Below are 107,129 nucleotides of genomic sequence, written 5' to 3'. Positions count from 1 at the left end.
ATATTAACAACAACTAGGGAAAAGCAAGTCAGTAAGAGTGCTGAGTTATAAATTGTACTGTAACGTAATTAAATAGCATTATAAAAAAAGATGCTCTAATTTATTTTTGAATTTCATTGAGTTATTCATACCTTCATTAAAAAGATTAATATTTATTCTGCAAAAAGCTTTTAGAAAAGCTATCAAATACAAAGCTACGATACCAAAAAATCAATCTGTTAATACTTCTCTGTAGTAATGATTGGTAAAATGCAACCAATTTTATAAATAAACAGCAGACCTATCTTAAATAATCTTTATTATCTAAGCATAATAAATGAACAGGATTGCAGTGATGCTTAATCATGGTATTTCTGAAGATAAAAATTTTGCTAAACACCAGACAGCTTCCTTTATAAAACAACCACAGGCAACGCATTTTTTTAATGAGTCAGTGATAAAAAATTCTGAGAGTGGTGTTGCCGCAGTGGTTGATCCTGTAATTGCACCTGAGCTATCCATGCAAGCTCATTTAATCCTTCCAGGTCAGATAGTTGTTACAGGCTGGCAGAAATTTAAAAACAGCATTATGTATTTGCCCAGCCTGTATTTAATACTTGTGGCCATGCTAATCAGTATGGGGTTGGTAACGTATAGCCAGTTGACTAACCTGACAGCCGTTAATATTCAATCCGCAGGGCAAATGATTTTTATTTTTCTGTGGGCGGCCATTGTTGCAGGCGCAGTCATGTTATTAAGCCGTTTAAAAATCTGGCAGGCCCAGCGTCGCTATGCACCTTTAAAGTCGGTTGCGCTGTATATGTGGGATCAGCTTGATGCACTAAATGAATGTGTGGATCGTATTCAAAACACATGCCAAACTTCAGAAAAGCCGGCGCGCGCTACCTTAATGAAATGCCTGGACAATTATTATGAAAAATCAGTGAGCTTTCACAAGGATTTGCAGAAAATAAAACTTGTCCTGAATGACAGCCAGTTTAACCAGTTGCTGATTAACTATAATACAGACAGCAAGATATTTCGTGACAGGCTGGCCGAGCTGATCGTATCACTGGCTGACCAGCCGCATGACCAAAATCCCTGTAAGCTGCTACTTGATGCACTGACACCGCTGTGCCTGCGCATAGACCAGTATCATCAGGCTATTGCTAAGCAGCTTGGCAAAATTATCAGGGCTTGAGCCAGTTCAGTTTAATTTTGCTGTCAAAATAATTTTTTAACGGCTATAAATAACATTCTAGTTTTGGGGTTTGTTTTGCTGGTGAAATTGCATCAAGGTGGCTGCCTGCGCCTGAACCAGTTTTAGGGTAGTGGCAGGATGGCGTAATGCACAGCCAATAGACACGGCAACATTAACCCGTTGTAATGCGTCGATCAGGTACTGGCAAAACAGGTCAGCCTGTTTCTTGTCAATATTAACTTTTAAGATGGCAAATTCATCAGCACCAACCCGGGCAATAATGTCATTTTTACCAGTGTTGTTTTTAAGGGTCTGAGCAGCACGCTGTAGTAAGGCATCCCCAGTAGCGCGGCCATAGATATTATTAATTTCCTTAAATCCATCCAGATCAAGCATATAAATGGCACAAAAGTGCCCATAGCGACGACTGCGTTCTTCCTCTGCCTCTAACAGCTTTTCCCAGCCCCGTTCGTTATAAACCTGAGTAAGCTCATCGGTGCAGGACTCAGCCTTTAAGCGTTCCAGATAGCGGCTGTGTTCGGCCAGCTTGAGTTCTTTTTGCAAGGTTAGGCTAAGCAAGCCGCCCAATAATTCAATCAGGTTTTCTTCCAGCTTTAGCGATTCCGGCTTGGGCTGCGGATCAATGGCACACAGAGTACCAAACAGCTCGCCATGCTCATTTAACAGAGGATAGCCAATATAGGATTTAATAGTGATTTGCTGGGCAATGGGTGCTGAGGCGTACAAAGTAACCAGATCAGAGCAGGGCGCCATACGCGGGGTGAGGCCTTCAACCATATGACAGCAAAATGAATCAGCCCAGCGAAAGACCTGTCCGGGTTTTACGCCATAACCATGGTCTTCAGACTGCAAGACAATCCAGTCATCGCCTTCGGTACGGGTAATCATCCACAAGTCAAAGCCTAATCGCTTATGTAAGAAACTAAGCACTGCCTGACCTGCATTTTCAAAATTATCAAACACCTGCAAATCCATTCATTATCTCAACTTATTTTTTTACGAAGATTAGCTACACAATGATTATATGTTTTTATCATCATAAATATTCGCTTTTTGTTTTACAGCCCAACAAAAATAATGCAACCACCTGTTTTAGGCAGTGCAATGCATTTTATTGTTCAGGCCAGCACTTTGGTAAAAAACCAGCAATGTGACCTGAACTTATAAAGCCTGTTTAGGTTGCAGGTTGTTCATCCTGGGAGGGATTGGGCGATACATCGCCTAGCTTTTCCAGATGCAGGCGCAAAATACGGCGCAACTCCAAAATCGCCTCAGGCGTTTCCTGAATGGAATGGCCGCCTTCAATAATTTTTTCAGAAACGGCCCCATCCAGATGTGCGCTGGGATAAGACACAATGCCATCGGTCATTTCAGCCTTGGGTACATTACCTTTATTGTTGCCCATAACGGAATGAAACGGTAAGCCGTCGATGATCTGGGCATTTTGCGTCAGTTGGGTAAAGTCGGATTTCTTGCTGAGGTCACCTGGGCCATTTTGCAGCTTGGTTGCAGACAGGTTATGCACAATCTCAAGCGTTTGCTGGTCAAGCCTCTGGTTCTTGGTGCTATTAATTACGGTTTCTGCAAAGGATTTTGGCAAGCGAATGACCTTGCGCAGCGCACGGGTAAACCAGCGGTCTGCATAATCTGTACCACGTAGCGGGGCAGACAGCAGGACCATGCGGCCCACTTCGGGTAGTGCCTGCATGCTAAAACGCGCTTGCACGGCTGGAATGGACATTAGTTTCTGGCGCACCTGTGGGTTAATGTCATTTAAGGCCTTAGCCTGAAAATCATTATTACTCATCAGCAACCGTGCAATCACGGCTCCCATACTGTGTCCAATCAGTACCGCATCCTCACTAGCCATAGCATTGCCTTGCGGATCAACCTGTTTAAAGGCATTTTCAATCAGGCCATGGATTTGGTAGCGGTTTTCCAGAATGGGCATGTTGGTGGAATAAAAAACCTGCCACACCTGATAATGTTCACGCAAAATGGTATCGCCCAGTACATCATGGGTGAGCCTGATCCATGCTTCAGGACTGCTGGCCAGCCCATGCACCATAATAATGACGCGCTTGTTGGGGTTGTAGGGTTCCAGCATATACAGATGCGGGGCTATCAGGCGTTCTTCCCGGCCCAGCAGGCTACGATAGGCAGTTGCTGCCAGATCGGTGCGGGCCAGCCATAAGCCATACGGTGCTGAGAAATTGGCAGCCAGCGGGTATGATTTTGCATCAACTTCGATCTTTTCATATTCATACGGATTATAAATCTGTACATCAAAGGCATGGCCTTGCAGGATTTCCCTGATGTTGTTACCACGCGGCTGCGCCACCATGGTCACGGGTAGATAGCGCGCCTGATGAATATTATTTTTGGCCTGAGCATTGCTTGACCCATTGCTGGACTTTTTATTTACTGTATAGCTATTAACCGGATTGGCAGGTTCTTCTGCACTTTCCGGCAAAATGCTGACAAATTCGGTACCAAAGCCGTCACGTCGGTTGATGGACTGCAAACCCCTAAAGTTCAGGTCATAGGCTGACACCAGTTCAGTAGAGGCAGGCAGGCTTTTATCCTCACTTAAATAGGGATAAAAATGAAAAGTATTGTCGCCCAGCTTGAATGGCTTATTGGTGGTAAAGCGATAATTTTTGTTGGTTTGATTGATTAGCGTAATCAGGTTAACCAGTGCCTGATTATAAAAATCCCGTACCTGAACCTGCCGGTTATCAAACAGGCGCTGACTGGGCTCACGTTCGGTATAAAAAAGGTAGGCATAAGCATGGCGCAGGCTGTTGGCCAGCAAATCCTGCTGGATAGACAAGCAATTATAGTAGGGCTTTAGGTCAATTTCTGCTGGTGTATTAACCGGGCGGACAATTTTATTGCCAAGTCCACTTAACTGGGTGTTAAAGGGTTCCGGTTCAAAAGGGGAATGGCATTCTGGCGTATCCTTAAGCTGGTTGACCTTGGCCAGATACAGCTCACTACCCACTGAGAGATACTGCTCATCAACCACTTGGGGTACTTTACGCAGCTTGGTCAGGCAGACAGCGGGGTCATTGCTGCATTCTTCAGCCTCCTGTCCGGTACTGGCCAGTACGCTTAATGTGGCTTCACTCAAGCGGGAGCGTACCAGAATACTTTCACGCTCATTGCTTAAAGATACCGAGAGTGGCTGCTGTTTAACTTTCACCACCTGACAGCCTGATAGGGCAACACCAGACAATACGAAAGCAAGGCCTGCCAGACCTGAAAGACTTGAAGTTTTTGCCATAATGAATCATATCTTTTTTAGCATGGACTCATCATACCCAAAAAAAGTTTTAATACCCAATGACTAAACCGTAACAGTCATGCTGTAACCACCAAACAGGACGTTTTGGTATAAAAAAATAGCAGCCCTTTATGTGACTGCTAAACTAATTACTCAATAAGTTTTTATCTCTGATTATTTTAAGGCCATGCTCAACATATATTGCTGAAAACAATTACTGAAAAAGAATTATTAATCAATAAAGTGTTGAAAAAACTATTTGGTTAAAATCAGGCGGTTATTACGAGTAAGGCGTAAGCGGTATTCTTCACCTTCATGCAGGATTCTGATTTCTCGCCCCATGGAAAACAGGTTATGCGAGTGCAGCATGGGCAGGGTTTGAGCGGTATTATTGTTAAACATCTGGAATGGTGCATTCATGACGATCTTATCTCCGAGCGCTGGTTTAAATTAATGATAATCATTATCAAATAAAACTGTCAATCATTTGTTTTGCCATGGCTGGAACTTTTTGTAACTGGGCAGCAATTCAAGGCATAATTCATGTTTTGCCAAGAGATGCACTGTTGAGTACTTCGTTAAATCCTATCAGTCCAAATATAGTGCATGTTGCCGTTGGGGTTATTATGCAGTCCGATCAGGTGCTCATTTGCTGGCGCGATGCCAGCCTGCATCAGGGCAACCGCTATGAGTTTCCGGGCGGCAAGGTAGAAGCAGGAGAAACACCGGAACAGGCCTTACAGCGAGAGCTGTTTGAGGAAATTAATATTCGGGTAGAGCGTGCAGTACGAGCGCAGCAGTTGTATTTTAATTATCCTGAAAAAACGGTGTGCCTGCATATTTTCAAGGTTATAGCGTTTAGCGGCAAGCCGTGCGGTCAGCAAAATCAGGCTATACGCTGGGTAAACAGGCATGAGCTTCACCAGTACCAGTTTCCGGATGCCAATGCTCCAATTTTACGTATGGTGCTGTTGCCAGATCAATACGTGATTACGCAGCCTCAAGACAACCCGCAAACTCTAGATCAATGGCTGGACTGGCATATTCAGCATACACCGCAACAGGCATGGCTATATGTGCGCCATAAACAGCTTGATGTAAACCAGTACCAGCAAGCGATAGCAACACTGGCGCGCCAGCGGCCAGATCTCAAGCTATTTGCCATGTATTCACATATCCAACAGTTAAAGCCGCTGTGGTCGGTATTGGTGCCGCAATTAAGTGGGGTGCATTTGAGTCAGACTGATCTGATGCAGCTTTCTGCAAAGCCTGATTTGCCAACTGCATGGCATTGTTTTGCGGCCTGCCATGATGCAGCTTCTATCATTAGGGCCAATGAATTAAAAATGGACGCGATACTCTTAAGTCCTCTACACGCTACCAGCACCCATGCCGGACAGGAAGGACTGGGCTGGCCACAATGGCAGCAGCTTTGTGAAAAAAGCACTGTACCGGTTTATGCACTGGGGGGCATAGTACCTGATGACTTGGTTCAGGTTCAGCAGGCGGGGGGATTTGGTGTGGCGGGTATTCGGGCTTTTTATCCGCATTAACCCGCCACGGTTTTAAAGGTTATTAATCGTTAAGGTGTAAAATCTTAAAACTGGCTGGCCAGCTTTTGTATCTGGCTACGTGCCTGACCAGCAAGGGCTGCATTGTTTTGCAATTCTGCCGAAGCCAGAATGAGTTGCCAGAATGCATGCTGCTGGCGCGGATTGCTGGTCAGCATCAGGCCTTTGCGGGCCATGGCCTCGGCGTTGCCACCCTGACGTTTTTTAAGCGCAACTTCACTTAAACGAGCATAAACAGCGGCTGACTGTGGAGCCATGCGCTGGGCCTGTATCAGGGTTTGCTCGGCGGCATTGAGCTGGTTGGCCTGAATTTGCTGTTGCGCCTGTGCCATTAATTTACTAAACGCAGGAATATTGCTGCCGTCACGCAATACTACCTTGGGCTGTACCGGACGTGGTGCAGGAATAGCAGAGGGTAGGCGCTGGCTTTGAATATTTGGCTCTGCGTATTCAGGCAATGGCGTACGTTTGGCGCCATTTTCCTGAATCTTGGTGGGTGTGGCGGGTGCCGTAACAACAGGCCGGGTTTTTTCCTCAATGGTTAAATAGGGACTGGATGATTTTTTGACCCCGGTTATGCTTTGACAGCCAGCCAGCACACTTATTCCCATTACGGACATCAGTGCTAGCATGGCAGGCTTAAAAGTGGTTTTTTGCAGTACTGGCGCTGCTGGCATTTGAATCATCATGGTCATTGTCTCAATAAATTATTCACTGGACCAGAAACGGCGTACCACGGGAGGCTTGCCAGTTTCAGGGTCTGGTGGTAATTCCAGGTTAATGCTGGCTTCACCAGTGTTGGCGGGTTCAGGTACACGGCGGGCATATTGCTGATAGACCGGTTGTCCATTTTCATCCAGTTCGGTTTCCCCATACGGTGCTTCCTGCGAACCATACAGGTGTAGCATGCCACAGGGAGTTGCCTGACCAGGAACGGTAGAAGCCAGCATGGGAATATAGGTTGCACCGGGACAGCCCTGTGCAGACAGGTTGCCGCTAGCCTGATCAATCCATTGCCATTGCACATCGGTTGGTTGTACAGGTTCAACAGGTGCCAGATTAAGCTGCTTCATGACATTAATCCACACTGGCAAGGCACCGCTGGAACCGGTCAGACCAATCGGGCTGTTGTCATCATGGCCCAGCCAGACTACTGCAACATAATTGCCACTATAGCCTGCAAACCATGAATCACGGGCATCATTGGTTGTGCCACTTTTACCTGCAAGGTTCAGGTTGGATGGCAGGGTGGCATAGGCACTGGCCCCCGTACCACTACGCATCACCTGTTGCAGGGCATAATTGAGCAGGTATACGCCGCCCGGATCAAGGCTCTGGCGTACATTTAGGCCGTAGCGCTGTAAGGGATTGCCCTTGGCATCAACCACACTGCGGATAGAGCGCGGTGCATAACGAAAGCCATTGGCTGCATAAACCTGATACATACCCAGCACCTGCATGGGCGACAGGTTGACTGCACCCAGCAAAATGGATGGATAAGGCTTGATGTCTTCATCAATGCCCAGCGTGTGCAGGGTGTTAATAAAGGAAGGAATGCCCAATTCCCAGCCTAGGCGTACAGTAGCCAGATTATAGGAATGTGCCAGTGCATAGTTTAACGGTACTGTGCCATGACTTTGTCCATCATAGTTTTTGGGCTTCCAGTCCTTCATACCCATGCCGGTAATGCTAACCGGTGCATCACTAATTGGACTAATCAGGGTGTAGCGCTGTGATTCCAGTGCATTAAAATACACAATAGGTTTTAACAGGGAACCCACCTGACGCTTGGCATCCAGTGCCCGGTTAAACCCGGTAAACATGCCTGAACCACCCACCACCGCCAGAATTTCGCCATTTTCAGGGTTGGCAATGGTTACTGCCCCCTGCAAGCCTTCCAGCTTTTTCGGATTACGCTTGATGAGTTGCTTAATTGTTGTGTCAAATGCCTTGTTGGCCGAGGTTTGCACAATAGGGTCAAGGGTTGTAAAAATCCGCAGGCCTTCACTGGTCAGGTCAACTTCCTGATACTCTTCTTTTAACTGGCGCCGTACCACGTCCAGAAAGTCAGGGAACAGGCTTTGGCCAATGGTCGGTTTTTTAATGACATTCAGTTTGGTTTTGATGGCATCATCATATTGCTGCTGGTCAATCCGGCCAGTAACCAGCATGTTGTGCAGTACCACATTGCGACGTTCCAGTGCAAGTTTAGGGTTGCGCCACGGGTTATACAAACTTGGTCCTTTAACCAGTCCCACCAGAAATGCCATTTGCGGCAGTTTTAATTCATTTAACGGCTGGCCAAAATAAAACTGGGATGCCAGTCCAAAACCATTAATGGAATAGTTGCCATTTTGGCCCAGATTGACTTCATTTAGATAGGCTTCCAGAATGTCATTCTTGCTGTAATGCATTTCTACCAGCAGCGCCATCAGGGCTTCATTGGCTTTGCGCTTTAAGGTACGTTCAGGGCTTAAATAAAAATTCTTGACCAACTGCTGGGTCAGGGTAGAGCCACCCTGCCGTGGGCCGCCTGTCATGTTGCTGACCATTGCCCGGGCGATCCCGCGCAGGGACACGCCATGGTGATTATAGAATTTGCGGTCTTCTGTGGCTATTAAGGCATCAATTAATGGCTGCGGTACTTTAGGCAGTTGAATCAGTACGCGGTCTTCATTATGGCGTGGATAAATACCACCCACCAGAATCGGCTCAAGCCGTGCAATGCCGGTTCCATTTTGCTGGGTACTGCGAACATCAATGACCTGCTGGCCATCAGTGGTGATTTCCAGTACCTGTTCTGGTTCAGTAGAGTCGCCAAAATCAAAGCCACGGGTATGCACATACACCATGCTACCTTTATCAACATACGTGCCCGGAGACTCATAGTTATCGGTTTTTTTATAATTTAAAAGTTTAAGTTCCTGTTTTAAGTTGTCTGGTGTAACCAGCGCACCATTAAACAACTCAAGGGGTCTTGCAAAAACCTTGGCAGGAATCTCCCAGCGCTTGCCTTCAAATTTGTCGCGTACAATATAGTCAAGTCTTACAGTATAAATGCCAAGGCCAACGAATCCAGCCAGAATAATAATAACCAGCACCATGCTGATGAATGCAAAACCACGTGATAAATTCATGCGTCAGGAAAATAAAAAATGATAAATAAAATTAAAGGCGATAATGCGTGAGCAGCGTTACAGATGCAATCAAAACACTGTTAAAACATGCAAATGGCCCGACCGGATTCTGGCCTGATTGACTACTTAAAAGACAATTTCCGGCAATAGATAGTTTTCCATAAGCCAACCATTTGAGTTAAAAGCCAGCCTGTTTCTAAAAATTAAGTTTATGCAATCCACAGAATGACTGCACAGCAAGCCTTATCCTTGAGCAGGAATAATGCTGGAATACACAGCGTTTAATAGCGTGGTGTATTTGGGTTGGTATCCGTCTGGTTCACATAGTTTTTAACTTCAAGGTAAGCCAGACAGCCACTTAAATATTCGGTACTCAGCATTTTGCATTGTTCAGGATTACTGATTTTCTGGTCGTTGGCCCAGGCATAGCCCATATTATAATTCTGGTCGGCACTGTGTTCAGAAGACAGCGGGCGGGCTGCATTGGTTTGCTGCATGTGCGCATACATTTGCTTGGCTGATTGCGGTGCACGCGAAGGCGCATAAGTGGTTACAGGCGGTGGCGCAGTGTTGAAAACATGGTTGATGGGGGAGTGCGACACATAGGACGCCGTAGAGGTTACGGTGTTTTCACGGATAATAATCCAGCCAACAACAGCAGTAAAAAGAACAATAAGCGTAATCAATGCCGCTAAAAAACGATTATTCCATTTCAGTTTTATCATGGTTTTTGAGCCCCTTCAGCAAGCTCTGGTATTTTTTAAAATAGCCAAATCTCTGATGTAGCTCATTATATGAGGACATCCAGCCTAAAGCCAAACATATCTCATTTGTTTTGGACAATTGGTGCTTGGGCAACACGCGGGATGACGGCTACTAGAGCTCGTCATCATCGGTGCTGCTGATCCCCAGCTCTTTGAGCTTGCGGGTCAGTGTATTACGGCCCCAGCCCAGTAATTCGGCGGCATGCCGCTTGCGGCCATGACTATAATCCAGTGCTGCATCAATCATGGTGCGCTCAAATAGCGGCAGGGCAGTTTCCAGCAATTGCTGCTCACCAGCCTGCAATTTTTGCTTGGCCCACTGGCGTAACAGGCCATCCCACTGATCGGGACTAATGCTGATGCTATTGCTTGGCACTGGCTTATCCGTGCTGGGGCTAATCAATAGCTGTTCCGGCTCATGGTGATACTGCCGCAGTTCTGCCGGTAAATCTTCTGGAAAAATCTCGCGGCCCGTGACCATGACTGTCAGCCAGCGACAGGTGTTTTCCAGTTGGCGAACATTGCCAGGCCAAGGCAGTTGCTGCATGTAGGCAATGGTTTCCTTGCGCAGGATTTTTGGGTCAACTGACAGCTCGCGGCCAGCACGGGCCAGAAAATGCCCAGCCAGCATGGGAATATCTTCACTCCGATCACGCAGTTTGGGAATATGAATCCGAATGACATTTAAGCGATGGTACAAGTCTTCCCGGAACTTGCCGGAGGTGACCAGTTTTTCCAGATCCTGATGGGTTGCCGCAATAATGCGCACATCGACCTTAACCGGCGTATGACCACCTACGCGGTAAAACTCGCCATCTGCCAGCACTCGCAGTAGGCGGGTCTGGGTTTCAAACGGCATGTCGCCAATTTCATCTAAAAACAGCGTGCCGCCATTGGATTGTTCAAAGCGGCCCTGACGCTGGGTATTGGCTCCGGTAAACGCGCCTTTTTCATGACCAAATAGCTCGGTTTCAATCAGGTCTTTGGGAATGGCGGCCATGTTTAGGGCAATAAAAGGTTTGGCACTGCGCGGCGAGTGACGGTGCAGCGCATGGGCAACCAGTTCTTTGCCTGTACCCGATTCACCATTAATCAGTACGGTAATATGAGACTGTGACAAACGACCAATCGCCCGGAATACTTCCTGCATGGCAGGCGATTCACCAATAATATCAACGGTTTTAATTGGGGCAATGCGGCCAGTATCCTGTTGCTGCAATTTAGCAGCATGCTGGATGGCACGGCTGACCAGTGTCAGGGCTTCATCAATGTCAAAAGGCTTGGGCAGGTATTCAAAAGCACCGGTCTGATAACTGGATACCGCAGATTCAAGGTCTGAATGGGCAGTCATGATAATAACCGGCAAATCAGGATGAGTGGCTTTGACCTTTGATAAAAATGTCAGGCCATCTATTCCGGGCATGCGAATATCAGTCAGGATTACATCGGGTTGTTCTTTTTCAAGGCGATCCAGCGCAGTTTGGCCCTCTTCAAAGCTGGTGACATTAAAGCCTTCTTCTTTAAAGGTCTTTTCAAGTACCCATCGCATGGCACGATCATCATCAATCACCCAAATGGCTTCATGCGACATGTTTACGATCTCCAATTATTCCCAAGGCAAAAACAAACTAAAAACGGTACAGCCGGGTTCAGATTGACACTCAATCATTCCGCCATGCTGATGTACAATATTCTGTGCAATACTCAAGCCAAGCCCGGTACCACTGGCGCGACCCGTGACCATTGGATAAAAAACCGACTCGACAATATCTGCTGGAATGCCGGGGCCATTGTCTTCAAGGTCGACCCGGATCACACTGCGGTGCAGCACACCATTGATGTTAAACATGCGCTGGATGCGGGTGCGCAGGATAATTTTAGGGTCGCGCTCGCTAAAAATTTCCGGATTTTCACTAATTGCCTGTACGGCATTTACACAAATATTCAGCATGACCTGAATCATCTGGTCACGGTCAGCATTGACTTCCGGCAAGGACAGGTCGTAGTCGCGAATCACCTGAACGGTGTTTTTGGTCTGGCTTAAAATCAGGCTACGTACCCGTTCCAGTGGCTCATGGATATTGACCTTTTGCAGGGAAGGCAAATGCCGTGAACCCAGCATGGTATCGGCCAGCGTACGCAGGCGATCCACTTCACTAATAATAATCTCGGTAAATTCGCTGACACTACCGTCGGGCAGGCTGCGTGCCAGTAACTGGGTTGCCCCGCGAATCCCCCCTAAAGGATTCTTGATTTCATGGGCAACACCGCGAACCAGCTGGCGGGCAATCTGGTGCTGCTGGGCCAGATGTTCATCACGGTTAATGCGTAGCAGGCGGTCAATGGGCTGAATTTCAATCAGCAAATGCTGGTGGGCAATCGCACCAATGCGGTCATCAATAATTAGTGACACGGAATAATCTACCGCCTTGTCCTTAAGCCCAATAGTGAGCATGGCTTCACGGCGGGTATAAGGCTGGCCGGTGTGCAGGGTCCGTAAAACGGCTGCTTTGGTGTCAAAGCTTTCATCCTGCTCATTTAGAATGGACAACAGCGGCATGCCAATCGCGCGGGTACGGCTAATATCCAGCAGGGCTTCACAGGCAGAATTTAAATACTCAATTTCAAGGTTGGGTGAAACCTGCATAATCGCCGTCAGCATGTGATCAACCAGACTGCGATAATCAACAGGTGGGCTAAGATGCATTACTGAGTGGCTCATGAATAAATTAAACCGTAAATAGTTTGTAGATAATTAAGCTTGTGTAGATAACTAGGCTGTAGAACGTTAAATCATCATTAAACTGAAGTTTATTGTCTGGAAAAGCTGGAATGCGCGGTAATAAACGCTACTGTTATTTATTTAGCAATTAGCACGCCAACCTGACGGTTAAGCCATTAAAAAATTATCTGAATGCCTTAAAACAACTCAGCGCAGTTTTAAATCCCCATAAATGGTTGTAGCAGAGCATAGGGCTTTAGTGATAGTGCCCTGTTGTAACTCATTATTGCACCAAATTAATGCAACTCTGAAATGGTGTCTTATAATTTAAAAATAATGCCCTAAATTGGAGCGGTTGTGCAGCGATTTAGCCAAAGCCTCAATAGTCTGCTATGAATCAGTTAACAATCCACAAGATTCATGCAATAAAACCCGCTCAGCAAGGGCTGGTTATACTATTAAAGCAACGCCAAAGTGCTTACAATATGCACTAATCTGTTGGAGCTGTATGCATGAAATCCCCTAAAGTCGGTTTTGTATCCCTAGGCTGTCCTAAAGCACTGGTTGATTCGGAGCGAATCCTTACCCAGTTACGTACCGAGGGGTATGAAGTTGCAGCTTCTTTTGAGGGTGCAGACCTGGTAGTAGTGAATACCTGTGGCTTTATTGAATCAGCCGTGCAGGAATCACTGGATGCCATTGGTGAAGCCATCAATGAAAATGGCAAAGTGATCGTGACGGGCTGTCTGGGCAAGGATGAGGCAAAAATCCGTTCCATGCATCCCAGCGTGCTGAAAGTGACAGGCGCTGCGGCTTATCAAGACGTTATGAGTGCCGTGCATGAATATGTACCGCCACCGCCAGCCCATAATCCTTTTGTAGATCTTGTGCCACCGCAGGGCATTCGCCTGACACCCAAGCATTATGCTTACCTGAAAATTTCTGAAGGCTGTAACCACCGCTGTACCTTTTGTATTATTCCCCAGTTGCGCGGCGATCTGGTGTCACGTCCGATTGGCAGCGTGATGGATGAAGCACAGGCACTAGTGAATGCAGGGGTAAAAGAAATTCTGGTTATTTCGCAGGACACCTCAGCATACGGCATAGATACCAAATACAAGCTGGATTTCTGGAACGGCCAGCCGCTCAAAACCAAGTTTTATGACCTGTGTGCGGCGCTGGGGCAGCTGGGTGTGTGGGTGCGCCTACATTACGTTTATCCCTATCCACATGTGGATGCCGTGCTGGAACTCATGCGTGATGGCAAAATCCTGCCTTATCTGGATATTCCATTCCAGCATGCCAGCCCGCGTATTTTAAAACTGATGAAGCGTCCGGCACACAGCGAAAACACGCTGGAAAAAATCAAGCTGTGGCGTTCAATTTGTCCTGATCTCGCCATTCGTTCTACCTTTGTAGTGGGTTTTCCCGGTGAAACCGAAGAAGATTTCCAATACCTGCTGGACTGGTTGCGTGAGGCCAAACTGGACCGTGTGGGCTGTTTTACCTATTCCCCGATTGAAGGCGCACCGGCCAATGATTTGCCGGATCTGGTGCCAGATGAGATCAAGCAGGATCGCTACGAACGCTTTATGCTGGTAGCGCAGGAAATCTCAACGCAAATTTTGAAAGATAAAATTGGCAAGCGCATGACGGTACTGGTCGATGAACTGGATCCGGAATATCCGGTGGCGGTGGCACGTTCCTATGCTGATGCGCCTGAAATTGATGGTAACGTGTTTGTTGAAGATATCGACAAAAGCCAGATTCAACCCGGCCAGATGCTCTATGTTGAAATTACCGATGCTGATGAATATGACCTGTTTGCCAAACTGATTTCGGTCTGATTGCCGATTCTTGGTTATGGAAGCTGATGCTCAATTTTTGGAAAATCAGCTTTTATCTTTTGAAAAGCCCGCATTCACCAGCCTGTAGTTGTTAAATTTTACAGTGATTCTGGCTTAAGGTGAATCCGATGGATTGGCGTGGGGCACGGCTTTTGTTACCATTCGCCCCCGTTATAGATAAGTTAAAGTCATCAAATCAGGTCGTGGTGCTAAAGTTAACCAGTAAGATCAACCTGCTGTTTTTGATATGAAGTTGTCTGATTTAAAGTTTTATAATTGAATTGCTTGGGAGCAACACAATGGCTGAAAATAGCCCGCGTTTTTCACGCATACTGCTTAAACTGTCAGGAGAAGCGCTTTCAGGCAATAAAGATATGGGAATTGATGCATCCATTCTGGATCAGATGTCCCTGTCAATTGCACATCTGGTCGGCCTTGGGGTACAGGTAGGTATTGTGGTCGGTGGTGGTAACCTGTACCGTGGTAGCCAGCTTCAGCAGGATGGTCTGGTTGGCCGTGTGACTGGCGACCAGATGGGTATGCTGGCCACCGTGATGAATGGACTGGCCCTGCGTGATGCACTGGAACGCCGCAATATCAAAACCCGCCTGATGTCTGCCATTTCCATTAATGGTGTGGTAGAAACCTATAGCAGCCGAGATGCAATTCGTCATTTAAAAAATGGCGAAGTGTGCGTATTTGTGGCGGGTACAGGTAATCCGTTCTTTACCACGGATACCGCAGCGTGCCTGCGTGGTATTGAAATTGAAGCTACCCTGATTTTAAAAGCCACCAAAGTGGATGGCGTGTATGACAAAGACCCAAGCAAGCATGACGATGCGATCAAGTATGACTTCTTAAGCTTTGACGAAGTGCTGGATCGCAAGCTGGGTGTAATGGACTTAACGGCGATTTGCCTCTGTCGCGACCATAGTGTGCCGCTACAGGTATTTGACATGAACAAACCGGGCGCATTGCTGTCGGTGATCATGGGTGAACCCGAAGGCACTCGCGTTACCCGCTAATCTCCACCCAGTGATTTGCCGGAAGTGTGCAGTAAATGCACTTTGAGCAAATGACAGGGCTGAGATACAACTAGTGGTGAAATGCACAAGATACTGAAAAATATTGATTCTGGAATAAAATGAGGACTACCAGTCATGATTAACGATTTGAAAAAAGACGGCGAGAGCCGCATGAAAAAAAGTATTGAGGCGCTGGAAGCCGGTTTTGCCAAAGTGCGTACAGGCCGTGCCCATCCTTCTATGCTAAATGGCATTATGGTGTCTTATTATGGTAGCGATGTGCCGCTGAATCAGGTGGCCAACGTTGGCCTCGATGATGCCCGTACTCTGGTGGTTCAGCCATTTGAGCGCAGCATGACCAGCACCATTGACAAGGCAATCCGTGAAAGTGATATGGGGCTTAACCCAATCAGTGCCGATGTTATCCGCGTGCCGTTGCCAGCCCTGACCGAAGAAACCCGCCGTAACATGCAAAAGCTGGCGCGCGGTGAAGCTGAAAATGCCAAGGTTGCTATCCGTAATATCCGCCGTGATATTCTGGGTGATGTAAAAGACTTACTTAAAGAAAAAGAAATTTCTGAAGATGAAGAGCGTCGTGCCAATGACGAAATTCAGAAGTTAACCGACAAGTATGTGGCTGATGTTGACAAGATGCTGGCTGCCAAAGAAGCCGAACTGATTCAGGTTTAATAAGAAGTAGGCACCTTATGTCCAATACCCCCGTTTCCAGCGATACTGGTTTTAGTAATTCGGATTCCAGTAATTTGGATTCTGCTGAATCAGTATCCAGTGAACAGCAGGTCGCCGATATTTCATCCATGAACCTGCCGCGCCATGTGGCAATTATCATGGATGGTAATAATCGTTATGGAAAGCGCGAAGCCTTGCCGGAAGGCGGAGGGCATCGGGCGGGCAAAGTACAGCTTGATCCTGTGGTCGAGCAGGCCCGTCGTTTGGGCGTTCAGGTGTTAACGGTATTTGCCTTTTCCAGTGAAAACTGGCAACGCCCGCCAAAGGAAGTTGCCTTGCTGATGGAACTGTTTGCACAAACCATCCGTGAACAAATCCCCCGCATGAAAAAGCATGATATTGCGTTGCGCTTTATTGGCAATCGGGCGCAGTTATCTGATGAGTTGCAGCAACTGATGCTGGATGCTGAAAGTGCCACTGCGCATCATGCTGCCATGACCCTGGTGATTGCGGTGAGTTATGGCGGTATGTGGGATATTGCACAGGCAGCCCGGCAACTGGCGTTACAGGTAGAACGTGGGCTGCTTAATGTGGATCAGGTGAATGAACAGGCATTGCAGCAGCATATATCGCTGTCGGACTTGCCGGCAGTAGACTTGCTGATTCGCACGGGTGGTGATTACCGCCTGTCCAATTTTCTGCTTTGGCAAGCTGCCTACGCAGAACTCTATTTTACTGAAACACTGTGGCCTGATTTTTCCATAGAAGAATTTAACAAGGCGCTTAAGGTTTTTGCTCAGCGTGAACGCCGTTTTGGCCGTACCAGCGAGCAGGTTAAGCAGCAACTTGGCAATAACAATATCGCAAAAGCAACAGGCATTGATAATGATTGAGCGCATCCGCACGGCACTGGTTTTGGTTGTCATTGTCCTGTTGTGTATGTTTGCCAGCAATAGTGCATTGCCCATGATGGGTTTGATGCTATTGATGGTTGCCATTGCAGGTTATGAATGGGTGCGTTTGATTCCGGCTCAGCAACATACCATTTATGCTACTGTTGTGACTGTAGTTTCTGCTGGCATGTTATTTTTACCACAGGCATGGCCTTATCTCTGGGCAGTTGCCTTGCTGATCTGGCTGGTGAGTCTGTCCTGGGTTAAATATTATCCGCAAAAAACTGGCTGGTATAACAAAAACCTGAGTATTTTAGGGCTGATATTGCTGGTAGCGACAGTTATTGCCATTTTTGCATTATGGCAACAATCGCCATGGTGGCTCATGTATGTATTTGCATTGGTCTGGTGTGCAGATAGCGGTGCTTATTTTGCAGGCCGTGCCTTTGGCAAGCGAAAACTGGCACCCAATGTGAGTCCCAACAAGTCAGTAGAAGGGCTGCTTGGTGGCTTGGCTCTGACTTTACTGGTTATTTTGGCTGTTGGCTTTATTCAGCTTAAGCTAAGTGCCACAGCACTGATGGTTTTTATTATCCTGTCAATAATTACTGTGCTGGCTTCTGTACAGGGTGACCTGTTTGAGTCTATGGTAAAGCGCAAGGCCGGGATCAAGGATTCCGGAAAAATCCTGCCCGGACACGGGGGAGTACTGGATCGTATTGACTCCCTGATGGCCGCTGCACCAGTATTTGCACTTGGTCTTTGGCTACAGCAACAATTTTTAGGTGGTTTTTAAGATGCCGCTGCAACAGGTTACAATTCTTGGGGCAACAGGTTCAATCGGCCAAAGTACCTTAAAAGTGCTGGCTCAGCATTCTGATCAGTATCAGGTATATGCACTAACTGGTTTCCAGCGGTTAGAAGAGCTGGCAAAATTGGTAGAGCAGTATTCGCCGCAAGTTGTAGTAGTCGAGCAAGGCAAAAAAGACTATTTTAAAACCCTGCTTGCATTGCATTGTAATGACAAAAAAACACAGGCCCTTGAGATTCTTGAAGGGGAAGCAGGCTTATGTCAGGTAGCCAGTGCAGCGGCAGTCGATGTCGTGATGGCTGCTATTGTAGGTAGTGCTGGACTTAAACCCACACTGGCCGCAATTGATGCCGGCAAGCGTGTTTTGCTGGCCAATAAAGAAGCGCTGGTTATGGCGGGTGAGCTGTTTATGCAGCGGGTCAAGCAGGCACAAGCAACCTTGCTGCCAGTAGATTCTGAGCACAATGCTATTTTTCAATGCCTGCCTGCGGATTATTTCAGCAGCCCGACTCAATTTAACGAACATGGAAACCGTGCTGGTGTTTCACAAATACTTTTAACTGCATCCGGTGGTCCTTTTAGAACATGGTCGCTGGCCCAAATGCAGCAGGCTACGCCAGCTCAGGCTTGTAAGCATCCCAACTGGTCTATGGGCCAAAAAATTTCGGTTGATTCAGCAACACTAATGAATAAGGGGCTGGAACTGATAGAAGCCTGTCATTTATTTGAACTGCCGGTTGAGCGCGTAACAGTGGTTATTCATCCTGAAAGTATTGTGCATTCATTGGTACAGTACATTGATGGTTCGACCTTGGCGCAACTGGGTAATCCGGACATGTGTACGCCGATTGCCCATGCACTGGCATGGCCGCAACGCATGACCACCACTGTGCCACCCCTGGACTTATTTTCAGCCAATTGCCTGAATTTTGAACAACCCGATGAAATCAAGTTTCCTGCCTTAAGCTTAGCTAAAACAGCAATGAAAACAGGTGGTTGCGCGCCAGCTATTTTAAATGCTGCCAATGAAGTTGCAGTGGCTGCATTTTTGTCTGGTAAAGTTGCATTTACACAGATTACACAACTCATACACGCAGTAATAACACAAATCAATGTGCTTCCTGCACATGACCTTGGCACAATTCTCGCGCAAGACCTTGAAGCGCGTGAGCTTGCAAGGCACTGGATAATGGCACATGCCAACAGGACTACATGAATATCGTATTTATTATTCTTGCAGCAATTGTTTTACTGGGACCCTTGATTGCAATTCATGAGTTTGGTCATTTCTGGGTAGCAAGACGCATGGGCGTCAAAGTGCTGGTTTATTCCATTGGTTTTGGTCCAACTTTAATTAAATGGCATGGCAAGGATGGGGTGTGCTACCAGCTTGCAGCAATTCCGCTAGGTGGCTATGTACGCATGGCTGATGAGCGTGAAGGCGAAGTCGCACCCGAAGATATTCCTTATGCCTTTAACCGCCAGTCAGCATGGCGGCGCATTGCCATTGTGGCTGCCGGGCCGCTGATTAACCTGTTATTTGCTATTATCTTATTTTGGCTATTGTTTTTGCCAGCCAGCGAACAACTAAATACCCGTATTGGTCAAATCCAGCCCAATTCACCAGCCGCGCAGGTTGGCTTGCAGGTGGGTGATAAAATTACTGCGGTAGATGGTGACCAGACCTTAACCTGGGAAAACCTGAACTATGCACTGGTTGAGCGCATGGGCGAAACGGGTACGATTCAGATTACTGCCGAGCGTGGGCAGCAATTGCAAACCTATAGCCTGCCAATCCAGCAATTTATGCGCAATAGTGCGCAAACACCGCTAGAACAACTGGGCTTTTTGCCTTATCAGCCTAATATTAAGCCTGTTATTGGCGAAGTTAGCCCCAACGAAGCTGCTGCAAATCAAGGCTTAAAAGCAGGTGACCAGATTATACAAATTAATCAGCAGCCTGTTAGCCAGTGGCTTCAGGTTACCCAGATGGTGCGTAGTCATCCGGAACAGGTGCTGGTTTTTCAGGTTCTGCGTGATGGCAAACCCTTACAGCTCAAGGTGATGCCAAAAAGCAAAAAGGATGCTGTAGGGACCGAGTATGGTTTTCTGGGCGCTAGTGCCAAAATTGAAAATTATAAAATACCAACAGAATATACCCAGACAGTTCAGTACAGTCCGCTCACCGCGCTGGGCATGGCTGTTGATAAAACCTGGCAGTTATCGGTCATGACTGTCAAAGCTATGGGTAAAATGATCTCCGGGCTTATTGGTCTGGATAATCTGTCCGGTCCCATTACCATTGCTAAAGTAGCAGGCCAGAGTGCTGAAATGGGCTGGCAGGCATTTTTATCTTTTATGGCTTTAATGAGTGTTAGTCTGGGAATTTTAAACTTATTACCCATCCCGGTACTTGATGGGGGACACATAGTCTATTATTTTATTGAAGCACTGCGCGGTAAGCCGGTGTCCGAGCAAATCCAAATGATTGGCTTGCGCATTGGTATTGTATTACTTGGGGCATTGATGATCCTTGCACTATTTAATGATTTTGCACGCCTGATCTAACAGCTGTGTAATAATGATTTTTAATTAATTTTTACTTTTTGGAATCCTTAGGCATGCGGCACTCATATTTTACACTGCCTCTGACACTGGTTAGCGCAATGGCTTTGGTACAACAGGCCAATGCTGAAGATTTTGTAGCACAGGATATTCGGGTTGAAGGTCTGGTTCGGCTAGCACCAGCCAGCGTTTATGGGGTTTTGCCCGTAAATAGTGGTGACCAGATTACCGATGCCAAAGTGGCAGACAGTATTCGTGCCTTATATGCCACGGGTAACTTTGATGATATTCAAAGTGTGCGTGATGGCAATACACTGGTGTTTAAGGTGGTTGAGCGCCCGGTTATTTCCTCAGTGACTTTTACTGGTAATAAGCTGATTCCAACAGACACCCTTAAACAGGGCTTAAAAAGCCTGAACCTGACAGAAGGTCAGGTGCTTAAGCGGGCCACCCTGCAAAATATTGAAAATGAGCTTGAACAGCAGTATGCCCAGCAAGGCCGCTACGATGCGGATGTTACTGTGGAAACCACACCGCGTGCCAACAACCGTGTAGACCTGAACTTCAAGTTTATTGAAGGTAATGCTGCCAAGGTTTTTGATATTAATGTCATTGGCAATACAGTATTTAAGGACAGTGACATTCTGCAGGCATTTGCAGTTAAGGAAAGTTCATGGTCCTCAATACTGACCCGTAATGACCGTTACGCGCGTGAACGAATGACAGCCAGTCTTGAAAGCCTGCGTGCGCTTTATTTAAATCAAGGCTATGTTAATTTTAATGTTAATAATGCCCAGCTCAATATTAGCGAAGATAAAAAGCGTATTTTTATTGAAGTGAGCATTACTGAGGGTGAACAGTACAAATTTGGTCAAACCAAGTTTTTAGGTGACACCTTATTTTCGCAGGATGAATTGCGTCCACTGGCTATTTTTAAGGAAGGCGCAACGTATTCACAGGCACAGGTCAATGCAGTTAAGGAATTGCTTACCCGTAAATATGGCAATGCCGGTTATTATTTTGCCGAGATCAATGCTGTACCCGATATTGATGAAGCAACTAAAACAGTCAACCTGAATTATTATATTAATCCAGGCAAACAGGTGACCGTACGCCGGATCAACTTTAATGGCAATACCAAAACAGCCGATGAAGTGCTACGCCGTGAAATGCGTCAAATGGAAGGCGCGCTGGCAACCAATGAAAAAATTGATTTGTCCAAAGTGCGTCTGGAACGTACCGGTTATTTTAAAACTGTCAATATTGAACCTGTCCGCGTGCCCAATACGGCAGACCAGATTGACCTGAATGTAAAGGTTGAAGAACAGAATTCAGGTACTAGTACTGTGGCAGTAGGTTATTCGCAGGGTGGAGGGGTCACTTTCCAGCTTGGTCTCAGCCAGACTAACTTTCTGGGGACTGGTAATCAGGTTGCTGTGGACCTGTCACGTTCTGAAACCCTCGACTACTATAATCTTAATGTGCTAGACCCCTACTTTACGATTGACGGGGTGAGCCGTGGTTATAATGCCTATTTGCGCAAAACCAAGCTGGATAAACTTAACGTTAGTACTTACGTTACTGATTCGATGGGTGGCAGTTTAACCTTTGGTTATCCGCTAGATGAAAACCAGAATGTCAGCGCATCATTTAACGTTGATGATACCCAGATTTCTACGGGGCAGTTTGCATCAGTTGCTATCCGTGATTATTTACTGGCCAACGGTGGTAAAGCTACAGGTAGTGTCTATAAGACCACAACGGTTGAGAAAACAGATGCTGGTGGTAATAGAATACCCCTACGGGATAAGAACGGAGAGATCATCCGCAATCCGGATGGAAGTGGAGCCCCACTTTATCAGACCGAGCAACAAACCACAAAGCTGTACGACAGCAGCTTTGAAGGCGATTATTTAACGTATAACCTGAATCTGGCTTGGGCTTACAATACTTTAAACCGTCCTGTATTCCCCACCAGAGGGATGTACCATCGCTTGTCGCTGGATATTGCCTTGCCCGGCAGTGATATAGAATACCAGAAGCTGACCTACGATGGTCAGGCACTGTTCCCACTGGGTGACAAGTTTGTGCTGCGTACTTATAGTAAACTGGGCTATGGTAATGATTTGCCTTTTTATAAAAACTATTTTGCTGGTGGTTATGGCTCGGTGCGTGGCTATAAGGAAAGTACACTGGGGCCACGTAGCCCGGCGGTGGTGTATCAGGAAACTGGCACTTTTGATGATGATCCAGAAGCCATCGGCGGTAATGCGCTGATTCAGGGTGGCGTAGAGCTGGTTCTGCCTGTACCATTCAAGGGCGACTGGTCACGCCAGATCCGGCCTGTGCTGTTTGTCGAGGGTGGTCAGGTCTATAATACCGATGCATCAGACTTTGAAATCAGTGCAGACAATATCCGATATAGTGCTGGTGTTGGATTTACCTGGATCACGGTGATTGGCCCACTATCGCTAAGTTATGCTTATCCGCTCAATCAAAAAGATGGTGATGAAACAAAACGTGTTCAATTTGAAATTGGACGTACCTTTTAAGCAAATGGATGCTTAAAAACATTTAAGAGTCACAAGGAGTTTAATATGCGTCATTTATTTGCCACAGTAGCACTGACAGTTGCTGCATTATCAACCAGTGCTGCTTACGCCAATAATGTTGCAGTTGCCGATTCTCAGGCAGCAATTTTTAATTCAAAATACGCCAAGCAAACGGTGGCCAGCCTGAACAGCAGCTTAAAGCCACAGCGTGACCGTATTGAAGCCCTGCAAAAAGAACTGGCTGGTATTGAAAACCGCTTCAAGACTGATGCCAAGGTACTAAAGGAAGATCAGGTTAGAGCGTTGCAGACGCAGGCACAAAGCAAGATTAACGAGTACAACAGTACTGCTGAAGGGTTGCAGAAGCGTGTTGATGAAACACAGGCCACGATGTACAAAACCCTGCTGCCAAAACTTGAGAAAATCATCGAAGAGATTCGCAAGGAAGGCAACTATGACATTATCATTGAAAAGAAAAATGTCATCTGGAGCAGTCCTGCTGTAGATATCACCAGCAAAATTACCCAGCGTCTGGATGCTACACAATAACCAGCCGGGTTATTTGGTATGGGTCATTCCACATTGACACTGGGTCAACTGGCTACACAGCTGAATGCTGAGCTGGTTGGTAACCCGGATACTGCTATTCAGGGCCTGGCATCTTTACAGCATGCCAAGTCCTGGCATTTGGCATTTCTATCCAATAGTCGCTATAAATCCCAGCTTAATACGACAGAGGCTGGTGCTGTTCTTATCCGTAAGGAAGATGTTAGTGAATACACAGGGGCTGTACTAATTGTACCTAATCCCTATGCCGCCTTTGCGGGCTTAACTCATTTGTTTGACCAGACGCCCAGACCAGTTGCCCAAATTCATCCTACTGCAATCATTGCTGCGTCAGCCACGATTGACCCATCGGCTTCAATTGGGCCTTACGTGATAATTGAAGATGATGTGACAATTGCAGCCAATGTCATTCTGGAAAGCCATGTCTGCATTGCTAAGGGAAGTTGCATTGGTGCGGGTTCATGGCTGGATAAACATGTGACAGTACAGCATCATTGTCAGCTCGGCGAGCGGGTGCGTATTCACGCGGGCACAGTGATTGGTGCCGATGGCTTTGGCTTTGCACCACATGAAGGCCAGTGGTACCGGATTGCCCAGTTGGGACGTGTAGTCATCGGCAATGATGTGCGTATTGGTGCCAACTGTACCATAGACCGTGGTGCGCTGGATGATACAACAATCGGCCATGGTGTGATTATTGATAATCTGGTACAGATTGCCCACAATGTACACATTGGGGATTACACCGCCATTGCAGCCAATGTGGGGATTGCAGGCAGTGCAAATATTGGCAAGCATTGCATTATCGGTGGTGCGTCCGGTATCGCAGGGCATTTATCCATTTGTGACCATGTTAACCTGACCGGTATGGCCATGATTACCAAATCCATTCATCAGCCGGGTACTTATTCATCCGGTACGTCTTTTGCTGAAAACTCGCAATGGAAAAAAATGGTTGTACGCTTGCGGCAATTGGCTGATGTGCCTTTAACCCAGCTAATTAAACAAATTGAGCATTTGCAAGTGCGAGTTGAACAGGTAGAATCGCGAGCAACTTCTTGCCCGCCATCATCATTATCTCAAGATGACTAACGATATTTCCTCTGCTGTATCCCTTGATTACCAGTTGCCCATGCAGGCTGATACGATCCGTAGCTATTTGCCGCAGCGTTATCCTTTTTTGCTGGTTGACCGGGTCACTGACGTGGTGCCAAACCAGTCAATCAAGGGCCTAAAAAATGTTTCCATTAATGAAGAGTTCTTTCAGGGTCATTTTCCGGGCCTGCCCATTATGCCCGGTGTGTTAATTGTTGAGTCAATGGCACAAATTGCTGGTATTCTAGGTTTTATGAGTGCAGGCAAGCGCCCGCGTGATGGCTATATGTTTCTGTTTGCCGGTGCAGACAAGGTGCGTTTTAAGCGTCAGGTGATTCCCGGTGATACACTCATATTAAGTGCTGAGCTGTTAATGCAGCGAAGAGGGATTTTCAAGTTTAGCTGTCAGGCCCATGTAGAGGGAAAACTTGTGGCCAGCGCTGAAATTCTGGTTTCGGAACAACAGATTACATTAATATGAAAAATAACAGTGTGCAAAACAATAGTATGAATACCAACCCGAATATTCATCCAACGGCAATTATTGACCCAACGGCACAAATTGCACCAAACGTCAGAATCGGTGCTTATAGTATTATTGGCCCGCAAGTTAGTATTGATGAAGGGTGTGATATTGGCCCGCATGTTGTGATTGCTGGCCTGACCCGAATTGGCAAGCGCAACCGGATTTTTCAGTTTGCCAGCATAGGCGAAATTTGTCAGGACCTGAAATTCAAGGGTGAAGAAACCTGGCTGGAAATTGGTGATGATAATATTATTCGTGAAAGCTGTACCTTGCATCGTGGTACGGTTCAGGATCAAAGCTTAACCCGGATTGGTCATCGTAACCTGCTAATGGTCAACACCCACATTGCGCATGATTGCATAATTGGCAATGACAATATTTTTGCCAATAATGTTGGAATTGCTGGCCATGTTTCTATTGGTGATCATATTATTGTTGGCGGAAATTCTGGCATTCACCAGTTTTGTCGCATTGATTCCTATAGTATGATTGGCGGTGGCAGTACCATTTTAAAGGATGTTCCAGCCTATACACTGGTGTCTGGTAATCCGGCTCATGCGCATGGTATGAACTACGAGGGAATGCGCCGTAAAGGCTGGAATGCCGATAAAATCAATAACTTGCGTAAAGCATTTAAAATGGTTTATCGTGAAAACCTGACTACTGTGCAGGCAATTGATAAACTCACTACAGAGCTGTTGCCACAAACGCCAGAAGTACAGTTGCTGATTGACTCACTGACATCATCAAAGCGCGGCATTGTACGCTAAGCCTTTTCATTGCCAGATAGCAAAAACCGCCCAGATTGATATTAACAACTGGGCGGTTTTTAGTTGTAGAGCTTTAAAGACGGAATAACTAACGCAACTGAACACTACCGGATGCATTAACACGCAACTGGCTGTTACCACCCTGAACATTCTGGCTTTCCATGGCACCTGATGTATCTCTGGCTTTCATGGCATACATAATCGGTGGGCGTTCATTGTTCATGGCGTTCAAATCAAGGCTTACCAGTTCATAGCCGCTGGCCTGCCAGGATTGCTGCAACAGTCGGGCACGCTGCTGAAATGCCTGAGAGGCCTCTACCATGAGTTCATTTTCAACGCGCTTGCGCTCATCATCAGACACACTAAAGTTAATGGATTGAACCTGCATGTTGTTTTGTAGCGCTGCAATCAGGTCACTGGTGGCTTTAAAATCAGTGCTTTTAAGCTCAATTTGCGCACGGGCACGCCAGCCTTTCAGTTTGTTTTTATCATCGTAAACCGGGTAGGTACTTTGTGCACCTGTACTGACTTTAACCTGTGGATATTTGGCCGCCTGACGCATGGCTTCATTGAGAATGCGGGTAACGTCCTGTGACAAGCTGCTGGGGCTGTTGTTGTTCAGCTCGGTAAACAGGATTGCTTCCATCTGGTTATTGGTGACTTCACGGGTGGCATCAGCCTGTAGCTGTACCAAACGGTACTGAGGCTTGTCATTATCTGCCGCCAATGCGCCTTGTGTGCTTAAGGCCAGTAATGAACTGGCAAGAACCGTACTATAAAGTGCACGTTGAATGCGAGAGTGTGGTTTGATGGTTTTCATCAGTTATGAATCCTTAATACCCGATACCAATTAAAAAAAATAGCTTACTGTCAAAACAACCAGAAAGTTGATCGTGAAGCTCATATCTTTCAGGTTTATTCATAGCATGATGGGCGTAGCAATCAGTAAACTCAGTTCATTTAATGTGAAAACTTCATTGTTTTGGGTTGAAAACTATCTAAAAAACAAAAAATTATGGATGTGCTGCAATAAAGCTGCGTGCATATTGTGCTTCGGTTGCACCTGGATAATCACGCACCAGTTTTTTCATCAGCGCGGTGGCTTCACTGGTGCGTTTGTCAATTTCCTGTGTAATGGTAGCTACCCGGTAGAGGGCTGTAGAAGCCTTGGCGCTTTTTGGATATTTGTTGATGACTTCATTAAAGCTTTTTTTGGCCTTTACGAAATCGGCTGGATTACTGGCCAAATAAAACTCCCCAAGCCAGTAGTAGGCATTGGGGACGTAAACACTATTGGGAAAACTGGCAATAAATTGCTGCATTGGCTTAATGGCCTTGGCGGCACCACCAGCCTTGTAGGCATCATAAGCGCTGATATAAGCCTGCTTGTCGACTTGTTTGTCGTTTGGGGCTGCATCCTGCTGTACATATAATACATTACCAGAAGAGGGTTTGCTGGTTGCCGGCGCTGAAGGTGTGCCAGAAACAGGCGGTGTTACTGGGCTATCCGCAGGTTCGGCATTTTCTGATGCAGGCGCTGCCTCACTGGCCGGCTTAGCATTTTCTGAGCCAGCGTGATCTGAAGGGGAAGTCATCTCAGGGGCGGCATCGCCATCGCCAGTGCTGTCATCCGCTGGCTGGGTTTGCTCCTTTAGCAATTCCAGACGCTGGTCTAGGTCGGTATAGCGGTTTTTAACCTCTTTTTGGGTACGGTCAAGGCTATTCTGCTGCGATTCCAGCTGGCCGCGCAGTTCACGTATTTCCTGCTGGAGCTGCTGGACTTGCTGGTACAGTTGCCACAAGGTAGAACCTTGGCTCTCCAGCGTTGCGGCACTGCCGGTAATTGCTGCTGGGTTGCTGGTTGTGCCAGTTAAGCTGCCTTGCTCAATAGGAACCGCATGTGCTTGCGGCAGTGTTGTTGCCCCCAGCAATCCAGCCAACAAAGCCCCGTGCATGAATTTTTTTGAAAATAAAAAACTGGCCATAGAAAACAACATCTCATCAATAAAAGCAGTTATTACAAAAGTACACCAATACAATTATGGAATTGAAGCTAAACCATACTTAAATCAAAGTTTTTTTGTTGGCACTGATGACATAACCATTGCACAACTTATACCTTACGTCCATAACCTTCCAATAAATTGAAAAAAGAAGCATCAACGAGACTGGCTTGGGTGAGGGCCGAAGCCAGTTCAAGCAGCGGCTGGTTAATGGCCTCATCCGTCAACTGAAAAGTACGGTAATGAATAGACAGGGACTGTTTACTCTGCAAGTCAATATGCGCCTGAACGGCATCAGCCGGATTCATGTGCATGGCGCGCATAATCTTGCGTGGCTCATAAGCCCCAATGGGTAACAGGCTTAAGCGTGGAGCACCCAGATTTTCCCTGATCTGCTGAAAATGTGGTGAGTAGCCGGTATCGCCGGCAAAAAAACAATGATCATCTGGTGTTAAAATGGATAAGCCACCCCAAAGCGCCTTGTTGCGGTCTTTGAACCCGCGACCTGAAAAATGCTGGGCCGGGGTATAAACAATTTTAATGCGCTCATCCAGCTTAAAATCCGCCTGTTGCCACCAATCCAGTTCAACCACCTGCATTTCACTAGGCAAATAACAACGGTTCGCCAGACCAGTATACACTGGCATGCCATCACGCCGATGCAGCCATTTTAAGCTGGCCAGATCCAGATGATCATAATGATTATGGCTCAGCAGCACCGCATCAATGGACGGCAGCTCATCCAGTGCGATGCCAGCAGGACGCACCCGTTTTGGCCCTAGGTGTGCTAGCGGACTGGCGCGCTGTGCCCATACCGGATCAGTTAAAAAGTTATAGGGGCCAATCTGGAGTAATACGGTGGCATGACCTACAAACCAGACCTGCCAGTCATCAAGTGCTGCATCCGGACGCATTTGCGGCTTATCCGGACAATGAATGCTGCTTTCCCTGGCTGGCCACTGGGCTGGTTTTCTAAACAATAGCCATTCATACATGGCGGTACTGCGATGGAGATCATCGGTACGTGTAGCAGGGTCAGGATTAAAAAACTCCTGTTTTGTACTGTGATCACTGGGCAGGTATTCATGCTTTGGCTGTAAAAAAGCATGTTGCCCGCTAAACTCGGTAGCCAGTTGTTGAACCGGACGGGAACGACGCAAGCGCGACATCAATTTCTCCAGCGTTGTCAGTCAAAAAGGTGATCAGGTGAAAAGAAACCCTGATTACATATTAGCGCAGATCATCTTGATATGAATAAAGAAACCTAAGTAAACCTATAACCTGTAATTGTTAAATAAGCATGTATTTTTAGCGCTGGTAGCTAGTCTTGCTGATAACACTTTAAAAAACAAAAACTGGGGAATGAGTGGAAAGCAATCAAATCAGCAAGCTCATAAATCAAGGGTTGTGGTCAGCCTAAAACATAATAGAAGATATAAAATTAAGAACTAATTATAAAGACGATTTTTGAATAAAATGGAAAAATTTTAAATAAATTAATGTTTTTATTTATATTATTAGAAATTATGAAATAAATAAGAAGTTACGTTTTCTATAAAAAATTACTTGGCTTACTTATACTCACCTAATGCAGCACTAACACTATTAAACCTGAATCATTAAAAACATTTAACTCGCATGATTGCAGCTATTTTAAACCTACCGAATTTCCGGTAGTCATTAATCGTTAAGGTAGGTGCACGATGAATAACCAGTCCAACAACATGGGTAATAATGCGCAGGGATATGGCGAACGTCAGGGAACCCAGCAGAATCAGCAAAACCAGAATGACCAGATGAATCAGCAAAACCAGTCCGGTATGAATAACCAGACCGGCATGAACAACCAGAACCAGCAAAACCAGTCTGATATGAACAACCAAAGCCAGTATAATCAGCAAACACCCGGCAATGACCAAAGCCAGAATCAACATAATCAGCAGAACCAAAACCAGCAAAATCAGAATAACCAGCAGAATCAACAAAACCAGAAAGACCAGAACAATCAGATGAACCAGCAAGGTGGCCAGAGTGGGCAAATGAACTGGCAAGATCAAAACAGCCAGCACAAACCACTCAATCAAACTCACCAGTCCAATCAGACTCAGCCAAACCAGCCTCAAAGTACCATTCAGGAAGACCCCAGCAGACAATCTGATGGCTAATATTTAAAAGAAATTTGATGTTATTAATTTACTAATTGCATTATTTTAAGTAATAAAGCCATGCGTTAATTCGTGTGGCTTTATTTATTTCTAAATGGCTAATTTAAAATATCTAATTAAGATAATGATTTGAATTGATAGTACTTATATAAATAAAAAATTAGTATCTTTTAAATTATTATTAAAAATTTTATAAAATAATTAATCTAATATCACTAGATAGAAACTTATACAAAATTAACCAGATGCACAAGTTTTGAACGGCGTAGGTCTTGCATTAATATTAATAATCACTATACTTGCCCTTGCAATGGTGACCCCATTGGTGTCTTCGCAATGACTGCTTGTGAACCCCGCCAGGACCGGAAGGTAGCAACGGTAGCAGGTTAGTGATGTGCCGAAGGTAAGCTGATGGGGTTGCCACCATAATGATAAAAATTGATTAAACGTAAACAAGATGAAGCTTAGATAAATTTAAAGCGCTAAAATTGATAAAATAGTATTTTTTCTATTCCTTCAAGTTATTGTACGACTTTACTCATCGTCCAGACTATTTTTTGTGATGGCCTTAAAACAGGTATCCAGATTAAATCCGCGATATTGCAAAAACCGCACCTGACGGGCTTTTTCTTTTTGCTCGGTCGGTAGTTCCTCGCCAAATTTTCGCATGCGCAATTCCATGGCTTGTTGTAGCCAGTTAATTTCATCAAGGTCTGCTTCGGCAAGCTCGGCTTCAATGTGATGTTTTTTGAGTTCTTGCTGGATTCGTGCCGGGCCACGGCCTTTACGCATGTTGGCGCGTACCACCATGCCCGCCATGCGTTCATCATTTTGATAATCATTGCCAGTTAGTTCAGCAAGTAAAGGCTCCAGTTCTTCAGGGCAAGCGCCATACAGGATCAGTTTACTTTTTAATTCCTGTTTGGAGTGTTCGCGCTTGGCGAGAAGGGCAAAGGCAGTGCTACGTAAGCGCTGGCCTTTTAGGCTTCCTGCAGGCTTTGGCAATTCATTATTCGTTTGAAAGCTTTTCATACTGATTCCTGCTTTAAAAATAAAGTTTATTGATTTAAAAACAGTCTAAAAGCAAAACGCCCCTATAGTATGAACCATAAAGGCGTTGCGCTAAACAGTCAGAAAACTATACGTTTTTAGACAGGGCGTTTTACAGGTCCAGTTCAGCCAGACTTGGTTCACGCTCGTCATCTTCTTCCTGTATTTTGGCCGGATCAACTTTAACCAGCAGTTGATCACGAACCTGTGCATCAATTTCAGCAGCAATAGCCGGATTTTCTTCAAAATAACGAATGACGTTATTTTTACCCTGACCAATCTTGGCACCTTTATAGGCATACCATGCACCGGATTTCTGCACGATATCCTGATTGGCTGCAAGGTCAACCAGTTCACCCAGACGGTTAGTACCTTTACCGTACATGATCTGGAACAGCGCTTCGCGGAACGGCGGTGCCATTTTGTTTTTCACTACTTTAACGCGAGTTTCAGAACCAGTGATTTCATCACCTTCTTTCACGGCACCAATGCGGCGAATATCCAGACGCACCGACGCATAGAATTTCAGGGCATTACCACCGGTAGTGGTTTCCGGGCTACCAAACATCACGCCAATCTTCATGCGGATCTGGTTAATGAAGATCACCATACAGTTGGAACGCTTGGCATTACCGGTAATTTTACGCAGTGCCTGACTCATCAGACGGGCTTGCAGGCCCATGTGTGAATCACCCATTTCGCCTTCAATTTCAGCCTTAGGGGTTAGGGCAGCAACAGAATCCACCACAATCAGGTCAACCGCGCCGGAACGTACCAGCATGTCGGCAATTTCAAGCGCCTGTTCACCATGGTCGGGCTGTGAAACCAGCAGGTTGTCAATATCAACACCCAGCTTGCGCGCATATTGTGGATCAAGCGCGTGCTCGGCATCAATAAACGCGGCAGTGCCACCAGCTTTTTGACATTCTGCAATCACTTGCAGGGTCATTGTGGTTTTACCGGATGATTCCGGGCCATAAATTTCAACAATACGGCCTTTTGGCAAGCCACCAATACCAAGGGCAATATCCAGACTTAAGGAACCAGTTGATACAGCCTCAATGGCTTGTACGGTGTTGTCGCCCAAGCGCATGACGGTATTTTTACCGAATTGTTTTTCAATTTGACTTAAAGCTGCAGTTAATGCCTTGCTTTTATTCTCATCCATCTCATAAACCTCATAAACTGTGTAGCGTTTATACGCTGATTACTTTCAAAACTAAAGTGGATGCCTTGGGTCGACGATATTTGATTTGCAACTTGGGCAAGCACATCATGCCAAAAAACAGGGTAGGTGAACAGGGGTAAATCAACTAAAACGACATAGTTTGTCGCATACTAAATGGTATTAATAGCCTTCATCATCGCTGCTATAACTCATTGAATTTTCTTGCTTAAACTGGTGGATGTGACGGCGGTCACGCTTGCTGGGACGATGGTCTGGACGGGCCAGATTGGCAAGCTTGCGCTGACTGCTATAAAACTCGCGTTTGGTCACACTATGCGGCGTTTCTTCATATAAAAGCTGCGCCTGTGGTGCACCACCACGTACTTCGGACAAGGCCTTGATGACGACAGTTTTCTCATCAAATCCCTGCCGGATGGTGAGCTCCATGCCAACGCGGACTTCCTTGCTCACCTTAACGCGGTCACCATCATAATGCACTTTGCCACCTTCAATGGCTTCCTTGGCAATGCTGCGGGTTTTAAAGAAACGGGCTGCCCAGAGCCATTTGTCAATGCGCATGCTTTGCACTGCGTTCCGGGATGACTGGGCGTCTATAGCGCGGGTGTCCAGAGATTGGGTTTTTTTCATTAACATTCCGTCAGATATGTTAGTAATAAATCATTCCTCAGCCTGAATGGATAATAAGTATTTGCTTAGTTCATTTAATTGGTCTATTGCCGGAAATTTCAACTGCTGACGTGCCGGTAATTTGCTATCTGGCTGAGTAATACCATATACGTGTTCTATTCCATAATACCGGGCAGCATGTAACACTGACTCACTGTCATCAACAAATATTGTTCTTTTTTTATCAAAAGGATACTGGGCTGCCAGCTTATGCCAGAATAATTCCTGTTCCTTGGCAAAACCCAGATCATGACTTGAAATCAACTGATCAAACAGGTGGCTAATGCCAGTTTTCTGCATTTTGATATGCAGTACAATGGGATGCGCATTGGTGACCAGCCATAGCTTTTTATTGGCCATTCTAAGGTCATGTAACAACTGTACGGCATGGGGGCGCAGACAAATATGATCTTGATATTGAATTTTGAGCGTGGTTAGATCAAGGTTAAGTGCATGACTCCAGTAAGGCAGGGAGTACCAGTTAAGTGTGCCTTCCTGTGCCTTGAATTGTGGCTTGAGTAACTCGAGTGCCTGTTCATACGGATGCTGGTGCAGCGCAGCCCATGCCTGTGGCACAGCCTGCTGCCAGAACAGATTATCAAATGCCAGATCAAGTAGGGTTCCGTCCATGTCAAACATGACGAGATCAATCGCTTGCCAGTTAATGTTCAAAGCCATTTCCTGTAAATAATGAAGTGAAGAATGATGGAAGACAAACCGGTGCCGGATGATTCAAAACTGAAAAGTTCAAAAGCCAAAAGCCCAGGATCAGATGAGCCAGCGCTGAAAAATTCAACGGCAAATGCTTCAATTGCTGAGAATTCAATTGTCAGCAATCCTGCCGTACAACGGCTGGTTGAACTGGTCAAGGCAGTAAATCATTTGCTATGCGAATTTTATCAGGATTACCAGCAAAACCAAGTCTTGCAGATTTCCAGCAAAGCGGATGAGTCGCCAGTAACCGAAGCCGATATGGCCGCGCACCATCTGATTGAGCAGGAATTAAAAAAGATTAGCCCCCTGATACCGGTATTGTCAGAAGAATCTTCTGATTATAAATTGCGCTTTGACTGGCATGAATTCTGGCTGGTTGACCCACTGGATGGCACGCGTGAATTTATTAATAAAACCGGTGAATTTACGGTGAATATTGCCTTGATCCGGCATGGGATCGTTGAGCTGGCCATCATTGGTATTCCCACCTTAAAGCGCATGTATTTAACCCAGAAAAACCAGCCGCTATACCGGATTGATGAAGCAGGCGACGCACTGGTATGGCAGGACATTACCCCCAAGCCTGTCCACTTAAATAGCTGGCAGATAGCCATTAGCCGTCGCAGTGAATGGAAGGTATACCAGCAGTTTAAGCAGGCCCTGCATGATCGCCAGCAAGCCTTTGATTGCAATAATGCCGGTAGCGCCTATAAGTTTTGCCTGATGCTGGAAGGCCAGATTGATGTGTACCCGCGTTTTCATCCCACCAGCGAATGGGATACGGCGGCAGGACAGGGCTTGCTGGAAGCCATAGGCGGCGGGGTTTATGACTTGCAGGGCCGGCCTTTTGCCTATAACCAGCGCCATGATTTATTAAATGGGCACTTTATGGCAGTGCGGCATAATGACTTCTTGCAGCCTGCGTTAGAGGCCGCCCATCAAGCTGTAAAAGCCCTCACCTAGCGCCAATTTTGCCGCTGAGTCGTGCTATAGTCAGGGGCCAGTTTTATTGATTTTACCATTGTCGTGACCAGTGCTTTAACCCATCATTTGCCTGCTTCCATGTTTGAGGCCATTGCGCTGTTGCCCAAAAGCAACCAGCCGCTGGTGTTGCTCACGCGTCATTCTATCCGTGAGGCTGCTGACAATAATGGTTTTGCCAGTTATCAGTTACCCTTAACACCTATTGGTCGCAATCTGGCCTATGAATGGGGCAAATGGCTGTCAGCCAATACCAGCCTGCAAATTGCTGCTTGTCTCAGTAGTCCTATTCCGCGCTGCGTGGACACCGCCAGCGAGATGCTTAAAGGGGCACAAGCCGCTATCCAAGATTCTATTGATGAGTCGCAACAGCTAGAAACATCACTGTTAAATATTGACCAGCATAATTTATTGGTAGAGCCGGGTAGTTTTGTGCTGGATATTGCGCAGGCTGGACCGCGGTTCAAGCAATATGGTGCATTAAAATTTATTAACTGTTTTTTGAGCAACCAGTTGCCCGGCATGAAAATTCCGGTTCAGGGCGCGCAGGATATTTTGCGCCTGCTGTTTGATCATCTGCCCACGCAGGATAACCATTTATTGCTGGCCGTAAGCCACGATACTATTTTGGCGGCACTGTTTGCGGTGATGGCAGGGCATACCAGCATTGAACACAAGGACTGGCCCAACATGATGGAAGGCGCGTTTTTGTGGTTTGAAGGTGAAAGCTTTGAGTACAGTATCGTCAACTGGATCTGGCGTGGCCAGCATTACCGGTTTAAAGTTCAAAATTTTTAAGGTAGGCCGTAAAAATGTACTTATACAGACCAGTTGGGTTATTTGAATATCAATTAATTAAAGAAAGCGGCTTTAAAAAATTTCCGCCCAGATTATATTGGCAGCCTATTTTTTATCCGGTATTAACACAGCAATATGCTGAAAAAATTGCCAAAGAGTGGAACACGCAGGATCAAGGTGGTGGTTATGTAGGCTATGTAACTCGCTTTAAAATGCCGGATGCCTATTTAAGCCAATTTGAAGTCAAACTGGTTGGCGATTCTTTTTGTCAAGAGTTATGGATACCTGCTGCTGAGCTGGAAAACTTTAACTCACAGATTCAGGATACCATAGAAATCATTAATGTATTTAAAGGCGAGAAATTTCGGGAAGACGCGCAAATACCGGATTATATGCATAAAAATGACAGTGGTATTTCGGAGTGGTAGCGGCGATGGTGATTTGTAGCGTTTAAAGATTTGCGTTAATCTAACTGTCATCCGCTTACTTCAGCATTGTTCGGTCAAGCTGTCGGTTTTGCTGGTCATGGTGTGCTTTCAGCTCATCCTGATCGGTTGCAATTCTTAAGGTTTCAAAACGAACGCGTCCCTGCTGGATGGCGTCAGCAATGGCAAGCTGGCCTTTACTGAGGCGTGCCTGACCGCTTTTAATATCCATCAAAATCACTTCAATGGCTTCACTGGGCAAGTTACCGTCACGCCAGTCGGTATAACCATCAAAAATTACATAATCTACCGGATCACCCAAAAACTTGGCATCAGAAGGCAGGTATTCAAATTCGGGCAACAGGGGGGCAAATTGTTCAGCAACGCGGCCTTTAATGGTGGCACGGCTGGTATTTAAGCTCTTTTTGACAGCACGCTGGATTTCTTCCTGATGGGCAAGCTGAAGTTGCTGGATTTTTTGTTCATATTCTTTTACCACAGCGCTATTGCGGTGACTTGCCAGCATAAAGTAGGTGAGCAGGCCACCAATAACAATGCCAATAAAAATTGCTATACCAACAGACATAAGCATTTGGAACAGGTAAAAAGGGCATTATAGCAAACCATAATGCCCTGCCAGTTATAATTTACTGTTAACCCGGTTGGATTGAAAAATACCCCAATCGAATTAGTAACCCAACTGGCGGCTGGCCAGATCTTTCATGATTTCCTCAGCGCCGCCACCAATCATGTTCACCTTAACTTCACGATAAATGCGTTCAACCCGCGTGCCACGCATGTAGCCCATGCCGCCCAGAGTTTGCACGGCTGCATCAGCACAAAACTGCATGGCACGGGTAGCCACGTTTTTTAGAATGCAGATTTGCGCCACCAGATCAGAGCCTTGCTGGTCAGGCTGGCCCAGTTTCCATGCGGTGTCTTCCAGCAGGGCGCGCGTGGTTTGCAACTGGGTGGCCATATCCACCAGCTTATGCCGCATTACCTGATGATCAACCAGTCGCTTGCCAAAGGTTTTACGGTCTTTGGCCCATGCCAGCGCATCTTCGTAGCAAACCTTGGCAAAACCATAGGACGAGGCAGCCAGCCAGAAGCGTTCCATATTGAAGTTTTGCATGATGACCAGAAAACCCATGTTTTCCGGGCCAAGCAGATTGCTCACCGGAACACGACATTCATCAAAGTGCAGATGGGCTGTATCTGAAGCCCACCAACCCATTTTGTCCAGTGGTGATTTGCTGAGGCCCGGTGTGTTGCCTTCAATCAGCAGCATGGAAACGCCATTGGCTCCTTTGGCATCCGGGTCAGTACGCACCGCAACCGAGTAGTAATCAGCACGAATGCCAGAGGTAATAAAGGTTTTTTCTCCGGTCACAATGTAGTGGTCGCCATCACGGACAGCACGGGTTTTAAGCGCTGCCACATCAGAACCACCACCGGGTTCGGTAATGGCCAGTGCCGAGATTTTTTCACCGGATAAAATCTGTGGAAGCACCTTTGCTTTTAATTCGGCACTGCCAAAATTTTTGATCGGTGGTGCGCCAATGCTATGCGATAACAAGGAAGCCAATAAACCGCCTGAGCTACACTGTGCCAGCTCAATAGAGGCCAGCATGGTATAAAACGCATCAACATCAGGGGTGCCACCATAGGCCTCAGGATAACCCAGCCCCAGCAAACCAATATCCGCCGCTTTTTTATAGAGCTCGCGTGGAAAGGTGCCTGCTTCATCCCATTCATTAACAAAAGGCGTAATTTCCTGTGCGGTAAATTTACGGATTGTGTCGGCAAATGCCAGATGATCGGGGGTGTAATACAGCGGGTTAGAGTTCATTGAGCAGATTCCATCGCAAATTGCTTCTGATTCTGCCATGACTATTTTATGAATGATCTGGTCAAAATGCTCAAAAAATCAGGCAAAATAGTTAACAGCTGTTTTTGTTAACCAAGTATGCGCCGCTTTCTGATGTATATTTTTATTCAGTAAATGCAAAAAGCCCACCGAAGTGAGCTTTTTGATGCATCATTTTTAGAGATTAAAAATGACTGGCGAGATGGCGGTGCAAATTACTTGCTAGCCAAAGCCTTGATATGACCATTCAGACGGCTCTTATGACGAGCAGCCTTGTTTTTGTGAATGATGCCTTTGTCAGCCATACGGTCGATAACCGGAACAGCTTTCTTGTAGGCTTCGCTTGCAGCAGCGTGTTCACCAGCAGCAATTGCATTCACTACTTTTTTGATGTAGGTACGAACCATTGAACGCAAGCTTGCGTTGTGTTGACGCGCTTTAATGTTTTGACGGGCGCGTTTTTTAGCCTGAGCAGAGTTTGCCACTCGTGCACTCCTTAAAAATAGATTAGTTATGGGCGGGCCTTGTCGCATGTGCCTTTGCTGCATGTGGCCTGGCTGTATCTGCCATTGCTACATGTGCATAGCGTTGCAAACAACCCAGCCCGTAAACAAGTGGCGAATTTTGCCCAAATTGATGCCTAAAGTCAAGCCTGAATGCCACTAACCCACGTATTGTCAGCACTTTGCCACCAGACTTGAACATTATTTTATTCAATAGGCCTTTATAGCGCTATTCGGCTCTTGTATGATCCAGCAAAACAATAACATAGGTAGTTCTCTCTATGGCAGTGTTCCAGACTGACCAGCAGCAAAAAAGTGCTATTGTGATTGGAGCAACCGGGCTGGTTGGTTGTTTACTGGTCGAAAAACTTCTGGCTTCAAGACATTACCGAACGGTTTATCAGGTTGTGCGGCATGCTTCACCTGCAATAGTGGGCACAGCTTATGACCAGTCACTGCAAACCATTGTGGTCCCTGACTTTGGCCGGCTTGAAAAAGCGCTAACCCGGCTGGATCTAAATGAAGCAGATGCCTTTAGCACACTGGGTACAACCTTAAAACAGGCAGGTAGCAAGGCAAAGTTTAGTCAGGTGGATTTGACCTATAACCTGAATTTTGCCCAAACTGTCAAGGAACTGGGGGCACAGCATTTTTTACTGCTCAGTGCCACGGGTGCCAATGCAGACTCCGCCGTATTTTATAACCGCATCAAGGGTCAGCTGGAGCGCGCAGTGGAGCAGTTGTGTTTTGAGCGTTTGTCGATTTTTCAGCCATCCTTGCTGCTGGGCCAGCATCGCGATAAACGCCTGATGGAAAGTGTGGCACAAAAAGCCTTTAAACTGGGTCAGCATATAGTGCCTGCGGACTGGCGCTACCGGCCTATTGAAGCGGAGCGGGTGGCACAGGCCATGTATCTGGCGGCTACCGGTTTTAGCGCTCGCCAGACCAGCCATGGCAAAATGATTTATTCCAATACCGATTTACTCAACATGACGCTGGAGATTCCTGCATGACCAATGTGTCCACTGTAAGCTACGATTTTGTGACCTGTGATTTACTGGATGATCATCCGCAAACCCAGGTGATGAGCCCATCCATTGATGGCAAATCATTCAGGAATTTTGGCGGGCGCAAGGCGTTTGGCGGAGAAGTGGTAACTGTTAAATGTTTTGAAGACAATTCACGGGTTAAGGAATTACTGGCTACCGAAGGCGCAGGCAAGGTGCTGGTGGTGGATGGTGGCGCTTCCATGCGTTGTGCCTTGCTGGGTGATTTAATAGGTGAAAGTGCCGTTAAGCACAACTGGGCAGGTGTAATAGTGTATGGCTGTGTGCGTGATGTGGATGCCTTGTCGCAGCTTGATCTGGGTGTGCAGGCGCTAGCCGCCATTCCACAAAAAAGTAACCGCAAGGGGGCTGGTGAAACTGGCCTGACCTTAAGTTTTGGTGGTGTTAGCATTGCGCCAGGCAATTATATTTATGCCGACAATAATGGCATTCTGGTGTCTGCTGAGAAGTTAACCGGGCTATAAGCGTTAGCCATGTAAACTCGAAAAATTTAACTGGAAAACCGTAACCGGAAAATTAAATTGGAAAAATTATGATTTTACATCAAGCCAAAGTCCTGCGTTCTGTGCTGGCCACCCTTTTGGAGGGCGGCCGTGGAGTTATGGGCACGCCAAACCCCAATCAGCCAGCAAAGCCCATCCGCCTGTATGACTTTGAAGCCTCGCCTTATTGCCGCCGTGTGCGTGAAGCACTGACCATGCTGAATCTGGATGTGGAAATTTACCCTTGCCCCAAAAAAGGCACGCGCTTTCGTCCACAGGTCAAACCACTGGCTGGTAAAACCCAGTTTCCCTTTTTAGTCGATGAAAACACTGGCATTAAACTGCTGGAGTCACAGGATATTATTGATTACCTGTTCAAAACTTATGGTAAAAATGGCCGAACTCCCAGCAAATACCAGAACCTGCCTAAAATTCCGGTCGGCGGATTTTTGGTAACCATTGCTGGCGGAATTAATGGCTTGATGGCACAGAAGCACAACAGCCAGAAAGCTGTACCCAACCAGTTGCTGGAACTGTGGAGCTTTGAGGGTAGTCCCTACAGCCGTCTGGTACGTGAGCGCCTGTCTGAACTGGAATTGCCTTATGTATTGCACAATGTAGCCAAGGAGCGCTGGCAGGACATGGGGCCAGCCAAACTGCGCTTAAAGCCCGGTAAGTATGTGCCAATTACTGGTGGCAAGCGTGCCAGCGTCTATGCAGAGCAGGGCCGCTTACAGGTGCCTTATCTGGTTGATCCCAACACAGGGATTGGCCTGTATGAATCCAGGGATATTTTGGCATATCTGAATAAAACTTATGCCTGATAATTAAAAACCGATGCAAATTGTGTCACATTAATGCAGTTTTCCGGTTAAAATAGTCGCCCTTTTCAAGAACGATGCATCACCAATTTGCATCGTTTTTTATTGAGCAGTCTAAAATGCAAAAGCATATTTTTTGCTAAATGTGCATTGTACAGCGAAGACCTGCAAGTACGGCAGTTGCCCCGCAATACCTGTAAAACCCGGCCAGTGAGAGATTATCCCATGAATCACCATGTTGACGTCATGATTAGTGAGCAACAAATTAAAGCGCGTATCAAGGAGCTTGCTGCGCAAATTAATCAGGACTACCAGCATGCAGGCTCCAACCTGTTACTGATTGGCCTGTTGCGGGGTTCTTTCATTTTTATGGCAGATCTGTGCCGTGAAATTACTGTACCCCATCAAGTGGACTTTATGACGGTGTCCAGTTATGGCAACAATACCACCAGCTCGCGGGATGTAAAAATTGTGCAGGATCTGGATGAAAGTATTGAAAACACCCATGTGCTGATTGTGGAAGACATCATTGACTCCGGGAATACCTTAAGCAAGGTACGCGACCTGTTTTTACTGCGTAAACCGGCTTCACTGGAAATCTGTACCCTTATTGACAAGCCATCACGCCGTGAAGTTGAAGTGCCCGTAAAATATATCGGCTTTTCTATTGCTGACAAATTTATTGTGGGCTTTGGACTGGATTATGCACAGTTCTACCGTCACCTGCCGTATATCGGTATTGTGACATTTCCGGAAAATACCTGAGCTAACGCTGAATGATTCATTAAAGCCCTGATGAACATTAGGGCTTTTTATTGCGCAGCTTTTAGGCGCTTTCATTTTATAAAATATTACTGAATAGCCTAAATATTAAACTTGACGGTTTAATAATGCTGTTATAGCGTGAAGCCATTCATAGTAAATCTGGATATATCAATGACTAAGTCTGCTTTAGGCGCTCAAAACAGCAATTCATCACATCAGGATTCGCCCAACCAGATGCCACAGGACACCTTATCCACTATTCAAATGGATGGTAAGGAGCGTTATTTTGAACCCGCACCGACTGATATTAGTGTTGAAAATTTTAAAAAAGTGGTTACTAGTCGCCGCTCGGTACGCAAGTTTACCGATACGCAAATTCCCAAGGCTGTGCTGGATGACTGCTTGGACATGGCGTTACTGGCACCCAATTCATCCAACCTGCAACCATGGACATTTTATGTGGTACGCAGCCCGGAGAAAAAATCCAAGTTGGTAAAAGCCTGTATGAGCCAGTTGGCTGCTAAAACCGCTGCTGAGCTGATTGTCTGTGTGGCACGTACTGACCGTCTGGATGAAATGGCCAAAAACAACCTGAAATACTGGCCAATGCCGAAAACTCCAAAGCCGGTAAAGCAGTATTACAGCCTGATTGCCTATAACTATAAAACCGGATTTTTAAATACCTTGGGCGCCGCCAAAAAAGTAGCATTTAGCATTGTTGGGCAGTTTCAGCCGCTACCAGTGACTGCATTTACCCATGCAGACGCGCGATTGTGGGCCGCTAAAAGTACTGCGCTGGCTTGTGAAAATCTGGTATTGGCCTTGCGGGCACATGGCTTCGATAGCTGCATGATGGAAGGTTTTGATGAGCCGCGTGTGCGCAAGCTGCTGGATTTAGAGGATGAAGAATTCCCGATTATGGTGATTGGTGCTGGCGAGCGTGCTGATGATGGCGTGTTCTGGCCACAGCTACGCTTTGACCGTGATTTATTTATTAAAGAAGTTTAAGACTGCTCAGATGGTATTTTTAAATCTGCTTACAAGTTTTCTGGCTGTTCATCAATGATGGCTTGCATTGAGATCGTAGCAGGTTAATAGTGGATTTAAGCAATACGCATTGCCCAGCATGTCTTATGTTTGGGTAATTTAACGCCTGTTTCTAGTACAGGCACATAAAGGGGATACTCAGGCGAGTGTCCCTTTTTTATAATTGGGTGCAAAATATATTTAATTATCAAATAAGAAGTATGTTTTAGTATTTAAACAAGTGATCAAATCCTAAAATTTAATTTATGAAAAATTTTTTCTCAAAATTTATAGTTGGTATTCTATGTATCCCCGGCGTGGTATTTGCACAAGACCCTCTAAAGGTTGAAAGCAATGATCTGGCAGTTGGAACGCTATTAGGCTTTGTTAGTGGCGTTGAAGATATGAAAAAAGTATGTGATGTTATTGACCGTGATTCAAAGTTAAGCAATGCACAAGCTCTTAATAAATGGCACACTCGTAATATAAGCGTGTTAAATGACTTAACACTGATAAAAGAAAATTATTTGCACGATATCTCGCAAGGTGATCCATATAAATACCTTAAAGCTGATATTTTTATGAAAAATAAGGAAAATGATAGTTTGATCATGGCATTAAATTATTTATTCAAACAACCTTATGAGCAACAGTTAGACATGTGTAGACAATGGAATCATGATTTAAGCTCAGGTGCAAAAGACATTGAATCAGTAATGGGTAGTCAGTTAAAACAGGCTCGTAAAGCTTATCTCGAAAAGAAAAATTAATGAATTGATCTGTTGGTAGTATTTTTAGCAGTGTCTATCAAACTTTCTGCCATGCTACTATTAAGCTTAGTATTCAAAAAAATCACTTTTAGATTATGACCGAACTGCTTTTGCCATCCATTGCTGAAAACTTTGAACAAAGCAACTTACAACAAATACCGACAGGTGAGCGGCGCTGGATTGGCAATTTGGCAGGTGCATTGCCATCGCTGCTGCTGAGTGAACTGGTTAAATCCTATCAAGACTCAAAACAGCTTATTGTCATGGTGGCACGTAATACCACCCAAGTGGCACAAATCGAAGAAGAGCTGCATTTTTTTGGCATTAAGCCGTATCTGTTCCCAGACTGGGAAACCCTGCCGTATGATCGGTTATCACCGCATCAGGAAATTGTATCCGAGCGCTTGGCGCTACTGGCCAGTATGCCAAAGAGCGGAATTGTGCTGATTGCTGCCAGTACTTTAAGCCAGCGTATTGCGCCACCAAGCTGGTTGCTGGGGCAGCATTTTGATATCCGTAAAGGCCAGAAGTTTGATGTGGAAAACGAACGTCAACGGCTAACCCGTGCTGGCTATCGTGCCGTGGATACCGTATTTGAGCCGGGTGAGTTTGCAGTACGTGGCAGCCTGATGGATATTTTCCCCACGGGGCAGCAAGCACCAATCCGTATTGATTTGTTTGATGACGACATTGAAACCCTGCGCCATTTTGATGTAGAAACCCAGCGCACCACCGAACAAATTGAACAGTTTACCTTGTTGCCAGCGCGTGAATTTCCATTGATAGAGGGACGAGGCGAATTCCGTGCACGTTTTGCCGAGCTGTTTCCACAAGCCAGTCCCAAGAAAATGCCACTGTATCAGGACGTGCTTGATGGCATTGCCGCGCCGGGTTTGGAGTATTACCAGCCACTATTTTTTGAGCGTGATGAGTTTATTGAAGGCGGAACACTGTTCGATTACTTGCCAAAAGACACACTGATTGCCACTGATCTAGCTGTTGAAGATTGTCTGAGCAGCTTCTGGCAAGAAGTCACGCAGCGCTATGAAGACCGCCGCCATAATATTGACCAGCCCATTTTACCGCCAAATGAGCTGTTTCTTACCGTGAATGAGCTGTTTGGCCGCCTGAAAAGCTTTGGCCGACTAGTGCTGTCAGAAAATCCCATCAGTGAACGTGCTGGTGTATTTAATGTGGCTGCTAATGTACCGCCCAAGTTGCCGATTGATTATAGAGCTAGTGATGCGCTATTGGCGTTAAAGGAATTTATCACTAATTTTAACGGGCGCATTTTAATTGTGGCAGAAAGTGCAGGCCGCCGTGAAAGCTTGAAAGACCTGTTTAAGCCTATCCTGCGTGATCTGACCTTATGTGAAAACTTGCAGGAGTTTTTGCAGGGTAGTCATCAGGTGGCTATTGCTGTTGCACCTTTAGAGCGCGGTATCTGGCTGGATATTACTCCTGAGCAGACTGACGCTCGGCAACAATTTGCACTGATTGTGGAAAACCAGCTGTTTGAGCAGCGGGTGGTTCAGCGTCGCCGTCGCAAAACCAGCGAAGTGTCAGAAGAATTTCTGGTTAAAAGCTTGTCTGAGCTGTCGATTGGCGCACCTGTCGTTCATATTGACCATGGCGTTGGGCGTTATGGTGGTTTGGTTACACTGGAAATTGACGAGCAAACCCATGAATTTTTGCAGGTTGATTATGCCGACAATGCCAAGGTGTATGTGCCGGTTGCCAACCTGCAACTGATCAGCCGTTATAGTGGCGGTGACCCGGAACATGCGCCACTGCATAAACTGGGCACGGATACCTGGAATAAGGCCAAACGCAAGGCACTGGAAAAAATCCATGATGTGGCCGCAGAGCTATTAAACATTCAGGCCCGTCGGCAGGCCAAACCGGGCTTGGCATTTGAAATTGATGAGCATGCCTACCAGCAATTTGCCAACAGCTTTGCTTTTGAAGAAACACTGGATCAGGCCAATGCCATTGCAGGCACCCTGTATGACATGAGCCAGGACAAGCCCATGGACCGACTGGTGTGTGGCGACGTGGGCTTTGGTAAAACCGAAGTGGCCATGCGGGCTGCATTTGTGGCCGTGCATGCGGGCAAGCAGGTGGCTGTACTGGTTCCTACCACGCTATTGGCGCAGCAACATTATGAGAACTTTAAGGATCGTTTTGCCGACTGGCCAGTACGTATTGAAGTACTGTCGCGTTTTGGCTCTACCAAAGACCAGAAAAAAGCCATTGCCGATTTAAGTGAAGGCAAAGTGGATATCGTCATTGGAACACATAAATTATTACAGCAAGGCATCCAGTTTCATGATCTGGGCCTGATGATTGTGGATGAAGAACACCGTTTTGGCGTACGCGACAAAGAAAAAATCAAGGCATTACGTGCCGATGTAGACATGCTAACGCTGACCGCAACACCAATTCCACGTACCCTGAACATGGCATTTTCCGGCATGCGTGACCTGTCGATTATTGCCACGCCACCAGCCCGTCGTCTGGCGGTAAAAACCTTTGTGATGGAGCACAATAATCCCACGGTAAAAGAAGCGATTTTGCGTGAATTGTTACGTGGTGGGCAGGTGTATTTCCTGCATAATGACGTTGATTCCATTGAGCGTGCGGCAGAAGAGTTGCGTCGCTTGCTGCCAGAAGCGCGTGTAGCGGTGGCACATGGACAAATGCGCGAGCGTGAACTGGAGCATGTGATGCAGCAGTTTTATCACAAGCAATTTAATGTGCTGGTGTGCTCCACCATTATTGAAACGGGTATTGATGTGCCAAGTGCCAATACCATTATTATTGAACGTGCTGACAAGCTGGGCCTGGCACAATTACATCAGCTACGGGGCCGTGTTGGCCGCTCGCATCATCAGGCTTATGCCTATCTGCTGGTGCCTTCCATTAAGCATTTAAAAGGCGATGCCGAAAAGCGGCTGGATGCCATTCAGCGTGCGTCTAATCTGGGTGCTGGCTTCTTGCTGGCCACCGAAGATCTGGAAATTCGGGGAGCAGGCGAACTGCTGGGTGAAGAGCAAAGTGGCAACATGCAGGCAATTGGCTATAGCCTGTATATGGACATGCTGGAGCGTGCCACCAAGGCAATTCAAAATGGCAAGTCATTTAATCTGGATGAACCGTTATCGTTAACCTCCGAAATTAACCTGCACATGCCAGCCCTGATTCCCGATGATTACTTGAGTGATGTGCATCAGCGGTTACTGTTTTACAAGCGCATCAGTAATGTATCGGAGGTGGACAAGCTGAACGACATCCGCATGGAAATGATAGACCGTTTTGGCCTGTTACCAAAGCCTGCGCAAAACCTGTTTGCCGTGCATCAGATGAGAATCAAGGCTGAGAAACTTGGCATTGAAAAAATGGACATTAACGTCAATGGTGGCTTGATCGAATTTTCACCGGATACCCCGGTTGAAGCCATTACGATTATTAAGCTGATGCAGGCCAAACCCACCATGTATCGTATGGAGGGTGGCCAGCGCTTGAAGATTTCTGCCCAGTTGCAGGAAGCTGATGCACGGATTGAATTTATTGTGCAGTTGTTGCAGCAACTTAGTGGTCAGGATGAGGTGGCACAACAGCAACAAGCGGCTAAAGGGTTGAGTGAGGGCAGTGGTAAGGCTAAGAAAAAGCGGAAGTAGTTTTCATGAATCGGTATCGAAATATTTATATTTAAAACTATCGGCTAAATTTAAATTATTGAATAACCTGTTTAATAGTGAAAGAGGTCTGCGCAATTGGGGTTAAATCATTATTCATTTGATAATACTTAACGTCATAATTTCCAGCTTTCCAGCCCTTGTCAGGGGAAAAACTAGTCCAGTTTTGCTGACTGCCTGCATTAACTGTGGTAGGGGTAAATAACAGGATTTCTCCTGTATCCCGATTAACCCACCGGACAAAAACCTGACTGTCTTGGGGAAATTTTCCCATAGTGTCAAAGTGCGCAAAAATTTCCTGACTTTTATAAACTTGCGCTAAATTTTCTGATTGTCTGGGCATTAACTGATTGCTTGATACAGCGAGCTGACCTGAAAGCTTATTCTCAATTTTGTCGATATCGCTCAATTCATTAATGAGACGATTGGTAAACTGTCTTTTATCTTTAATACCCGATAAATCTGCGTTCGGAAAAGCTTTTTTTAAATAGGTATTGATAGTTTGTTCGGGGGCTTTCGCCACAATATTTTGAATGTCAGTCACATTGCTCTGATTAATAAGCTTGCCTGATTGCTCCGCTTGCACAATATTGTTTAAAACTGCTGTCGTATGAGAGGCGTTATCTGTACTAATTTTTTCTAAAGGACTCTGTATAACATCTTTGGGTGGATCTGAAGAATCCAAGGGCTGATTGGCCTTGAATTGGGCAGCAAAATAACCCAATCCAAAAGCGCAAATCGCAATAGCAAAATTTAATTTAAACGAGTAGATCATTTATTAATTAGCAGAGCATTTAAGCGATACGCCATTAATGCTTACACCATTTGCAAAGCTAACACCTTGCGAACTCACTTGTGCTTTAGTAAATCCTGTGCCACTTAACAGCCGCAAACTACCCGATACGCAAACACCTGTTTGTTGGCCTGATGAGAGGTTAACAGTACAGCCATCCTGTGTAACCTGATAGATAGTAGAAGTGGTGGCAGTACAGGCTGTAGTAATAGTTGATCCATTGGTATCTGAATCTGTGGTACACCCTGAACAATCGCGATTGGTAGAGTTGCTACAATTATCGTAGGTTCTTTGGCTAGGGCACTGATATTTGGTTCCATTCACAGTGACTTCGCCATTAAAAGACGAGTTAAAGCTGTCGCCACTTCCACCGCCGCCGCAGGCACTTAATAGCAAAACAATAGCGGCTAGTGGAAATTTATACATTTTCATTATATTTACCTTTTATTAAGTTAGATGTTTTAACGCTGGAAATATAATTAAAAGCAGTCTTAGCGTCAAAACAATTACGGTATGGATTGACACTAAACATACATATAATTCATCACACAGCAGTTGATGAACACAAGGTTAAATAGTTTCTCAGATCATGCGCTGCCAAAAGGTCACTTCAGACAAGGTATGCTGAAATTTACGCTTGGTTTCCCGAATGACAAACGCCACTTCTACAGGTTGCTGAATTAGTTGGAAGTGCTGGCTCAGCAGGGCTTGCAAACCATCAAATGTGCTAAAGGTTTCACCATCCTTTTTAAAGCCGCCAATCCAGTCCTTACGAGGGGTATGTTCGCTAAGCCATGTATAGGGCGAGGCCAGCATTAGTACGCCACCAATATTTAAGCGTTCGTGAATATGGTTTAAAAACTTGGCCGGATCATACAAACGGTCAATTAAATTGGCAGCCATAATAAAGTCATAACCTGTCAGTACCGGTTTTAAATTACAGGCATCACCCTGAAAAAATTCAACTTTAGCGGTCGTATTGCTCAGGCCAAGATCAGCAAGCGTGCGTGATTTATAGGAAACCAGCTCGCCTTCATCAATTAAGGTATAACGCAAGGTGGCCCCATTGGCCAGTTGAACGGCCTGACCAATAAAGCGGGCTGAAAAATCAACACCTGTCACGTCATCAAAATATTGTGCCAGTTCAAATGTGGCGCGGCCAGATGCACAGCCTAAATCCAGTGCTTTGTGTCTTGGTAGTTGCTGAAGCTCAGGAGTATTCAGCGTTTGCATGGACAAATCAACTAGCGCCTTACTAAAATTGGCTACACCGAAGTATTCATCGCCATAGTGGAATTCGGCATATTCCGACATCAATTTGTCAGTTTCATAATGTGAGCTTGGCACAGGGTTAATATCTCCGGATACAACATAGCGAAAACCGGCATGCTGAAAAAAATGTCGACGAAATGCGTAACGCGATGACCGCAGGCTTTCATTACCGCTAGAAATCCAGGAGCCACCCTTAATCAGGTTATGCCGTTCATCAAAGGTTGGTGTGGTGAAGTCATCATAAATCGGATGCACGTCAAAGCCTTCAAATGGATAAATCGGTGTTTCTGTCCATTGCCACACATTGCCCACTACATCATAAAAATCACCATGTTTAAACTGATTAACCGGGCAGGGCGATGCACCATGATCTAAATGTAAATTGGCAGGGGCGGCAGTTGATCCAATTTCCTGCATACCTGACACATCATACAACCGATACCATTCATCTTCAGTAGGCAAGCGCACTGGCTGACCTGTCTGCAACTTTTTCCAGTTACAAAATGCCTTGGCTTCATGATAGTTCACTTCCACGGGCCAATCCCATGGCATAGTGGCTTCGGCCGTCATTAGGCGCAAATACCAGCCATCCGGCTTTTTACGCCAAAACGTCGGATATTGTGCCTTGCTAAACGCTAGCCAGCCGTGGCCTTCTTCAGTCCAATATTCGGGTTTCTGGTAGCCCCCAATATTCACAAATTCCAGAAACTCCTGATTACTTACCAAATACTCTGATGCTTTAAAGGCACTAATATCTGCTTCGTGTACGCCATATTCATTATCCCAGCCATAAAAAGGGCTGGTTTTATCCTTACCCAGCAGCACTTTGCCAGCGGCAACACTCATCAATTGATTCTCTGGCGCAGGGCCGCTAATCCGGTTGGGCTGCCACTTGAGTGATGGTTTAACCATTGAAAGATGATGCTGGCGGATTAGTACGGATGAGGTCTCCAGATGAATGCGTTCATGCTCAATTCCCATGATAATGGCCCACCACGGGTTATCCCAGTCAATCGGCATTTGCAGTGGGGCGTGGTCAATTAACTCCAGCACCAATTGACGCACCTTGTCCCGATACGCCTTAACTTCATGCACTTTGGGCCAGCTATAATTGGCATCATTCAGGTCGTCCCAGCTCATTTCATCCACGCCCACCGCAAAAATGGATTCCATGCGCTCATCAACACGCTGGCTAATTAATCGGGTAAGCAATAACTTATTAATAAAAAATGTAGCGGTATGACCATAATAAAAAATCAGTGGATGGCGCAGGCTAATGGATTTGGTATAAAACGCGTTATCACTGGCAAGGCAGTCAAACAGGGATTCATACGTATTAAAGGTATCCAGAAAATAATGCCGCAAGGTACTGCGCATTTCGGTTTCGTCACTATCGCGTAGATTGGGCGTGCGTGAGAATAGGGCGGGAGTCTTTAGCATATTTCGCGGATGATCCTGTTGAACATCCATTGCGGATTTGCGCACAGCAGTGTTAGGGGAATTTTGGTTATGATCTTTTTTAATACGATCTGGATTTGAATTTATTTTTCTCTGAACCGATGTTTCTGAAAACATCATTAAGCTCCTCAGTGATGAGAACAGGCCAACTTAAAAAATAGACATGGGCTGCACCATATGCTCAAGATTTTAAGGCCTGTGATTAAACCCCAATTTAAAATTAATATTTAGCAATCAATATTAAAAAAGACCAGTTGCGTGGTAGTGCAATGACTTAAGCTAGACTGCCAGATTTTCTTATATTGTTAAGTAACGATATATAGTGTGCTGCTTAGTAAATTGGTATCTGCCAATTTTAAGATAAAGTAAGTATTTTGCTAATGAATTGCTTTTATTGAACTTTAAAATTATCTGGCAAATATAAAAAGAGCCGCCAAAGCGACTCTTTCTTAACACAGCGGCCAGTATTAAACAGCTTGCTTGGCTTTTACTTTCACAAAGTTATAGGCACTTGGCTTGATCTTGCGGGTTTCCATCCAGTAGCGCCAGGTATAACCCGGCCAGATGGTAAAGTTTTTGCCGTCAGCCTGCTGATACCAGCTCACACAACCACCATTTTGCCATACTGTGCCTTTAAGTTTTTTCTGCACGTTGTCATTAAATTCGGCTTGAACGTCTGGTTTAACATCCAGATAGTCGGCCTTTTTCTTCTCAACGGTTTTAATCGCGTCCAGAATATAGTTGGCCTGTGCTTCAATCATAAAGATAATGGAGTTATGACCTAGCGCCGTATTTGGCCCAACCAGCTGGAACAGGTTGGGATAGCCTGCCACACTAATACCATAAAATGCTTCAGCGCCATCTTTCCAGTCATTCATCAGTTCACGGCCATTTAAACCCGTGCATGGGAAATCCTTCATGTAAATGCGCGGGTCAACAATAAAGCCTGTACCCAGTACCACACAGTCCGCTTCACGATGCGTACCATCGCGGGTAATAATACCGGTTTCAGTAAACTCCTGAATGCTGTCCAGAATCAGGTCAACATTTTTGCGGGTAAACGTTGGGTAGTATTTATTGGAAATCAGAATGCGCTTACAGCCCATCACATAGTTTGGTGTTAATTTTTTGGCCAGTGCCTTGTCGCCTTTCACCTGATAGCGAATAAACAGCTCAATGGCTTTTTGTGCGGTTTCCATAATCTTGGGATGGAAAATCGGCATCACACGGGATTCATTGCTCCAGTACAAACGCGCACGGTGAATCTGGCGGGCAAACGGTACTTTTTCAAACAATGCTTTATCGAAGTTGCCATATTTACGTTCATCACGCGGAATCACCCAGGCTGGTGTGCGCTGGTAAACGTCCAGTTGTTTTACCAGTGGGGCGATTTCTGGAATATATTGAATTGCACTACCGCCAGTGCCAATAGAGGCCACTTTCTTGCCGGTCAGGTCATAACTGTGATCCCACTGCGCGGAGTGGAAAATCTTGCCCTTGAACTTTTCCATACCTTTATAGTTTGGAATTTGCGGCACATGTAGCGGGCCAGATGCCAGCACGACAAATTTGGTTGTCAGCACAGAGCCGTCTTTTAGGTTTAATGTCCAGAATGCATTTTGTTCATCAAACTGGGCGCCAACCACTTCGGCATTGAATTTCAAATATTGACGCAAGCCAAATTTTTCAGTGGTTTCCTGAATATAGTTATAAATCTCAGGACGTTCGGCGTAACGCTTGGACCAGTCGGTCTTAGGCGCAAAGGAAAACGAATACATATGGGATTGCACATCGCAGGCTGCACCCGGATAGCTGTTTTCGCGCCATGTTCCACCGACATCATCGGCTTTTTCCAGCAACAAAAAGTCTTTACGGCCTTCCTGTAGCATGCGGATTGCCATGCCCAGACCACCAAAACCAGCGCCAATAATGACCATTTCCAGCACGCGGGATGCATCGGAGGACGGTCCACCATTCATTTTTGGGTTTACTGAAGCATTCATGTCAGGCTCCTGGGCAACAATAGGTAAGACATTTTTTAAAGAAAAAATATAATCTGGGGGCAATACTAAATAAGTGCGCGATGATAAACCATGCTAAGGTTGACATGGAAATTGTTTTTTTCGGCAAAAGCACTTTTTTGTAAACTGTGCTAAATATTCTGTTTAGTGAAATTTGCCCAGTAAAAATTTTTAGTAGCGACTGTATCTATCATATGTCTAGCTGTGATGGTCAGGCCAATTAACCATGCGTATAAGGTAATCAGATAGGGAAGCTATGGCCAAACGCTCGGTACTGGGGTTGTTATATTTATTGCAGGGATTGCAGGCTGCCGGAGAGGATATGCAAGCCATCTTGCACAATTTGGCACTGGATATCACACAGCTTGATCCATCAGCCGCCATTGACCTTGAGCTGGAATATGCCATTCAAAAGCAGCTTGTCGGGCAAATTCGCCATCCGGCCATTGGCCTTTATATTGGTCAGCAGTTTAATCTGGCAGGCTATGGCCCATTACTGATGTTGCTGATGACCAGCCCGGATTTGCAGGCTGCCATGCGGCTGGGTGTTTATTATCAAAAAATCACTTTTTTATTTGGCAAGCTTGCCTTAAGCCAGCAGCAGGATTTAACCATCCTCACCTATGATTCACTGGAAACTGATCCGGTATTGCATCGCTTTCGGGCCGATGCTGAAATTGCCGGCACTTTGAAACTGCTGAAAGACATGCAGGCGGCACTGGGTATGCAGATTCCGCTTGAACGGATTGATTTGCCATTTAGCACGCCGCGAAATGAACATATCTTGCAGCAATACCAGCAGTTTTATGAGGTGCCATTGTATTTTGACCAGCCATATGGGGCTTTTTACTGCAAAACAGCGAATTTGAATCTCCCGATTATGGTAGCCGATGCTGCCACACATCAGCGTTACCGCCAGCAGTGTGATGAGGTGCTCCAGCAGTATTTGCAGGAAGAGCAACAGGGTGTATCCATTAAGGAACAGGTGCTGGATTATTTAAAAATGCAGCGACATTTTTTGCCACCTATCGCCGCGGTTGCTACTGCACTGGGCCTATCAGAGCGTACTTTGCGTTATCGGCTGGCTGAGCAGGACACCAGTTTTCGCAAGTTGCGTGACCAACTGCGGTTTGAGCAGGCCTGCCAGTTGCTGTTGTCCAGCAATGATTCCATTGAGCAGATTGCAGAAAAACTGCATTACAACGAAGCCTCGGCCTTTGCGCATGCCTTTATGCGCTGGAGTGAACAAAGTCCCAAGCAGTACCGTAAGGCACAGCAAGGTAAACAGGCTGTAAAAAAATAAGTTTCTGTTTGGTTTAATGATTAGATTTTAGTCTTACGCTATTACAACTGTGAGGCAAACCCCGTAATATACCACTCTGCTTTTCACTGGTTTTAGTGATAAAGACTGATAGGGATTTCTTGTATTAGGACTCTTTCAACAATAAGGTTTTAGATTGGTTGAAATGGCCGAATATCAGGTAATCATTAATGAATGAAGTCTTTTGATGTTACGGTTTTGATTTGTATTAGGGCTTGAGGGCCATAGCCATGAGCGATATCCAGATTGCTGCGCCAGCCGGTTCATTGCAAGTGCGGGCGCTTTGGCAAAAGTCTGACGATGTGGTGCTGATTTGCCATCCGCATCCGCTATTTGGCGGTACTATGGATAACAAAGTAGTAACCACGCTGGCACGTTTTTTTAAAAACCAGAATGTGTCGGTTGTCACCTTTAACTTTCGTGGTGTGGGCAGCAGTACCGGACAGCATGCCAATGGCACTGGCGAAATTGATGATGCCTTGGCTGTGCTCAACTGGATAATCCAGCAAAACCAGTTTCAAAACCAGCCTGATGCAAAACCTCGCCAACTGTATCTGGCCGGGTTCTCCTTTGGGGCCTATATTGCCGCAGCCGTGGCCTCGCGCTTTAACCAGCAGCAAATTAATGCAGAATTAACTGCTTTTAAGCTGGTTAAAACCTTTCTGGTTGCGCCGCCAGTGCATCATTATCCTATGCATGACTTAAGCCTTGAGCCGGATACCGTGGTACTGATGGGTGATGCGGATGAAGTTGTACCGCCTGCCGAGGTGATTTCATGGGCAACACAGCTTGACCTGTCACTGATTATGATGCCAAATTGCAGCCATTTTTTTCATGGGCATTTGCCGGAGTTGGGCCAGCAATTGGCACAGCATTTTCCCTGAAGTTTTGGAATATGGTTTTAACGCATTTTTGATCTGGTTTGAAAAATTTTCAGTTCCGCGTTTTTTGGATTTACTGAGTCAACCGCAGTTTTAGAGCAGCCTATATGAGTATTGAAGCGCCAGAACATCCCAAAAATCCTTATGCGCCGGATGCGCGTTCTCCCGAGCAGCGCTATACGGATGCGCTGGCGTCTGGCCAGTTTATGCCGGATGAAGAGCAGGGCGCGGCCATTCATGCACTGGATGAGGTCTGGCAAAAACTGGTGCAACGCTATGAAGCGTCCAGAAAACCCTTTGGTCGTTTGATGCAGCCACCCATTCCCAATGGGGTTTATATGTGGGGCGGCGTGGGGCGTGGTAAAACATGGCTGATGGACCAGTTTTTTGAGGCGATTCCATTTCGCCGCAAGATGCGCATGCACTTTCATCATTTTATGCAGCGCGTGCATAAGGAACTTAACAGCCTGACTGGCCAGCGCGATCCCATGGATTCTGTGGCAGACCGTATTTATAAAGATGCAGTGGTAATTTGCTTTGATGAGTTTTTTGTCACCAATGTCACCGATGCCATGATTTTAAGCGACCTGTTTCAAAAGCTGTTTGACCGGGGTATTACGCTGATTGCGACCTCCAATATTGCGCCGGACGGCCTGTATAAAAACGGCATTCACCGTGACCGCTTTTTGCCAGCCATTGCCATGATCAAAAACCGGTGTAAGGTACTCAATGTCGATGCGGGTATTGACTATCGCCTGCGTGTACTGAAACAGGCAAATCTGTATTTAGCACCCCTGACTCACGACGCCGAAATCTGGATGGCAAAACGCTTTGCCGCATTAACCTGTCAGCATACCTATTCGGATGAGCCAATCACTGTCAATGAGCGCTTAATAGAAACCCGGGGCCATACTGAAGATACGCTATGGTGTGATTTTGCCGAGTTGTGCATGAAACCACGTAGCCCGGCAGACTATATTGAGCTTGCCAATACCTACAACACCATTTTGCTGGGTAAAGTGCCCGTTTTAAATGACAATATTGCCGATGCCACACGACGGCTGATTTATCTGGTGGATGAGTTTTATGATCGCCGGGTCAAGCTGATTGTCACTGCGCAGCAATCTATTCTGGAGCTGTATGAGGGTAAAAAGCTGGCATTTGAAATTGAGCGTACCCGTTCACGTTTGCTGGAAATGCAGTCTGATGAATACTTGCAGGCAGAGCATCGTCAGGTGTAATTACGTTAGTTTTCAGCATTCAGTTCTTTTTAAATAAATCAGCCGCTTTATTCCATAGATATCCAGAATAAAGCGGCTTTTTTAATTTAGAAAGTAGCAGTTAAGCCTGCATCAGGTTCGGTGTATTTACACTGTATTTCTGGTAATCCCGATACCAGACCTGATGGCTATACAAACCTTTTAACAACTCAGGCGGCAGTTGATCCTGATAAACCTCAAGCTTGAGCGACCATAATCCCCACTGGTATTGATCCAGTATGATGAAATTGTTGGCAATAAAACGCTCCGAAGATTGCAAAATATCAGCGTCATCCTGTGAGGCATGTTCCAAAGTAATGCCCAAACTGCGCTGTGCCAGACTGGACACAATATATTGCTCTGGCGAGTAGCGCCACAGGCGATCTGGCCATAAGTCATTGGCAGGTTTGGGACGTGTTTCAAACCAGCGCGAGGTGGTGGGTTCTTCCATAAGTGGACAATCAAACAGTTTTTGCATATCCGTACTTAAGCCAAAATAAGCCCAGTCCGACACATGAAATGGCCGTGGCTGAATTTTGGGGCTTAAGTCTTTAAAACTTGCACTTTCATATTTCAGGCTATAAATGGGAAACCCAATAATGCGTTGTTCCAGCACATGCCATGGCGCGTCCACATGGTGAAACTGGTTAAGGTAACTGCTAAATAGCGGATGAAACAGCAGCAAGTCGCTACGGATTTTAAGTGTATAGGGCGTCTTAACCTGTGTCAGCCCGGCTTGGGTTGAAAAAATCAGCCGGTTGCCATTGTTATACAGGTTTTCAGCCTTGGCATTGGGTTTGTAAAAATTGGTGGTTCCCGGATCATCAAGCTGCAAAATAATGTCTGCATCCAGACCTTCCACTGGCTGGTCTTTCCATGTTGATAAAATCAGCGTGGCATGTGGCAAATGTTGCCTGAGCGCTTTAAGCACCTGCCGGGTAATGCCTTGGGGAGCCAATGGGGTGGTCTTAGTAAAAACCGGCCCCTGAATCACGACACTGATATCATGGCTATCAATTGGTTTTTGTGTTTGGTCAGGTGAGGCTGCTGGATGCTGCAAGCAAGCATGCGGCAATGCAGTAGACTGGATATACTGCATCATTTGCGCCGAATTTAACTTGAAAAAATCCTGATGCTTAATCATTTTTCCTGTCATTTCTAGAGTGTAACCTGATTATTTTGGTAGACTGCTTGAATTAGAAGTCTGTGAGTTGTTTTGCACCTGACTCAGGTTATACCGCAATCTGGGTAATCTGGCTGTTCATGAGCAAGGGCATGCGTGGCAAGGCACTTTCCAGTTCTTCCGGTGTACCAAGACAGGTAAAATGTTCGCAGTTTAAACACTGGATATAATGCCCATTTTCAATGGCCCGGTTATACAGCGGGGCAATATAAAACTCACCCTGTTCAGTTATATCATTCATCAAGGAATGTTTGATGGAATACAGCATCCACGCGGTATCAGAAAAATAATAAGTCCCTGTTGACGCAAGCCGCGAAATAATTTGTTTTTCACGGACTTCAACTACACGGTCTGGCTGGTCATCGTGAGTTCGTGCAAAGCTCCAGCGAGCATCATTCAGGGCAGACTCAAATACCACCAGTCCACCAAATACATCCTCATCCGGCATTTCCATACTCTGAAAAGCAGTATCGGCATTGTGAATGAGGGTAGGCTGGTTTAAGTCCATCATATCGCGCGCCAGATAAACGGTTTCTGCCTGACCCCGGGTCAGGTTTTCCAGAATCTTGATACGCGGTTCAAACATGCCATAAGTTTTGTGAATGTCTTCAATAATCTGCTCGGTAAAGGCATCTTCACGCAAAATAAAAATCAGCCGTGAGGCATATTCCAGAGGAAGCGAATTGGTCGCCCACTGGTACATGGGTTTACCTTGCACATCAATGAGGGGCTTTGGAATCTTAAAGCCTGCTTTACTAAACCGTGAGCCCGCACCAGCCATGGGAATAACAATATTCATTTCAAACTCCTTGATTCGGATTGTGCTTCAGGCACTTTCGGTGACAGCAGTACTAGGCATGCTAGGTGTAGTCACGTGTCTGGAAAGATTAGCGTTGTGGTTAAGCGTAGTTTGAGTATCAGTAATTTCAGCGTCAGTAGTTTTAACGACTTGGACGGCATCAGGGATAACCAGTTCGCCAAGCTGCTCAATGGAGATGTCGAGCCAGTTACCTCCAAAGCGGTAGCCGCGATCATCGATGTAAATATCGGCATTGGGCTTGCCAAACCAGATTTCGTCATACTCAATCTGGTGGTCTTCCAGCCATTGCAACAGGATTTTCCCCTGCCGGGCAATGACCATTCCCACATTGGCATCGCAGGTTTTCATGTGGCGGGCAGTTGCCAGAATAATGTAGTGACCAGCCTTGCGCAGGGCTTTTAATTTTTCTACCGCGCCGGGCAATGGTTGTACATCGGCATAAGTCTGGGTGGCCTGTCTGATTTCACACAGCGTACCGTCAATATCAATACATAATCGCATGTTTAACCTCTTGTTTTTATACTGAAATCACTGTTTCTATGACTGGTGTTTTTACAGGGCCCAGTCCAACTGGCAAGGCCTGTGCTGGTTTGAGGGATGCACTATTGGGTAATGCAGTGTGACCGTTAAATGCATCTTTATTGTCTAGGCAAACCTTGTGATACACGCCGTTAAGCAGCTTGAGGCCAGTCAATAAAAAGGCAATCTGGCGTTTAGGCTGGTCATGGTGCAGGGGCAACATGGTTAAAAACAGCAGGCTTTCCAGCAAGATCAGCTCAGGTACTGCATACGGTGTTTGTGCCCTGATTTTGTCAAACAGCAGATTTTGTAATGTTTCCAGATAATCGGATTGCGGCATGCTGAGTTCAAAATTTAAGCCATCCTGCTCCAGCCGAAATAGATCATTGATAATAAAATCGTAGCGGCCATGAACAGAATGCAGCACCTTGGCAAGGTCGTAACGTGGATCACCCTGATTCACTGAACCCATAAAATCACCACGCGGGTCAATCAATCGTAGTACGCCACTGCCGGGTTCAAACAGGAGATTGGAAAAACACAGGTCGCCATGGACAAAGCTCATTTCAACATTGGTGCTGAGCTGCTTAATCTGTTGCATTAACCAGGGTTGCAGGGTGTTAAAACCTTGTAGAATTTGTCCGTTTAAGCAAATGGTTTCGGCAGCCAGAATTTGCTCAAGTGCGGCACTGGTTTTTGCTTGTGTGAGTCGCGCACTGAGTTTTTGCGCATAAAACTGGTTAAGTGCATTACTGTCAATAAATGGTGGCTTAAGAGATGGTTGACTGGAGTGCAGGCTGGCAGTTTTGGTAAATTGCTGATGAATAAACAGCAGGCGGTCAAAAATGCTGTTCCAGCTATCAATAGGCAGGGCATAGTACACAAAGTACTGTGACAAGGATTTGTAGGGATAATATTCTAGTGAATACCACGCTGTACGATTTACTGTATCCGCATTACTTATGCCAGTATGAACGCCAGAATCGACCAGCCGTGGAAAATAAATCTGCAAATGCGCTGGCAGGTTTTGATAAAAATTCACTTCCTGCTGTATTTTTTGTACTTCACTGGATTGCTTAATCACTATGCCCATTTTTTGGTCAATAGACACCCGGTTAAAGCAGCGGCTGGCCACCATGCTATCGGTATTTGGCTCTGTAGCGGAGTTACAGTCTTCCAGCGGCAGCAAAATTTCCTCACAGTGCTGCTTTACCTGCTGGAAACACGCCTGAATTCTGGAGCCCTGCACAGGCTGGGAGGTTGTGGTTAAGGTGCGGTAACGATGTGCAAAACCTTTAACATCCAGCCAGAAACCCAGTGTTTCACAGGGCGGCTCAGTAGGGGTTTTGGTTGCATGGGCTGGGTTACTGGTATCTTGCTGTTTAGGTGCCGGTTTGGCTTCTTTAACCCAGACCAGTGGGCAGGAATGGTGTGGATCAATTTTCAGATATTGCAATGGGTTAAAGCTGCGGCTCTGAATTTTTTGTATCCAGACAAACGAGGGATTAACCGGGTTATGGCGTAAAAAGATATTAATATAGTGTTGCAGGTATTTTTCACCCTGCACTGACAAGCCGTCAGTCTGTTCAAAAAACCACGAATCCCGCACCTGAAGGCACTTAAAGGTGCAAGCCGGATACAATGACTGGAGCTGCTGGATTTGCTGTTTGACAATGCTGTCAACCTGAAACAGGGCAATCAGGAATTTTTTAAAGCCATGACCAATCAGGTTTTCAATCTGGGCATAAATTAAAGGTTTGCCCTTACTCATCGACCATGCCGTAGAGTGACAGTTCAGGCTGTTTAATTCGGCAAAATCCAGATGATGACTTTCAATTAAAATGGTCCAGTCAAAGACAACAGGAAATTTCTGGCAAAACACATCCGCAGCAAGAGCCTGAGTCATTTATCATTGCCTCGTTTTTAAAATCAAACCGCCACAAGCAGAATCAAAGTTGTTTTATTAAGTCTGTGTGTTGAAGAGCTGATTAAAGGCGAAAAGCGCAGGTATTGTCGTTTTACAAATTGTGTGGAAACACGAACAATTTGTAGTCATTGTTACGCCTAAAGCTGGTTTTTATAAGGGTTGTACAGGTTTCTGAAAGTATTTGATCAAATAATTTTTATTTAATAATGGTTTAAAAAAAATAGCTTCATTAACAAAAATGTCATTACAAGCTGTGATGCAGGACGCAGTTTAAGAGGGGTCAGGATTTTGCTTGCGATACTGGCTGGGAGAGTAGCCGTAAAAACGCTTAAAGGCTTGGCTAAATGAGGTTTCCGAAGCATAACCGACTTTTTCGGCAATGCGTGCAATGCTCTGCTGGTTGTTATAAATCTGACTTTCACGTAAATGCCATGCTGCCAGACGCAAACGGTGGGCTGCCAGATAAGCCAGCGGTGTTTCACCCATGGTGGTACTAAAGCGTTCGGCAAATGCCGAGCGTGACATAAACGCCAGGCTGGCCAGCTCGGCCACGGTCCATGGTTTTTCCGGTGCGGCATGGATTGCGCTTAATACGGGTGCCAGTTGCGGGTCACGCAGCGCGGTCAGCCAGTTTTCCGAACCTTCCGGTAACTGTTCAATGTGGTCGCGCACGCATTCTATTAGCAGCATACCCACTAGCCGGTTGAGCAGGGTATCGCGTCCGGGGCGGCTGCGTTCGGCTTCCAGCGCCAGAAATTGCAGGCCAATCTGTAACCATGGCGGCGCTCCTGTGCCCATGGCATTGCTAATGGTCATTACCACAGGCAGGGCAGTCAGCAGTGGCCGTGCCATGTCCACATCCAGCAAACAGCGAATACTCAGCAGCAGTGTTTGGCCGCGCCCTGAATCACCCAACAATACCGGATCATTGCGATGGCCGTTAAATTCGGGGTACAGGTCATGCGGCTTAATATGCACGGCATTGGGGCTACAGCCATAGACATGATGTTTCTTGCCGCTGGGAATAATGACAATATCACCGCCCTGAATGGCCTGCGGTGCTGGCGCAGTGGAAGATGCCTGCGGGTCAATATGCAGCATGGCATGACCAAACAGCATGATGTGAAAAACAAATTCGCCTTGCGTATCCAGACAAAAGTGCCAGTCATTACGGCCCGAAATATACAGATATTCGGCACCGCGCATGTGTATATCATCCAGAATTTTACTTAAGGCATCCATGGCTGGCTCTGCTGTGCAATGTTTTGGTTTTTATCGCAAATGATGTCAAAAGCGTCTGCAATAGATTTTTTGGACGATCACCACTGGTAGTTATTCTACCATTGGTCAATGATAAGGTCATAGAGTATATGAATGCCGGAGTGAAGTTTCATGAACGCCAACACCCCGATGGCCTTGCTAAAACAACGAGCCACTGAAAAAGCCAAACATAAAGATCCCAAGCGTTATTTGTGGTTGTTGAGTCCAGCCTTGCCCATGATTGGCCTTGCGGCTGCCACGGGTTATGCCATTGCACCCAAAAAGCTGCGTGCCTTGTCTGCACTTGGTCCAATTATGCTGCATGGTGTTATTCCGCTGATTGATAAAATCGTAGGCGCAGATGCCGAAAACCATCCGGAAGAAGCGATTAAAGAGCTGGAAAACGATCCGTATTACATGCGTATTGTTAAGGCCTATATTCCGGCACAATATCTGGCAACAGTGGTGGGCGCGTATGCAGCCAGCCGTAAGGGAACCCCCTTAATTGATCAAGTCATTCTCGGCATGTCTGTTGGCGCAGTCAATGGCATTGCCTTAAATACGGCCCATGAACTCAGCCACAAATCCGAAAAAGTCTATCATTATTTATCACATCTGGCGCTTTTACCAACCGGTTATATTCATTTCCGTATAGAGCATCCTTATGGGCACCACCGCCGCGTAGCCACCCCGGAAGATCCGGCATCTTCGCAAATGGGTGAAAGCTTCTGGCAGTTCTGGCCACGCACAGTAGTAGGTAGTTTTAAATCTGCAATTGAAATTGAAAGCCGCCGCTTAGAGCGTAAAGGTAAACAGTTCTGGTCCTTAGACAATGAACTGTTACAGGGCTGGGCAATGTCTGCGGCCTTTCATGCCAGCATGATTGCCCTGTTTGGCCGTCGTGTTATTCCCTATATGGCAACTCAGGCCGTATATGGTTTTACCCTGTTTGAGGTGATTAACTATCTTGAACATTATGGCTTAAAGCGTGAACAGTTAGCGGATGGCAAATATGTCCGTACCATGCCTGAGCATAGCTGGAACAGTAACAGCATGGTCACTAACCTGTTCCTGTATCAGTTGCAGCGTCATTCTGATCATCATGCCTATCCAACCCGTGCATTTCAGGCATTACGTCATTTTGAGGATGTTCCGCAGTTACCCGCCGGTTATTCCTCATTGTTGCTGCCTGCCATCATTCCACAGTGGTGGTTCAAGCTGATGGATCAACGTGTGGTTGATCATTATAAAGGCGACTTGAACAAGGCTAATGTGCATCCCAAGGCGCGTGCCCGCCTGTTTGCCAAATATGGGGTGGTGGATCAACTGCTCAATAAACTGGCCAAGCCTGCCGAAACAGTTTAAGCCACTTGTAAAGTGTTGTCGCTGTAGCCTGCAAAACCCGTCAATTGACGGGTTTTTTTATGGGCGAGTGTTCAAGACTATTTTTTAGATTGTTCTTGTATGGCAGTGTTTGCTAATGTGCAGTTTGGGAGAATCAAAAAAGCCAACACAAGGAAGCACAGGAATGGAATCAAATATAATTGTACAGCTACTGCCGCTGGCACTGGCTGTCGTCATGATGGGTTTGGGACTTGAGCTTAGCCTCAAGGATTTTGCCCGTGTTGCACAGCATCCAAAGGCCGTTATTATTGCATTGGTCTGCCAGCTTGTGGTGCTAACAGGGCTGGCCTTTGTTATTACACAGGTACTTAACCTGTCACCGTTACTGGCACTGGGCATGATGTTGCTTGCGGCCTCACCCGGTGGAGCCACTGCCAATTTGTATAGCTATCTGTTCCGGGGGGATGTTGCCTTAAACATTACCCTTACTGCTATCAATTCTATTCTGGCGGCTTTTACCTTGCCCCTGATTGTTAACTGGGCCAGCCGTTATTTCCTCAATAGTGATGAACAGCTTGGGCTGCAATTTTCCAAAGTCTTACAGGTATTTGCGATCGTAATTGTGCCTGTGGCTATTGGCATGGTCATTCGCAGATATGCGCCAAATTTTGCCCATCGGATGGATAAACCGGTACGGATTTTTTCAGTTGTGCTGTTGGTACTGGTGATTTTTGCAGCGCTTCTCAAGGAAAAAGCCAATTTGATGGGCTATTTATTTGAGGTGGGTATTGCGACTTCGGTTTTCTGTATTCTCAGTTTGTGTGTGGGATATTTCATACCGCGGTTTTTTGGAATTTCCGAGGCACAGGCACGCGCCAGTGCTTTTGAGATTGGCATCCATAACGGCACGCTGGCACTGACAATTGCGCTTAGCCTGATGAACAACATGACAGTTGCCATTCCTGCTGCGGTTTACTCTATTATCATGTTTATTTTTGCGGCAATTTTTGGTTTTATTATTAGCCGGGGCAAGCTTAATAAAGCAGGTTCTGTCTAGGCCACTTCAATGCAACAATCCTGATGGATAGAGCATAAAAAAGCCTGCTTAAATTCGGCAGGCTTTTTTATGTTAAGGAATAGCAACGGCTGCAATAGGTTAAAAAAAATTAATCGGGCTGGTCAGGAGCATAGGAAGAAGGGATATTTTTTTGATAATGCACCAGATCGCGAATATTTTTCTGTACCGCCACTGCACCAAATAAGGCTAATAAAAAGGCCATGGTATAAAAACCCTTGGCGCTTAAGGCCAGTGGAGCATTCCATAACCCTACCGCCAGCAAAGCGATACAAATGACCACCGAAGCCCAGCACAACCCAAAATAAATTCCGGTGACGGGAATATTCTCTTGCTGGTCACGCACAGTTTTTTGCAGGGAAACCGCTGAAAATAGCCCATACAAGATCACTATCAAATAATAGCCTTTTTCATGCAGGGAAAGCGGTGCATTCCATAATCCAATGCAAAAAGCGAAAGCACCTGCAAATAAGGCAATCCAGCTGGCACCTATAAACGCAGCCGTAGGACGATTGGTGATTGTAGTCATCATGATTATTCCCGTTTTTATTAATATGATATATGACATAAATGCCAAGCTGTTGTCCAAAAATATTTCGCAGCAAAATTGCCATGACACCCATTAACTATCACTATGGTGAATAGCAAAAGTAGACTATAATTGTCGCCTGTTTTTTAGCCTGTAGACATCAAGATGCATTATCCTAAAGCGTATGACGTGATTGTAATTGGCGGTGGTCATGCCGGTACTGAAGCCGCGCTGGCTGCTGCACGCATGGGACGACAAACCCTGCTGCTCACGCATAATATTGAAACTTTAGGACAGATGAGCTGCAATCCTGCCATTGGCGGCATTGGCAAATCGCATCTGGTGCGTGAAATTGATGCGCTAGGCGGTGCAATGGCACTGGCAGCTGATAAAGGTGGCATCCAGTTCCGGGTACTCAATGGCCGTAAAGGTGCAGCGGTGCGGGCAACCCGTGCACAGGCTGACCGTATTTTGTACAAGGCTGCTATTCGTGAGATTCTGGAAAACCAGCCCAATCTGGATATTTTTCAGCAGGCTGCTGATGATTTAGTGGTTGAGGGTGATACAGTCAAAGGCGTCGTCACGCAAATGGGCATCCGCTTTGATGCCAAATCAGTCGTGCTTACCACGGGTACATTTCTGGGCGGCGTGATTCATGTAGGGCTACAACAGTCGCGTGGTGGCCGTGCAGGTGATCCGCCATCCATTGCACTGGCAGACCGCTTGCGAGAACTGGATTTACCGGTTGGTCGCTTAAAAACTGGCACACCACCGCGTATTGATGCGCGTTCAGTAGACTTTTCAGTCATGACGCCGCAACCGGGTGACACACCAACGCCTGTCATGTCGTTTATGGGCGATGTATCCATGCATCCGCAGCAAATCAACTGCTACATTACGCATACCAATGAGCAAACCCACGATATTATCCGCAGTGGTCTGGATCGCTCACCCATGTATACCGGTGTCATTGAAGGCGTAGGGCCGCGTTATTGTCCATCTATTGAAGACAAAATCCATCGCTTTAGTGATAAGGACAGCCACCAGATTTTTCTGGAGCCAGAAGGTTTAACCACCCACGAGCTATACCCTAATGGTATTTCAACCAGCTTGCCGTTTGACATTCAGTTTAAGCTAGTTCGTTCTATCAAGGGCATGGAAAATGCGCATATCCTGCGTCCCGGCTATGCCATTGAATACGATTATTTCAATCCACAGGCCCTTAAGCCAACGCTAGAAACCAAGTCTATTAATAACCTGTTTTTTGCCGGGCAAATTAATGGGACAACCGGTTATGAAGAAGCAGGCGCACAAGGCCTGCTGGCAGGTTTAAATGCAGCGCGCCGTGCGTGGGATCAGGATGGCTGGACACCAAGTCGTGATCAGGCCTATATGGGTGTACTGGTCGATGACCTGATTACCTTGGGCACCAAAGAACCGTACCGCATGTTTACCAGTCGGGCCGAATACCGCCTGATGCTGCGTGAAGATAATGCCGACCAGCGCCTGACTGCCATTGGGCGTGAAATGGGACTGGTGGATGATGTGCGTTGGGCGCATTTCTGTGAAAAAATGGAAGCGGTTGAAAAAGAAACCGCACGCCTTAAAGCTTTGTGGGCTGCGCCTAATAACAAGCTGGGTCAGCGTTTTGTTGAGCAAACTGGCGAGGTGCTCAGCAAGGAGTGTAGCGCCATTGATTTATTGAAGCGCCCCAATGTGAACTTTGGTCAGATTGCCGAGCTAACGGGTTCAGACGTGACCCAACTGGTGGGCGAGCAAATTGAAATTGCAGTGAAGTATGCCGGCTATATTGACCGTCAGCAGGATGATGTGGCGCAACTGAAAAAACTGGAAGAAAGTTTATTGCCAATTGATTTTGACTACGATGCAGTTTCTGGTTTGTCCCGTGAAATTACCCAGAAACTTAAAGATGTGCGTCCAGCCAGTCTGGCACAGGCTGGCCGTATTCCTGGTGTTACGCCAGCAGCCGTCCATTTGCTGATGGTGACGTTGAAAAAGCAGGGCTTAAAACGCGCCAGTTAATTGGGATTACCCAGACCGCGTTGTAACGAGGTATATTAAAAAAGCCCTTTTAAAGTCTAAAAGGGCTTTTTTTAATGCTGTAATCTTTAGGCCAAAACAATTAAGGCACTTGCCAGCCCACTTCACGCAGCATCTGACTAAGCTTGATAAGTGGCAAACCCATCAACGCGGTAAAGTCTTCACCATGCATGGCTTCAAACAGGCTAATACCCAGACTTTCCGCCTTGATACTGCCTGCTGAATTAAATGGCTGGTCAAAAGCCACGTAACGCTGGATTTCAACGGCACTGAGGTTGCGAAAATGCACCAGAAAACGGATCAGTTCGGTACGATTAATATTGAGCTGCTGGCACTGCACATTTACCGCAGTCTCAAAATGCACCAGCTTGCCAGAAAGTATGCGCAACTGCTCATAGGCCCGGGCTGCGGTTAACGGTTTGCCAATAAATATATGAGGTTCACTTTCAATCCATACCACCTGATCAGAGCCAATTACCAGTGCATGCGGAAACTGCGCTGATATGGTGGCTGCCTTTTGTTCCGCTAGACGGCAGGACAGGGTTTGCGCATTTTCTCGTTCAAAAGGCGATTCATCAATTTCTGGGGAAATCACATCGAAGGGAACATTGAGGCGTGATAACAGCTGGCGCCGAATGCTTGAGGTTGAGGCCAGAATAATGGGTGGCCGAAATTGATCAGATCGCATAATTACGCAGCACCTCCAGTGATATAAAATCCAACGCCCGTTCATGGCATGCTTGTAATTTGATCGGGGGAGCAACCCCGGCATCATACGCTTCTTTCCAGCGTGTTACGCAAATGCACCAGAAATCACCCGGCTGCAAGCCATCGAAACCAATTTCCGGTAATGGTGTACTCAGGTCGTTGCCAACCTGCTGGGAAAAATTTAAAAACTCTGAGGTCATCTGTGCACATACCGTGTGCTGGCCCAGGTCATAAGGACCGGTATGGCAAAAGCCATCACGAAAAAAACCAGTAATCGGGTCGAAGCAGCAGCTTGCCAAACGCTCACCCAAAACGTTTCGAATATTCTGCGAAGGAACAGGGTTTATTGACATGGTTAAAATAGATCCAAAACCTGAAAGGGTAGACTTCTCTGTCTAGACAATAGGATTTTATACGTAATTTGTCCAATTCGTTTCGCAAAATTTCATTATTTCTTCGTAAATTGAAACATAGATTCCCGTAATGATTTGCTTTAACATTTGCGCCAATTATTTTGGCAATCATTTCGTGATAAAGGGTAGAGATTAAATGAATTTTCAACGTATGACCGATCTTGATTTAAACGGCAAGCGAGTTCTGATCCGCGAAGATTTAAACGTTCCGGTCAAAAATGGACACATTACCAGTGATGCACGCCTGCGCGCGGCACTGCCAACTATTCAACAGGCACTACAGCAGGGTGCGGCAGTTATTGTATGCTCCCATCTTGGCCGTCCGGTTGAAGGCGAGCCTAAAGCAGAACAATCCCTTGCGCCGGTTGCGCAGTATTTGTCAGATGCACTGGGTCAGGCCGTTGCCTTAAAAACTGACTACCTAAATGGCGTGGAAGTGAATCCGGGGCAAGTTGTGCTGCTGGAAAACGTACGCTTTAACAAGGGTGAAAAGAAAAACAGCGCAGAACTGTCGCAGCAATATGCCAATTTGTGTGATGTATTTGTTATGGATGCTTTTGGTACAGCGCATCGTGCTGAAGCATCGACTGAAGGGGTTGCCCGTCTGGCCAAGGTTGCAGCAGCAGGCCCGTTACTGGCTGCCGAGCTGGATGCACTGGGCCGTGCCATGCAGGCCCCGGAAAAACCTATGGTTGCCATTGTTGCTGGTTCCAAGGTGTCAACCAAACTGGATGTATTAAATTCCCTGTCCGGCATTTGTGACCAGCTGATTGTAGGGGGGGGTATTGCCAATACTTTCCTGGCTGCCGCAGGTTATAATGTTGGCAAGTCACTGTATGAAGCAGATCTGCTCGATACTGCCAAAGCCATTGCGGCCAAGGTAGACGTGCCTTTGCCTGTAGATGTAGTAGTTGCTGATGCCAGCCAGCTTAACGGTGATTTTATGGACTTTGTGACCAGCAGCCAGCCCGTAACCAAAAATGTTGGCGATATTGGCGACAATGACATGATTCTGGATATTGGCCCACAAACTGCTCAGCAGTTTGCTGCCTTACTGAAAAATGCCAAAACAATCCTGTGGAATGGCCCGGTTGGTGTATTTGAAGTGGATGCTTTTGGTAACGGAACTCAAACACTTGCACAGGCAATTGCCGACAGTGAAGGCTTTTCCATTGCGGGTGGGGGTGATACGCTGTCAGCGATTGATAAATATGAAGTATCTAATCAGATTGGTTATATTTCAACAGGTGGTGGCGCTTTTCTGGAGTTTGTTGAAGGCAAGGTCCTGCCAGCGGTTGCTATATTAGCCGAGCGTTATTCCAATAACTAATACCACTTGGTTTGTGAGGTGATTTATGAAACATTTTCTACTGATTGCTGCATTGGCAATTCCTTTTTCACTGGTTGCTTGTAGCGAGCGTACTCAGGAACATGCTGAAGCAACGGCCGATTCTGCTGCTCAGGATGCAAGCGTTGCTGCTGAGCGTGCCGAGCAGGAAAGCCGCGAAGCGGCTGCCCAAACTGCTGAAGCAGCTAAAACTGCTGGTGCTGTAGTTGCAGGCACTGCCATTAACGCTGCTGATGCTGTAGGTGACGCTGCTGATGATGCGCAGGCTGCTGCTGCCCGTTCTGCTGCTGATGCCGCCAATGCAACCGCTGAGGCAGCTAATAACACGGCCGCAAAAGCTGAGGCGAATGCCGCAGAAGAAACTGCTGATGCCAAAAGGGATTAATTAGTCCCTGTAGACATAAACCCTGCCAGTGAGCAGGGTTTATGTTTTTGTAGATGCATTACATCCAGTATGACTAATATCTGGCTATGCACTTCAAGTGGAGGGAAGCGCTTGGTAGCAGGTAGCAGTAAGTAATTACCTGCTGAATTTTTACCAATACTTAATATACTTAATACCTTTTGGTCTTTAAAACAGGCCCTTGGTTAATCTTGTAGTTAACAGTTTGTAAGCGTAAGTCATATTATTATTAAAAACCTTAGGCTTGTTCAATGCATCATTAGGCAAAAATAACTTGAATAAAAAAACTTACAAAACCATGTAAACCTACTGCCACAAGGCGAATTAATAAGTAGCTTCTTAGTATTCGTTAATTTTTTTACTACAAAATGCTTAACCGAACTTCAACATTTGCATAAGAAATTACAGACAGTGAGGGCTTTTCGATCAATTATGCCAATGCTAACCTGTCTGCGATTGATAAATACCAAGTTGCAATCAAGCTGGTGAAGTTTCCGCAGGTCTATCGGTTAAGAGAAAACCTGCTGTTACAGGCCAGGGTTATACCGATAAATAATTTAGATTCTTTAAGAGGTGATTTATGAAACATGCTTTATTAATTGCTGCGCTGACTATTCCATTGGCTCTGGGTGCCTGTAGCAACCGTGACAATGCTGAAGGAACCACTGACACCACTGCTGCTGGAACTACCGCTGACATGGGTGCTACAACTTCTACTGCCACTGATGGTGCCATGACTGACACCACCACTACCGATACTACCGGTATGGCCACAACAGATACCACTGCTACTGGCATGGGTGACACCACTACAACGGGTATGGGTGATACTACTGCTACTGACACAACCGCTACTACGGGTACTGCTGCAACAGGTACAACTGCTACTGCAGGTACTGGCAGTTCATCTGCTGCCAATGCTGCGCAGTCTGCTGCTGATGCGGCCAACTCTGCTGCTAAAGCAGCCAACGAAGCTGCTGCTGCCGCCACCAGTGGCAACACTACTGACAATAGCGCCCGCTAACTGACAGTAAATACAAATCCCGTACTTGCTACGGGATTTGTTGTTTTAGTACTTTTTGTTTGTTTTAAAAATTGAATCATCAAGAATAAAAATTCTTAATATCACTGACATATTGCTGGACACACGTTAGAATTGGCCTAATTTTCTGGAGGATAATATGGCACTGATTTCCTTGCGCCAGTTGCTTGACCATGCAGCTGAATATAATTATGGGGTTCCTGCTTTTAATGTAAATAATCTGGAACAAATGCGTGCCATCATGATGGCGGCAGACCAGACCAACTCTCCGGTGATTGTGCAGGCCAGCGCCGGTGCCCGCAAGTATGCCGGTGCACCATTTTTACGCCATATGATTCTGGCTGCCATTGAAGAGTGGCCACATATTCCGGTAGTTATGCATCAGGATCATGGTACCAGTCCTGATATTTGCCAGCGCTCCATTCAACTGGGTTTTAGCTCGGTTATGATGGATGGTTCACTGGGTGAAGACGGCAAAACCCCAACTGATTATGACTATAACGTGCGGGTAACCCGTCGTGTGGTTGAAATTGCCCATGCCTGTGGTGTATCGGTTGAAGGTGAAATTGGTTGTCTGGGCAGTCTGGAAACCGGCATGGCTGGTGAAGAAGACGGTGTAGGTGCAGAAGGCATACTGGATCATTCCCAGTTGCTGACTGATCCGGAAGAAGCTGCCCAGTTTGTTGCAGATACAGGTGTGGATGCACTGGCTATTGCGGTAGGCACCAGTCATGGGGCTTACAAGTTTACCCGTCCACCGACTGATGACATTCTGGCTATTGAGCGTATTAAAGAAATTCATGCCCGCATTCCAAATACCCACTTGGTGATGCATGGTTCCAGCTCTGTACCCCAGGACTGGCTGGCGATTATTAACCAGTACGGTGGCGAAATTAAGGAAACCTACGGTGTTCCGGTAGAGCAACTGGTAGAAGCCATTAAGCATGGTGTGCGCAAAATCAATATTGATACCGACCTGCGTCTGGCTTCTACAGGCGCAATCCGTCGTGAACTGGCCACCAATCCGGCCGAATTTGATCCGCGCAAGTTTTTTGCCAAGACCATTACCGCTATGCAGGAAATCTGTGTTGCACGCTATGAAGCTTTTGGTACAGCAGGTAATGCCAGCAAGATTAATCCTATTTCGCTAGAAAAAATGGTTAATCGTTACAGCAAATAAGCAGTTCTAAAGAAGCCTTAAAAAACCCCGTAGCCTGTTGGCCTGCGGGTTTTTTTATTTGAAACATTAATTAAAATAGCTAAATAATCTTTTTAAAATTAAAGCTTAACAATGTAGCCAAACGTATCTTGTATAACAGCATTGTAGTTATAGCCGTGCTTCCTGTTGTGATGTGTTATGAAGCTGTACCTGCATATTGAACGATCTTTCAATTTATCTTATTCATAGCGCTGGCAATACAGACAGGTCATAACATGCCTAGAAAAAGCCACTGGCTATTAGGCACAAAAACCCATCGCACTGGAGCAAATGATGATTAAGAATCCACAAACAGATAATGACGCCTTTAAAAGTGAACTGGCTGGCACTGATACGACTGATCGGCAAAATACTTCAGAAAAAAATGAACAGTTGGAGCAATATAAGGCAGATGCTACCAATGAAGCACTCCGTAGTAATCAGGGCATTAAAGTTGCAGATGATCAAAATACCTTAAAAGCGGGTACGCGCGGCCCCTCCTTGCTGGAAGATTTTTTATTCCGTGAAAAGATGACGCATTTTGACCATGAGCGTATTCCAGAACGGGTTGTGCATGCGCGTGGTGCCGCAGCACATGGTTATTTCCAGCCTTATAAGAATCATGCCGAGCTAACAAAAGCTGCGTTCTTGCAAGACCCCAGCAAGCAAACCCCGGTGTTTGTGCGTTTCTCACCCGTACAAGGCCCACGCGGTACATCGGACACGGTACGCGATACCCGTGGCTTTGCCGTGAAGTTTTATACCGAAGAAGGTAATTATGATTTGGTCGGTAATGACATTCCAGTATTTTTTATCCAGGATGCCATCAAGTTTCCCGATCTGGTTCATGCAGTAAAGCCTGAACCCCACAATGAAATCCCAACTGGTCAGTCTGCACATGACACTTTCTGGGATTTTGTATCCTTAACACCGGAAACTGCCCACCATGTAACCTGGCAGATGTCTGACCGCGCTATTCCGGTTAATTACCGTACCCGTCAGGGGTTTGGCGTTCACTCTTTCCGCTTTATTAATGCAGAAGGCAAAGCCCGTTTTGTGAAATTCCACTTTAAGCCGTTGCAAGGTGTTCTGTCGCTGCTGTGGGATGAAGCACAGAAACTGGCGGGTAAAGACCCGGACTATCAACGCCGTGATCTATGGGAATGTATTGAAGCTGGACTGTATCCCGAATGGGAATTGGGTGTTCAGGTGATTGAAGAGGAAGATGAACACAAATTTGACTTTGACATTCTGGATGCGACCAAACTTATTCCTGAAGAACTGGTGCCAGTAATTCCACTGGGTAAAATGGTGCTTAACCGTAATCCGGAAAATTTCTTTGCTGAAACCGAGCAGGTGGCGTTTTGTCCAGCGCATATTGTGCCCGGTATTGATTTCACCAATGATCCCTTATTGCAGGGCCGTCTGTTCTCTTATACGGATACCCAGCTATTGCGTCTGGGTGGACCAAATTTCCACGAGATTCCAATTAATCGGCCGGTATGTCCCTTCCACAATCATCAGCGCGACGGCTTCCATCGTCAAACCATTAACAAGGGGCGTGCGTCGTACAACCCCAATTCCATTGATAACAACTGGCCACGTGAAACCCCGCCAGCAGCAGCTCAGGGTGGTTTTGAAACCTATCAGGAGCGCGTGGATGGACACAAGATTCGCCAGCGCAGTCCATCATTTGGGGATCATTTCTCGCAGGCCCGCATGTTCTTTAAGAGCCTGAGCGCGCCTGAACAGCAACATGTGATTGATGCCTATAGTTTTGAATTGGGCAAGGTAGAGCGTCAATGGATTCGCGAGCGCACGGTCAATGAAATTCTGGCCAATATTGATCTGGAACTGGCCAAAAAAGTTGCAATGAATCTGGGTGTTGAGCCACCCGCTAAAGGTACGGTGGAGGTACCACAAATTAATATGCAAGCTTCACCGGCATTAAGCCAGATGAGCTTTTTGCCCAAAGATATCAAGGCACGCAAGATTGCTGTGCTAGTGAGCAATGGCGTCAATGCCGATACCGTTGAAACTATTTTAAACTGGGCGCTAAAAGAAATGGCGGTGATCAAGCTGGTTGGCCCAAGTCCGGCACCGGTTAAAACCAGTAAGGGTGAAATGCTTAAAGTGGATGCGGCAATGGATAGCATGCCGTCTATTATGTTTGATGCCGTTGTGGTGGTAGATGGCGATGATATTGCAGCCATGCAGCAAAATGGTGAAGGCTTGCATTATCTGCTGGAAACCTACAAGCATTTGAAACCACTGGTATTGCTGGGTGACAATGCCCAATTGCTAGAGCAGCTCCGCCTGACGCCAGACGAGGGTACATTAACCGGAAACGATTTTGCCAGTGTGCAGGATCAGTTAAAGCAGGGCTTGTTAAAACATCGGGTGTGGGCACGTGAACCACTGGCCAAAATGGTTCCAGCCTGATTTATTAAGTGTGGTAAAAAACCAGCCCAACTCAGGCTGGTTTTTTTATGGGGTAATAGATAGTGCGTAGTAATTGTTATTTAGGGCTTATTACTTAAGAGCTATAGGTTAGAACTTCCATTCAATCAGTTGTAAGCCGTGTTCATTCAGTAGGGCAATCATGGCGCTGCCATAGGACAAACCTGTTGCTAATCCTGCTGTTGATTCAGGCTCACGCCAGTCGCCAAGAACAATTCGTTTTTTGCCATTGTTGTATTCATGAATAGCTGGACGATGGGTGTGGCCATGCAGCAAAATGTCATGATGATTCAGGACAGTTGCGACGGCCTGTTCATTCACATCCATAATATAGGCAGACTTGCGCTGATGGCTGGCTTTGCTTTTTTGCCGGGCTTGCTGGGCAACCTTGCGCCGTAATGACAATGGCAAGTGTAGCAGGGTATACATAACCAATGGATTGCGAATAATTTTTTTAAAGCGCTGGTAAGAAATATCATCCGTACACAGGGCATCACCGTGTTCCAGTGCGACGCTTAAGTTGTTATTTTTAATAGTAATACGTTGTTTGGTAATTAACCGGCCACCAAAGCGCTGCATAAATTGCTGGCCCAGTGCAAAATCGCGGTTACCATGCATAAAAAAAATCCGGCTACCGCTGGCTGTAAATACTTGCAAGGCATGAACAATGTTATCCAGCCAAGCCGAATGGTCATCATCGCCTAACCAAGCTTCAAACCAGTCGCCTACAATGTATAGCTCATCAACCTCGGTACGATAGTGTTGCAGTAGATCTAAAAACCCCCGCACAAGGCGAGGGTGATTAGGGGACAAATGTAAATCAGCAATAAACAGTTGTTGCACGGGATTGCTCTAGACAAAAAAGCATGGTCAGCAGCCAGCTTATTCGCTGATTACTTTGGCAGATTCAATCACAATGTTTTCAACCGGTACATCGGAGTGATAGCCACGGTTGCCGGTTTTTACCTTTTTAATGGTATTTACCACGTCCATGCCTTCAACCACTTTACCAAATACTGCATAACCCCAGCCCTGTGGTGTTTTGCCAGTATGGTTCAGGAAAGTGTTGTTTTTCACGTTGATGAAAAACTGGGCGCTGGCAGAGTGCGGTGCATTGGTACGAGCCATTGCCACGGTGCCTTCTTCATTGGTCAGGCCGTTGTCTGCTTCATTTTCAATTGAATCACGGGTTGGCTTTTCCTTGAAGTTGGCATCCATACCGCCGCCCTGTACCATGAAGTTGTCAATCACGCGATGGAAAATCACGCCATCATAATGACCGCTTTTCACATAAGACAAAAAATTAGCCACAGTTTTTGGGGCTTTATCGCTATTTAACTCCAATACAATGCGACCTTTGTTGGTATTTAACTCAACTTGTGGGTGACTCATTGCTGTATCTCCAGGTTGTGCGGCAAAAGCCGTTTGAATTGGTTGAGTGATGAAGACGCAAACGGTAAACTGCATGGCGAGTAAACCGAGAAATTGCTGTCTAAACGAAAGTTTCCCTAAATAGAGAGGCATAGTTTTGACGAAATTTTCAAGATTTGCGAGTAGATTTTTCAATTTTCGTACCTAACCCTTTATTCTGTGTGTGATCCATATGAAGCCAAATGATGCTGCCACTGCGATGCCTGACTTGACCCCAAACACTTCCAACGCACCACAACAGCAGCAAGCACAGGCCGGTCTGGATTTCATTCGCCAGATTATTGCAGATGACCTGGCGAGCGGCAAACACAGCCAGATTGTGTCACGTTTTCCACCAGAACCCAATGGTTACCTGCACCTTGGCCATGTAAAGTCCATTTGCCTGAATTTTGGCGTGGCCATTGAAAATAATGGCCTGTGTAACCTGCGTCTGGATGACACCAATCCGTCTGCCGAAAAACAGGAATATGTTGACAATATTAAAAATGACATTCACTGGCTAGGCTTTAACTGGAATGGTGAGATTCGCTATGCCTCTAGCTACTTTGACCAGCTATATAACTGGGCGCTGCAACTGATTCAGCAGGGTGATGCCTATGTGGATTTGCAAACGCCAGAGCAAATCAAGCTCAATCGTGGCAGCTTTACTGAAGCAGGCACCAACTCGCCCAACCGTGATCAGACAGTGGAAGAAAACCTCAAGCTGTTTGAACAAATGCGCGCCGGTGAGTTCAACGAAGGTGCTGCGGTGTTGCGTGCCAAGATTGACATGGCTAGCCCCAACGTACACCTGCGTGATCCGGTATTGTACCGCGTGCTAAAGGCACATCATCACCAGACGGGTGACAAGTGGTGCATTTATCCCATGTATGATTATGCGCATCCATTATCTGATGCGATTGAAGGCATTACCCACTCACTGTGTACGCTGGAATTTGAAGATCACCGTCCTTTTTATGACTGGATTATTTCTAAGGTAGACACTCAGGCCAAACCGCGCCAGATTGAGTTTTCACGCCTGAATGTAGATTACACCTTAACCAGCAAGCGCAAGCTAAAAAAACTGGTAGATGATGGCGTGGTACAAGGTTGGGATGACCCACGCATGCCTACCGTAGCAGGAATGCGCCGTCGTGGTTTTACCGCTGAAGGCTTAAGGGATTTTTGCCAGCGTACCGGTGTATCCAAGGCCGATGGCGTAGTGGATATTGGCTTGCTGGAATTCTGTATTCGTCAGTCGCTGGAAAATACTGCACCACGCGCTATGGCCGTATTAAATCCACTCAAGGTAACACTTACCAATCTGCCGGAAAATATGACTCTGCATCATTCTCGTCACCCCAATGTGGATATGGGCGAGCGTGATATTCCTTTGTCTTCCGTGATTTACATTGATAAAAACGACTTTGCCGAAGTACCGCCAAAAGGCTTTAAGCGCCTAATTCCTGATGGCGAAGTGCGCCTGCGTCATGCCTATGTCATCAAGTGCAATGAGGTGATCAAGGATGAAAGCGGTGAAGTGGTTGAGCTAAAATGCAGCATTGACCCAGATACTTTGGGCAAAAATCCTGAAGGCCGTAAGGTGAAAGGCGTGATTCACTGGGTAGACAGTGCACAAGGTGTTCCTGCCGAAGTGCGTGTTTATGAACGACTGTTTGCCAATGCAAATCCCGAAGCAGGTGATGACTTTATGCAAAACCTGAATCCTGAATCGGTCAAAGTATTACAGGCAGTGATTGAGCCCTCATTGGCACAGGCCAGTGCCGGTGACCGTTTCCAGTTTGAGCGTGAAGGCTATTTTGTGGCGGATGAAAAAGACTTCACTACGGATAAACCCGTGTTTAACCGGATTCTGGATTTAAGAGATAGTTACAAGCCGAGTTAGATTTTTACTTCTGAACCCTCCCAACCTCCCTTATTGAAGGGAGGCTTTTGGTCTTTTAACTGATGACAGTAGAATCTTCTGATCCATTGCTTAAATATCGTGAGCAACATAAAAACCGCTTAAGCTACATGCCATGGCTATACTGGCGTTTAAAGCCCAAGCACAAGGAATGGGCGCAGGCATGGCAGCAGGAATATCAGGATTATTTGCAAAGCATGGAAAGCGTGCAGATTGGTAAGGACTGTTTTATTTCACCGGATGCACACCTGTTTGCCGAGCCAAACCGCGATATTATTATTGGTGATGGTAGTTTTATTGCAGCCGATTGTGTGCTGCATGGCCCTATTACACTGGGCAAACAAGTGGCCTTAAATCATCATTGCACGCTGGATGGCGGCCGCAAGGGTATTCATATTAGCGACAATGCCAGACTGGCTGCCTATTGCCATATCTATGCGTTTAATCATGGCATGAAACTCGACAGTACCATTCATGAGCAGGCCGTTAGTTCAACCGGAATTCAGATTGGAAAAGATGTTTGGCTGGGAGCCAATGTTGGTGTGGTTGATGGTGTCAATATTGAGGACTTTGCTGTTATTGGAATGGACAGTACCGTTACCCGTCATGTAGAAGCCTATGCCATTATGGCGGGCAGTCCTGCCAAAAAAACGGGGATCGGCGCGACAAGAAATAACTTTAGTGCATTTACTGGCTTAAGTTTTTATTATTCAATAATATATCTTTAAAACATTACTATAAAATATAAGGAAAATCATGCTGCTTTTAAAACTGACTATTGTGCCTTTATTTATTGCACTGGTTACCTTGGCTGGAAAAAAATGGGGTGCGCAACTGGCAGGCCTGCTGGGTGGTTTGCCGATAGTTGCCGGGCCAATTGTTATATTTCTGGCATTAGAGCAGGGACAGGCGTTTGGCGTTGTTGCATCAACTTCTGCCATTGTTTCAGTAGTTGCATTATTGGCTTTTGGCTTAGCCTATAGCTGGCTGAGTTTGTCAAAAAGCTGGCCAGTGACTTACGCATTGTCGCTTTTGGTCTGGCTGGCTACCGCATTTTTATTGGCACAACTAACCTTGACACCTTTTTTTGCAGTGATTTTGGCTTTAATAGCTATTGTACTGACACCTGTTTTATTGCCGAAAGTTTCATTTGAGCCAATGGGTTCAAGCACTTTGAAGGATTTACCGCTACGATTAATATCAGGCGCTGTTTTAACCCTTGCAGTAACGCAATCAGCGCAATTACTGGGCGGCAACTGGAGTGGCATACTGGCAGTATTTCCAGTGATTGGCTCGGTGCTCGCGATATTTACCCATCGTAGTCAGGGTGCCGCAGCCGTCACACAGTTATATCGCGGCATGGTAAAGGGCTTATGTTCATTGAGTCTGTTTTTTCTAATTCTTACTATTACATGGCAGAGTCATGGGTTTTGGTGGCCAGTTATTATTGCGATAATCAGTGCTTTAAGTTTGCAACTGATATTTCGCTTGCCTATATTTTTAAGATTATCTGTTTTTAAGTTGAATACGGCTAGCACCACAAAAAATTAAAATAATTTAAAGGCGCTTATAATGGCCGATCCAATAAATCAGTCATTATAAGCTCCTACTTTTAAACCAACTCAGCGCAGATTTTTTCAGCCAACTGCCTGATTTTCTCTTGATCACCCATTTGTGTGGCATGCTTGCCCAGTTCATGAATGGAACTTGGGATTAAATGAAAGTGAATATGCGGTACGGTTTGTCCGGCTTTGCTGCCATTCAGTTGCATCAGCACAATACCTTCTGCACCCAATGCCTTTTTAATGGCACTGCCCACTTTTTGTACAATATTGATGGTATAAGCTGCTGAATCGGCAGATAGATCCATTAGCGTTTCAGCTGGTTCCTTGGGAATTACCAGTGTATGCCCGTCAGCCTGCGGCATGATATCCATAAAGGCTAAAGTTTTGTCATCTTCATACACCTTGGTGCAAGGAATTTCACCACGTAAAATTTTGGCAAAAATATTCTGGTCATCATAAGCCATGGCAAGGCTCCTTTATTTTGGGGTAACAGTAGTAACAGGGTTGAAAAAATTTAAAAAATAACTGGTTAGCTTAATTCAATATTGGTCCAGCGTTCCAGCATTTTGACTGCTGCTGAAAAGTCGCTGTCACTGGCTGAGGTGTCGCTGGCCGCGCGAATCAGGCTTTGGGTGAGCGCTAAAACCGGAGCAGGCAGTTTGGCTCGCTGCACCAGATCAAGGGCAATACCTGCATCCTTGGCCAGCAAATTTAAGGCAAATGTATTGGGAAAGCTGCGGTTAAAAACCCGCTGTGGCAAAACGGTTTCAGTGGCATTGCTTTTGCCGCTAGAGGCATTAATACAGGCCAGTGCACCCTGCATATCTACACCATGTGCTTTTAGGGCACTAAAGCCCTCAGCCGCTGCCCATAAGTTAACGGCCAGTAGCATATTGTTGACGGCTTTGACTGCAAATCCCGATCCACTGTCACCCACATGCTGGATCAAGCCGGCAAAGGGTTCAATGGCAGGACGAGCACGTAACAGGGCATTGGCATTACCCCCCACCATGACTGTTAAAGTGCCTTTTTCTGCACCAATCGTCTGGCCTGAAACCGGGGCATCCAGAAAAGCCACATCACGGGCCTGCAAGTGTGCATTCAGGTATTGTGCTGAGGTGGGCTCACCACTGGTGCAATCCACCCAGATACTGCCAGCCTTGGGCAAATGCTCGGCGATCAGGGTTTCAACTTCGCTACTGGTGGGTAGGCAGGAGAAAATGATATCGGCTTGTACCGCGTCTTCAATGCTAACAGCCCGGGTGCCAAATTCTGCTGCATGTTGTTGTGCCTTGCTAAATGTCCGGTTCCAAACCCGCACATCAGCAAATGCTTTGGGAAGATGTGCAGCCATGCGCCATCCCATGGCACCCAGCCCAATAAATGCAACAGAGTTGATCGTCATTACCCACTTTTTCCTGAAAATCTGGTTAAGGTGCCGCCAAGACTAATCAACAAAAAGCAGTCTTTGCAAGCCTAACTTGAGCGTGTTGACAGCCAGTTTGCCATCAGTGGCCAGAATTCTGTGGCCGCCTGCTGGCTACTCATTAACCCCACATGGCCACCAGCAATGGTGGTAAAGGTTGTGTCATCAGTCCCCAGCAGACGGGTTAGCGGACGTACAGAGTCGACAGTGACCATGCCATCATTGCGTCCACCACCTGCCAGTAGCGAAGCATGAATGTCTTTGAGATAAACGGTCTTGCCACCAATTGGAAACTCACCACGGCTCAAGCTGTTTTCCATCCATACTTTTAGCAGCATATCGCGATTTATGCCACCGGGATAATCCACCATATTGTTTAAAAATGAACCCAGCGTGGCGTGTGCCTCAACAGCCTTGCGGTCATCCAGTTGACGGAGCAGGTTAATATGGCCTTTAAGGGTGCCAACCGGGTCAAGCAACTTAAATCCCAGGGCATTTGACCAGCCGGGAGAGTGCAACAATGGCGCTGGCAACTGCCGCGGATGCAGACCGATTTTGTTCTGTAACCAGCGGAAGCTGTTTCCGGCATGGCGATAAAGCCTGCCAATACCACCAGATGCATAGGCATCAATTGGCGTGCCCAGAATAATAATATTTTTAATGTCTGGGTCTTTGGTGGCTGCTGCATAGAGCAAAGTAAATACACCAGCCATGCTCCAGCCATGCAATGTAACCTGCTGCTGGCCACTGTGCTGGCGCACCTGAGCCAGCATGTTTGGCATAAGCTCCAGCACATAATGCTCAAAATTCAGGTTTGCATGCTTGCGTGATGGATTACCCCAGTCCATCAGGTAAACGTCAAAGCCCTGTGCTGTAAAATAGCTAACCAGCGAACGGTCATTAAACAGGTCATAAATTTCCATATTAATGGCCAGCGGTGCAACAAATACCAGCGGAACCCGGTATTTTTTAGAGGCATTGGCTGCAGCCGCATAGTAGCGCAAAGTCGCCAGCCCATCATGATAAACCTCCTGATAAGCCGTTCTGCCAGATTGCACCAGTGGCGCCTTGTTAAACAACCGGTCATAGGCATTAATCAGGCGTGGATTCTTGCGTAACTGGCTCATGGATTTCAACGGCTTGGGTTTTGAGGTGAATGCCTTGGGTTTAAACAAATTGGACATGGCAGAACTCTAGGAATATGTTGTAACGGGATACAGCAGGTAAACCACAATAGCTTCAAAGGCTATATGCGATAACCTGTCATATAATACAATAGCGCTAATTTTAAACCGATACAGCCGCTGAAGATTTGGCTTTATTGACAATTTGTATTTTCAAAACCATCAATTGCTGACTTATCCAATTCTTTGTCAATTTCAATAGGAACTCATCCCAGCTAAATAGCAATTTTCTAATAATTTAACCTTGACGGGTAGGTTTGCCGCTCTCACAATTACCCTTTGTTTTATTCATGTGTTTTTAAGCACTTCGAGAGAAAAAATGAGTCAATCGCCTGATTTTGAGCCTAATACATTTAGTAGTACCGTGCCGGATCAGGAGCAGCAAAGCCAGCATTTTGACACCATTGCATTGCGTACTGGCCATCATCGCACGCATGAAGGCGAACATGGCGAACCTATTTTTCTAACCTCTTCGTTTGTCTATCAAAGTGCTGCGGATGCTGCGGCTTACTTTTCCAACCAAAAGCAGGGCAATATATACTCGCGTTTTACCAATCCTACCGTGCGCATGTTTGAAGAACGACTGGCCGCACTGGAGGGGGGCGAGCGCTGTGTGGCCACGTCTTCCGGGATGGGCGCCATTCTGGCAACAGCGCTGGCGTTTCTCAAGGCTGGGGATCATGTCGTGTGTTCGCGTGCGGTATTTGGTACTACTACCGCCATGTTTGACAAATACATGCGCAAGTTTGGCGTGGATATTACGTTTGTTGACTTAACAGATTTGAACCAGTGGCAAAATGCCATCCAGCCGGGCAAAACCAGACTGTTTTTTTGTGAATCTCCCAGTAATCCGTTGTCGGAAGTGGCTGACTTAACTGTACTGGCCAGTCTGGCCCATCAGCATGATATTCTGCTGGCTGTAGACAACTGTTTTTGTACCCCAGCCTTACAGCAACCGCTAAAATTTGGTGTTGATCTGGTTATTCATTCTGCAACCAAATATCTGGATGGGCAGGGCCGTGCGCTCGGCGGCGCTGTGGTGGGTAATGCCAAGTTACTTGAAGAAGTATTTGCAGTAATTCGTACTTGTGGCCCCAGCATGAGTCCGTTCAATGCATGGGTATTCCTTAAGGGACTTGAAACCCTGCGCCTGCGGATGGATGCGCACTCAAAAAGTGCATTGCAACTGGCAAACTGGTTACAAGCCCATCCTGCGGTTGAAAAAGTATTTTATAGTGGTCTGGAAAGTCATCCCGGCCATGCGCTAGCCAAACAGCAGCAGCGGGCATTCGGCGGCATAGTATCGTTTATTGTAAAAGGCGAGCGTGATGGTGCATGGGCCGTCATTGACCAGACCAGATTTATTTCCATTACTGGTAATCTGGGTGACGCTAAATCTACTATTACGCATCCGGCCACGACAACGCATGGCAAGCTACCCGCCGAAGCTAAAGCTGCGGCAGGTATTGTAGAAGGCTTGCTGCGCGTATCGGTAGGTCTGGAAGATATTGATGATATCAAAGCTGACTTGGCGCGTGGTCTTGACCAGCTGGTTTAAATCCATTTAATCCGTTTTATTTCTTATTTATCAGGAGTTATGACATGAACATCAATATGCTGATGCAGCAAGCACAACGCATGCAAAAAGATATGGAAGTCAATATCAAGAAGGCCAAGGAACAACTGGCACAGACCGAAGTGCAAGGCGAAGCTGGCGGCGGTCTGGTGAAAGTGACCATGAATGGACGTTTTGTGGTAAAGCGTCTTCAGATTGATCCCGAGTTACTAAAAGACGAAGCAGACATCATTGAAGATTTAATTGCCGCCGCCATTAATGATGCAGTACGTCAGGCTGAAACTGTTTCAGAAGAAACCATGCAAAAAGCCAATAGTGGCATGGGACTTCCACCGGGAATGGCAGGCCTGTTTTAATTCAGGATTTATAGCGCAGGATGACTATGTCGGAAATGTTTTTTTCCAGTGGTAAGGCTTTACCAAGCCTTATTCTTCCAACGCCTAGCATAGCTACCTTATGGAGCACTTGCGTGGCAAAGCTATTCACTTTTGCGCTCGGGCCGTGTAGTGCTTTGCGAACCCTCGCCGTTCGCCGCATAGCTGCTCATCTTGCACTCGGAGCGAGCATGAGAAGCATTGCTTCGCAAGGACTGGTCCTCGCTCATGTTTAGTCCAGCTTTCGATGAACTGGTGCAGCGCCTGCGGGTGCTGCCGGGTATTGGTCCCAAATCGGCGCAGCGCATGGCTTTACACCTGCTGTCCCGTAATCGGCATGGGGCGCTGGATCTGGCACATGCACTGAATCATGCCATGCACTCCATCCAGAACTGTACGGTATGCCGTTCACTGTCTGAAAAAGAAGTTTGCAATATCTGTATTTCGAATGACCGTGACCAGTACTTACTCTGTGTGGTTGAGTCCCCTGCCGATGTGATTGCCATTGAGCAAAGTGGCAGTTTCAAGGGCAAGTATTTTGTGCTGGGTGGTCATTTGTCACCACTGGATGGCATTGGCCCGGAAGAAATTGGCATCCCGTTATTGTTATCCCGCATTAATCATGAAGAAATCAGTGAAGTCATTCTGGCAACCAATGCTACAGTCGAAGGTCAAGCCACTGCACACTACATTATTGAAGCCAGCAAAAACCTGCCTATCAAGGTAACCCGGATCGCTCAGGGCGTACCACAGGGCGGTGAACTGGAATACGTGGATAGCCATACTTTGAGTCAGGCCCTGCAATATCGTTTATCAGTGCGTTAAAGCATTTTAAGTTTGGCTAATTAATAAGCTAAAAAAAGGATAATATCTGAGCATATACTGGCTAAAAAGTGTCTAAATGGTTGGCTTATTGCTTAAATTATTGCTTTTAACTTGTCAGCCCTTAGGCAACATGGCTTAATGGTTTCCTAGATTATTACGGTAGAAAATGGATGTTCCAGTACATCACTCAGCAGGATCAGCTGTATGATTTGTACGCTGTCATGGCGAGTACAGATACGTATGCTCTGGATACCGAATTTATTAAAGTCAATACATTAAGACCTTGTCTGGGATTATTGCAAATTAATGTGGAAGGACAGGTATTTTTACTGGATGGTAAAACCCTGGACTTAACCGATTTATGGCTGCTTATTTTTAATGCACGCCTGAATATTTTGCATGCCTGCGGTGAAGACCTTGACCTGATTCACTATTATGCCAACCAGAAACCGCTCTCCAATGTATTTGATACCCAAGTTGGGCTAGCCTTTTTGGGGCATGGCCTGCAACTCAGCTATCAGCAGGCCTTAAGCCAAGAGCTCGATATACAGATTGATAAGGGTGAAACCCGTTCTGACTGGCTGGCGCGTCCGCTACGTCCAGAGCAGTTGCAATATGCTGCCAATGATGTCATTCATTTGCCGGCACTGGCCAAAACCATTCAGGAGCAGCTCCAGCAAAAGCAACTGTGGGAATATGTGCTGCAAGACTGCCAGACCTGCGCGCATGAAATTGCCAGCGATACGCCGCTTACTGAGTTGTATCTTGATGTGGCAAACTTTCGTTATAACCGCAAGCAACTGGCCCAGCTTCAGCAACTGTGCATCTGGCGTGAACAGATTGCCCGTGCCACCGACCAGCCCAAAAGTTTTATTTTAAAAAACAGTACCATGGTTGATTTGCTGGATAAGCAGCCCATGAATGCTTACCAGATGCAGCGTATCAAGGATTTACGTCCCAATGTACTGCGCGAGCATGGTAAAACCATTCTGGATTTAATGCATTACCTGCCGGAACATTCACAGTGGCCAGGACGCTTGCCAAGGCCTTTGCGCTTTAAAAACAATGAATTGCTTGATCAGGTAAACCATTATGTGACGTCAGTCAGCCAGAGTATTCAAGTGCCTGCTGAAGTGTTGCTGCGCAAGAAATGGCTTAGTGCCATGATCAATCTTATTGCCTTAAAAGAAGATGAAAGCAAATTACCGGCTTATTTACTGGGCTGGCGCTATGATTTGCTGACCCGGCCAATTTTAAGCTTGCTGAGCCAGCAACAACAGGCGCTGGCCGCAGAAATGTCCCCCGTCGACTAGCAATGTATTAGCAAATTTTACTCGCCAGTCTAAACTTTCAGTCAATGGCATTCCTTCAAATTAGTGTATGCTAGGCGGGTTATTTGTGATAAATGTTGAAATGTATGCATTGCGATATTTATAAATCCAGCAAAAAAGATGAAATGTATCTCTACATTGCGCGTCCGGGTTATCCAGATGATGCCGATGTATTGGACCCGCTTGCTGTAGTACCAGCATCCTTAAGGCAGGCTTTTGGCCGTGCTACCTTTGTCATGCATCTGGAACTGCAACCTGAACGCAAACTGGCCCGCGTTAATGTTCTGGACGTGCTGCATGCCTTCGAGCAGCAAGGGTATTTCCTGCAGCTTCCACCAGAAGGGCTGATCTCAGCAACAGCACCTGCGCCAGAGGGTTTGCGTGGTGCCTAATCTATTTGCGTTTCTCGACACTATTCCTGAGTATTATCTGGCAATTGCGGTATATCTGGGTGGCAGCCTGTTTGTGCTGTGGCTCTGGTATTTTATTGCACGGGCACTGCCGCGGCCAATTGGCGGCATGAGCTGGATTTTGCTGTTTGCATTATTGTTGTCCCCAACCATTACTGAAGGCACCAATGCCAAGATTGCGCCAGCTATTGTTGGGCTGATGTTTGGTTTCCTGACCGATGAAAAACACCTGATCTGGTCTAATCTGGTTCCTATTCTGTTTGTAGCAGCACTTGGATTTTTTCTGGGATATTTGTGGAACAAGTATCAGGAATACCGCGAGCCCACTACTGAATAAGCGGCACTCATTAAACCGGATGGCTATTTGTAATGAAAGTCTTTCTAGCCAATCTCTTTCTTTTGTAATGACCTTATTGTGACGAATCCAATGAATAATCAACAGCAAAAATTTAGCGGTACAGACCAGTACATTGCCACAGATAACTTGCGTCTGGCAGTTAATGCAGCGCGTACCCTGCAAAAACCATTACTGGTTAAAGGGGAGCCGGGCACTGGTAAGACATTGCTTGCCGAACAGGTTGCAAAAAGTCTGGGCATGAAACTGATTACCTGGCATATCAAGTCAACGACCAAGGCGCAGCAAGGCCTGTATGAATACGATGCGGTATCGCGCCTGCGTGATAGCCAACTGGGTGACAGCAAGGTTTATGATATTGGCCACTACATCAAGCCGGGTAAATTGTGGGAAGCGTTTACCAGTGATGAGCGCTGTGTACTGCTGATTGACGAGATTGACAAAGCGGATATCGAATTCCCTAACGATTTGCTGCATGAGCTGGATCGTATGGCATTTTATGTCTATGAAACCGGCGAAACGATTAGTGCCAGACAGCGTCCTGTGGTTATCATTACCTCAAACAATGAAAAAGAATTGCCGGATGCTTTCTTGCGCCGCTGCTTCTTTCATTATATTGAGTTTCCTGATGAAGCCACGATGCGCCAGATTATTGACGTGCATTTCCCTAATATTCGCGAAGGGCTGGTTAGTGAAGCACTACAGATTTTCTTTAAGCTGCGGGACGTACCGGGCCTTAAAAAGCCACCGTCTACCAGTGAGCTGATTGACTGGTTAAGCCTATTAATGGCTGATGACATGCCGGAAGATGTACTGCGCAAGCGTGACCCGAAATCAGCAATTCCCCCATTATATGGTGCGCTGATCAAGAACGAGCAGGACGTGCAATTGCTGGAGCGCCTTGCTTTTATGTCGCGTCGCTAACCTGATTTATAAGCTGGGCAGTCCATGTTTGTTCATCTGTTTTATACCCTGAAAAAATACGGTGTACCGGTAACCACTACGGAACTGCTGGATTTGAATCAAGCCGTTCAGGCCGGTTTGGTGTTTGCAGATCGTGAAGCATTTTATCATCTGGCCAAATTGTGTCTGGTCAAGGATGAGCGTTATTACGACAAGTTTGACCGGGCTATCAAGGATTATTTTGAAGGTATCCAGTCGCTTGATGCAGATGACTTGCTGGAACGGCTTAAACAGATTCCACCGGAGTGGCTGGATCTGGAATTACTGGAAAAAACCCTGACGCCTGAAGAAAAAGCCTTACTGGAAAAAGCCGGGTCATTGGAAGAACTGATGAAAATGTTGCAGGAACGCCTGCGTGAGCAACATAAAAAGCATCAGGGCGGCAATAAAATGATTGGCACGGGTGGCACTTCGCCATTTGGTGCTTATGGTGATAATCCTGAGGGTGTACGTATTGGCGGGCCGGGTAGGCAGCGCTCAGCGGTTAAAGTTTGGGAGCAGCGCCAGTACCGTAACCTTGATGATGATCAGGTACTGGGTACACGCCAGATGCAGATTGCCATGCGCCGTTTACGTCGCTTTGCACGGCAGGGTGCAGCCGAGGAGCTGGATGTAGACAGCACTATTTATTCAACAGCCAAGCAGGGCATTTTAGACATCCAGATGGTGCCTGAACGCCGTAACCGGGTTAAAGTGCTGATGCTGTTTGATATTGGTGGCTCTATGGATAGCTATATCCAGCAGTGTGAAAAGCTGTTTAGTGCGGCTAAATCCGAATTTAAGACACTGGAATTCTTTTATTTTCATAACTGTCTGTATGATCATGTCTGGAAAGACAATTTACGCCGTTCCAGCAGTCGCATGAGCACCTGGGATTTAATGCATACGTATGGCAAGGATTATCGTGTGATCTTTGTTGGCGATGCCAGTATGGCACCTTATGAGCTAATGTCGCGTGGTGGTTCGGTTGAATACATGAATGATGAACCGGGCAATGTCTGGTTACAGCGCATGCGCCATCATTTTAGTAAAACCGCATGGCTCAATCCCGAAGATGACAGCTATTGGCATTACACCCAAACTATTGCAGCCATTAAACATATTTTTGAAGACAAGATGTTTCCCATGACCTTAAAAGGCATTGAAGACATGACCCGTTATTTATCCCGGTGATCAGTAGCTTTTTTCATGGTTTGTCTAATCCATGTTTTAAGGCAATAAAAAGAGCGAGGATTTCCCGCTCTTTTTTTACAACGATAAAGCTAAGTTATTTAGCCGGCATATTTTGTTGCAGGAAACCATACAGATAGCTTGTACCTTCCGTAATGACAGTACCATGATCCTTGCCGGGCAGATAAGCCACATTAACAGTATTGCCTTTTTCCTTTAGCTGACTTTCTAAAAGACGGGTTGCCGCAGCAGGCACTGTGGTGTCCGCTTCACCTTGAATGATGAGCATTGGCTGACTTACCTGTTTGGTTGCCAGTTTTGAATTATTCAGGAACTCGGCAATAGCAGGTACATTGTAGAACGTCGTAGACAGGCCTGGATAAAGCGTTGAGGCATTAGCCGGAACATCATAATAGGCGGTAATATCGCTACTAAATGCACCACCTAATGGCGTAATGCATTCGGATTCTGCCTTGGCAGCAATAGTAGCCGAACGGTTACTGGTGAAGGCATCTGTATAATTAAAATCAGGGTGACTTTCACGGATACCAGCACTAACCAAAGCGGAGAAAGCTTGCAGGCCTGGTAGTATTGCTTTGGCTGTTGGAACTCCGGCTGCCGTCGGTAGGGCATTTGCAACCTGTTGATAACCCCCACCTAAAATAGCATCAAGGTTGGAGGCAGGAGCATAGGCAACTACACCCTTAAAGTTTAAACCTGCTTCATCAGCACGCTCGGCCGCCGCAATGGCAGCATGACCACCCTGAGAATGGCCAACGACAACCCAGTTTTCAGAAAGCTGATTGCGATATTGTTGCTCGGCTGCTTTTAAAGCAGAAATAATGGATTGGCTTTCACTTTTTGCATTTAAAAACGGATGAATTCCCGTACTGCCCAATCCTTCATAATCAGGTGCTATTACCGCATAACCCTGACTCAGCAATTGTTTTACCAAAGGCAAAGTACCACCCAGATTAAACTGGCCATTACTATCTGTTAGGTTACTCGGTGCACATTGATCTGCAACACCGGTCGTACCATGCGCCCAGACGATGACTGGCCAGCCAGCAGTTGGCATGGTTCCTTTTGGAATCATCACAACTGCCGTTGCTGTGGTTTGCCCACCGGTCACAGAAGGCATTTTATAAGTTATTTTCTGGCTAACACTGGTATCTGCTTCAGTTTGTTGTGGTGCATAGTTTTCAGTTTTAGTGACTAAACTGGTAGAAACATTATTGGAAGCGTTATCGTTATCGTCGTCGTTACAACCAGCCAATATTAAAGCAGAAGCAAGGACCGTTACTGAAAATAATTTGGGCAGAGCAATAAGATGACTCATATAAAATCCTTTTATTTACTGAGGAGATTAATCATTAAAAGCCAAGATATATGAATACAGTGAGCATTATATTTCTCAAATGTTTTACCTGAAAAAGCTTTTAATGAGGGTGCAAATAATTTGCAAAATAGATATAGCACAGCAATAGCAAGAAGGGCAATAACAAAAAAATATCGAAAAATATAAAACTAAAGTGTTTATTTAATGAACGGACTTTATTGAAACAGTGAAATAAATTTTAGTCTGATTATTTTGTAATAAACTGAATTTTGAGAAAGATTAAAATATTTTTAACCGAGCAACGTTTTTATTTTGCTGGAAACAATACTGGCATCTGCACGACCCGCGATTTTTGGACGTAATGCATTCATTACTTTGCCCATATCGCGAATGGTCGTGGCGCCTTGATTGCTAATTTCATTTTCAATCAGTGTATCCAGTTCTTGCTCGGATAACGCTGTTGGTAGAAATTGACTTATCACCCCGATTTCGAATTGTTCTTTAGCAGCCAGATCCTCACGTCCTGCACTAGAAAAGGCAGAAATAGATTCCTTGCGTTGCTTAATTTGTTTCTCTAAAACTGCCAATACTCGTGCGTCATCCAGTTCTTCACGAGTATCAACCTCTATTTGCTTGATTGCAGCCTGCACACTACGAATTACCGTTACAGTATCCATATCGCGTTCGCGCATGGATGCTTTTAATGCTTCAGTAATCTGGGATTTTAATGCAGACATGGCAAACAGACCTTACTAATTAATAGTTATTAAATTAAACGATTAATTAGTACAAGCGAGTTGTACGAACAGACTCACGAGCCAGTTTTTTCGCGTAACGCTTTACAGCAGCAGCTTTTTTACGCTTACGCTCTTGAGTTGGCTTTTCGTAGAATTCGCGCTTGCGCACGTCAGCCAATACACCTGCTTTTTCGCAAGAACGCTTAAAACGACGGATCGCAACGTCAACTGGTTCGCCTTCTTTCAACTTAACTTGTGGCATGTAACATCCTCTGGAGGTTGATATTAACGCGCCTGATGTTTATCCAGTCATTGGATAGATACAAAGCAAGGACGCAGTAAAGGCCAGTATTTTACGCGTTTACATCTACAAGAACAAGACTATAATAACTCCGTTTGTAGTTATTTTTTATGCAGGACTTTTGCGGGTAGGCACCTTATGCTGGTTTTAGGCTTGGAAACATCCTGTGATGAAACGGGTTTGGCGTTATTTGATAGTGAACGCGGCTTATTGGGACAGGTTTTATATAGCCAGATTCAACTGCATGCCGAGTATGGCGGGGTAGTGCCAGAGTTGGCTTCACGGGATCATGTGCGCAAATTAATTCCATTGCTGGAGCAATTGTTGCAGCAAACCGGCGTGACAAAACAGCAAATTAATGCCATTGCCTATACCCGTGGACCGGGCCTGATGGGTGCTTTAATGACGGGTGCATTATTTGGCCGCACGCTGGCTTATGCACTGAATATTCCAGCTATTGGGGTACATCATATGGAAGGGCATTTGCTGGCCCCTTTATTATCCAGTAAACCACCCCAATTTCCCTTTGTTGCCTTGCTGGTGTCTGGTGGGCATACCCAGTTAATGGCTGCTTATGGGATTGGCCAGTATGAGCTTCTGGGTGAATCCATTGATGATGCAGCAGGTGAGGCGTTTGATAAAGTTGCCAAGATGATGGGGCTGCCCTATCCGGGTGGGCCAAATATTGCCAAACTGGCCTTACAGGGTGACCCTAAATCATTTGATTTGCCACGGCCCCTGATGCATCAGGCCCTGGATTTTTCTTTTAGTGGAATGAAAACGGCTGTGCTTACGCGTTATAACAAGGTAAAAGGACAGGGACGTGAGGCGGATCTGGCTGCCAGCTTTCAGGAAGCTATGGTTGATACCTTGGTGAAAAAAGCTATTCGTGCCTTAAAGCACACCGGGTTAAAGCAACTGGTGATTGCAGGCGGGGTGAGTGCCAACCAGCTATTGCGTGAACGACTGGAAAGCGACCTGAAAAAAATTAAGTCACAGGTTTATTATGCAGAACCTGCCTTATGTACCGATAACGGCGCCATGATTGCCTTTGCAGGCTGGCAACGCCTAAAAGCCGGCCAAATGGATGATTTAAGTGTTACTACCACACCGCGCTGGCCCATGAGTGAGTTGCAACCGCCTGCATGAGGCTTTTCTGGCGCTTGGTCAGATTTCTGGCTGATCGAAGCTATTTATGCTGGCCGCTCAGTTCTGGTTGTGCTGGCCGCTTAGTTTCGCCTGTGGAGCCTGTTGTCCTGTTTTGTCAATTGCTCAGGTTATGATTGCAGGCTGAGGCCAACACTACAAAAGCTTTCTAACAACATCTTATTCACAAAAATCTATTCTGGTTCTGAAAAACATACACTGATGTACAGTTTGGATAAACTGTTTTTGGCTATTTAGGCAGCAATGTTATATTTTGATTCATTTCATCTTTTTCAGCAGGTTCTTGGTAAAAATGACTTGCAAAAAAAGGCTGGGAATCTTATTTATAACCTATGGGTAAACGTTAAACTACGTTGATTTAGATAAGCTTAAATAATGCCTGTTTTTAATCATCTAATAGTCGCACAAGCAATAAGATGTTAGCAGCAGTGACGGTTTAGCAAAAAATACAACAGGGACCATTTATGAATCTGCACTTGCCAACTTATACGCATCATTCCAGACTGTCATCGCGCATTAAAAAGCTTGAGCAGAACCTGCAAGCCGCGAAGGACTATCAGGAGTGGCGCGACGTAGCACTGGAACTGGATGACGCCACAGGCAGGCAGGACTGGAAGCTGGATAATACTTCACCTTATTATGATTATGAACTGATTGCTGATCGGCTGACCCGCTTGCGCCGTTATCGTCTTGAGCGTAAGGATGTCGAGCTGGTGCGTATTTTACGTGAAGGCCTGCATCATGATCTGGGCAATATTGGGCATCCTTTACTATATAGCCATGCTTATATTGGCACCAAAAAACTGATTGAAGACTATATCGAGGAAGTGTGCCAGTGCCTGTATTATGTTTGCGAGCATGATTTTGACTTTTTGCCTGCTGCTGACAAGTACTGTTTTTTTGAAGACACCAAGCATAGTTATGGCCAGCCCGCACTAATGTTCTCTGGCGGGGCAACGCTGGGCCTATTTCATACTGGTGTGTGCAAGGCACTGCATGCACAGGATTTATTGCCTAAAGTATTTTCCGGTTCCAGTGCAGGTGCCTTGATGGCTGGTATGCTGGGTACGCATACCGATGAAGAGCTGATGGATTTATACGATGGTGATGGCTTTTATCAGCATGCGTTCCGGTTCCGTAAACTGGTTGAAATCCTGAAGGGTGGCGGCATTGCTGATGTGAATGTACTAAAGGTGTTTTTACGGCAGAATTTGGGTAATTATACCTTTGAGGAAGCCTTTGCCAGAACTGGACGCCATATTAATATTGCGGTCGCTCCCTTTGAGGGTAGCCAGTCGCCACGCATTATGAATGAGCTGACTTCCCCATATCTGCTTATGTGGAGCGCTGCATTGGCATCCTGTGCCGTACCGGTGTTATTTCCGCCGGTCAAACTCACCGCAAAAAATGCTGAAGGAAAAAATAGTCCTTATATGTCATCGCTGCGCTGGGTAGATGGCAGTGTACGTAGTGATTTTCCACGTACCCGGATTGCACGGCTTTATAATATTAACTATACCATTGCCTGTCAGGTGAACCCGCATATTGTGCCATTCATGCAAAATGACGTTCAGCGTTACCGCAAGGACTTGCTGAGCTGGCCCAGTAAGATTGTGCGTGGTCAGGGCAAGGTACTGGCCATGGGTGCCATGGATTTTACCCGTGAGCGTTTTGGCCGTATGCCAACTGTGAGGCGCATGCTGGATCATGGTTATGGGATTATTGGGCAGCGTTATTATGGCGATGTAAATATTGTGGGCAGTTATAATTTGCGTCATTACACCTATATGTTAAAAAATCCCAGCAAGCAGTTATTCCGTATTTTACAGCAGGAAGGGGAGCGTGCAACCTGGCCAAAAATCAGCGGTATTGCAACTCATGCCCGCATTGGCAAAACGCTGGAACACTGTTTGGAAATACTGAATGCCAAACGTCTGGCATTACTGTCGCAGTCTGTGAATGATGAAGACTGTGCCAAAACATTATTGGCCATAGAGTCGCGACGCGTGCATCCAGCACAAATCTAAGCGTTTTCGGGTTTTGTCATACTTATGCAGGGAACCCTAGGGCAGTATTATTTAATCAGGCCATTGCAAACGCAACTGGTTTATTTAAATTTTGCACGAGCGCAGCTTTATCTGGCGCAAGCAGGGCAGGATGAAACCTTGCTGGTCGTAAAATTGCTATCGACAATAGCCGGTAAAATTGAGCAGGAATTATTTCTCAATGAAATTAAAGTACTTCAGCAATTAAGTGCTGTCGATTCCTGCTATTGGCTACATTTACGTGCTAGTGGTCAGGCAATATTTAATGTGGAGTCGTCTGATTTAAAGTCTGAATTAATGAATTACATGGTGTTGCCTTATATTGAACAGGGCAATGTCAAACAGGCATTGAATAATGCAAGCTACAACCTGCAGCAGGCCGGACACCTGTGGCTTGGCATGCTGGAAGCGGTAGATGCGCTACATCATCAAGGCTGGCTACATCTGGATATAAAACCGGCTAATTTTTTGCTTAATTCATATTGTGGGTCATCGGCCAGTGTGTGCCTGATTGACTTTGCATTGGCTCAGCCAGCGGTAAAATTACAAGTAGATATAGGTGGCCAAGCGGCACCTATCACTAAAACTAAAGGCACACCACGCTACATGAGTCCGGAGCAGTTTCTGGGCCAGCCATTAAATACACAAACTGATTTTTATAGTCTTGGCTTAATTCTTTATGAACTGCTCACCGGAAAAAGTGTATATCATGCTAATAATTATCAAGGCTGGGCCATGCAGCATTGCCAGAAACCGGTACCTTTGCTGCCCCAAGATTTGGCAGAGTTTCAAACATTGATAGACGGTTTGCTGGCTAAAAATCGGAGCAATCGCTTTATGGACTCCTTTGAGATTCGGCAAATAGCCCGGCAAACTTTTAAGATATAACTCATCTTTGATAGCATTTATTCAATTAAGATAGACTGCAAAATTGCAGTATGAATGAGCTTGCCAAAATGTCTGATGCCCAAACCCCTAAGCCTGAGCAAATGCCACTGCCAGAAGCTGTTGCGCCTTATTATGAAACGCAAGATAGTGTTAGTGGTAACTGGTGGAATCGTTGTATTACACGTCGGGTGAGGTTTTCTGCCGAAGACTATGAGGAGTTTTCAAAGAAGTTTCAGCGTATGGCAGATGAATTACAGATATGGCAACAAGAATATAAGCACAAGGCGAAAGTGCTTGAGGTTTCCATTTTTGCGCATCCATGGATTTTAAAACGAATATTGCAGCAATTTAATGCTCCGTTTACTCCGGGACATGGCTATGGTGACTTTAGCAATAAGGGTACGATTAGACTGCATTTGCATGATGCCTTTGATGCCAAAGGAACGCATTATTTGCTGTACCAGAATGGAAAAAAACCGCAAGCGGACAAAAATTAAGGTTGTTTGTGCAATGTTTGAACATTTATAAGCAATAATGCTAGGCAAGGGCAAACTGGTTTGCTATGATTCGCGCCATCGGGGGCGTGGCGGAATTGGTAGACGCACTGGATTTAGGTTCCAGCGCCGCAAGGTGTAAGAGTTCGAGTCTCTTCGCCCCCACCATCTATATATAATAATATGCTGTTACACTACTTTATATCAGCTTCAAAGCCTTAAGTAACAAGCCTTTCATGCCGATGTATGCTTTTTCATACATTGACATAACTTCAAATAATAAGTACCTGTATTGCTAAATCTGTCTTTATATTTTCTTCTAATAAATCATTAAAGCATATAAAAACGCCAGCCTTTGCCAGCGTTTCTGGAAACGATGTAGCTCACTAATTAGAAGTTAAATTCCATGCCTACACCCGCATACATGCGGTCTTCTACATTATCACGGTCATCAGACTGCTGGGCCAGGTAACCATACGCCCGGGTTTTGCTGTTGAACATGTAGTCGATCATGCCGCCAATCTGACTTAGTTCAATGTCATTCGCACCGTCAAAGCTGGAGGTTGACTGGTGATACTGCGCTTTGACTGTCCATGGGGTTTCGTTAATGGCATAGGCAGCACTAACCAAGAATGCATCTTCCTGATCAAAGCCTCTAAACGCACCGGCACCAACGGCCGCTCTTGCAGGAGTCGTTGCTGTTGCAGGAACTGCAGGGATAGCAGCAGCAGTTGCTGCTCTGGACAGGTTGGTTGGTTCTGCGGTTTGATACATGCCGTTTAAGGTCAGGCCGGGAATGCTAGCCATGGTATCCATATTAAGGCTACCAACCAGACGAATAACATCAGCTTCTGCTTTGGCACTTACTGCATTGAAAGTACTGACTACGTTTTTGTCACCAGCCAGAGCAGCAAATACGCCCATGTCTTTGTTTTCATAAGTCAAGGATGCAGAAATGGCATCGCCCAGGTTCTTGCTTACATCATTACTGTTGGGGTCCAGTTTGTTGTTTTCGCCCTGTTGCAGCATCAGGTTAATGCCAAAACCGTTCAGGGCTTTTGTATCACTTTCAAAGCCAATCACGTTATTAGGGCGGTTCTCACCAGCCATAATTCTGGTAATATCCAGATAATTCATATCATTAAATATATCTACCTTACCCTGAGCCGTTTTCAGGTAAGAGTCAAATTTACCCACTTTAACAGTACCGATGCGGTCATATTTCAAACCAACAAAACGATTGCGTTGGCCCAGATCAGTGCCATCACCATCAGTATTGATTTGCCATTCAGCCAAATAAACTGCTTTGAGGTTGTCAGTTAGGATTTCTTCGCCCTTAACACCAATACGAGAGGCGTTAGAGTTGATTTCCCATACATTGTCAGTATCGGCTTTGGTTGCACCAAACTTGTCAACATTATCAATAGAAACGTGCAGTTTGCCATAAACTGTAGGGGCTGCTTGTACTGCATTAATAGTCAGGGCAGATACCGCAGTCGCCAGTAACAGTTTTTTCATGTGTCTCTCCAAGATTCCAAGACCTTCAAGGTCAGTTTTGTACATTCATCATCTAGTTATAGGCTGATCAGCTGTTGGATTTAGCAGTTCTGTGCCATTGCTCGCTAGTATCGTTATCAAATATTTCAAAATTGTTAAATAGAGCTCTACAAAAAAAATAAATTATTAAGATTTATAGGCTATTAAATTCATTATTGGGCAAATAATGGAACAAATATTGCTTATTTTAGCAGGCGTTTTTTGCCGTTATGCGCTGCATTCGCCGTTAAACTATCCAGGCCACCTGAGGTTATTGTAATGGAGTCTTCCAGGTACTGGCACTGGAAAGCTAGTAAATTTCAATGGTAAAACCTAGATTAATCATTGTATTTAAATAGAATATTAATTAAAAATTCCAGAAAAATTTATCAGGGCAAATGAAATTGCCAATGCCGGATTACCACAGCATATTTAAATCGTTATGGATTTTATTACCGGCGAGGCCAAACCCAGTGTTTTGTTACATTGTAAAGACAGTGCAATGCAAAGACAGCACATCTCTTAATCTGCCTCGTGCAGAGTTACAGCATTTAAAATCGGCTATTTTGAGGCGGCATAAAATAAAAAGAATGAAAACAGCGGATGTGCTTTGCTTTATGAGGCATGGGTGAAGTAAAATTGCGCCCCATCAGTAAACGCCATTTCTAGGCGGTAACAGATTGGAATATTAATGACTCACTATATTTTTGTGACTGGCGGTGTTGTATCCTCACTGGGTAAGGGTATTACAGCCGCATCGGTAGCAACCTTGCTGGAAGCCCGTGGTTTAAGTGTCACCATGATTAAAATGGACCCTTATATCAACGTTGACCCTGGCACAATGAGTCCATTTCAACATGGCGAAGTGTTTGTCACCGAAGATGGGGCCGAAACCGACCTTGATCTGGGCTACTATGAGCGATTTTTACGCCGCTCGCGCATGACCAGGAAAAACAACTTCACCAGTGGCCGTATTTATCTGGATGTATTGCAAAAAGAGCGTCGTGGTGACTATTTGGGCGCTACAGTTCAGGTGATTCCACACATTACCGACAATATCAAAGACCGCATTAAGGCGGGTGGCGAGGGCTATGATGTAGCGATTGTTGAAATCGGCGGTACTGCCGGTGATATTGAATCACTGCCATTTATGGAAGCGGTGCGCCAGATGCGTGTTGAGGTGGGCAACCGTCGCTCCATGTTAATGCACCTCACCTTGGTGCCTTATATTGCCTCTGCCGGTGAAACCAAAACCAAGCCAACCCAGCATTCTGTCAAGGAATTACGTTCCATTGGCTTGCAACCCGATATCCTGATCTGCCGCTCGGACCATTCCATCAGCGATGATTCACGTCGCAAAATTGCATTGTTTACCAATGTGGAAGAGCGTGCCGTGATTGTGGCAGAAGATGCCAAAAGCATTTACCTGATTCCGCGCAATCTGCATAACCAGCAGGTGGACGACCTGATTTGCGAGCGTTTTGGTTTTGATGACCTGCCTGCCGCTGATTTGTCCGACTGGGATCAGGTCACTGATGCTCTGTTAAATCCTGAGCGTCATGTGCGTATTGCCATGGTGGGTAAATATGTTGAACTGCCGGATGCTTATAAGTCATTGAATGAAGCCTTGCTACATGCGGGTATTATCCATCGCAGTAAAGTGGAAATCATTTATATTGATGCTGAATCACTGGAAAATGATGACTTAAGCCGTCTTAACGACGTGGATGCCATTCTGGTTCCGGGTGGTTTTGGTGAGCGCGGTACGCAAGGCAAAATGAATGCGATTCGTTTTGCCCGTGAAAACAAAGTGCCATACTTGGGGATTTGTCTGGGCATGCAGCTGGCAGTTATTGAGTTTGCCCGGAATCAGGCAGGCCTGCTTGAGGCCACCTCTACCGAATTTAACCGCCAGACCAAGCAGCCATTAATTGGTTTAATCACCGAATGGCTGGATGAACGCGGTGAAATCCAGACCCGTAATGATGCCTCTGACCTTGGCGGCACGATGCGTCTGGGCGCGCAAAAAGCTGAACTGGTTGAAGGTAGCCTGATTCGCCAGATTTATGGCCAAGCCGATGTAATTGAGCGTCATCGCCATCGTTATGAGATGAACAACCGTTACATCGAGCAGTTGGAAAAAGCAGGTATGAATGTATCCGGTTATTCAGCGGTGCAGCATCTGGTCGAGTCGGTAGAAATTCCGGCGCATCCGTGGTTTGTGGCCTGTCAGTTCCATCCGGAATTTACCAGCTCACCGCGTGGTGGCCATCCGCTGTTTGCCAGCTTTGTTGAAGCGGCACTCAAGCATCAGGCTCAAAGCCACGCTTAAATCCAAAAAATACAAGGAATAAACAGATGACCGAATTAAAAGCAGCACAGCCTGTTGTTAGTCTGGGTGACATTCAAATGGGCAATAATTTGCCGTTTGTCTTGTTCGGTGGCATGAATGTACTGGAATCCAAAGACCTTGCCTTTGAAATTGCAGAAACCTACATTGATATCTGTGGTCGTCTGGGCATTCCTTATGTATTCAAGGCCAGTTTTGACAAGGCCAACCGTTCCAGCCTGAATTCTTTTCGTGGGCCGGGTCTGGAAAAAGGCATTGAATGGCTTGGCGAGATTAAAAACAAGCTGAATGTGCCTATCATCACTGATGTACATGAACCGTATCAGGCAGCACCCGTGGCTGAGGTTGCCGATATTATTCAATTGCCAGCTTTTTTAAGCCGCCAGACTGATCTGGTTGAAGCCATGGCCAAGACCAAGGCCATTATTAATATCAAAAAGGCACAGTTTTTAGCCCCTGCCGAAATGCGCCACATTTTGCACAAATGTCTGGAAGCCGGAAATGATCGCCTGATCCTGTGCGAACGCGGCTCAAGCTTTGGGTACAACAATCTGGTGGTCGACATGCTGGGTTTTGACAGCATGAAGGCCATGGATGTGCCGGTGTTTTTTGATGTGACCCATGCATTGCAAACCCCGGGCGGGCGTAGCGATTCGGCAGGGGGACGCCGTGCCCAGATTACTACGCTGGCACGTGCTGGCATGGCCACCGGTTTGGCAGGCTTATTCCTTGAGGCCCATCCGGATCCGGACAAAGCCAAATGTGACGGGCCTTGTGCCTTGCGCTTGTCACAGCTTGAACCGTTTTTGGCCCAGCTTAAGCAGCTGGATACGCTGGTCAAGGGTTTTGCCACACTGGACACCCACTAATTTTGTATCATGCCCGATTTTTGCTCGGGCATTTTATTTTTGTATAAAACTGAGTTTTTATAAAATCAGTTTGTTAGAACACCAGGCTATTTAAAATAGATATCTGTTAAGGACAGGAGCTTTACATGAGTCAAATTACTGATATTCGTGCCCGTGAAATTCTGGATTCACGCGGTAACCCTACCATTGAAGCTGATGTCATTCTTGACTCAGGTGTGGTGGGCCGTGCCTGTGCTCCAAGTGGTGCGTCAACTGGCTCTCGTGAAGCTCTGGAACTGCGTGATGGTGATAAGGGCCGTTATCTGGGTAAAGGCGTGCGCACTGCCGTACATAATGTAAACAGTGACATTCGTGACCTATTGCTGGGCAGCAATGTGCGTGACCAGAAAGCACTGGATGACAAGCTGATTGCCACTGACAATACTGAGAATAAATCCAAACTGGGTGCCAATGCCATGCTGGCGGTATCGTTGGCTGCGGCCCGTGCTGCGGCAACCGAACTGAAGCTGCCATTGTTTCAGTACATTGCCAATCTGCGCGGACAAGCTACCTTAAGCATGCCTGTTCCCATGATGAATATTTTAAACGGTGGCGCACATGCCGATAATACCGTTGATATTCAGGAGTTTATGATTGAGCCTGTGGGTTTTAGCAGCTTTGGCGAGTCACTGCGTGCCGGTGCTGAAATTTTCCATGCTCTCAAAAGCGTGCTAAAAAAACAGGGCCTGAATACTGCTGTGGGTGATGAAGGTGGTTTTGCACCTAACCTACGCAGTAATGAAGAAGCCATTACTGTTATTTTGCAGGCCATTGAGCAAACTGGCTATAAGGCTGGTACAGACATTATGCTAGCGCTGGATTGTGCTGCCACTGAATTTTATAAAAATGGCCAGTATGTACTGGCAGGTGAAGGCAACAAGGCATTTAGCAGCCAGCAGTTTGCTGATTATCTGGCTGGTCTGGCGCGTCAATATCCAATTATTTCCATTGAAGATGGTCTGGATGAGTCTGACTGGGACGGCTGGAAATACCTGACCGATATTTGTGGCGATAAAATCCAGTTGGTCGGTGATGACCTGTTTGTGACCAACCCGGCTATCCTGCAAAAAGGGATTGACCAGAAAGTGGCAAATGCCATTTTGATCAAGTATAACCAGATTGGTACACTGTCTGAAACCTTGGATGCCATTTACCTTGCCAAAGCCAATGGCTATGCGACTGTCATCTCGCATCGTTCTGGTGAAACCGAAGATTCAACCATTGCTGATCTGGCTGTAGGTACTGCTGCCGGTCAAATCAAAACCGGTTCACTGTGCCGTTCAGACCGTGTAGCCAAGTACAACCAGTTGCTGCGTATTGAAGAAATGATTGATGCGCCATACCGTGGCCGTGCCGAATTTAAAGGTCTGGTTTAAAGGTTCGGCTTAATAATATAGCCTAATAGACTGGCTGAGCATCAATATCGATACTGGTCAGTCATGAGCAGGGAAGTCTGGCCTTGGGGCGGGCTTCCTTATCCAGTTAATCAGGTAAGTTTTATGCTTTCTACGCTCAGCGGTCGCCTTGTGTTTGTTGTTGCCCTCTTACTGCTGGCCTTCCTGCAATACAAATTGTGGTGGGGCGAAAGCGGCTATCATGACCGTCAGGCATTAAAGGAGCGCATTGCGGCTTACCATGTTGAAAACAGCAAGCTATCCGAACGCAACCGGATTTTGAGTGCAGAAGTTTACGATTTAAAAAGTGGGCTGGAAGCCGTCGAAGAACATGCCCGGCTGGATCTGGGTTTAATTAAACCGCATGAAACCTTTGTGCAGCTCAGCACCGTTAATGCCTCTGGCTATAATAAATCTGCTGAGGTTTCCGGAGATGATCTCATAACCAACGAAACTGACAAGTGTGATAATGCAAGCACAATACTGGGCTATTTTACCTGCGGCCGGTAGTGGCAGCCGTTTTGGATCTGAAACCCCTAAGCAATACCTAAAGCTTTTTAATAAAACGGTTATGCAGCATAGCGTAGACCGGATTTGTCAGTTACCTATAGAAGGCTGCGTACTGGCAATAAGTGCCAATGACAGTACGGCCCAGTCCCTGAGTTTTGCCCAGCCTGATTTGCTGCACTGGGTAACAGGTGGGGCAGAGCGGATGGATTCTGTACTGGCTGCCATGCAGTATTTGCAGCAATATGCCAGTGCAGAGGACTGGGTGCTGGTACATGACGTGGCCCGGCCCTGTATTCTGGCTAATGACTTACAGCATTTGCTAGATGAACTCAAAGAGGATGCTGTGGGTGGGCTGCTGGCAGTTCCAGTGCGGGATACACTCAAACGTGGCAATGCAGGACAGGTGGTTGAAACGGTGCCACGTGATCATCTTTGGCAGTGCCAGACGCCCCAAATGTTCCGCTTTGGCTTGTTGCTTAAGGCATTACAACAGGCAAAAGTACAGCAGCAACTGGTCACCGATGAAGCCGGAGCCATTGAGCAGCTGGGCTTGCCCGTCAAACTGGTCAGTGGTAGCAGTACCAATATTAAAATTACTTATCCTGAAGATTTGGGCCTGGCCGCCGCAATTTTAAAAGCACAGTTAGAAGAAAGTTCACTTTAACACTGCGAAAATTTTAATAAAAAGCCTATTTTTGCAGCTCATAAAGTCCGCTAAAACGCAGGTTCCTGTTGCCGCATAAAGGAGAAGCTTGCCATACTTTCCACTGCTCCTTGTGCTGGCTTAATTTAAGAATACATCCGGTATCCAGATCCTTAACCGTTATTTTTTTTGCCTGATTGGCATAACCGCTAAAATCAGTAGTCTGGCTGTGTCTGTTGTCATTGCTGGTCCAGAAAGTCTGGGCAAGTACCCGAAGCCTTTTTTCATCCAGTGTTTGCAGTTGCAGCAGGGCCAGATTGGTATCGGGTTTTTTGTCTTTCATGCGGATAAAATAGCGAACAAATTCCTGATCGGTGGTATTCAGGTTTTTAATTTCCAGCAGACGCTTCTGGTAGGCTTGCTCAATACAGGCCGTATTTTTGCACAGGTTACGGGCCTTCATCCAGCTTTGCTGGGTCAGCTCCAGCAGTTGGACAGGAACTTTGGTTTCCTGTGCAGCCTGTTCCAGTTCATCAAAAAGCTGGCTGTCCAGTTCGGTAAGCTTTGGATTGCTACAGGTGGTTTTTTCCACAAAATTCTTGGCATTTTCGCAATCAAGCGGCAGGATTTGTGCAAAGGCCAGCGGCAAAAAAGCCATGGGAATAAAACCACCTACCAGCCAGCGCCTGTAATTGAGAACAGCCATGTGACCTATAACATCCTGCCAATCTAAGTTTGAAAAATTTAGCACAGCCTCTTCACGTATTGCAAAGCACAAACTGTTAGAAAATAGCCAAACTCATGGCTGATGGCTTAAGATGCCCGGTAAGTTTTGTTATTCTGTCATTTTTTTGGGATTACACGCCACATGCTGGATATTCGGATTGGTCAGGGCATAGATGTTCATGCGTTTGAAACAGGCAGTTTTGTCACGCTGGCAGGAGTCAAAATTGAACATACGCATGGTCTAAAAGCACATTCTGATGGCGATGTGGTGTTGCATGCATTGTCTGATGCCTTGCTTGGGGCATTGGCGTTGGGAGATATTGGCCAACATTTTCCGGATACCGATGAAAACTATAAAGGGGCTGATAGCCGTGTGTTATTACGTCATGTGTATGGGCTGATTAAAAAGCAGGGGTTTGAGCTGATTAATGCTGATATTACGGTTGCCTGCGAGCGCCCCAAGCTGGCCCCGCATAATCTGGCCATGCGCTCTACTATTGCTGCGGATCTGGAAACGACACTGGATCGGATTAGCATAAAAGCCACCACCACTGAGCAGCTTGGCTTTACCGGGCGTAAGGAGGGCATACTGGCCAGCGCCGTGGTGTTACTGGGCCGAAATAAAGCTTAATCCAGGCTGCTGAATGACAACCCATGAGATGCCTTATCTATTTTTAAGATAAGTAAATCAAGATTTATGAAAATTCTTTTATCTTAAAAATAGATATCATAGCCACCTTAATAGCATTAATGATGAAAAGTGATTGGTTATGCCTGATATTTTCCAGTTTATCTTGGCCGGTATTGTGGTCGGGTTCTGCGTTGGGGTAACCGGCGTGGGCGGCGGTTCCTTAATGACGCCTATTCTGATTAGCTTGTTTAAAATAGAACCGCATGTTGCGATTGGTACAGATTTGCTTTATGCCGCCATTTCCAAATTTTGTGGTTCCATGGTTCATGCCAAGAAGCTGAATATTGTCTGGCCTATTGTAGGCTGGCTGGCACTGGGCAGTATTCCGGCATCACTGGCAACCAGTTGGGTACTGGAGCATGTGTTAAGCGGTTCAAACCAGTACAAGGCTGTATTAACCATGGTATTGGGCTTTATGCTCACCTTAACCGGTGCCTCGATAGTATTTCGCCACCGTATTGAGGCCTTTTTTAAACGACATTCCAAAAGTGCAGCTGCTACTGCGGAGTTAGACCGTGAACAAGTTGCTGCGCTGGTAAGCAGCAAAAAGTTTCAGGTTATCATTATGGGCATGGTGCTGGGCGTTTTTGTGACCCTGTCTTCAGTAGGGGCTGGTGCGTTTGGCATCATGGCACTGGTGGTGATGTTTGCCAATTTGCCCATGATCCGTATTATTGGATCGGATGTGGTACATGCGGTAGCGCTCACACTGGTTGCAGGGCTTAGCCACATGAGTGCCGGGAATGTAGATTTTCATTTGCTCGGCTGGTTGCTGGTCGGTTCTATTCCAGCCATTATTGTTGGTACATTGGTCAGTTCACGGATGCCGGAACATCTGATTCGCCGTATTCTGGGCATTACCTTATTGCTGCTGGGTATTAATTTTATGATTAATCCGGTTAAGGCCAAGCCAGCTGCCCCCAAGCCAGAGCAACATGCGCAATTAGTTGTGCCAGTCATTCCGGTTGAGGCGCAACAAGCGTAATTCTGGACTTTAAACTGGCTGTTTTACCGATTGGCTTTATTGATAACTGCAATGAATTTTTTTAAAGATTTACTTGCAGTTATTGGTTACAAGCCCCATCCTATAGCCTTAAAATTGATTTAATTTCTGTGGTGAGCGTGTTGTGAACGCAATGAATAATATGGTTAATAATTCAGGTTCCGGTGAACAGGTCGAGAATATCAATATTGCGGCTATTCAACCGTTGATTACTCCTGCGCAGTTAAAGGCTGAACTCCCGCTAAGCGACATTGCAAAATCTGTGGTGTTGCAGGGCCGTCAGACCATTCGTAATATTCTGGATGGTAAAGACGATCGCCTGTTTGTGGTGATTGGCCCATGTTCAATCCATGATCCTGTGGCTGCGCATGACTATGCAGATCGCCTTAAGGCCTTAAGTGAAAAAGTAAAAGACACTTTATATATTGTCATGCGGGTTTATTTTGAAAAGCCGCGTACTACAGTGGGCTGGAAAGGGTTAATTAATGACCCTGACATGAATGATTCTTTTGACATTGAAAAAGGTCTGCATCTGGGTCGCAAGCTGTTGCTGGAACTCAATGAAAAAGGTCTGCCATGTGCAACCGAAGCGCTTGACCCAAACTCGCCGCAGTATTTGCAGGACCTGATTAGCTGGTCTGCCATTGGCGCCCGTACTACCGAAAGCCAGACTCACCGGGAAATGTCCTCTGGTTTATCATCGCCAGTGGGCTTTAAAAACGGCACGGATGGCGGCTTGACGGTTGCGATTAATGCCATGCAGGCCGTGCAATCCGGGCATAGTTTTCTGGGCCTAAACGAAGATGGTCAGGTAGCGGTCATTCGTACCAGTGGCAATCCGTATGGTCATGTGGTATTGCGCGGCGGTAACGGCAAGCCGAATTATGATGCTACTGCCGTGACCCAAACTGAGGCGGCTCTCACTAAAGCCAAGGTGAGCGGCAAGATCATGATTGATGCCAGCCATGCCAACAGCAACAAAGATCCATTCCTGCAACCGCTGGTACTGGAAAATGTGACCCAGCAGATTGTTGATGGGAATCAGTCGATTGTTGGCTTGATGGTAGAAAGTCATATCAAGGGTGGGCGTCAGGATATTCCTGCCGATTTAACTCAGCTTGAATATGGCAAATCCGTCACTGATGGCTGCATTGATTGGCAAACTACCGAAGACACCTTGCTAAAAATGCATGAAGCCTTAAAGAATGTGCTGCCTAAGCGGTTAGGTGAATAGTAAATATATTTGAAAGCCCATCTGGTGAGTATCAGATGGGCTTTTTAGTTCCGGTATTAGAGACTCATTAGATCAGGATAATCTTCTTTTTTCATAATTAATCTCCAATCTTGAATTATAAGAGCATGAGCCTCAGCCTTGAATTTTTCAGCCTTTTTTAAATTACCACAATTCTGTGCGACCTCTGCATCTAACATTTTTTTCTTTGCTCTATAGCTTGCACATTTTTCTTTTACTTCTTTAGCTAACTGTTTAATATCATTTGTTAGAGCTTCTTTTGTTTCTAGAATCAATAATATTCTATCGATGTCAGAAACTATAGAGTTTACTGATGTAATAT

The 107,129-nt window shown here is 46.0% G+C and carries 99 protein-coding genes, 1 tRNA gene, 1 other RNA gene and 1 pseudogene; 61 read left to right on the top strand and 41 right to left on the bottom strand.

Annotated features, from left to right (window positions below; genetic code table 11):
* The first annotated feature begins 433 nt into the window (after nt 1–433).
* Nucleotides 434–1,180 (top strand): hypothetical protein, encoded by a 747-nt coding sequence (locus tag BKE30_RS12175; RefSeq protein WP_143253722.1) that lies wholly within the window; start codon nt 434–436, stop codon nt 1,178–1,180.
* Nucleotides 1,181–1,237: 57 nt separating this feature from the next.
* Here BKE30_RS12175 and BKE30_RS12170 read toward each other — a convergent pair whose 3' ends face one another.
* From BKE30_RS12170 to hemP, 3 genes are all read right to left on the bottom strand, one after another.
* Nucleotides 1,238–2,176, bottom strand: coding sequence for a sensor domain-containing diguanylate cyclase (locus tag BKE30_RS12170; protein ID WP_076878850.1), 939 nt, complete (start codon nt 2,174–2,176; stop codon nt 1,238–1,240).
* 199 nt (nt 2,177–2,375) lie between these two features.
* Nucleotides 2,376–4,487 (bottom strand): lipase family protein, encoded by a 2,112-nt coding sequence (locus tag BKE30_RS12165; protein WP_076878849.1) that lies wholly within the window; start codon nt 4,485–4,487, stop codon nt 2,376–2,378.
* A 255-nt stretch (nt 4,488–4,742) separates the two neighbouring features.
* On the bottom strand, nt 4,743–4,907 hold the full coding sequence (gene hemP / locus BKE30_RS12160) for a hemin uptake protein HemP (protein ID WP_076878848.1): 165 nt from the start codon (nt 4,905–4,907) through the stop codon (nt 4,743–4,745).
* Nucleotides 4,908–5,053: 146 nt separating this feature from the next.
* Here hemP and BKE30_RS12155 point away from each other — a divergent pair, with 146 nt between their 5' ends.
* Nucleotides 5,054–6,040, top strand: a complete 987-nt coding sequence (locus BKE30_RS12155) for a Nudix family hydrolase (protein ID WP_158073190.1) — start codon at nt 5,054–5,056, stop codon at nt 6,038–6,040.
* A 44-nt stretch (nt 6,041–6,084) separates the two neighbouring features.
* Here the strand turns inward: BKE30_RS12155 and BKE30_RS12150 are convergent, their stop codons facing one another.
* The 5 genes from BKE30_RS12150 to glnL all read right to left on the bottom strand — a co-directional run bounded on the left by BKE30_RS12150 (nt 6,085) and on the right by glnL (nt 12,666).
* A complete protein-coding gene (locus tag BKE30_RS12150; protein ID WP_143253721.1) occupies nt 6,085–6,747 on the bottom strand; it encodes a hypothetical protein in 663 nt (220 codons plus the stop codon).
* A gap of 18 nt (nt 6,748–6,765) precedes the next feature.
* Entirely contained in the window at nt 6,766–9,195 is a 2,430-nt protein-coding gene (gene mrcB / locus BKE30_RS12145) for a penicillin-binding protein 1B (protein WP_076878845.1), read from the bottom strand.
* Nucleotides 9,196–9,476: 281 nt separating this feature from the next.
* A complete protein-coding gene (locus tag BKE30_RS12140; protein ID WP_076878844.1) occupies nt 9,477–9,920 on the bottom strand; it encodes a hypothetical protein in 444 nt (147 codons plus the stop codon).
* A 151-nt stretch (nt 9,921–10,071) separates the two neighbouring features.
* On the bottom strand, nt 10,072–11,508 hold the full coding sequence (glnG, locus tag BKE30_RS12135; RefSeq protein ID WP_406564687.1) for a nitrogen regulation protein NR(I): 1,437 nt from the start codon (nt 11,506–11,508) through the stop codon (nt 10,072–10,074).
* 57 nt (nt 11,509–11,565) lie between these two features.
* On the bottom strand, nt 11,566–12,666 hold the full coding sequence (gene glnL / locus BKE30_RS12130; protein ID WP_076878842.1) for a nitrogen regulation protein NR(II): 1,101 nt from the start codon (nt 12,664–12,666) through the stop codon (nt 11,566–11,568).
* A gap of 527 nt (nt 12,667–13,193) precedes the next feature.
* On the opposite strand from glnL, the gene rimO reads away from it, so the two are divergent.
* The 12 genes from rimO to lpxA all read left to right on the top strand — a co-directional run bounded on the left by rimO (nt 13,194) and on the right by lpxA (nt 26,022).
* Nucleotides 13,194–14,528, top strand: coding sequence for a 30S ribosomal protein S12 methylthiotransferase RimO (gene rimO / locus BKE30_RS12125; protein WP_076878841.1), 1,335 nt, complete (start codon nt 13,194–13,196; stop codon nt 14,526–14,528).
* 299 nt (nt 14,529–14,827) lie between these two features.
* A complete protein-coding gene (gene pyrH, locus BKE30_RS12120; protein WP_076878840.1) occupies nt 14,828–15,553 on the top strand; it encodes a UMP kinase in 726 nt (241 codons plus the stop codon).
* Between the two features lie 135 nt (nt 15,554–15,688).
* Nucleotides 15,689–16,243, top strand: coding sequence for a ribosome recycling factor (frr, locus tag BKE30_RS12115; protein WP_076878839.1), 555 nt, complete (start codon nt 15,689–15,691; stop codon nt 16,241–16,243).
* A gap of 128 nt (nt 16,244–16,371) precedes the next feature.
* On the top strand, nt 16,372–17,136 hold the full coding sequence (gene uppS, locus BKE30_RS12110; protein ID WP_076878866.1) for a polyprenyl diphosphate synthase: 765 nt from the start codon (nt 16,372–16,374) through the stop codon (nt 17,134–17,136).
* Complete coding sequence (locus tag BKE30_RS12105) at nt 17,129–17,932, top strand: phosphatidate cytidylyltransferase (protein ID WP_076878838.1); 804 nt, start codon at nt 17,129–17,131, stop codon at nt 17,930–17,932. The genes uppS and BKE30_RS12105 overlap by 8 nt, the downstream gene beginning before the upstream one ends.
* A gap of 1 nt (nt 17,933) precedes the next feature.
* Nucleotides 17,934–19,163 (top strand): 1-deoxy-D-xylulose-5-phosphate reductoisomerase, encoded by a 1,230-nt coding sequence (locus BKE30_RS12100; protein ID WP_076878837.1) that lies wholly within the window; start codon nt 17,934–17,936, stop codon nt 19,161–19,163.
* The gene (gene rseP / locus BKE30_RS12095; RefSeq protein WP_076878836.1) at nt 19,160–20,515 is read left to right on the top strand and encodes an RIP metalloprotease RseP; all 1,356 of its coding nucleotides are present in this window, start codon (nt 19,160–19,162) and stop codon (nt 20,513–20,515) included. Before BKE30_RS12100 ends, rseP begins: the two co-directional genes overlap by 4 nt.
* A gap of 53 nt (nt 20,516–20,568) precedes the next feature.
* Nucleotides 20,569–23,064, top strand: coding sequence for an outer membrane protein assembly factor BamA (bamA, locus tag BKE30_RS12090; protein ID WP_076878835.1), 2,496 nt, complete (start codon nt 20,569–20,571; stop codon nt 23,062–23,064).
* Between the two features lie 45 nt (nt 23,065–23,109).
* Nucleotides 23,110–23,613, top strand: coding sequence for an OmpH family outer membrane protein (locus BKE30_RS12085; protein ID WP_076878834.1), 504 nt, complete (start codon nt 23,110–23,112; stop codon nt 23,611–23,613).
* An 18-nt stretch (nt 23,614–23,631) separates the two neighbouring features.
* Nucleotides 23,632–24,723 (top strand): UDP-3-O-(3-hydroxymyristoyl)glucosamine N-acyltransferase, encoded by a 1,092-nt coding sequence (lpxD, locus tag BKE30_RS12080; protein WP_076878833.1) that lies wholly within the window; start codon nt 23,632–23,634, stop codon nt 24,721–24,723.
* A complete protein-coding gene (gene fabZ / locus BKE30_RS12075; protein WP_076878832.1) occupies nt 24,716–25,207 on the top strand; it encodes a 3-hydroxyacyl-ACP dehydratase FabZ in 492 nt (163 codons plus the stop codon). The genes lpxD and fabZ overlap by 8 nt, the downstream gene beginning before the upstream one ends.
* 26 nt (nt 25,208–25,233) lie before the next feature.
* Nucleotides 25,234–26,022, top strand: a complete 789-nt coding sequence (lpxA, locus tag BKE30_RS12070) for an acyl-ACP--UDP-N-acetylglucosamine O-acyltransferase (protein ID WP_076878865.1) — start codon at nt 25,234–25,236, stop codon at nt 26,020–26,022.
* 88 nt (nt 26,023–26,110) lie between these two features.
* Here lpxA and BKE30_RS12065 read toward each other — a convergent pair whose 3' ends face one another.
* From BKE30_RS12065 to BKE30_RS12055, 3 genes are all read right to left on the bottom strand, one after another.
* Nucleotides 26,111–26,842 carry an SIMPL domain-containing protein gene (locus tag BKE30_RS12065; RefSeq protein WP_076878831.1) on the bottom strand — a complete coding sequence of 244 codons (732 nt, stop codon included), beginning with the start codon at nt 26,840–26,842 and terminating at the stop codon, nt 26,111–26,113.
* 193 nt (nt 26,843–27,035) lie between these two features.
* A complete protein-coding gene (locus BKE30_RS12060) occupies nt 27,036–27,962 on the bottom strand; it encodes a YbgF trimerization domain-containing protein (protein ID WP_158073189.1) in 927 nt (308 codons plus the stop codon).
* Between the two features lie 173 nt (nt 27,963–28,135).
* A complete protein-coding gene (locus tag BKE30_RS12055) occupies nt 28,136–29,194 on the bottom strand; it encodes an MBL fold metallo-hydrolase (protein WP_076878830.1) in 1,059 nt (352 codons plus the stop codon).
* 534 nt (nt 29,195–29,728) lie between these two features.
* On the opposite strand from BKE30_RS12055, the gene BKE30_RS12050 reads away from it, so the two are divergent.
* Together BKE30_RS12050 and ffs are read left to right on the top strand one after the other, a co-directional pair.
* On the top strand, nt 29,729–30,190 hold the full coding sequence (locus BKE30_RS12050; protein ID WP_076878829.1) for a hypothetical protein: 462 nt from the start codon (nt 29,729–29,731) through the stop codon (nt 30,188–30,190).
* 320 nt (nt 30,191–30,510) lie between these two features.
* Nucleotides 30,511–30,607, top strand: an RNA gene (gene ffs / locus BKE30_RS12045) — signal recognition particle sRNA small type.
* Nucleotides 30,608–30,724: 117 nt separating this feature from the next.
* On the opposite strand, the gene BKE30_RS12040 is transcribed toward ffs, so the two are convergent.
* The 4 genes from BKE30_RS12040 to yrfG form a co-directional block, all read right to left on the bottom strand.
* Nucleotides 30,725–31,222, bottom strand: coding sequence for a regulatory protein RecX (locus BKE30_RS12040; RefSeq protein WP_076878828.1), 498 nt, complete (start codon nt 31,220–31,222; stop codon nt 30,725–30,727).
* A 130-nt stretch (nt 31,223–31,352) separates the two neighbouring features.
* Nucleotides 31,353–32,408 carry a recombinase RecA gene (gene recA, locus BKE30_RS12035; RefSeq protein WP_076878827.1) on the bottom strand — a complete coding sequence of 352 codons (1,056 nt, stop codon included), beginning with the start codon at nt 32,406–32,408 and terminating at the stop codon, nt 31,353–31,355.
* A gap of 180 nt (nt 32,409–32,588) precedes the next feature.
* Nucleotides 32,589–33,023: an RNA-binding S4 domain-containing protein gene (locus BKE30_RS12030; RefSeq protein WP_406564686.1), complete on the bottom strand. Its 435-nt coding sequence runs from the start codon at nt 33,021–33,023 to the stop codon at nt 32,589–32,591.
* A 63-nt stretch (nt 33,024–33,086) separates the two neighbouring features.
* Complete coding sequence (yrfG, locus tag BKE30_RS12025) at nt 33,087–33,767, bottom strand: GMP/IMP nucleotidase (protein WP_158073188.1); 681 nt, start codon at nt 33,765–33,767, stop codon at nt 33,087–33,089.
* Nucleotides 33,768–33,797: 30 nt separating this feature from the next.
* On the opposite strand from yrfG, the gene BKE30_RS12020 reads away from it, so the two are divergent.
* The 3 genes from BKE30_RS12020 (at nt 33,798) to BKE30_RS12010 (ending at nt 36,016) form a co-directional block, all read left to right on the top strand.
* Nucleotides 33,798–34,772 carry a 3'(2'),5'-bisphosphate nucleotidase CysQ family protein gene (locus BKE30_RS12020; RefSeq protein ID WP_083698561.1) on the top strand — a complete coding sequence of 325 codons (975 nt, stop codon included), beginning with the start codon at nt 33,798–33,800 and terminating at the stop codon, nt 34,770–34,772.
* A 99-nt stretch (nt 34,773–34,871) separates the two neighbouring features.
* Nucleotides 34,872–35,588 carry a histidine phosphatase family protein gene (locus BKE30_RS12015; RefSeq protein WP_076878861.1) on the top strand — a complete coding sequence of 239 codons (717 nt, stop codon included), beginning with the start codon at nt 34,872–34,874 and terminating at the stop codon, nt 35,586–35,588.
* 14 nt (nt 35,589–35,602) lie between these two features.
* On the top strand, nt 35,603–36,016 hold the full coding sequence (locus tag BKE30_RS12010) for an ADP-ribosylation/crystallin J1 (RefSeq protein WP_076878825.1): 414 nt from the start codon (nt 35,603–35,605) through the stop codon (nt 36,014–36,016).
* A 55-nt stretch (nt 36,017–36,071) separates the two neighbouring features.
* On the opposite strand, the gene BKE30_RS12005 is transcribed toward BKE30_RS12010, so the two are convergent.
* The 3 genes from BKE30_RS12005 to rpsT all read right to left on the bottom strand — a co-directional run bounded on the left by BKE30_RS12005 (nt 36,072) and on the right by rpsT (nt 38,368).
* Nucleotides 36,072–36,599 carry a Holliday junction resolvase-like protein gene (locus BKE30_RS12005; RefSeq protein ID WP_076878824.1) on the bottom strand — a complete coding sequence of 176 codons (528 nt, stop codon included), beginning with the start codon at nt 36,597–36,599 and terminating at the stop codon, nt 36,072–36,074.
* Nucleotides 36,600–36,701: 102 nt separating this feature from the next.
* On the bottom strand, nt 36,702–37,865 hold the full coding sequence (locus BKE30_RS12000; protein WP_076878823.1) for an acyl-CoA dehydrogenase family protein: 1,164 nt from the start codon (nt 37,863–37,865) through the stop codon (nt 36,702–36,704).
* A gap of 233 nt (nt 37,866–38,098) precedes the next feature.
* Complete coding sequence (rpsT, locus tag BKE30_RS11995) at nt 38,099–38,368, bottom strand: 30S ribosomal protein S20 (RefSeq protein WP_076878822.1); 270 nt, start codon at nt 38,366–38,368, stop codon at nt 38,099–38,101.
* A gap of 299 nt (nt 38,369–38,667) precedes the next feature.
* Here rpsT and BKE30_RS11990 point away from each other — a divergent pair, with 299 nt between their 5' ends.
* From BKE30_RS11990 to mfd, 7 genes and pseudogenes are all read left to right on the top strand, one after another.
* Entirely contained in the window at nt 38,668–39,399 is a 732-nt protein-coding gene (locus BKE30_RS11990; RefSeq protein ID WP_076878821.1) for an NAD-dependent epimerase/dehydratase family protein, read from the top strand.
* On the top strand, nt 39,396–39,917 hold the full coding sequence (gene rraA / locus BKE30_RS11985) for a ribonuclease E activity regulator RraA (protein WP_076878820.1): 522 nt from the start codon (nt 39,396–39,398) through the stop codon (nt 39,915–39,917). Before BKE30_RS11990 ends, rraA begins: the two co-directional genes overlap by 4 nt.
* Before the next feature lie 68 nt (nt 39,918–39,985).
* On the top strand, nt 39,986–40,759 hold the full coding sequence (locus BKE30_RS11980) for a glutathione S-transferase N-terminal domain-containing protein (RefSeq protein WP_076878819.1): 774 nt from the start codon (nt 39,986–39,988) through the stop codon (nt 40,757–40,759).
* A 222-nt stretch (nt 40,760–40,981) separates the two neighbouring features.
* On the top strand, nt 40,982–41,521 hold the full coding sequence (gene hpt / locus BKE30_RS11975; protein ID WP_076878860.1) for a hypoxanthine phosphoribosyltransferase: 540 nt from the start codon (nt 40,982–40,984) through the stop codon (nt 41,519–41,521).
* A gap of 234 nt (nt 41,522–41,755) precedes the next feature.
* A complete protein-coding gene (locus tag BKE30_RS11970; RefSeq protein ID WP_076878859.1) occupies nt 41,756–42,529 on the top strand; it encodes a nitroreductase family protein in 774 nt (257 codons plus the stop codon).
* A gap of 284 nt (nt 42,530–42,813) precedes the next feature.
* A complete protein-coding gene (locus tag BKE30_RS11965; RefSeq protein WP_076878818.1) occupies nt 42,814–43,317 on the top strand; it encodes a hypothetical protein in 504 nt (167 codons plus the stop codon).
* Nucleotides 43,318–43,412: 95 nt separating this feature from the next.
* Nucleotides 43,413–46,910, top strand: a pseudogene (mfd, locus tag BKE30_RS11960) (transcription-repair coupling factor); the annotation flags it as partial.
* A gap of 142 nt (nt 46,911–47,052) precedes the next feature.
* On the opposite strand, the gene BKE30_RS11955 reads toward mfd, so the two are convergent.
* From BKE30_RS11955 to BKE30_RS11940, 4 genes are all read right to left on the bottom strand, one after another.
* Nucleotides 47,053–47,790, bottom strand: coding sequence for a hypothetical protein (locus BKE30_RS11955; RefSeq protein ID WP_076878817.1), 738 nt, complete (start codon nt 47,788–47,790; stop codon nt 47,053–47,055).
* Nucleotides 47,791–47,793: 3 nt separating this feature from the next.
* Nucleotides 47,794–48,240 carry a hypothetical protein gene (locus BKE30_RS15880; RefSeq protein ID WP_076878816.1) on the bottom strand — a complete coding sequence of 149 codons (447 nt, stop codon included), beginning with the start codon at nt 48,238–48,240 and terminating at the stop codon, nt 47,794–47,796.
* A 150-nt stretch (nt 48,241–48,390) separates the two neighbouring features.
* Entirely contained in the window at nt 48,391–50,550 is a 2,160-nt protein-coding gene (ovoA, locus tag BKE30_RS11945; RefSeq protein ID WP_198938080.1) for a 5-histidylcysteine sulfoxide synthase, read from the bottom strand.
* Between the two features lie 455 nt (nt 50,551–51,005).
* The gene (locus BKE30_RS11940; protein WP_227518399.1) at nt 51,006–52,541 is read right to left on the bottom strand and encodes a flavin-containing monooxygenase; all 1,536 of its coding nucleotides are present in this window, start codon (nt 52,539–52,541) and stop codon (nt 51,006–51,008) included.
* Between the two features lie 274 nt (nt 52,542–52,815).
* Between BKE30_RS11940 and BKE30_RS11935 the strand changes: the two genes are divergently transcribed.
* The 3 genes from BKE30_RS11935 (at nt 52,816) to zapE (ending at nt 56,002) form a co-directional block, all read left to right on the top strand.
* Nucleotides 52,816–53,862: an AraC family transcriptional regulator gene (locus tag BKE30_RS11935; protein WP_076878814.1), complete on the top strand. Its 1,047-nt coding sequence runs from the start codon at nt 52,816–52,818 to the stop codon at nt 53,860–53,862.
* Nucleotides 53,863–54,110: 248 nt separating this feature from the next.
* On the top strand, nt 54,111–54,764 hold the full coding sequence (locus tag BKE30_RS11930; RefSeq protein WP_083698558.1) for an alpha/beta hydrolase: 654 nt from the start codon (nt 54,111–54,113) through the stop codon (nt 54,762–54,764).
* A gap of 104 nt (nt 54,765–54,868) precedes the next feature.
* Nucleotides 54,869–56,002, top strand: coding sequence for a cell division protein ZapE (zapE, locus tag BKE30_RS11925; RefSeq protein ID WP_076878813.1), 1,134 nt, complete (start codon nt 54,869–54,871; stop codon nt 56,000–56,002).
* Nucleotides 56,003–56,102: 100 nt separating this feature from the next.
* On the opposite strand, the gene BKE30_RS11920 is transcribed toward zapE, so the two are convergent.
* The 5 genes from BKE30_RS11920 to BKE30_RS11900 all read right to left on the bottom strand — a co-directional run bounded on the left by BKE30_RS11920 (nt 56,103) and on the right by BKE30_RS11900 (nt 61,711).
* A complete protein-coding gene (locus BKE30_RS11920; RefSeq protein ID WP_076878812.1) occupies nt 56,103–57,164 on the bottom strand; it encodes a WavE lipopolysaccharide synthesis family protein in 1,062 nt (353 codons plus the stop codon).
* 88 nt (nt 57,165–57,252) lie between these two features.
* The gene (locus tag BKE30_RS11915) at nt 57,253–58,002 is read right to left on the bottom strand and encodes a glycosyltransferase family 2 protein (protein WP_076878811.1); all 750 of its coding nucleotides are present in this window, start codon (nt 58,000–58,002) and stop codon (nt 57,253–57,255) included.
* Between the two features lie 27 nt (nt 58,003–58,029).
* On the bottom strand, nt 58,030–58,524 hold the full coding sequence (locus tag BKE30_RS11910; RefSeq protein ID WP_076878810.1) for an HAD hydrolase family protein: 495 nt from the start codon (nt 58,522–58,524) through the stop codon (nt 58,030–58,032).
* Between the two features lie 16 nt (nt 58,525–58,540).
* Nucleotides 58,541–60,448, bottom strand: coding sequence for a phosphotransferase (locus tag BKE30_RS11905; RefSeq protein WP_076878809.1), 1,908 nt, complete (start codon nt 60,446–60,448; stop codon nt 58,541–58,543).
* 291 nt (nt 60,449–60,739) lie between these two features.
* Nucleotides 60,740–61,711 (bottom strand): AraC family transcriptional regulator, encoded by a 972-nt coding sequence (locus BKE30_RS11900; protein WP_076878808.1) that lies wholly within the window; start codon nt 61,709–61,711, stop codon nt 60,740–60,742.
* Between the two features lie 168 nt (nt 61,712–61,879).
* Between BKE30_RS11900 and BKE30_RS11895 the strand changes: the two genes are divergently transcribed.
* Nucleotides 61,880–63,094, top strand: coding sequence for an alkane 1-monooxygenase (locus BKE30_RS11895; RefSeq protein WP_227518400.1), 1,215 nt, complete (start codon nt 61,880–61,882; stop codon nt 63,092–63,094).
* Between the two features lie 163 nt (nt 63,095–63,257).
* Complete coding sequence (locus BKE30_RS11890; protein WP_076878806.1) at nt 63,258–64,130, top strand: bile acid:sodium symporter family protein; 873 nt, start codon at nt 63,258–63,260, stop codon at nt 64,128–64,130.
* A 109-nt stretch (nt 64,131–64,239) separates the two neighbouring features.
* Here the strand turns inward: BKE30_RS11890 and yiaA are convergent, their stop codons facing one another.
* A complete protein-coding gene (gene yiaA, locus BKE30_RS11885) occupies nt 64,240–64,677 on the bottom strand; it encodes an inner membrane protein YiaA (RefSeq protein ID WP_076878856.1) in 438 nt (145 codons plus the stop codon).
* 165 nt (nt 64,678–64,842) lie between these two features.
* Between yiaA and mnmG the strand changes: the two genes are divergently transcribed.
* A complete protein-coding gene (gene mnmG / locus BKE30_RS11880) occupies nt 64,843–66,720 on the top strand; it encodes a tRNA uridine-5-carboxymethylaminomethyl(34) synthesis enzyme MnmG (protein WP_076878805.1) in 1,878 nt (625 codons plus the stop codon).
* A 100-nt stretch (nt 66,721–66,820) separates the two neighbouring features.
* Here mnmG and BKE30_RS11875 read toward each other — a convergent pair whose 3' ends face one another.
* Nucleotides 66,821–67,426 (bottom strand): Maf family protein, encoded by a 606-nt coding sequence (locus BKE30_RS11875; RefSeq protein WP_076878804.1) that lies wholly within the window; start codon nt 67,424–67,426, stop codon nt 66,821–66,823.
* Entirely contained in the window at nt 67,416–67,799 is a 384-nt protein-coding gene (locus BKE30_RS11870; RefSeq protein ID WP_076878803.1) for a DUF2237 family protein, read from the bottom strand. Before BKE30_RS11870 ends, BKE30_RS11875 begins: the two co-directional genes overlap by 11 nt.
* Nucleotides 67,800–67,995: 196 nt before the next feature.
* Here BKE30_RS11870 and BKE30_RS11865 point away from each other — a divergent pair, with 196 nt between their 5' ends.
* From BKE30_RS11865 to katE, 5 genes are all read left to right on the top strand, one after another.
* Complete coding sequence (locus BKE30_RS11865) at nt 67,996–69,189, top strand: phosphoglycerate kinase (RefSeq protein WP_076878802.1); 1,194 nt, start codon at nt 67,996–67,998, stop codon at nt 69,187–69,189.
* A gap of 25 nt (nt 69,190–69,214) precedes the next feature.
* Complete coding sequence (locus BKE30_RS11860) at nt 69,215–69,592, top strand: hypothetical protein (RefSeq protein WP_076878801.1); 378 nt, start codon at nt 69,215–69,217, stop codon at nt 69,590–69,592.
* A 598-nt stretch (nt 69,593–70,190) separates the two neighbouring features.
* Complete coding sequence (locus BKE30_RS11855) at nt 70,191–70,634, top strand: hypothetical protein (protein ID WP_076878800.1); 444 nt, start codon at nt 70,191–70,193, stop codon at nt 70,632–70,634.
* A 157-nt stretch (nt 70,635–70,791) separates the two neighbouring features.
* Complete coding sequence (gene fba / locus BKE30_RS11850; protein WP_076878799.1) at nt 70,792–71,832, top strand: class II fructose-bisphosphate aldolase; 1,041 nt, start codon at nt 70,792–70,794, stop codon at nt 71,830–71,832.
* Between the two features lie 312 nt (nt 71,833–72,144).
* On the top strand, nt 72,145–74,292 hold the full coding sequence (gene katE, locus BKE30_RS11845) for a catalase HPII (protein WP_143253723.1): 2,148 nt from the start codon (nt 72,145–72,147) through the stop codon (nt 74,290–74,292).
* Nucleotides 74,293–74,400: 108 nt separating this feature from the next.
* Here katE and BKE30_RS11840 read toward each other — a convergent pair whose 3' ends face one another.
* Both BKE30_RS11840 and BKE30_RS11835 read right to left on the bottom strand, forming a co-directional pair.
* Nucleotides 74,401–75,153, bottom strand: coding sequence for a UDP-2,3-diacylglucosamine diphosphatase (locus BKE30_RS11840; RefSeq protein ID WP_076878797.1), 753 nt, complete (start codon nt 75,151–75,153; stop codon nt 74,401–74,403).
* 39 nt (nt 75,154–75,192) lie between these two features.
* Entirely contained in the window at nt 75,193–75,702 is a 510-nt protein-coding gene (locus BKE30_RS11835; protein WP_076878796.1) for a peptidylprolyl isomerase, read from the bottom strand.
* A gap of 211 nt (nt 75,703–75,913) precedes the next feature.
* Here BKE30_RS11835 and BKE30_RS11830 point away from each other — a divergent pair, with 211 nt between their 5' ends.
* The 3 genes from BKE30_RS11830 (at nt 75,914) to BKE30_RS11820 (ending at nt 79,195) form a co-directional block, all read left to right on the top strand.
* Nucleotides 75,914–77,626, top strand: a complete 1,713-nt coding sequence (locus BKE30_RS11830; RefSeq protein ID WP_076878795.1) for a glutamine--tRNA ligase/YqeY domain fusion protein — start codon at nt 75,914–75,916, stop codon at nt 77,624–77,626.
* 62 nt (nt 77,627–77,688) lie between these two features.
* Nucleotides 77,689–78,372 carry an acyltransferase gene (locus tag BKE30_RS11825; protein ID WP_076878794.1) on the top strand — a complete coding sequence of 228 codons (684 nt, stop codon included), beginning with the start codon at nt 77,689–77,691 and terminating at the stop codon, nt 78,370–78,372.
* A 28-nt stretch (nt 78,373–78,400) separates the two neighbouring features.
* The gene (locus tag BKE30_RS11820) at nt 78,401–79,195 is read left to right on the top strand and encodes a hypothetical protein (RefSeq protein ID WP_076878793.1); all 795 of its coding nucleotides are present in this window, start codon (nt 78,401–78,403) and stop codon (nt 79,193–79,195) included.
* A gap of 61 nt (nt 79,196–79,256) precedes the next feature.
* Here the strand turns inward: BKE30_RS11820 and BKE30_RS11815 are convergent, their stop codons facing one another.
* The 3 genes from BKE30_RS11815 to BKE30_RS11805 form a co-directional block, all read right to left on the bottom strand.
* Nucleotides 79,257–79,673 (bottom strand): HIT family protein, encoded by a 417-nt coding sequence (locus tag BKE30_RS11815; protein ID WP_076878792.1) that lies wholly within the window; start codon nt 79,671–79,673, stop codon nt 79,257–79,259.
* A gap of 65 nt (nt 79,674–79,738) precedes the next feature.
* The gene (locus tag BKE30_RS11810; RefSeq protein WP_076878791.1) at nt 79,739–80,614 is read right to left on the bottom strand and encodes an NAD(P)-dependent oxidoreductase; all 876 of its coding nucleotides are present in this window, start codon (nt 80,612–80,614) and stop codon (nt 79,739–79,741) included.
* Between the two features lie 71 nt (nt 80,615–80,685).
* On the bottom strand, nt 80,686–81,819 hold the full coding sequence (locus tag BKE30_RS11805) for an alpha/beta fold hydrolase (protein WP_227518398.1): 1,134 nt from the start codon (nt 81,817–81,819) through the stop codon (nt 80,686–80,688).
* A gap of 364 nt (nt 81,820–82,183) precedes the next feature.
* Here BKE30_RS11805 and BKE30_RS11800 point away from each other — a divergent pair, with 364 nt between their 5' ends.
* The 8 genes from BKE30_RS11800 to BKE30_RS11760 all read left to right on the top strand — a co-directional run bounded on the left by BKE30_RS11800 (nt 82,184) and on the right by BKE30_RS11760 (nt 88,826).
* Nucleotides 82,184–83,377, top strand: a complete 1,194-nt coding sequence (locus BKE30_RS11800) for an O-succinylhomoserine sulfhydrylase (RefSeq protein ID WP_076878854.1) — start codon at nt 82,184–82,186, stop codon at nt 83,375–83,377.
* A gap of 44 nt (nt 83,378–83,421) precedes the next feature.
* A complete protein-coding gene (locus BKE30_RS11795) occupies nt 83,422–83,751 on the top strand; it encodes a YbaB/EbfC family nucleoid-associated protein (protein ID WP_076878790.1) in 330 nt (109 codons plus the stop codon).
* A gap of 246 nt (nt 83,752–83,997) precedes the next feature.
* On the top strand, nt 83,998–84,594 hold the full coding sequence (gene recR / locus BKE30_RS11785) for a recombination mediator RecR (RefSeq protein ID WP_076878788.1): 597 nt from the start codon (nt 83,998–84,000) through the stop codon (nt 84,592–84,594).
* 170 nt (nt 84,595–84,764) lie between these two features.
* On the top strand, nt 84,765–85,907 hold the full coding sequence (locus BKE30_RS11780) for a ribonuclease D (RefSeq protein WP_076878787.1): 1,143 nt from the start codon (nt 84,765–84,767) through the stop codon (nt 85,905–85,907).
* A 104-nt stretch (nt 85,908–86,011) separates the two neighbouring features.
* On the top strand, nt 86,012–86,317 hold the full coding sequence (locus tag BKE30_RS11775) for a YcgL domain-containing protein (protein ID WP_076878786.1): 306 nt from the start codon (nt 86,012–86,014) through the stop codon (nt 86,315–86,317).
* Nucleotides 86,310–86,672 (top strand): hypothetical protein, encoded by a 363-nt coding sequence (locus BKE30_RS11770; protein ID WP_076878853.1) that lies wholly within the window; start codon nt 86,310–86,312, stop codon nt 86,670–86,672. Before BKE30_RS11775 ends, BKE30_RS11770 begins: the two co-directional genes overlap by 8 nt.
* A 90-nt stretch (nt 86,673–86,762) precedes the next feature.
* Entirely contained in the window at nt 86,763–87,614 is an 852-nt protein-coding gene (locus BKE30_RS11765) for an AAA family ATPase (RefSeq protein ID WP_076878785.1), read from the top strand.
* A 24-nt stretch (nt 87,615–87,638) separates the two neighbouring features.
* On the top strand, nt 87,639–88,826 hold the full coding sequence (locus BKE30_RS11760; protein WP_076878784.1) for a vWA domain-containing protein: 1,188 nt from the start codon (nt 87,639–87,641) through the stop codon (nt 88,824–88,826).
* A gap of 94 nt (nt 88,827–88,920) precedes the next feature.
* Here the strand turns inward: BKE30_RS11760 and BKE30_RS11755 are convergent, their stop codons facing one another.
* From BKE30_RS11755 to rpsU, 3 genes are all read right to left on the bottom strand, one after another.
* Nucleotides 88,921–90,162 (bottom strand): alpha/beta hydrolase family protein, encoded by a 1,242-nt coding sequence (locus BKE30_RS11755; RefSeq protein WP_076878783.1) that lies wholly within the window; start codon nt 90,160–90,162, stop codon nt 88,921–88,923.
* Between the two features lie 290 nt (nt 90,163–90,452).
* Nucleotides 90,453–90,899, bottom strand: coding sequence for a GatB/YqeY domain-containing protein (locus tag BKE30_RS11750; protein WP_076878782.1), 447 nt, complete (start codon nt 90,897–90,899; stop codon nt 90,453–90,455).
* A 46-nt stretch (nt 90,900–90,945) separates the two neighbouring features.
* Nucleotides 90,946–91,161, bottom strand: a complete 216-nt coding sequence (rpsU, locus tag BKE30_RS11745) for a 30S ribosomal protein S21 (protein WP_026470322.1) — start codon at nt 91,159–91,161, stop codon at nt 90,946–90,948.
* Nucleotides 91,162–91,338: 177 nt separating this feature from the next.
* Here rpsU and tsaD point away from each other — a divergent pair, with 177 nt between their 5' ends.
* The 5 genes from tsaD (at nt 91,339) to BKE30_RS11720 (ending at nt 95,962) form a co-directional block, all read left to right on the top strand.
* Entirely contained in the window at nt 91,339–92,349 is a 1,011-nt protein-coding gene (gene tsaD, locus BKE30_RS11740; RefSeq protein ID WP_076878781.1) for a tRNA (adenosine(37)-N6)-threonylcarbamoyltransferase complex transferase subunit TsaD, read from the top strand.
* 482 nt (nt 92,350–92,831) lie between these two features.
* Complete coding sequence (locus BKE30_RS11735) at nt 92,832–94,394, top strand: DUF3336 domain-containing protein (RefSeq protein WP_076878780.1); 1,563 nt, start codon at nt 92,832–92,834, stop codon at nt 94,392–94,394.
* Nucleotides 94,395–94,418: 24 nt separating this feature from the next.
* Nucleotides 94,419–95,300, top strand: coding sequence for a serine/threonine protein kinase (locus BKE30_RS11730; RefSeq protein ID WP_076878779.1), 882 nt, complete (start codon nt 94,419–94,421; stop codon nt 95,298–95,300).
* 50 nt (nt 95,301–95,350) lie between these two features.
* On the top strand, nt 95,351–95,797 hold the full coding sequence (locus BKE30_RS11725) for a hypothetical protein (protein WP_076878778.1): 447 nt from the start codon (nt 95,351–95,353) through the stop codon (nt 95,795–95,797).
* An 80-nt stretch (nt 95,798–95,877) separates the two neighbouring features.
* A tRNA-Leu gene (locus BKE30_RS11720) sits at nt 95,878–95,962 on the top strand.
* Nucleotides 95,963–96,184: 222 nt separating this feature from the next.
* Here the strand turns inward: BKE30_RS11720 and BKE30_RS11715 are convergent.
* Nucleotides 96,185–97,312 (bottom strand): porin, encoded by a 1,128-nt coding sequence (locus BKE30_RS11715; protein ID WP_076878777.1) that lies wholly within the window; start codon nt 97,310–97,312, stop codon nt 96,185–96,187.
* Between the two features lie 709 nt (nt 97,313–98,021).
* Here BKE30_RS11715 and BKE30_RS11710 point away from each other — a divergent pair.
* The 5 genes from BKE30_RS11710 (at nt 98,022) to ispD (ending at nt 103,156) form a co-directional block, all read left to right on the top strand.
* Nucleotides 98,022–99,662 carry a CTP synthase gene (locus tag BKE30_RS11710; RefSeq protein ID WP_076878776.1) on the top strand — a complete coding sequence of 547 codons (1,641 nt, stop codon included), beginning with the start codon at nt 98,022–98,024 and terminating at the stop codon, nt 99,660–99,662.
* A 26-nt stretch (nt 99,663–99,688) separates the two neighbouring features.
* The gene (kdsA, locus tag BKE30_RS11705) at nt 99,689–100,549 is read left to right on the top strand and encodes a 3-deoxy-8-phosphooctulonate synthase (RefSeq protein ID WP_076878775.1); all 861 of its coding nucleotides are present in this window, start codon (nt 99,689–99,691) and stop codon (nt 100,547–100,549) included.
* A 125-nt stretch (nt 100,550–100,674) separates the two neighbouring features.
* Nucleotides 100,675–101,964: a phosphopyruvate hydratase gene (gene eno / locus BKE30_RS11700; protein WP_076878774.1), complete on the top strand. Its 1,290-nt coding sequence runs from the start codon at nt 100,675–100,677 to the stop codon at nt 101,962–101,964.
* A gap of 123 nt (nt 101,965–102,087) precedes the next feature.
* On the top strand, nt 102,088–102,492 hold the full coding sequence (locus BKE30_RS11695; protein ID WP_076878852.1) for a septum formation initiator family protein: 405 nt from the start codon (nt 102,088–102,090) through the stop codon (nt 102,490–102,492).
* The gene (ispD, locus tag BKE30_RS11690; RefSeq protein WP_076878773.1) at nt 102,452–103,156 is read left to right on the top strand and encodes a 2-C-methyl-D-erythritol 4-phosphate cytidylyltransferase; all 705 of its coding nucleotides are present in this window, start codon (nt 102,452–102,454) and stop codon (nt 103,154–103,156) included. Before BKE30_RS11695 ends, ispD begins: the two co-directional genes overlap by 41 nt.
* Nucleotides 103,157–103,181: 25 nt before the next feature.
* Here the strand turns inward: ispD and BKE30_RS11685 are convergent, their stop codons facing one another.
* A complete protein-coding gene (locus tag BKE30_RS11685) occupies nt 103,182–103,841 on the bottom strand; it encodes a lysozyme inhibitor LprI family protein (protein ID WP_076878772.1) in 660 nt (219 codons plus the stop codon).
* Nucleotides 103,842–104,003: 162 nt separating this feature from the next.
* Here BKE30_RS11685 and ispF point away from each other — a divergent pair, with 162 nt between their 5' ends.
* From ispF to BKE30_RS11670, 3 genes are all read left to right on the top strand, one after another.
* Nucleotides 104,004–104,492: a 2-C-methyl-D-erythritol 2,4-cyclodiphosphate synthase gene (gene ispF, locus BKE30_RS11680; RefSeq protein ID WP_076878771.1), complete on the top strand. Its 489-nt coding sequence runs from the start codon at nt 104,004–104,006 to the stop codon at nt 104,490–104,492.
* A gap of 139 nt (nt 104,493–104,631) precedes the next feature.
* The gene (locus BKE30_RS11675; RefSeq protein ID WP_076878770.1) at nt 104,632–105,537 is read left to right on the top strand and encodes a sulfite exporter TauE/SafE family protein; all 906 of its coding nucleotides are present in this window, start codon (nt 104,632–104,634) and stop codon (nt 105,535–105,537) included.
* Between the two features lie 151 nt (nt 105,538–105,688).
* Nucleotides 105,689–106,789: a 3-deoxy-7-phosphoheptulonate synthase gene (locus BKE30_RS11670; RefSeq protein WP_076878769.1), complete on the top strand. Its 1,101-nt coding sequence runs from the start codon at nt 105,689–105,691 to the stop codon at nt 106,787–106,789.
* Nucleotides 106,790–106,845: 56 nt separating this feature from the next.
* On the opposite strand, the gene BKE30_RS16050 is transcribed toward BKE30_RS11670, so the two are convergent.
* On the bottom strand, nt 106,846–107,129 hold a 284-nt coding region (locus BKE30_RS16050; RefSeq protein ID WP_158073187.1), incomplete at its 5' end, for a hypothetical protein.

It is taken from the genome of Alkanindiges hydrocarboniclasticus (genome assembly GCF_001982605.1).
Taxonomy (GTDB): domain Bacteria; phylum Pseudomonadota; class Gammaproteobacteria; order Pseudomonadales; family Moraxellaceae; genus Alkanindiges; species Alkanindiges hydrocarboniclasticus.
This window is presented reverse-complemented; position numbering and strand designations above follow the sequence as displayed.

Bases quoted from the DNA above. Each gene is read 5' to 3' on its own strand.
- BKE30_RS12170 (WP_076878850.1), bottom strand. From the start codon at position 2,176: ATGGATTTGCAGGTGTTTGATAATTTTGAAAATGCAGGTCAGGCAGTG.
- BKE30_RS12165 (WP_076878849.1), bottom strand. From the start codon at position 4,487: ATGGCAAAAACTTCAAGTCTTTCAGGTCTGGCAGGCCTTGCTTTCGTA.
- hemP (WP_076878848.1), bottom strand. From the start codon at position 4,907: ATGAATGCACCATTCCAGATGTTTAACAATAATACCGCTCAAACCCTG.
- BKE30_RS12150 (WP_143253721.1), bottom strand. From the start codon at position 6,747: ATGATGATTCAAATGCCAGCAGCGCCAGTACTGCAAAAAACCACTTTT.
- mrcB (WP_076878845.1), bottom strand. From the start codon at position 9,195: ATGAATTTATCACGTGGTTTTGCATTCATCAGCATGGTGCTGGTTATT.
- BKE30_RS12140 (WP_076878844.1), bottom strand. From the start codon at position 9,920: ATGATAAAACTGAAATGGAATAATCGTTTTTTAGCGGCATTGATTACG.
- glnG (WP_406564687.1), bottom strand. From the start codon at position 11,508: ATGCGATGGGTACTTGAAAAGACCTTTAAAGAAGAAGGCTTTAATGTC.
- glnL (WP_076878842.1), bottom strand. From the start codon at position 12,666: ATGCATCTTAGCCCACCTGTTGATTATCGCAGTCTGGTTGATCACATG.
- rimO (WP_076878841.1), top strand. From the start codon at position 13,194: ATGAAATCCCCTAAAGTCGGTTTTGTATCCCTAGGCTGTCCTAAAGCA.
- pyrH (WP_076878840.1), top strand. From the start codon at position 14,828: ATGGCTGAAAATAGCCCGCGTTTTTCACGCATACTGCTTAAACTGTCA.
- frr (WP_076878839.1), top strand. From the start codon at position 15,689: ATGATTAACGATTTGAAAAAAGACGGCGAGAGCCGCATGAAAAAAAGT.
- uppS (WP_076878866.1), top strand. From the start codon at position 16,372: ATGAACCTGCCGCGCCATGTGGCAATTATCATGGATGGTAATAATCGT.
- BKE30_RS12105 (WP_076878838.1), top strand. From the start codon at position 17,129: ATGATTGAGCGCATCCGCACGGCACTGGTTTTGGTTGTCATTGTCCTG.
- BKE30_RS12100 (WP_076878837.1), top strand. From the start codon at position 17,934: ATGCCGCTGCAACAGGTTACAATTCTTGGGGCAACAGGTTCAATCGGC.
- rseP (WP_076878836.1), top strand. From the start codon at position 19,160: ATGAATATCGTATTTATTATTCTTGCAGCAATTGTTTTACTGGGACCC.
- bamA (WP_076878835.1), top strand. From the start codon at position 20,569: ATGCGGCACTCATATTTTACACTGCCTCTGACACTGGTTAGCGCAATG.
- BKE30_RS12085 (WP_076878834.1), top strand. From the start codon at position 23,110: ATGCGTCATTTATTTGCCACAGTAGCACTGACAGTTGCTGCATTATCA.
- lpxD (WP_076878833.1), top strand. From the start codon at position 23,632: ATGGGTCATTCCACATTGACACTGGGTCAACTGGCTACACAGCTGAAT.
- fabZ (WP_076878832.1), top strand. From the start codon at position 24,716: ATGACTAACGATATTTCCTCTGCTGTATCCCTTGATTACCAGTTGCCC.
- lpxA (WP_076878865.1), top strand. From the start codon at position 25,234: ATGAATACCAACCCGAATATTCATCCAACGGCAATTATTGACCCAACG.
- BKE30_RS12065 (WP_076878831.1), bottom strand. From the start codon at position 26,842: ATGAAAACCATCAAACCACACTCTCGCATTCAACGTGCACTTTATAGT.
- BKE30_RS12055 (WP_076878830.1), bottom strand. From the start codon at position 29,194: ATGTCGCGCTTGCGTCGTTCCCGTCCGGTTCAACAACTGGCTACCGAG.
- BKE30_RS12050 (WP_076878829.1), top strand. From the start codon at position 29,729: ATGAATAACCAGTCCAACAACATGGGTAATAATGCGCAGGGATATGGC.
- BKE30_RS12040 (WP_076878828.1), bottom strand. From the start codon at position 31,222: ATGAAAAGCTTTCAAACGAATAATGAATTGCCAAAGCCTGCAGGAAGC.
- recA (WP_076878827.1), bottom strand. From the start codon at position 32,408: ATGGATGAGAATAAAAGCAAGGCATTAACTGCAGCTTTAAGTCAAATT.
- BKE30_RS12020 (WP_083698561.1), top strand. From the start codon at position 33,798: ATGATGGAAGACAAACCGGTGCCGGATGATTCAAAACTGAAAAGTTCA.
- BKE30_RS12015 (WP_076878861.1), top strand. From the start codon at position 34,872: ATGTTTGAGGCCATTGCGCTGTTGCCCAAAAGCAACCAGCCGCTGGTG.
- BKE30_RS12010 (WP_076878825.1), top strand. From the start codon at position 35,603: ATGTACTTATACAGACCAGTTGGGTTATTTGAATATCAATTAATTAAA.
- BKE30_RS12005 (WP_076878824.1), bottom strand. From the start codon at position 36,599: ATGTCTGTTGGTATAGCAATTTTTATTGGCATTGTTATTGGTGGCCTG.
- BKE30_RS12000 (WP_076878823.1), bottom strand. From the start codon at position 37,865: ATGAACTCTAACCCGCTGTATTACACCCCCGATCATCTGGCATTTGCC.
- BKE30_RS11990 (WP_076878821.1), top strand. From the start codon at position 38,668: ATGGCAGTGTTCCAGACTGACCAGCAGCAAAAAAGTGCTATTGTGATT.
- rraA (WP_076878820.1), top strand. From the start codon at position 39,396: ATGACCAATGTGTCCACTGTAAGCTACGATTTTGTGACCTGTGATTTA.
- BKE30_RS11980 (WP_076878819.1), top strand. From the start codon at position 39,986: ATGATTTTACATCAAGCCAAAGTCCTGCGTTCTGTGCTGGCCACCCTT.
- hpt (WP_076878860.1), top strand. From the start codon at position 40,982: ATGAATCACCATGTTGACGTCATGATTAGTGAGCAACAAATTAAAGCG.
- BKE30_RS11970 (WP_076878859.1), top strand. From the start codon at position 41,756: ATGCCACAGGACACCTTATCCACTATTCAAATGGATGGTAAGGAGCGT.
- BKE30_RS11965 (WP_076878818.1), top strand. From the start codon at position 42,814: ATGAAAAATTTTTTCTCAAAATTTATAGTTGGTATTCTATGTATCCCC.
- BKE30_RS11955 (WP_076878817.1), bottom strand. From the start codon at position 47,790: ATGATCTACTCGTTTAAATTAAATTTTGCTATTGCGATTTGCGCTTTT.
- BKE30_RS15880 (WP_076878816.1), bottom strand. From the start codon at position 48,240: ATGAAAATGTATAAATTTCCACTAGCCGCTATTGTTTTGCTATTAAGT.
- ovoA (WP_198938080.1), bottom strand. From the start codon at position 50,550: ATGGATGTTCAACAGGATCATCCGCGAAATATGCTAAAGACTCCCGCC.
- BKE30_RS11940 (WP_227518399.1), bottom strand. From the start codon at position 52,541: ATGAATGCTTCAGTAAACCCAAAAATGAATGGTGGACCGTCCTCCGAT.
- BKE30_RS11935 (WP_076878814.1), top strand. From the start codon at position 52,816: ATGGCCAAACGCTCGGTACTGGGGTTGTTATATTTATTGCAGGGATTG.
- BKE30_RS11930 (WP_083698558.1), top strand. From the start codon at position 54,111: ATGAGCGATATCCAGATTGCTGCGCCAGCCGGTTCATTGCAAGTGCGG.
- zapE (WP_076878813.1), top strand. From the start codon at position 54,869: ATGAGTATTGAAGCGCCAGAACATCCCAAAAATCCTTATGCGCCGGAT.
- BKE30_RS11920 (WP_076878812.1), bottom strand. From the start codon at position 57,164: ATGATTAAGCATCAGGATTTTTTCAAGTTAAATTCGGCGCAAATGATG.
- BKE30_RS11915 (WP_076878811.1), bottom strand. From the start codon at position 58,002: ATGAATATTGTTATTCCCATGGCTGGTGCGGGCTCACGGTTTAGTAAA.
- BKE30_RS11910 (WP_076878810.1), bottom strand. From the start codon at position 58,524: ATGCGATTATGTATTGATATTGACGGTACGCTGTGTGAAATCAGACAG.
- BKE30_RS11905 (WP_076878809.1), bottom strand. From the start codon at position 60,448: ATGACTCAGGCTCTTGCTGCGGATGTGTTTTGCCAGAAATTTCCTGTT.
- BKE30_RS11900 (WP_076878808.1), bottom strand. From the start codon at position 61,711: ATGGATGCCTTAAGTAAAATTCTGGATGATATACACATGCGCGGTGCC.
- BKE30_RS11895 (WP_227518400.1), top strand. From the start codon at position 61,880: ATGGCCTTGCTAAAACAACGAGCCACTGAAAAAGCCAAACATAAAGAT.
- BKE30_RS11890 (WP_076878806.1), top strand. From the start codon at position 63,258: ATGGAATCAAATATAATTGTACAGCTACTGCCGCTGGCACTGGCTGTC.
- yiaA (WP_076878856.1), bottom strand. From the start codon at position 64,677: ATGACTACAATCACCAATCGTCCTACGGCTGCGTTTATAGGTGCCAGC.
- mnmG (WP_076878805.1), top strand. From the start codon at position 64,843: ATGCATTATCCTAAAGCGTATGACGTGATTGTAATTGGCGGTGGTCAT.
- BKE30_RS11875 (WP_076878804.1), bottom strand. From the start codon at position 67,426: ATGCGATCTGATCAATTTCGGCCACCCATTATTCTGGCCTCAACCTCA.
- BKE30_RS11870 (WP_076878803.1), bottom strand. From the start codon at position 67,799: ATGTCAATAAACCCTGTTCCTTCGCAGAATATTCGAAACGTTTTGGGT.
- BKE30_RS11865 (WP_076878802.1), top strand. From the start codon at position 67,996: ATGAATTTTCAACGTATGACCGATCTTGATTTAAACGGCAAGCGAGTT.
- BKE30_RS11860 (WP_076878801.1), top strand. From the start codon at position 69,215: ATGAAACATTTTCTACTGATTGCTGCATTGGCAATTCCTTTTTCACTG.
- BKE30_RS11855 (WP_076878800.1), top strand. From the start codon at position 70,191: ATGAAACATGCTTTATTAATTGCTGCGCTGACTATTCCATTGGCTCTG.
- fba (WP_076878799.1), top strand. From the start codon at position 70,792: ATGGCACTGATTTCCTTGCGCCAGTTGCTTGACCATGCAGCTGAATAT.
- katE (WP_143253723.1), top strand. From the start codon at position 72,145: ATGATTAAGAATCCACAAACAGATAATGACGCCTTTAAAAGTGAACTG.
- BKE30_RS11835 (WP_076878796.1), bottom strand. From the start codon at position 75,702: ATGAGTCACCCACAAGTTGAGTTAAATACCAACAAAGGTCGCATTGTA.
- BKE30_RS11830 (WP_076878795.1), top strand. From the start codon at position 75,914: ATGAAGCCAAATGATGCTGCCACTGCGATGCCTGACTTGACCCCAAAC.
- BKE30_RS11825 (WP_076878794.1), top strand. From the start codon at position 77,689: ATGACAGTAGAATCTTCTGATCCATTGCTTAAATATCGTGAGCAACAT.
- BKE30_RS11820 (WP_076878793.1), top strand. From the start codon at position 78,401: ATGCTGCTTTTAAAACTGACTATTGTGCCTTTATTTATTGCACTGGTT.
- BKE30_RS11815 (WP_076878792.1), bottom strand. From the start codon at position 79,673: ATGGCTTATGATGACCAGAATATTTTTGCCAAAATTTTACGTGGTGAA.
- BKE30_RS11810 (WP_076878791.1), bottom strand. From the start codon at position 80,614: ATGACGATCAACTCTGTTGCATTTATTGGGCTGGGTGCCATGGGATGG.
- BKE30_RS11805 (WP_227518398.1), bottom strand. From the start codon at position 81,819: ATGTCCAATTTGTTTAAACCCAAGGCATTCACCTCAAAACCCAAGCCG.
- BKE30_RS11795 (WP_076878790.1), top strand. From the start codon at position 83,422: ATGAACATCAATATGCTGATGCAGCAAGCACAACGCATGCAAAAAGAT.
- recR (WP_076878788.1), top strand. From the start codon at position 83,998: ATGTTTAGTCCAGCTTTCGATGAACTGGTGCAGCGCCTGCGGGTGCTG.
- BKE30_RS11780 (WP_076878787.1), top strand. From the start codon at position 84,765: ATGTTCCAGTACATCACTCAGCAGGATCAGCTGTATGATTTGTACGCT.
- BKE30_RS11775 (WP_076878786.1), top strand. From the start codon at position 86,012: ATGCATTGCGATATTTATAAATCCAGCAAAAAAGATGAAATGTATCTC.
- BKE30_RS11765 (WP_076878785.1), top strand. From the start codon at position 86,763: ATGAATAATCAACAGCAAAAATTTAGCGGTACAGACCAGTACATTGCC.
- BKE30_RS11760 (WP_076878784.1), top strand. From the start codon at position 87,639: ATGTTTGTTCATCTGTTTTATACCCTGAAAAAATACGGTGTACCGGTA.
- BKE30_RS11755 (WP_076878783.1), bottom strand. From the start codon at position 90,162: ATGAGTCATCTTATTGCTCTGCCCAAATTATTTTCAGTAACGGTCCTT.
- BKE30_RS11750 (WP_076878782.1), bottom strand. From the start codon at position 90,899: ATGTCTGCATTAAAATCCCAGATTACTGAAGCATTAAAAGCATCCATG.
- rpsU (WP_026470322.1), bottom strand. From the start codon at position 91,161: ATGCCACAAGTTAAGTTGAAAGAAGGCGAACCAGTTGACGTTGCGATC.
- tsaD (WP_076878781.1), top strand. From the start codon at position 91,339: ATGCTGGTTTTAGGCTTGGAAACATCCTGTGATGAAACGGGTTTGGCG.
- BKE30_RS11735 (WP_076878780.1), top strand. From the start codon at position 92,832: ATGAATCTGCACTTGCCAACTTATACGCATCATTCCAGACTGTCATCG.
- BKE30_RS11730 (WP_076878779.1), top strand. From the start codon at position 94,419: ATGCAGGGAACCCTAGGGCAGTATTATTTAATCAGGCCATTGCAAACG.
- BKE30_RS11725 (WP_076878778.1), top strand. From the start codon at position 95,351: ATGAATGAGCTTGCCAAAATGTCTGATGCCCAAACCCCTAAGCCTGAG.
- BKE30_RS11715 (WP_076878777.1), bottom strand. From the start codon at position 97,312: ATGAAAAAACTGTTACTGGCGACTGCGGTATCTGCCCTGACTATTAAT.
- BKE30_RS11710 (WP_076878776.1), top strand. From the start codon at position 98,022: ATGACTCACTATATTTTTGTGACTGGCGGTGTTGTATCCTCACTGGGT.
- kdsA (WP_076878775.1), top strand. From the start codon at position 99,689: ATGACCGAATTAAAAGCAGCACAGCCTGTTGTTAGTCTGGGTGACATT.
- eno (WP_076878774.1), top strand. From the start codon at position 100,675: ATGAGTCAAATTACTGATATTCGTGCCCGTGAAATTCTGGATTCACGC.
- BKE30_RS11695 (WP_076878852.1), top strand. From the start codon at position 102,088: ATGCTTTCTACGCTCAGCGGTCGCCTTGTGTTTGTTGTTGCCCTCTTA.
- ispD (WP_076878773.1), top strand. From the start codon at position 102,452: ATGCAAGCACAATACTGGGCTATTTTACCTGCGGCCGGTAGTGGCAGC.
- BKE30_RS11685 (WP_076878772.1), bottom strand. From the start codon at position 103,841: ATGGCTGTTCTCAATTACAGGCGCTGGCTGGTAGGTGGTTTTATTCCC.
- ispF (WP_076878771.1), top strand. From the start codon at position 104,004: ATGCTGGATATTCGGATTGGTCAGGGCATAGATGTTCATGCGTTTGAA.
- BKE30_RS11675 (WP_076878770.1), top strand. From the start codon at position 104,632: ATGCCTGATATTTTCCAGTTTATCTTGGCCGGTATTGTGGTCGGGTTC.
- BKE30_RS11670 (WP_076878769.1), top strand. From the start codon at position 105,689: ATGAATAATATGGTTAATAATTCAGGTTCCGGTGAACAGGTCGAGAAT.